This is a genomic window from Microbulbifer jejuensis, assembly GCF_047289955.1.
In the GTDB taxonomy this organism is placed as follows: domain Bacteria; phylum Pseudomonadota; class Gammaproteobacteria; order Pseudomonadales; family Cellvibrionaceae; genus Microbulbifer.
The window spans coordinates 5,923-121,265 of the sequence record NZ_JBLBUB010000011.1 but is presented as its reverse complement, the minus strand read 5'-3'; the positions used below and the strand labels follow the sequence as shown (position 1 = coordinate 121,265).

Below are 115,343 nucleotides of genomic sequence, written 5' to 3'. Positions count from 1 at the left end.
CGTTTGCGGTGCTGTTCGGAGCTGCACAGGCTTTCGAAGTGCCCGCCTAGCGCTATGTCTTTTTATTGGGGTGCTGCTTGAATGGCCTGAGGATGGTTGGGGGCTGATCGGTTGGGTCCTCCTCCAGCGCCCAGGCTTCTTCCAGCAGTTGCAGTAAACGCACGGCCCGCATCACGCGGTTGCCCTTGCCGGGCGCAATGTGCAGGTCCACAACCTTATCTTTGATGGCGACCGGCGTGATAATAAAATACCCACCCAGGTGCAACGGCTGAAACAATCGACAGGGTAATATAGGCATCTTTATAGGCTCCTTAAGTCACCTGTGGCGGAAAGGTGCAGAAAAAGCACATCGCTTTGCGCGGTTTCTCTCGCCGCAGGTGCGATCCTTGTGGGGAAAAGAAAAGGGAAACTTGCAGAAAGGGTGCGCAGCCAGACAGGCGGTGCGCGGCTGAAGTAAAAGACCACACCCATCATCACGCAACGCCACAGCGCACTCCGCCGCCGGGGGCGAAAGTGACTCGAAAAGCTCGCCTTCAGGGAGACGTTGATTGAAGACGAACGAGTGTATGGCGTATCATTCAAGACAGCCTCGCTAGATAGTTATGTATCTTTCGGGGTTAGCCATCTCTCGGTGTGTCCTCACCGGGGGGTGGCGTTTTCTCTCATTTACGCGGTCATGATGCGGTCCTTCTTTGTTGGTTTATTTGTGTTTGGATTACCTGCGAGCGTTGGGGTTACAGGGCGCTCGCGGGATGAATAATGATCGTTGCGGTATGGTTTATCTGTTTATTATTCTTTGGCTGCGCCGGTGAAGCGGTTGGGCGCTAGGATAGCAGACCTACGGTATGCGCTTTTTACAAAGAATTCAATCAAGCTGAAGCTTTAGGCGACAGCAAGTTGCGTTTCCCATTGGCCACATAGCCATTTGCGGTGCATCAAGGCATCAGCATACCGCTCCCAGGCCATTCGGGGCCTGTTCGATATGGGATATCCGGGTGAAATCACACTACAGACCGCGTGTTTTCATGAGCCGTCGTTGGTGATATAAAGCAGAGTACAGCTCTTTTTGGTTTATTACCACGCTCGAACAGCCGACACGTTAAACATTGATCATGTTTTTACTTTCAATGAATTCTCCGTGATGCTTACACTTAACCTCCGCCACAGATACGAGCAACTTGTTGCGAGCCAAACACGCTAAGCGTACGGCTCCGCTGATGCTTGTATGGTGAACTCCCTCAACTATTCGGTAAGCTGAGGCCCGTAACTTTATGATCACTGTTTCAGAATTTATTCCACGTTCAATCACTATTGATCCAACATCTATATAATCCTATATGATGTCCGAATGGATATTAAGGAGAAGTTGAAAAGCAGGACTCTTTCTTGCATGAAGATATTACACAAGAAGTCCTCGCGTGTGGCATCCTGCTTCGTTCATCGCTCGATTAAATAAGCAGTAAAAGGAACTGGTTAGCCGCCGAGTGAATAATCAATAGAAAACATGGTCATGCATCCAAAAACGAGAGAGTTTCGAAACGCCAGTAAAAATCAAAAGGCTGTGGATGCAGTGGGTAAATTTGTCGCTTTTACCGGCCGGGCCTTATTCTTAGTGTCACGGAGTTGGCTGTGTTCGCTTCTTCATCCCTATCGGATAAATCAAAGCCAATGAAGCTGTCAAGCGCCTCTATGGGGATGGCATGCCTGCCGCCTTTGCGTAGATCGATATCGGCAGATGGTAATGTCAATTCTGTGACGCATGGTTCCACTGTGTTATCACATTCGGCGATGTTTTTGAATAATCGAAAATATATCAGAATTAAACAATAAGTGTTGAGGAAACAAAGCTATGATTCAGAGTTGTCAATACCTGTGAAAATTTTCAAATGATGCCGGAGGTGCCTCGTGGTGAACCGGAATTTCTATTGCACAATATTGTTGGTGATTTTTTCTATGGCAGCCTATGTAATTCCCACTCAATCTCTTGCAACCGGCGTCACAACCAAGCCAAAAGTGATTATTTTTGATGTTAATGAAACGCTGTTGGATCTCGAGCCTGTCGGGCGATCTGTTGCTAAAATTTTAGGGGAACGCGAAGATCTGTTGCCGCTGTGGTTTACAACCATGCTGCATTATTCACTCGTGGAAACCCTCAGTGATACATATCATGACTTTGGTGAAATCGGTACTGCCGCACTGATGATGGTCGCTGAAACACACGGCATTAAGCTCACCTATGAACAAGCCAAAAATGCCATCGTCACGCCGCTGGGCTCACTGCCACCACATGCGGATGTTGCGCCTGGCTTGGCGACTTTGTCAAAGGGGGATTACAAGATCGTCAGCCTGACAAACTCTTCCTTCAAGGGGGTGGAAAAGCAGCTCAAGCATGCCGGACTGAGTGATTTTTTTGACAAAAGCTACAGTGTGGAAGCCATACGGAAGTACAAACCCCATCCCGATACGTATCGGCTGGTGCTGAAGGACCTGGGTGTGCAGCCCGCAGAGGCCATGATGGTGGCGGCACACGCCTGGGATTTGATGGGGGCAAAGAATGTGGGCCTGCAAACGGTTTTTGTGGCCCGCCCAGGTAAGCCACTGTATCCATTCATGACAAATCCCGACCACGTTGTTAAAAATTTGCAAGAGCTGATAAGTATTGTCGGCATACCGGAAAAAAATTGATAGTGTAATTTTTATGCAATTGCTTCTCGATACACGCCATATGCCAAAGTTGTTGATTTGCACCTATTAGCCCGGTAGTTAATTACTACCACTGAGCCGATGAAGAGTTGGTTTAGCTCCTGCCCCGCAATAGGTTTTTGGCACTGGAGCCTGGCAGATGCAACTACATCTGCTCCATCACTTCAATACCAAGCAGGTCAAGGCCGGTAGCGATGGTGCGGGCTACCAGTGCACATAACTGCAGGCGGCTTTGCCGGTGTTTTTCGCTCACGCCTTCTTTCAGCACCGGGCAGGCTTCGTAGAAGCGCATATAGGTACTGGCCAGCTCGTACAGGTAGGTACACAGCACGTGCGGGAAGGTGTCTTTGGCCACCTGGTCCAGCACTTCACCAAATTGATTCAGTTTGATGCCCAGGGCGCGCTCTTCTGGTGCTTCCAGCAGGATTTCGCCCTCTAGTTCGTCTGGCTCAATACCGGCTTTGCGGAAAATACTGCGCACGCGGGTATAAGCGTACTGTAGATAGGGAGCGGTGTTGCCCTCGAAGCTGAGCATGGATTCCCAGTTGAAGAGGTAGTCGTTGGTGCGGGTCTTGCTCAGGTCGGCGTATTTCACTGCGCCAATGCCCACCTTGCGGGCGATCTCGGCGCAGGTGCTTGTATCCAACTGTGGGTTTTTCTCGGCCACCAGCTTTTCCGCGCGCTTCACCGCCTCATCCAGCAAAGCTGCCAGTTTTACCGTACCGCCGGTGCGGGTTTTAAACGGCTTGCCGTCGCTGCCCATCATGGTGCCAAAGGCGCAGTGCTCCAGGGTAACGGATTCCGCCACAAAACCCGCTTTGCGCGAAGCGGTGAACGCCTGTTGCAAGTGCAGGGACTGGCGCGCATCCACCACGTAGAGCATGCGATCGGCCTTGAGCTGATTGGCGCGGTAGCGGATGGCGGCCAGGTCGGTGGTGGCGTACAGGTAACCACCACCTTTCTTCTGGATAATCATCGGGCTGGGATTGCCCTCTTTATCGGCCATCTCCTCCAGGAATACCACAATGGCGCCCTGATCTTTTACGGCGATGCCGGTATCCACCAGTTCTTTCACCAGTACCGGCAGATCGTCGTTGTACCGGCTTTCTGCGTAAACGTCTTTTTGCTTAAGGGTGACATTCAGCTTGCAGTAAATCTCTTCGCAGTGGGTGATGGAGATAGTGATAAACTGTTTCCACAGCTTTAGGCACTGCTCGTCGCTGCCTTGCAACTTCACTACATATTCGCGTGCGCGATCAGCAAAGCCTTCCTCGTCGTCAAAGCGCACCTTGGCTTCGCGGTAGAAAACTTCCAGGTCGGCCAGCGCCACTTCCGCATTGCTATCGGCCAGTTTGTCGGACAGATGCGCCAGCAACATGCCGAATTGGGTGCCCCAATCGCCCATATGGTTCTGTCGAATCACCTTATGGCCCTGGAATTCCAGTAGACGGGCCAGGGCATCGCCGATAATGGTGGTGCGCAGGTGGCCCACATGCATTTCTTTGGCCAGATTGGGGTGGGAGTAGTCGATGACCACGGTCTTCGGCGTTTCAACTGAAACAATATTCAGGCGCTTATCCCCTCTGGCAGTCAGCAACTGTTGGCTCAGCCACTGCTCGCTCAGGTGAATATTCATAAAGCCGGGACCGGCGATCTCCACCTTCTCAATCATCTCCCCCTTGTCCAGCTGCTCCAGAATCTTGCTGGCCAGCTCGCGCGGGTTGGTGCGCATACGCTTGGCGGCGGCCATAGCACCGTTGGCCTGGTAATCGCCAAATCCGGCTTTCTTCGCAGGTGCCACGACCGGACCACAGTCTGCGGGGATACCGGCGGCGCGCATGGCGGCCTGGAAATGATCGGAGAGGTGTTGGCGAATATTCATAGGGGGAGGCGCTGCCTTAATTTGGGGAAACGCCGAATTTTAATCGGCGCTGGCGGCTTTGCAACCAATGCTTGCGGGGTATGGGGGTTATCTATTGTCCAATTCTCGCCACAGGTGTCCAGATGCTGTGGCAGTGGATGGTATGATGCCGCCAAATGATGGAGGTAGCGTGAGTTCAAGCACCCTTTATTGGCACGATTACGAAACCTGGGGCACAGACCCAAGTGTGGACAAGCCGGCGCAGTTTGCTGGCATCAGGACCGACGAAGCACTGAATATTGTCGGTGAGCCGTTGATGCTGTACTGCCGCCCTGCGGTGGACTGCCTGCCGCAGCCCGCGGCCAGCCTGGTCACCGGTATCAGCCCCCAGAGCGCGCTGGCCAAAGGTGTGCCCGAAATAGAATTTATCCAGCAGGTTCTCGCCGAACTGGGCGCCCCCGGCACTTGCGGGGTGGGTTACAACAGCTTGCGTTTTGACGACGAAGTCACCCGCTACACGCTGTATCGCAATCTGCTCGATCCCTATGAGCGCGAGTGGCGCTCCGGCAACAATCGCTGGGATATTATCGATATGGTGCGCCTTACCTATGCCCTGCGCCCGGAGGGCATCCAATGGCCCAGCCGCGAAGACGGCGCGCCGTCTTTTCGCCTGCAGGAGCTGACAGTTGCCAATGGTATTGCACACGAGGGCGCCCACGATGCCCTGTCGGATGTCCACGCCACTATTGATTTGGCGCGGCTGGTGCGCAAACAGCAGCCCAAACTGTATGATTATGTCTTCCGCCTGCGCCGCAAGCAGGCGGTGAGCAAGGTGATTGATAGGCGCGAGCGCCGCCCGCTGCTGCATATCTCCGGCAAGGTCTCCGCCCGCCATGGCCACTTGACGTATGTTATGCCGCTGGCCAGTCATCCGGTGAATCGCAATGCCATTATCGCCGCCAACCTGGCCATGGACCCCGAGCCGCTGTTTAACCTGGACGCGGATGCGCTGCGGGAACGGCTCTACACCGCCCGCGACCAGCTCGGTGAGGGCGAGCTGCCGGTGGGACTCAAGCTGATTCACCTGAACAAGTGCCCGGTTGTGGCCCCGGCGAACATGCTCGGTGACAAGCGTGCCGCCGAGTTGGGCATTGACCGCTCCGTTTGTGAGGCCAACTGGCAGAAGCTGCGTAATGTCGATCTCACAGAAAAACTGCACAAGGTGTATCTCGATCGGGATTTTCCCCAGCGGGATGTCGAGGCGGCTCTCTACAGTGGTTTCCTCAGCGATGCCGACCGGGATCTGTGCCGCGAGCTGCACCGCGGTCTGGCCGAGCGCGGGCCGGCGGCACTGACCGGTGAGGTGTCCTTCAGCGACAAGCGCCTGCCGGAATTGTTGTTCCGCATGCGTGCGCGCAACTTCCCGGAAACCTTATCCGATCAGGAGCAGCAGCGCTGGCAGATATGGTGCTTCCAGCGCCTGACCGATCCCACCGCGGGGGCCTCCATTACGCTGGAGACCTACTTCCGCCAACTCAGCGAATTGCGTATGCAGCATCCGGAGCGGGCCGCCCTGATTGCTGAATTGGAGAATTGGGGCGATAACCTGTTGGCTTAAAGGGTTTGATTTCCGCCAGAGACTATTCCCGGGCTGGGCTCTGTGGCGGTGCCTGAGTAAAATCCCGTTCGCGACAATTTGGCGCCCACAAGGCGCAACCCTCGGAGTCATCATGGACTTTATCGGAGCCAATATTCTCTCCGTCAGCCAGTTCGAGCGTGCCGATATAGAGCGCGTGTTCGATGTGGCCGACGCCATGACCCCTTACGCCCGCCGCGAGAAAGTGACCCGGGTATTGGAGGGGGCAATCCTCGGCAATATGTTTATGGAGCCGAGCACCCGCACCCGGCTCAGCTTCGGCGCTGCCTTTAACCTGCTCGGCGGTACCGTGCGTGAAACCGTGGGCATTACCGCCAGTGCCATGGCCAAGGGGGAATCCCTGTACGATACGGCGCGGGTGCTGTCCGGTTATAGCGATGTGATCTGCATGCGCCATCCGCAAGCGGGCTCTGTGGCGGAGTTTGCCGCTGCGAGCCGCGTGCCGGTGGTCAACGGTGGCGACGGTGCCAATGAACACCCGACCCAGGCACTGCTGGATCTCTATACCATCCGCAAAGAGCTGGCTGCACAGACCCGCACCCTGGACGATTTCCGAATCGCCATGATCGGCGATCTCAAGCACGGCCGCACCGTGCACTCCCTGTGCAAGCTGTTGTGTCTGTTTGGCAAGGTGCGGGTGGTGCTGGTGTCGCCGCCGGAGCTGGCGATGCCGGAAGCGGTGGTGGAAAAATTGCATGCTGCAGGCCATCGGGTGACGGTGACAGACCAGTTGGAGACTTCCATTGCGGATGTGAATATCGTTTATTCCACCCGTATTCAGGAGGAGCGTTTCGCCTCTCAGGCAGAGGCCAACCTCTACCGCGGCCGCTTCCGCCTGAACCGGGAAATTTTCACCCGCTTCGCGCAGCCCAACACGGTCATTATGCACCCCCTGCCGCGGGATTCCCGCGCCGAGGCGAATGAGTTGGATACCGATCTGAACGAGCATCCGAGCCTGGCCATTTTTCGTCAGACGGATAACGGCCTGTTGGTGCGCATGGCGCTGTTTGCATTGCTTCTGGGGGTGGAGGGCAAGGTACACCAATACGCCCACGAAGTGCGCTGGCACAGCCGCCGCAACCCGGTATTGCCGTAACCGGATTTGTTTCCGGATTCTATCGTTTATTTCTGTTAATCTGATGACATGGGCTTAACTTAAACGGATTTTGGCCTCTGTTGTGGCAGGGGGGCAAAGCGCAGCCCTTCCGTGCCGGCGTTGCCTGTTGCGGCCGCGTCGCCTTCGCAATCGCATCAGGGAAAGCTGCATGTTGCATCAGATTTCGCCTGCGGTACTTTTGCGCAGTGTCGCCACCCTGACGCTGTGTCTGGCCCTATTGGCTGCGGGAAGTGCCGCTCAGGAAGAGCCTTTTCCCCATATTGCCCTTATGTCCATCGACGGCGCTATCGGCCCCGCCACCACCGATTACTTTACACGCGCGACGGAGGAAGCACAGGCGCGTGGCGCGCAACTTATTCTTGTGCATATCGATACGCCCGGCGGCCTGGATGCCGCATCCCGCGATATTATCCAGCATATCCTCTCCTCTCCAATCCCGGTCGCCATCTATGTGTACCCCTCCGGCGCGCGCGCCGCCAGCGCCGGTACCTATATTCTCTATGCCAGTCAAATCGCGGCGATGGCCCCGGCCACAACCCTGGGGGCTGCAACGCCGGTACAGATTGGTGGGCCTCCGGGAACACCCACTCCGGGGGGGAAACCCGGAGAGCCTGAAAAGCAACAGGAGAAAGAAAAGGAGCGGGATAGCGACAAAGACAGTGAAGGTGACAAGGGGGAGAAGCCGCTCGCCGGTACTGCCATGGAACGCAAGGTGATCAATGATTCCGTCGCCTTTATCCGGGGACTGGCGCAGCGCCACGGGCGCAACGCCGACTGGGCGGAGAAAGCGGTGCGCGAGGCGGCGACCCTGACTGCCCCTGAGGCACTGGAAATGCATGTGATCGATATTGTGGCCAAGAACGACCAGGATTTGTTGCAGCAGATTGCGGGGCGAACAGTACTGCTCGATGCCGGAGAGGAGACGATCTCCCCTGAAGTGGCCGAGCTGCCCATTGAAAACTACGAGCCGGACTGGCGCAACGAGTTGCTGGCGCTGATTACCAATCCACAGGTGGCCTATATCCTGCTGTTGATCGGCATCTATGGCCTGATTTTTGAGGGCTACAGTCCCGGTGCCTTTGTGCCGGGCATTGTCGGGGTCATCTGCTTGTTGTTGGCATTTTACGCCCTGCAGGTTTTGCCGGTGAACTACGCCGGCCTGGCATTGATTATTGTCGGGGCTCTGCTGATCGTGGCGGAGCTCTTTATGCCGAGTTTTGGCGCCCTGGGTATAGGTGGGGTTATTGCGTTGGTGATTGGTTCTGTCATGTTAATCGACACCGATGTACCGGGTATGCAGGTGTCCCGTAAGCTGATCGGTGCCATTGCCGGCGTGAGTGGACTCTTTCTGCTGACTTTTTTAATGGCGGTGCGCAGGAGTCTGCGCACACCGCGGGTTCCCGTGGATCAGGCATTGGTTGGGCGCACAGCCGTTGTCAGTGATGTGCTGCCATCGGAAATACTCGTGCATCTGGATGGAGAAATTTGGCGGGCAAAGAGTGAAGATACCCTGAAGCCGGGGCAGCAGGTGCGTGTTATCGCCCAACAGGGTTTACTGCTGACTGTGGAAGCGGGTTAGGAAATTTTTTGTCGTTAAAATCCGGAGGGTATGCCCTCCTACAAGATTGGCAATCGGATCGTTGGTGGGGCGCCGGTTTGATAGACGGTTGCACAGTTGCGGCCCCGTCCTTTTGTGTACAAAGAATTCGATGAGAAAGCATAGGGAGATATAAAATGGTCAGCTATTTTGTTGGGCTGCTGGCATTGGCAGTGGTACTGCTATTGATGTATGCCATTCGTATTTTGCGCGAGTATGAACGGGCAGTGGTGTTTTTTCTCGGTCGTTTCCAAACGGTCAAGGGGCCGGGTCTGATCATTATTATCCCCATTATCCAGACCATGGAGCGGGTGGATTTGCGCACTGTGGTCATGGATGTGCCCACCCAGGATGTGATCAGTCGCGATAACGTCTCGGTAAAAGTGAATGCGGTGGTTTACTATCGGGTGATCAACCCGCAGTCTGCCATCATCAATGTGGAGTACTATCACGAAGCGGTAAGCCAGCTGTCCCAGACAACCCTGCGCTCGGTGCTGGGTAAACACGAACTGGATGAAATGTTGTCCGAACGGGACAAGCTCAATGTGGATGTACAAAATATCCTGGATGAGCAGACAGATGCCTGGGGGGTCAAGGTCACCAATGTGGAGATCAAGCATATTGATCTCGATGAAAGCATGGTGCGCGCGATAGCTCAGCAGGCGGAGGCCGAGCGCGCGCGGCGGGCCAAGGTAATCCATGCGGAAGGGGAGGCCCAGGCCGCGCTGAAACTCACGGAAGCGGCCGATCAGCTGTCAAAGAATGCCAACGCGATTACCCTGCGCTATATGCAGACCATGATCGATATTGCCGGGGCGAACAACAGCTCCACACTGGTATTCCCGCTGCCTCTGGATCTGATTGAACCGCTTTTGAAACGCGGCAGAGAGCCCAGCAATTAGTGCGCTAAACAGGCAACTTTAACCCAGGGAGTCATTGGCCCCAAAGCCCCAGGCTAAAACGCAGTGGGCAGTTTAGGGCAGCAAAGGTTGGATCAAAAAAGCCGTATTCAGCATACGGCTTTTTTGTATCTTCCGAGCCGATAAAAGCGCTTACAACAGTTTTTCCAACAGGCTGCGGGTCGAACTGTCCCAGTCCTCCGGCACTGTGCAACTGGCGGCCCTGTGGATGTTTGAGCTCAGTTGTTTGCCCAGTTCCACCCCCCATTGATCAAAGGGATTGATACCCAGCAGGCAGCCGCCCACATAGACCTTGTGTTCGTAAAGCGCCAACAGGGCCCCCAGGTGGTGCGGGTCCAGCTTTTCCAGAATCAGGGTGTTGCTGGGGCGGTTGCCCGGAATCACCTTGTGGGGCGCAAGGGCGTGGGCCTCACGGTGGGTATAACCGGCATCCTCCAGTTCCTGACGGGCCTGGTGCAGGGATTTCCCCTGCAACAGGGCCTGGCTTTGGCTGATACAACAGGCCAGTAGCCAGCGGTGCTGTTCGTGCAATTTCGAGGTTGGTGTCTTGATGGCAATAAAATCTGCGGGGATCAGATCGGTACCCTGGTGCAGCAACTGGTGGAAGGAGTGCTGACCGTTACTGCCCTCTGTGCCCCAGATAACGCTCCCGCTGGGGTAGTCCAGAGCCTGCCCGTTTCTATCCACACTTTTACCCAGGCTTTCCATGTCCAGTTGCTGCAGCCAGGCGGGGAACCTGGCCAGTCGCTGTGCATAGGGAAGCACCACCTGGCTGCCAGTGTTCCAGCACTGGCGGTACCAGAACTGGATAAGTGCCATGATTACGGGCAGATTGCGTTTCAGTGGCGTGCTGGCAAAGTGCTGGTCCATTGCATGCGCGCCCTGCAGTAACTGCTCGAAGACCCCGTAACCGCAGGCCAAGACGATCGGCAGTCCGATCGCAGACCAGAGCGAATAGCGCCCGCCTACCCAGCTCCACATGGGAAAAATATTCTCGGGCGCGATGCCGAAATCCTGGGCTGCGACGACATTACTGCTCACTGCAACAAAGTGCTGGGCGAGTTGCCTTTCGGTGCAGCCAGCGGCCAGAACCCAGCGGCGCGCGGACAGGGCATTCTCGCGGGTTTCCAAGGTGGAGAAAGACTTTGAGGCCACAATAAACAGGGTTTCTTGTGGCTTCAGGTCCTTGAGGGTGTCGCCCAGGTCGGCACCGTCAATATTCGCCACAAAGTGTACCTGGATATGCGCTTTGTGCCAGGGGTGCAGCGCCTCCACTACCATGCGTGGGCCGAGATCGGAGCCGCCGATGCCGATATTGACAATATGGCGAATGGGCTTGCCGCTAAAACCCAGCCAGGTTTGCTGATGGATGCTCTCGGAGAACTGTTGCATCTGTATGCGGCAATCCTCCACGGCGTGCTCGTGTTCGGTTTGCGCTTGCCCCTGGAAACGCAGTGCGGTGTGCAGGGCCGGACGATGCTCGGTATTGTTGACAGTGGCTCCATTGAGCAGCGCGGCGATTTGATCGCTTAAATTCCGGCCTTCGGCGTAATCCAACAGGAGTTGCAGGGTATCCCCGCGCAGATGGTTTTTACTGTAGTCCAGGTAGATCCCGGCAGCTTCCAGGCTAAAGTGCGCAGCGCGCTGTGGGTCGGTGGAGAAAAGTTTGCGCAGGGACCACTTGTGTTGTTCAAAATGGGATCGCAACTGTCGAATGTCTGTGGCGCGACTTGGCGCCAGGGTTTCACTTGTCATGGCAATGGATGGTCAACTCTTTTGTCAGCAGTTTCTTATCGCGGGTATCAAGCCTGCAAAAACCTTAGGGGCTGTGTCTTAAAAAGGGGCAGCAATACTAACGCATTACCTGCGTCGGGACAGGGCCTGAGGGGCTAGAGTATATTACAGAAGAGGGTATCCGCGATTGTTGTTTTGAAATATTCACGCCACTGTGAGAAGTCGTTTGTATTTCAAAACCCATACCAGCCTGCGGTGACGCCCTGTATCGCATTAACCCGACAGCCTGTTTGCTTGCCGGGATAATAAGAGTGGTCTGATCAAAAGACAAATGCCGCTTGTGAAAGCGGCATTTGGCGGTGATTCATACTAAATAGTGCTTCAGGGGGCCGTGTACCAGAAGGCCCCGCTTTGACCAAACCCGTATTTAGTATGAATCACCACACTGGTTCTGCTTGAAAGTGATTTTACTTCACCACTTTCATGCAGCGTACTCTGTCTGAAGCCATCCAGCAGTCAGCATCTGCGGGGCAGGCCATTGAAAGAGGAATTTGTTCAGCGCCCGGTGGGCAGTAAGCTGGAGGTGCCGGTGGGCTACAGCAACCTGCCAGAACCAGTGCACTGATAATTCCGATTAAGTACTTGGCTGGAGTGAAATTCATCCCCTAACTCCTTTCCGTTGATGTTAGCCATTAGCATAGCCAATAAAACGTCATCTGTTAGTCAGCTTTGTAAAATGCTCTACAAAGATACCGTCTGATGAAGTGTAATAGGCGCAGGGTTTAAATAACTGCCAGGGGCAAAGTCTGGAAAAAAGCCGTGCCAGTTTATTGTGTTTTGGTGCTGAAAAAACCGGGTTTTTCTCTTTTTTTGTCGTCGAATTTTATTTTTCCCCAGTGATGACGGGATTTTTTTCTTTTGGTAAACTATTGGTAATTTTTGTCAATTTCAACTTGCCAGGAAAATTCAAAAGGCGTGTCGATTCGGTTGTGGGATTAATAACGGATTGGGCTCGAAGGGCCATTGAGCGGCGAGCGGATACTCGATAGAAGGTCATAGTATTGGTTTTGCCGGAGGTGTCGACAGCGTGCCAGGTGCAGTGTGCCCCTGGACGGCACGTGGATATGCGGGTTTGCGGCAGGGGCATAGAAAACCCTCGATCATTTTAAGGGAGGGTGGGTCCGTGCAGAAAACGGCCAAATGCCTGCGCCAGAATTTCAATTCGCCCCGGATCGCGCAATACCATCAGTAAAGATGCCCGCACCTGCGGAACAAACAGCAAGTCTGAAAGCAACCGGTTGAAGGCCCCCTGATCTTCCGTGTGTGCCAGTGCGTTTAACCAGAGTCTGGCCAACTCCGGGTTTTCCAGGTCTGTTGTACAGCAGCTGCCAAGGGTGGTAAGCAGCTGAACATTTTGAGCGGTGCTGGGGTATTGCAGCAGTTTCAATAGAAATGCGTGCCGCAATCCTTTTGCCGGCGAGTGGGAACAGGCGCGTACGGCGGCGCAAATCATGGCGACGTCCGGGGTGGTGTCGCTGTGCAGGATGGATTCAGCGCGGGCCTTGACGGTTTCCGCCAGTGGCTGATCAATCATTTCATTTTCAAGGCACGCACAGAGGTGGATAAATACCGGGGGCGCGATCCGGCTTATCTGGGGCAACAGCAACGCTTTTTCTGTCTTCCAGCGCACCGCCAAATCGGCAATCCCCTGTAGTGCCAGCGTGTCCCAGCGGTGGGTATCTGGTTTGCGGATGTAGTCGAGGACCGGCTCGTAGTGTGCGCTTGCCGGTCTTTTTAACAGCATCCCCGTGCGGGCGTGAAACGCTGCCCGGCGCTCCATGGAGGGGGTGTATAAGAGCCCGCTGTGTTTTAGCACCTGGTCCAACTGTTGCCCTGCTTCGCAACGCATGCCGCACTTTAGTCCTTGTGCCAGTGCGTGTAACAGATTGTCCCGCACCGCGAGTTGCAGCTTTCCCTGTTCATCCAGAGGGAAACGCAGAAACCAGACGACGGCTTCACCACCCTCTGCCGGTTGCAGTAACAGGCCGGTCCAGGCCTGGCGCAGGTAGGGGTAGGGCCAGCTTGTCTGTCCCGCCTCAAAAGCCTCGGCTACGGGGCCGGGCAATGCCTGCAGGCGCCGACCCAGGTCGAACCAGTGCAATTTGAAGCCGGCCCCTTCAATCAGGGCGGTGAGAGTACCCCCGGCTTTCACGGGTAATGACTGCGCATTGTTCAGGAGGCGCTGGCCGTGATGGAGATCGGCATCTGCTTGAAGTGCAGCCAGCCGTAGGCGATCGCCAGCAACGGGCAGATGATGTTAAAAAGGGCATAGGGCAGATAGTCGAGGGTAGCGATGCCCAGTGTGGCGGCCATATAAGCCCCACAGGTATTCCAGGGGATCAGCACTGAGGTGATGGTGCCGGAGTCCTCCAGGGTGCGCGACAGGTTCAGCCCGTGCAGCCCCTTCTCGGCAAAGGCGTCGCGGAACATGCGGCCGGGGATAATGATCGCCATATACTGGTCACCGGCAGCGGCATTCATACCAAAGCAGGTCAGCACGGTGGCGGTTACCAGACCGCCCAGGGTTTTTACGTGTGACAGCGTCCAGTTGATCAATACCTGCAGGAATCCGGCGCGTTCCATGGCGCCGCCAAAGGCCATAGCGGAAATGATCAGCCACACGGTATTGAGCATGCTGCTCATGCCGCCCTTGGACAGCAGGTCCGCCACGTTTTCGTTGCTGGAGGTGGATTTATAACCATCGAACAGGCTATACCAGACGCCTTTCAGGGAGGCCAGGGCACCTTCGCCGCCACCCAAACGGCGGGCACTTTCCGGCTCGAAAATCAACGCGATGGCGCAACCCACCAGGGCGCCGATTATCAACGTCGGGTAGGCGGGTACCTTGCGCCAGGCCATGGCCAGTAACAGCACCAGCGGCAACAGGCTGACGGGGGAAATATTGAATTCGGCCCCCAAAGCGGCCAGCAGTTGCTCGATATCAGTGGCGGAAGCGTTGCCAGCCCTGGCGGTCAAGCCGATAAAGGCGAACACCGCAAGGGCAATCACAAATGCCGGGATGGTGGTGGACATCATATGGCGGATATGCCGGAACAGGTCGTTGGAGGTAACCGCCGCGGCGACGTTGGTGGTGTCGGACAGCGGCGACATCTTGTCGCCGAAGTAGGCGCCGGAGATAACCGCTCCGGCGGTGACCTCGGGAGACAGGCCGAGCGCCCCGGCGATCCCCATCAAGGCAACCCCGAGGGTGCCGGCGGTGGTCCAGCTGGAGCCGATGCTGAGACCAACCACTGCGCAGATAATACAGCTGGCGGCGTAGAACCACTGGGGTGAGAGTATCTGCACACCGAAATAAATCATGGAGGGTACGGTGCCGGCAAGAATCCAGCTGCCGATCAGGGCACCCACGGCCAGTAGAATCAGGATTGCGCCGAATACCAGACCGATGCCGTGCAGCATGCCCCCTTCCATGTCACTCCAACTGTGACCGTTTTTCATGCCCATCAGGGCGACAACACCGGCGCACAGCAGCAGGGCGATCTGATTGGGTCCGTAGGAGGAGTCGGCGCCGTAAAAGTAAACGGAGAGGGACAAGAGGGAGATCAGGGCCCCCAGGGGGATCAATGCATCCAGCAGGCTGGGTGTGCGCGGCTCGGAATTGGGGCTGGCTTGAGACAAGGTGTACTCCTGCTTGACTGCGAGGCTGGTGCCGTAATCGTTATCGTTGTTTTCACCGTCGATGACGGTTGACCCCCCTATTTTTACGGCTTGGGGCGGTGAAGTCTACTTTGAATGGCATTGGGCGGAAGAGAACCCCCTTGGCCGGCCCATGAACCCGGGGAAATATCACACCGATCAGGCACCGGGTCAGTTGTGGCGCTAGCAGTTCGGCGATGCTTCCGGTATGTTCTGCGCCAACCTCTAATCCCGGCCATTCCTTGGCCGCAAGACATAATGAGCCAGGACCCCGTAGGCAGGTCGGGCAGGTAGTGATTTCATGAGAGCAAGTGAGTTAGACCCCGCTCAATTCGAGGATATGCGCCCCTATCGTGACGATGAAGTGCGTGCCGTACTGGACAGGTTGATCGCCGATCCGGATATGTCCCACACCGTTGCGCACTTTCTCGTCCCCAAACTGGCGCGACTGGAAGGCCCGCTGGCCTGGCTGGTGCGCCAGTTCCTGCGCTTTGAGTTCCGCAATGTTGACGATGTGCGCGGAGTGCAGGAAATCGTCGAGAAGTACATCGATAAAATCGTCAACCGCACCACTGCCGGCTTGAGTATTTCCGGGCTGGACAGGCTTCCCCGCGATCGCGCCTGTTTATTTGTGAGCAACCATCGGGATATCGCCATGGACCCCGCGTTTGCCATAGTGGCCATGTTCAAGGAGGGACACGAGACCTCCCGCATCGCGATCGGTGATAACCTGCTGACCAAGCAGTTTGCCTCTGACATTATGAAGCTCAATAAGAGCTTTACGGTACAGCGCAGCTCGGGCAGTCGTCGCCAAAAACTGGCGGCGGCGACCAAACTGTCCAACTACATCTATCACTCTATCGTGAACGACAACGAGCATGTGTGGATTGCGCAGCGCGCCGGGCGCGCCAAAGATGGATTGGACCGCACCAACCCGGCGCTCGTGGCCATGTTTGCCATGACCAAGGATCGGGACACGCCTTTCGCCGACTTCTGGAGAAAATTGCATATCGTGCCGCTGTCCATTTCCTATGAGTGGGACCCCTGTGATGGCCAGAAAGCTAAAGAGCTCTATATCACAGAGCATAAGGATGAGTACAAAAAGGCCAAAAATGAGGACCTGGCTTCTATTGCCAAAGGTGTTGTCGGCCACAAAGGGCATGTGCACACCGCCTTCGGCACCCCGATCGAAGGGGATTTCGACGATGTGAACAGCCTGGCCGAGGAGATCGATCGGCAGATCGTGGGCAATTACACCCTGCACCCCACCAACCTGATTGCCTACGAGCATATTTACGGTTCGGTATCGGGATTGCCAGTAGGCTATCCTCCCAGGCCCTGGGAACCGCAGGCGCATACAGGGATGCGGGAGGCGTTTGAGGCGCGAATGCAGAAGATCGACAAGCGCTGGCGCGACCAGGCGATTCAGGCCTATGCGAATCCGGTGGTTTCGCGCCTGGCATTTGAGTGATTGCTGGTGAGGTGGGGGTAGTTAGTGGATAATAGCGCCCCCTGCCCACTTACTTAGTGAATAGATACCATTCCCCGTGCTCAGCGATAAACACAAAAGCGCCATCCAAGAGGCCTACAGCCAGTTCCTGTCCGGCCGTGGGCACAAGGCCCGCTATGGGCAGAAGCTGATGGTGGCGGCCATTGCCCGCACGCTCGGCGGTATTATCCAAACTGCCAGTGGCGAACGGGACAGTGAAAAAACCGATGGCGAGCATATTTGTGTGGTGGAGGCCGGCACCGGCACCGGCAAGACGGTGTCCTACCTGCTTGCGGCTATCCCCCTGGCCCAGGCACAGGAGAAAACCCTGGTGGTCTCCACTGCGACGGTGGCGCTGCAGGAGCAGATTATTTACAAGGATCTGCCGGAGGTTGCACACCACAGCGGGCTCAATTTCGAATTTACCCTGGCCAAGGGGCGCGGTCGTTACCTGTGTCTGTCCAAGCTGGACCAGCTGCTCTCCAGTTTTTCCGCCAGTGGCACCGGCCTCTCCCTGGGACTTTACGATGATGAGTTGCCCCAAGTCGAAGAGGAGAGTGTTGCACTTTACCAGAAAATGACTGATGGCCTGGCGTCTGGCAGTTGGGATGGGGATTGCGACAACTGGCCGGATTCGATTAAAACCGAGGACTGGAGCCGGGTTACCACAGATCACCGCCAGTGCAGCGGCCGCCGCTGCCCCCATGTGACCAATTGCAGCTTTTTCCGCGCGCGGGAGAGCCTGGGCAAGACCCAGGTGATTGTCGCTAACCACGACCTGCTGCTGGCGGATCTGGCCCTCGGCGGCGGCGCGATACTGCCGCCGCCGGAAGAAGCGATTTACGTACTCGACGAGGCCCACCACCTGCCGGACAAGGCCCTCGATCACTTCTCCCACCACAGCCGCTTGGGTGCTTCCACGGGTTGGCTGGATCAGACCAACAAGGTGCTAGGGCAGATGCTCGGCGAAGTTGGCGATGGCGCCGAACTGGATCGCTGCGGCGAACAGTTGCCAGCAGCGCTCGCTTCCGCCAAGCAGGGCCTGGAGTTGATGTGGCCTCTGGTCGAGGAGTTGTGTGTGTTCGAAGACATGCGCGGCAACCCTATTCGGCATCGCTTCAAGGGGGGCGTGGTGCCCGATGCCATGATGCAACTGGCGGAAAAGTTGCGCGAGGACTTCGATGAGTTGGAGAGCCTGCTCAACAAGATGTTGCAGGTTGTCCAGCGTATGCTGGAAGATCCCCACTCGCCGGTGCCGGTCGTGGATTTGGAGCGCTGGTACCCACAACTGGGCAGCTGGCATGGGCGCGCTGAGGTCAACCTGTTGCTATGGGCCAACTACGCGCGCGCCGATGCCGATGGCACCCTGCCGCAGGCGCGCTGGATAAGCCCGGTGGATTGGGGTGGCTCGACAGATTTTGAAGTGTGCAGCTCGCCGATTCTGGCTGCAAAGGCCCTTGAGCAGAGTCTGTGGCAGCGCTGTTATGGGGCGGTGCTCACCTCGGCCACACTCACTGCCTTGGGTAAATTTGATCGGTTGCGCCTGCGCGCCGGCACCCCTGAGAAGGCCAGTTATCAGGTGGTGCCGAGCCCCTTCGATTTCTCCCGCGCCAGTTTGCGGGTGCCCGCCAGCGCGGTAGATGCGGGCAATGCGGACCAGCATACCGATGCGGTGATTGAGGGACTTCCGGCGCTGCTCAAGGGTTCCGGTGGTTCACTGGTGCTGTTTTCCTCCCGCCGGCAAATGGAAACCGTTCGCGAATCGCTACCGGGTACCTGGCGCAACCGCATTCTGATGCAGGGGCAGAAGTCCCGCCAGCAGCTGCTGGTGACCCACCGCGAGATCATCGACGGCGGCGGCAGCAGTGTGCTGTTCGGCCTTGCCAGTTTTGCCGAGGGCCTCGATCTCCCGGGGGATTACTGCCGCCATGTGATTATTGCCAAGCTCCCCTTTGCCGTGCCCGATGATCCGATAGAGGCGGCTCTGGCAGAGTGGATCGAAGCCAAAGGGGGCAATGCATTTATGCAGATCACGGTGCCGGATGCGGCCCTGAAACTGGTCCAGGCTTGCGGCCGCCTGCTGCGTGCCGAGGGGGACAGCGGTACCGTGACACTGCTGGACCGGCGAATAGTGACCAGGCGCTACGGCCAGGCGATTCTCGATTCACTGCCACCGTTTACCCGCAGCATTGAATAACATGCAATTGCCCGCTATTGCCGGTACATTGTCACCCGGTATTCCAACAGCGGTCGTTTGGAGGTGCAGGCTTAATGCAACCAATTTATTCCGACATTGCCAGTCAACTGTTGTTGTTGGAAACCGAGCTGCGCCGATTGGGCCAGTGGCAGGTGGAATCTCCTCCGGCCGAAGCGCTGACCAGTAGTGAGCCTTTCTGTGTGGATACGCTGACTTTGCCGCAATGGTTGCAGTTTGTCTTTTTGCCCCGGATGCAAGGGCTGGTCGAACAGGCAATGCCGTTGCCCCGGCAATGTGGTATCGCGCCTATCGCGGAGGAGTTCTTCCAGGGCAACAGCGATGCAGAGACCCTGGTGGCCATTCTGGATTCTATCGATCAGCGCCTGCAACGCGGCTGAGACCTTGTAGAAGCGGTGTCAAATCTACAGGTGCCGCTTTGACTGGCCCTGTATCTAAGTCTGTCGGTGCGTCTGTTCCGGTGTGGTGCGCAAAGATTCGGTGTGTGTCACATTGCGACCCCTGGGTTGATCGGCTTCAGGGACATCCCTGTTCACTGGCAGCGCTCATAGGCTAATATCGGCCTTTTGCCCGGCGCGGACACAACATTCCCCCGTACACCAAATCGGATAGTGCGGGCATACCGTCCGCTGAGTTGGAATGCCGACGGGGCTGGAGGTAATGGTTAGGTATGCAGAAATTTTTCCTTCTGTGGTTGATGTTGGCCCTCTCGTTGCTGGGGGGCTGTGAATCACTGATGTATCCAGGGCAGGAGCATCAGAGCGCTCCACCGGCACTATCGGTGCCTGAGATCGTGCCGTGTTCCGAGCCTGTGCCAGTGATGTGTATGGAGCCGGAAACCAGGGTTGTCGAAAAGATAATCGAACGAAGTGTTGAAAAAATAGTCGAAGTGCCCGTTGCCAGGGACAAGTTGGTGCTTGGCGCGGTGGAAAATGTCTCAATGGAACCCTCCGGCCTGGTTATTGAATCCATCGTCGATTCCGGTTCACCGACTTCCACTCTGCGTGCCAAGGCGCTGACCCGCTTCGAGCGCGACGGCCGAGACTGGATCAGAATCCAGCTGATCCCCCCGCAAGGGGATGGCGAAACGGAGCCCGGTAGCGTTGAGCTGCCCATCAAGCGCTTTATCCGTGCGATGCGTATTGGCTTTCCCAGTCAGCGACGACCAGTGGTGGAGATGCACCTGACGGTCGGAGATATCACCCACATGGTGGAGGTTAGCCTGACGGACGAGGGCGGCACGGATACTTTGATGCTGCTGGGACGCAATTTCCTCAAAGATGCCGCGGTTGTCGATGTGAGCCGGCGCTATGTCCAGGGTCAACCCCGAGTATCCGGGGGCAAGTAGGCCGGTTAGACAGTTAGGTTCCGATTGGAGCCGTAGAGTTACGGGGAATGGCGAATGTCGCCGCGGGTCCAGGTTTATCTTATTGCGGTATTGCTCGCGCTGATCGGCGCTGGTCTGACCGCCTACAAGCACTTTGAATTGGGTTTTCCACTATTGCCGGGAGAATACCGCACCGTCTGGACTATCGAGGCCAAAGTGGGTTTCGAGGCGGAAGGTGGCCCGGTCAAAGCCGCGCTGACGTTGCCGCGCGCGCAACGCAATATGGAAATACTCGGGGAAACTTTCAGTTCTTCGGGTTTCGGTTTTTATATTGCCCAGGAAAACGACGACTACCGGGCGCTCTGGTCCCGGCGCTCAGCGGAGGGAACCCAGTCCCTGTTTTACCAGCTCGATGTTTATCAGAGGCCCGGAGCCCCGTTAGCGCAGCCTCTGAATCTCAGCACGCAAGTGCAGAAGCCGTTTTTGGGTGCGCGCGAGCAGGAGGCGGTGCGCCTGGCGATTTATGCCCTGGTGGAGCAGGCCCGCGAACACTCATCCGATGTGGAATCCTTTACTACCCAGCTGTTGATTGAACTCAACAACGATGACAACCAGGATCGCAACCTGATTTTCCGCCATTATGCCGACAGTGCTCTGGTGGATGTGGCCCTGTTGATACTCGCCACTGCGGACATTCCGGCCCACCGAATCCGCGGCCTCTACCTGGAGGATGATCGCCGGCGTCTGGCGCCTGAGGATTTGCTCGAAGCGAATGACGGCAAGCACTGGATTGTCTTTGAGCCTACCACTGGCATGCCCGGTGTGCCGGAGAATTTTTTTATCTGGCAGCGCGGTGGCAAAAGCCTGCTGGACCTGGAGGGCGGACGCAATTCCCAGGTGACCTTTTCCGTTATTGCCAACGATGTACCCGCGCGGGATGTCTCCATGCGCAGCACCAGTCGGGACAGGGAAGCCTTGGTGGACTTTTCTATCTACAGCCTGCCTATCGAACAGCAGAGCATCTTCAAGCTGATCCTGCTGGTGCCGGTGGGCGCCCTGGTTGTGGTACTGCTGCGGGTGTTTGTCGGCTTGCGCACATCCGGTACTTTTATGCCGGTTTTGTTGGCGATAGCCTTTATTGAAACCCAGCTGCTGACGGGCCTTGCGATCTTTACCCTGATCCTGATCCTCGGGTTGTGGGTGCGGTTTTATCTCAGCCGACTCAACCTGCTATTGGTATCGAGGATCGCCGCCGTGGTGGTCACGGTGGTGATCATTATGGCCGTTATCAGTGTCATCAGTTACAAACTGGGTATTGAGCAGGCGCTGACGGTGACCTTCTTTCCGATGATTATCCTTGCCTGGACCATCGAGCGCATGTCTATCGTGTGGGAGGAGGACGGTCCCTACGAGGTGATTGTGCAAGCGGGCGGCAGCCTGCTGGTGGCGATTCTGGCCTGGTGGGTTATGACCAACCGCTATGTGGAACACTGGACCTTTAATTTCCCCGAGCTGCTGTTGTTACTCCTGGCTTTTATACTGGTTGTGGGCAACTACACCGGTTACCGGTTCAGTGAATTGATGCGTTTCCGGCCTTTGGTCAAGTAGGGAGGGTTGCTTGCCCCAATTCACTTTTAGACACCTGTTCAACAAGGTGCGCGGTGGTGTGATTTCTCCACTGGTCTTGCGCGATATGGGTATTCTCGGCATGAATGCGCGCAATATCCATTATATTGCGCGCTACAATGACCGCAGGAAATTTCCCACCGTGGACGATAAGCTCAATACCAAGCGCGCAGCCGGGCAGGCCGGTATTCCCGTGCCGGAATTGATCAAGGCTTTTGAAACGCCGGCCAGCCGCAAACGGGTGATGGCAGTGATTGAGCCCCTGTGGCAGTTTGTGGTCAAGCCGGCACGGGGCTCAGGCGGCAAAGGCATTCTGGTTATCGCCGGTCGCAATGGCGATAAATTCAGGAAAACCTCCGGTGTGGAAGTCGAGGTGCTGGATATACTGCGACATGTCAACAATATTCACAGCGGCCTCTACAGTCTCGGCGGCAAACCGGACCGGGTGATGGTAGAGGCCCTGGTGGATTTCGATCCCATTTTCCAGAATTATTCCTTTGAAGGTGTGCCGGATATCCGCGTGATTGTGTTTCGCGGCTTTCCCGTGATGGCCATGCTGCGTTGTTCCACCCACGCCTCGGACGGAAAAGCCAACCTGCACCAGGGCGCAGTAGGGGTGGGCATCGATCTGGCTACAGGCAAGAGCAGCCACGCGGTGCAGCGAGGCCTGCGTATTCATCGGCACCCGGATACAGATTTTCCTTTCGATCAACTCGAAGTGCCCGGTTGGCGTGATCTCTTGCACCTTGCAGCGAGCTGCTATGAGATGACCGGTCTCGGCTACCTGGGATGCGATATTGTGCTGGACCGCGAGCGCGGCCCGCTTTTGCTGGAAGCCAATGCCCGGCCGGGTTTGGCAATACAGGTGGCCAATGGCGTGGGCCTGCGCAGGCATTTGCGCTGTATCGAAGGTCTGGACTCAGAAATGCTCGGTAAGCGCGTCGAGCAGAGGGTGGACTTTTCCATGCGTACATTTGCCGCTGATCTTTGATTCAAAACTGTTCTTAGCGAGCAGACTTCGAGGTTGCGGGGGATTCTGAATTCGATCAGTATCCTGCGGTGCGGTTTTTCAGTGTAACGGGAGCCCTTGGGGTTGGCTGCACTATGATGATTCACCTGGCGATCAAACCGGTCTTCAGTGACCTGCTTGATTGCCTCCCTGGATATACCGACGTCACTGTCCAAAATGGCTTGCGCTATCGAAATTTTCACCGGCCTGTTGCGCATAGCCATGAATGCCCAACGCCACAGATCAGACCGGCACTCCCTGTTGGTAACTGCGTTGCGGTGGTGCCCCGGGCTCAGTGCAAACCGCGTAGGGTTACGGCCCGAAAAGATGGCACAAGGCTTGCATTTCTTTGATGGTGGGTACATGGCCCACATTCCGGGAAGACCTCTTGGGGCTGTGGCAAATCACAAATTCGGGTGACTTCCCTTTCTCTCATCAAAGCTGATTTTGGCCCCGCTTTGCGGGGCTTTTTTCCTCTTTTTTTTGAAATAAAGCATAATATTTTTAAATTCAGGGAAATTTTTGGAATATAAAGAGGTATTCTCTCTCCATAATTAGAGCGTTGATTCGCTGCTGGTTATAAGTGGTTAAATTCTATCAACGAGCGAATTTAAACAAATCGAGTTCCGTGTGTCAGAGTCACCAGTGCCAGATCAACCCCGCCCTCCATTTGTGTTAGCAACGCCGGATGAGCTGCATATGTTCGATGGCGGCCAGCTCGCGCAGCAGGCAACCTATTTGCAGGGCCTGTTGCTCGGTGCGCAGCAGGGTCTGTGGGAGTGGCATCCGAAAACCGGAGCCCTGCGCGCTCAGGGGGAAATCTGGTTGCTGTTTGCCGAGATTGAGGGGCAGGCGCTGGACAAACTGTGGACCGGTGCCGAGTTGCCCCTGGTATACACAGAAGAGCGCGACCGGGTTCGCGAGGTGCGCCAGCAGGCCGCCGGTAATGAGGGTTGTTTTGACATCATTTTTCGCGCCTATGAGAACGCAGGCCAGTTGCGTTGGCTGCGCTTTTTGGGGCGAACTGTCACTGTGGATGACTGTGCGGAAAGAGTTGTTTTTGGTTGTTGTGCCGATGTCAGTACGGTCGTATCCCGGCGCGCTCTGTACAGTCTGCCTGGTGAGCAGCCACTGCAGGCGCTTTCCGGGGTCGGTGACGGTTTGTGGGAATGGGATTTAGATGCGGATGAAATGATCCTGGATGATGCCTGCTGGGCAATTCTCGGCTATGAGACCAGTCCCATCCGGCGTATTGACCGCTCGGCTGCGGCGCAGTGGAAAGCCAGAATACTTTCCGAGGATTTCCCCAGGGTAGAGCAGGCCATGTCGGAGCATGTGCGTGGGCGATTTCCTCTGGATGTGGAATTCCGCCTATGGCGCTCCGACGGTAGCATTGCCTGGGTCCGGTGCCGCGGCAAGGTCCAACTGAATAACTGTGGCCAGCCGACGCGCGTGCTGGGGACACTTCAGGATGTGAGTGGCAGCCGTGAAACCCTATGCCGGGTAGAGCGGGAATTGCAGCAGCAGCGAGCGGAAAATGTGCGCCGCTCGGATCTTCTCTTCAGCCTGAGTCATGAGTTGCGCACGCCGCTCAATGCAATCCTCGGATACAGCCGAATGGTTGAGCTGGACGCAAGCCTTAATTCAGATCAGCGCCAGCGCCTGGGGGAAATCCGACGCGCCGGGCAGCACCTGTTGCATCTGGTCGGCGATGTGCTGGAGCTGGCCCGTATCGACAGCCGGCGACTCGGGCCATCGATGGAATCGATACGCCCCGCGGAGCTGGTGGCCGACTGTAAGCGCCTGCTCGAACCCCTGGCAGAGACCCGCCGCGTCAGCCTTATTTTTGAGCCTCTTGGCTGGGAATCCGCTTATATCTGTGCCGATCCGGTACGCTATAAGCAAGTGATACTGAACCTGGTCGGCAATGCGGTGAAGTACAACCGCGACAATGGGCGGGTCATCATCAGTTTTGCCCCCCAGGCCGAGGGCTGGTTGCGCCTTAGCATTCTCGATACCGGGAAAGGCATCCCGCCGGAGCGGCGCGATGAGGTATTTGAACCGTTTAACCGGCTGGGGGAAGAGAAGGGACATATAGAGGGCACCGGAGTGGGCCTGGCAATCGCCAAGCGCCTGACTGAGGCCATGGGCGGGCGGATCGATTTCGACAGCCAGGAGGGGCAGGGTTCCGTTTTCTGGATTGAATTTCCCATGATCGATGCCCCGGATACCCTGATGTCTCTCCCGGCTCAGCCGGAGATACCACGACAGCTGCCGGCTGGCCGGTTATTACTGGTGGACAACCGGCCAGAAGCGGCAAGCCGGCTGAAAGAAATGCTGAAGGAGGCCCCGCAAATCCAGTGCCTGGTCGCCACAGATGGGGTTGAAGCCATCTTTATGGCGCGTACCCTCAATCCCGACGTGTTGCTGTTTCACACTGCGGTGCCGGGTATGTCCGCTGCCGATCTGGTGCGGATTCTGGAAGAGGATATTTCGACCAGGGCAACTTGCTTTGTGCTGGTAGGAAGCGATCTATCCGGGGGTAGCCATCCAACCCTGCCGGAGCAGTTTGACTTTGTACAGTTATCCAAGGTGCTGGCGAACAGATTGGTGAGGTCGGGGCAGCCTGTTGTATAGGCATGTGTCCCGGCCCCAGAGGGAGTGACTGAGAGAGCAGAGCGCCCTGCCGAAGGTCAACCCGGTGATTTTCCGGGCCGGCCTGGCACAATTGGATCAGCGCACACCGCCCAGGTGTCTGCCCACGATTTGCACCAGGGGCTTGAACACTTTGGGTGTGGCGCAGACCAGATGGCCGGAATCCAGGTAATCCTCACCGCCGCGGAAATCACTGATCAGGCCACCAGCCTCTTTTACCAGCAGGGAGCCCGCGGCGATATCCCAGGTGTTCAGATACATTTCCCAAAAGCCGTCAAAGCGGCCGGCCGCCACATAGGCGAGGTCCAGTGCGGCCGCGCCCGGGCGGCGGATGCCGGCGGTCTGTCCGGCAATTTCTTTCAGTGCGGACAAGTAGGCGTCGATACTGTCCAGGGCCGGGCCGTTGAAGGGCAGACCGGTGCCGATCAGCGCACCGCGCATACCCTGGCGCGGGGATACGCGAATACGACGCCCGTTCAGGGCAGCGCCGCGACCGCGGCTCGCGGTGAATTCCTCGCGCTTGATGGGGTCCAGCACCACCGCGTGCTCGATGCGGCCCCGGTAGCGGCAGGCAATGGAGACGGCAAACTGAGGGACGCTGTGAATAAAGTTGGTGGTGCCGTCGAGAGGGTCGATAATCCACTCGTAATCGGGCTCGGCGCCCTCCAGCAAGCCGCTCTCTTCGGCGCGGATGCTGTGCTTGGGGTAAGCCTTGCGCAGGTGGTAGATAATCTCCTGCTCACTGGCCCTGTCCACGTCGGTGACGAAATCATTGCGCGTCTTCTCTTCGAATTGCATCAGGTCGCCGCGCTCCCAGGCCCGTTCAATCAGTTCTCCGGCCTTGCGCGCCGCGCGCAGGGCAATATTTAGCATGGGTTCCATAACGATTCCGCACCGAGTGGTTGAAGGGTTAAAAAGCGGGCCGCAGGTTGACCGCGGCGGACGGGATTGTAGGGATTCCCGTCCGCTTTTGCTACACTCGCGCGCCCATCACACCGAGTCAATACGTTCAATCATGGCCAAGCTCCCCCGAGACACCACGCCGCTCCAGGCACTCGATAATGTGCGCACAGTATTAGTGAACAGCGCACACCCTGGCAATATCGGCGGCGCCGCGCGCGCGCTGAAGAACATGGGCTTGAGCCGGCTCTATCTGGTCGCGCCACGCGAGTTTCCGGCAGCCAACGCCGTGTGGCGTGCAGCCGGGGCGGCAGAGATGCTCGACAGTGCCGTGGTGGTGGACACGCTTGAGGAGGCGGTGGCGGATTGTGGCCTGGTGGTCGCCACCAGTGCCCGCGAGCGGCGCATCCCCTGGCCCCTGTTGACCCCGCGCCAGTGTGGCGCGCGCGCGATAGCGGAGGCGGCGAGCCATCCTGTGGCGCTGGTGTTCGGTCGCGAGGACCGGGGTCTGACCAATGAGGAACTACAGGCCTGCAATTTCCATGTACATATCCCGGCCAATCCGCATTACAGCTCTTTGAACCTGGCCACTGCGGTGCAGGTGCTGGCCTATGAGGTACGTATCGCTGCGCTGGAAGCGGAGCGGGGGGGCGCGCTGTGCTATGCGGACTGGGACCGCCCGCCGGCCAGAGCCAGCGATATGGCACTGTATTTCGAGTATCTGCAGCAGTCTCTGGGCGAGTTGGGCTTTATCGATCCTGATAACCCCCGTCAGACCATGACCCGTTTGCGTAGACTGTTCAGCCGCGTACGCCCGGACGATATGGAGCTGGGCATCCTGCGCGGTATGTTGACTGCCATCCAGAACCACATCCACCGCAGCGGTGGAAAGGGGCGGCCCGACTAGGTCAATACCCGAGTTGAGCCGGGGGTTATATACTTGACCAGAGTGCTGGGTTATTACATACTCTCGCCCCGACCGGTAAAGAGCTTCACCTCAGTTGGGAGCTGATATGCGTTTGACTACCAAAGGCCGCTATGCGGTCACCGCCATGCTGGATCTGGCCTTGCACGCCGAGCGTGGGCCGATCAGCCTGGCGGATATCTCCAAGCGCCAGGGTATTTCCCTCTCTTATCTGGAACAGTTGTTTTCCCGCCTGCGCCAATCCGGACTGGTCTCCAGCGTGCGTGGGCCCGGTGGTGGTTACCGCCTGGCTCGTGGTGGTGAAGAGATTTTTGTGGCGCAGATTATCGATGCAGTGAACGAATCCGTAGACGCTACCAGTTGTGGTGGCAATGCGGACTGCGCCAATGGGGAGCAGTGCCTGACCCATTACCTATGGTCGGATTTAAGCGAACAGATACACGGCTTCCTGAGCGGCATCAGCCTGGCGAACCTGGTATCCCGTGCAGAGGTGCAGGAAGTGGCGCGTCGCCAGGACATGCGTGAAGCACCGGAAGAGCGCATTGCCGTACTCGGCGGGCTGTAAGCGCCCGGCAAGCCGGGGCGGATATAAGAGATTTATTGAGCGGAAACGGTATGACTATGAAGCTTCCCATCTATCTGGATTATGCGGCTACCTGTCCGGTGGACCCGCGCGTCGCCGCTAAAATGGCACAGCAGCTGACGATGGAAGGCAACTTCGGCAATCCGGCCACCCGCTCCCACCTGTACGGTTGGAAGGCGGAGGAGGCGGTGGAAGATGCCCGTCGCCAGGTGGCGGAGCTGATCAATGCCGACCCGCGCGAGATTGTCTGGACCAGTGGTGCCACAGAGTCAGACAATCTGGCCATTAAAGGTGCGGCCCACTTCTACCAGGGCCGAGGCAAGCACATCATCACCTCCAAGATCGAGCACAAGGCGGTTCTGGATACCTGTCGCCAGCTGGAGCGTGAAGGCTTTGAGGTGACCTACCTGAACCCGCGCGAGGACGGTATCGTCGACCCGGAACTGGTAGAGAAAACGTTGCGTGAGGACACTATTCTGGTGAGCCTGATGCACGTCAATAATGAAATCGGCGTGATTAACGATATTGCCGCAATCGGCGAACTGTGCCGCTCGCGCAAGGTGATTTTTCATGTGGATGCCGCGCAGAGTGCCGGCAAGTTGCCCATCGACCTGCAGGAAATGAAGGTCGATCTGATGTCTTTCTCTGCTCACAAGATCTACGGTCCCAAGGGGATTGGCGCCCTGTATGTGCGCCGCAAACCCCGTGTGCGCCTGGAAGCGCAGATACACGGCGGTGGTCATGAGCGCGGTATGCGCTCCGGTACTTTACCCACACACCAGATTGTCGGTATGGGAGAGGCTTTCCGCATTGCCAAGGCGGAAATGGCGCAAGAGAGTGCGCGCCTGATGGCCCTGCGCAACCGCTTTTGGGACCAGATCAAGGATATGGAGGAAGTCCATATCAACGGTTCTGCCGGACAGCGCGTGCCGGGCAACCTGAATGTCAGTTTCGCGTTTGTGGAGGGGGAGAGCCTGATCATGTCTTTGCGTGACCTGGCGATCTCTTCAGGTTCCGCTTGTACCTCCGCCAGCCTGGAACCCAGTTATGTACTGCGGGCACTGGGTGTTAATGATGAAATGGCGCACAGTTCACTGCGTTTCAGCTTCGGCCGTTTTACCAGCCAGCAGGATGTGGACACCGCCGTCGCAGAAGTGCGCAGGGCGGTAGAGAAGCTGCGTGAATTGTCCCCTTTATGGGATATGTACAAAGATGGTGTAGACCTGAATACGATTGAATGGGCCGCCCACTAAGCGTGTGCAAGAGTTAGGAGAATAGTCATGGCCTATAGCGATAAAGTAATTGATCACTACGAACACCCCCGCAATGTCGGCCGCCTGGATGATAAGGCGGACAATGTGGGCACCGGTATGGTGGGCGCGCCCGCCTGTGGGGATGTAATGCGCTTGCAGATCCGGGTGAGTGATGCGGGTGTTATCGAAGATGCCAAATTCAAGACTTATGGCTGTGGTTCCGCCATCGCTTCCAGTTCCCTGCTCACCGAATGGGTGAAGGGCAAAACCATTGACGAGGCGGAGCGGATCAAGAATACCGCCATCGCCGAGGAGCTGGCTCTGCCGCCGGTGAAAATCCACTGCTCGGTACTGGCGGAGGATGCGATCAAGGCTGCCGTACGCGATATCCGCGAGAAACGCGACGGGGCAGCTGAGGCGGGCGACGCAGAGGAATCCGCGGCAGGTTAAGGCATGCGGGCCTGGTGCCCAACAGCAGTAAAGGTATTGTTTTGGCTATTACCATGACCGAGTCCGCTCGGACGCATATCCAGAGTCAGTTGACCAAGCGCGGCCAAGGTATCGGTATTCGGGTGGGTGTAAAAACCGCCGGGTGCTCCGGTCTCGCCTATGTACTGGAATTTGTCGACTCGGCGGAAGCCGAAGATGTGGTGTTTGATCAGGATGGCATCCTGCTGGTGGTGGACCCCAAAAGCCTAATCTACCTGGATGGTACCCAGATGGATTTCGTGAAGGAAGGGCTGAACGAGGGCTTTACCTTTTCCAATCCCAATGTCAAAAACGCGTGCGGCTGCGGCGAGAGCTTCCATGTCTGATGTGTGCTCGCCAAAGCGAGGCCGGGTGCATTGTGCACGCCGGCCTTTTTATTTACCCCACAAGCACAGCCCGATGTTAATCCCCGGTGTTGGCAGGTAACCTGAGATGGCAGCCAACCTCACCCATTTCGAGATATTCGGGCTGGAGCCCGTGTTTGAACTCGATCGCAGTGCTCTGGCGGTGCGCTATCGCGCATTACAGCGGGAATTCCACCCGGACAAATACGCTTCCAAATCCGAGCGCGAACAGCTGTTGGCGGTTCAAATGGCTGCCCAGATCAATGAGGCCCATACGGTATTGCGAGAACCGGTGCAGCGCGCTGCTTACCTGCTGGAATTGGCGGGTGTGGAAGTGCCGCCGGAGCAGACCACGGACGATGCACAATTTTTGATGCAGCAGATGCGACTGCGCGAAAGACTCGAGGAAGTGCGCGAGCAGCCGGACCCCGCTGCCGCCCTTGAGGTGCTTGCCGATGAGGCCCGTGGACTCTATCGGGAAGAGCAGGCGCGTTTTGCCGAGGTGTTTGCCGCGGACAATCTGGCCGATGCCAAAGATTCTCTGCTCAAACTGCAGTTTCTGGTGAAATTGCAGGCGCAGGTGGAAATACAGGAGGCAGACCTGTTTGACGATGATTGAGCAAACCCGCAGAAAGCCCCGGGGTTTGGCACAGGTTGTGCCGTCATAACGCCCTCCTGAGGACAGAAGAGACAACTAATGGCACTACTGCAGATTTCCGAGCCGGGGCAGAGCCCCGAACCCCATCAGCGCAAGTATGCTGTGGGAATCGACCTGGGCACCACCAACTCGCTGGTGGCCACGGTGCGTGATGGCTCGGCAGAGGCCATCGCCGTTGAGGGGGATAGCGTGATACTGTCCTCGGCGGTCCATTATGGCAAAGACACGGTCACCGTCGGCGCCGAGGCGCGGGCCCGCGCTGTACAGGATCCCTACAATACCATTCTGTCGATCAAACGCCTGATGGGACGTGGTGTTGACGATATCCGGCGTTTCGGCGACCAGCTGCCCTATCATTTTGCCGGAAGTGATGGCGGTATGCCCGCCATCGAAACCGCTGCCGGTCCGGTGAACCCGGTACAGGTTTCCGCAGAAATTCTCAAGACATTGGCACGGCGCGGCCGCGAGGCACTCTGCGGTGGAGAGGGTGGCGGTTTGGATGGCGCGGTCATCACCGTACCCGCGTACTTCGATGACGCCCAGCGCCAGGCCACCAAGGATGCGGCCAAACTGGCCGGGCTCAAGGTATTGCGCCTGCTCAACGAGCCCACTGCCGCCGCTGTGGCCTATGGCCTGGACCAGGGCGAGGAAGGCGTGATCGCGGTCTACGATCTGGGCGGCGGCACTTTTGATATTTCCATCCTGCGCCTGTCCCGGGGTGTCTTTGAAGTACTGTCCACCGGCGGTGACACCGCCCTGGGCGGTGATGATTTTGATCGCTGCATTGCCACCTGGCTCGCCGCACAGGCGGGCCTGGGTGCCGACCTGGATGCCGTCACCCAGCGCAGGCTGCTGGACTGTGCCTGCCACGCCAAAGAGTCTCTGGCCAGTAACGAGCGGGTAGCACTACGGTACGGGGACTGGCAGGGTGTATTGGATCGAGTCACTCTGGCAGAGCTGCTGGACCCACTGATCGACAAGACTCTGCGTGCCTGTAAGCGGGCTTTGCGCGATGCCAATATCGGTGTGGATGCCGTGCAGGAAGTGGTGTTGGTAGGTGGTTCAACCCGTACCCTGCGGGTGCGCGAGCGCGTAGCGCAGTACTTTGATCGCCCCCCGCATGCGGCGCTTGATCCGGACCAGGTGGTTGCCATTGGCGCGGCACTGCAGGCGGATGTACTGGTGGGCAATAAATCCAGCGAAGCGCTGTTGTTGCTGGATGTTATCCCCCTGTCCCTGGGTATCGAGACCATGGGCGGGCTCACCGAGAAGCTGATTACACGCAATACCACCATCCCGGTCTCCAAGGCCCAGGAGTTCACCACCTTCAAGGATGGCCAGACCGCCATGGCCATCCATGTGGTGCAGGGCGAGCGTGAGTTGGTCAGCCACTGCCGTTCGCTGGCGCGTTTCGAATTGCGGGGTATTCCCCCCATGGTTGCGGGCGCCGCCCATATACGGGTGACCTTTCAGGTGGATGCGGATGGCCTGCTATCGGTTACCGCCGTGGAAAAAAGCAGCGGTGTCAGCGCGGATATTACCGTTAAACCGTCCTACGGCCTGGAGGACAAGGTCATCGCGCGTATGCTGCAGGAGTCCTACACCCACGCCGCTGAGGATATTGCCCTGCGCGCTCTGCGCGAGGCCCAGGTAGAAGCGGAACGCACCCTGGAAAGCCTGCTGGCCGCCCTGCGGGAAAATGGTGCCCAGCTGCTGGAAGAGCGCGAGCTCAACCAGCTCGAACGGGCCATGGAAGCTTTGCGCCTGGCCCATAACGGTGCCGATGCGACAGAGATTCGCCGGCGTATGGAAACCCTGAATACGCTGTCGGAGCCTTTCGCTGCTCGGCGTATGGATGCCTCAATCAAGCGCGCCATGCAGGGCCATAGGCTGGACGAATTTGATCAATAAGCCGCTGAGTGCAGCCAGCGCTCCCCGCAGCTGCCAAGTCCACTTGGTTTTGCCGGATTGCGGCCTCAGAGAGTTATTACCCCCATGCCGAAGATAATATTTTTACCCCACGCCGATATTTGCCCTGAGGGCAAGGTGGTGGAAGTGGCCAGCGGCGTCAGCGTTATCGATGCTGCGCTGACCAATGGTATAGAGATCGAGCACGCCTGCGAGAAGGCCTGTGCCTGTACCACTTGTCATGTGATTGTACGGGAAGGCTTCGATTCCCTGCAGGAGCCCGATGAGCTGGAGGAGGACCTGCTGGACAAGGCCTGGGGTTTGGAGCCGGAATCGCGCCTGTCCTGCCAGGCGATTGTCGAGGAGGAAGACCTGGTAGTGGAGATTCCCAAATACACCATCAACCAGGTTTCGGAAAAGCACTGACCGGCCCGGATAGCGAGGCAGCAAACCTTATGAAGTGGACAGATATTCACGATATTGCCATAGAGCTCAGTGAAGCGCACAGGGATGTTGACCCACTTGCGGTCAATTTTGTTGATCTGCGCCATTGGGTTACGCAGCTCCCCGGTTTTGACGACGACCCGGAACGCTGCGGCGAGAAGATTCTGGAGGCAATACAGGCCGCCTGGATCGAAGAGCGGGAATAGATTGCCAGTGGTGGTGTTGGCTTGGAGTATAAAAGTCGATCAATACCCCGTATAATCCGCCCGCCGCAAAATACGGCGACAAGAAATTGCGTACCCACCGGTGGGTATAGAAGGAATATCAGGGAAGAGCAACTGCGCAGGTTGCTCTTTCTGTCTGTAAGTTCAGTTACGATAACAAAATTTGGAGATAAACATGGCCCTGGAGCGCACCCTTTCCATTATCAAACCGGACGCTGTAGCCAAGAGTGCAATCGGTGAAATTGAGAGCCGTTTTGAGAAGGCCGGCCTGAACATCGTTGCCATGAAGATGCTGCAGCTGTCCCGCGAGAAAGCCGAAGGTTTCTATGCTGAGCACAAAGCGCGTCCGTTTTTCAAGGATCTGGTCGATTTCATGACTTCCGGCCCGGTGGTTGTTCAGGTTCTGGAAGGGGAGAACGCCATCCTCGCCAACCGCGAACTGATGGGTGCCACCAACCCCAAGGAAGCCGCTGCCGGTACTATCCGCGCCGACTTTGCTGAGAGCATCGATGCCAATGCGGTGCATGGCTCCGATTCTGAAGAGTCTGCAACCCGTGAAATAGGCTACTTCTTCAGCGGAGACGAAATCTGCCCGCGCGCCTGATCTGCGCAACCAAACCGCACCGGCCCCGGCAGGGCAGGCGCAGTTCGTACCCGAGGTGAATGCAATGACCCTAGCGCAAACTGAGAAAACCAACCTGCTCGGCCTCTCGGTCGAAAAGCTGGCCGCATTCTTTGAGTCGCTGGGCGAAAAACGCTTCCGTGCGGTCCAGGTGTTGAAATGGATTCACCAGAACGGGGTGGATGATTTTGCTGAGATGACCAATGTCAGCAAGAACCTGCGCCGAAAATTGACGGAAGTGGCCGAAATCCGTGTACCGGACGTGTTGGGTCAGTGGGACTCCGTCGATGGCACGCGCAAATGGCTGATTAATGCTGGCGGTGGCAGTGCCGTTGAGACTGTTTATATACCCGATGGTGACCGCGGTACCCTTTGTGTTTCCTCACAGGTGGGCTGCTCTCTGGATTGCAGTTTCTGTGCCACCGGCAAGCAGGGTTTTAACCGCGATTTGAGTGCGGCGGAAATCATCGGCCAGGTGTGGTTGGCCTGTAAGTCCTTCGGCCAGCTGGAGCCGAAAGGGCCGCGCAAGATCACCAATGTCGTTATGATGGGCATGGGCGAGCCGCTGCTCAATTTCGACAATGTGGTCGATGCCATGAACCTCATGATGGAGGACAATGCCTACGGCATTTCCAAACGCCGTGTGACCCTCTCCACCTCCGGTGTGGTGCCGGCGCTGGACCGCTTGGCGGATGTCACCGATGTAAGCCTGGCGATTTCCCTGCACGCGCCCACCGATGCGTTGCGCAATACGCTGGTACCGATTAATAAAAAGTATCCCATCGCCACCCTGTTGGATTCCGCCCAACGCTATATCGAGCGCATGCCGGATACCCATCGTAAAATGACCATCGAATACACACTGATTCGTGAGGTCAACGATCGCCCCGAACACGCACAACAGTTGGCTGAATTGCTGCGCGATGTACCGGTTAAAATCAACCTGATTCCCTTCAATCCGTTTGAACTGTCCAGTTACCAGCGTGTCAGTAACAATGCTTTGCGACGCTTTCAACAGATTTTGCTGGATAAAGGCTTTACCGTAACGGTGCGCACAACCCGCGGTGGTGATATTGATGCGGCCTGTGGTCAGTTGGCCGGCAGTGTGAATGACCGCACCCGCCGCGCCGAGCGTTACCGGGACGCCGAGCGGCCGGTACGCCTAATGGGTTGATTGCCCGGGCGATCAGGCCGGCTTTTCCGATCTGTTTGTCTCGCACCCCTGAGCAGTGAGTGCGCAGGGCGCAGACCGTATCTCTTGGGGATTGTGCTAACCTGTGACTCCGCTGTATCGGGTCAACAGTAGCCATACGTGAGTCTCTATTTGTGCACAAAAAGGCATCTATATTGCCGAATTTGTTGGCGCATTAAGTGATACGCCTGAATCCCATAATCCCGGCCTTGGCGGTAGGGTGTCTCTTGCTGCAAAGGGTGTATGGACCCACGCTCTCCATGAAGGCGTGGACGGGACCAATCAGGGTGGAATCGGCATGGCGTTGTGTCCCAACCCTGCGCCGCAGAAATCCGGTGATACCAACTGCTGGGTTGCAAAATGGAACTAAAGGGGTACAGGGCTGCAATTGATAGGGCTTTGCGGCAGTATAACTGGGAGACTGATTGGGGTTGAGATCCTTCTGAGTTCGAAACAGCGTACGGGTTCGAGAGACAGATGCAGAGCCTTAGAGCATAGACTGGCGAAGCGGGGGCGGGGTGTCGGCAGTGTTGAATCTTGCGGGTGTCTTTGGCCCTGCGATGAGGTGCTCAACCTGCACCTGCCGCACTGGCCAGTCAGAAAAAATGAAGAATAAATCCATAGGTGATGTTGTGTTCGTTAAACCCCTTGGCCTGCCCTTGGCTGGGCTGATTCTGACCGTGCTGCTGAGTAGCTGTGTAACAACCGGACTGCCGGAGCGCCGGGAAGTCAACCTTGAAAAGGCCCTTGAGACGCATGTTCAGCTCGGGCTGCGCTATTTACGCAATGACAAGAACCGCGAGCTGGCTCGGCACCACTTCAACAAAGCACTGGAACTGGGCGGGAAAAACCCCCTCGCACATCACGGCCTGGCCCTGCTGTACCAGGCGGATGGAGAATTGGGGGTGGCAGAGTCCCACTTTAAAAAAGCGCTGCGCTATGGCGGACAGTTTTCCATGGCGCGTACCAACTACGGGGTATTCCTCTATCAACAGGCTCGTTACAAGGAGGCCCTGAAGCAGTTTCGTCACGCCTCCGGTGACCTGAGCTATAACCGCCGGTTCTTCGCCCTGGTGAATTACGGTCGCACTGCCCGCCGTTTGGGTATGTTGGAAGAGGCCGAGAGTGCCTACGCTCGGGCATTGGCCCTGAATGCCGACCTGCCCGGGGCTCTGCTCGAAATGGCGGAGATGAGGCTTGAAGCCGGTGACTACGCTGCGGCCAAACAGTACCTGGATAAGTACAGTGAGAACAACCGCCAGATTCCCCAGTCCCTGTGGCTGGGTATCCGTATTGAGAAGCGGTTTGGCAACCGGAACAAGGAACTCAGTTACGCGCTTGCCTTGAAGAATTTGTACCCGTACTCTGCGGAGACACTGAAATATCAGGAGTTGAGTGGTAATGACGGATAGCAGTTCCATGCACTGCGACAGTGCCGATGCCATGCCCAGTGCACAGAAGTCCCCCATCTCCCCCGGCAACCTGCTGCGCACAGCGCGCGAGGCTGCCGGCCTGTCCCGCAGGGAACTCTCCCAGCGCCTGTGTATTATCGACAATGCGGTGGAATACTTAGAAGATGACATTTACCAGCGCCAGCCGGAAATGGTCTATGCGCGGGGTTATATTCGCAATATCTGCCGAGAGCTGAGCATCCCCTCTGAGCCGGTGCTGGCGGCCTATGAGGCATGCCGTCCGCAACCGGAAGTGCGCACCGAGGCCCGGCACCTGGAAATGACCCATGCCCTGCGCCCGGCGCGCAGGCGCCCCCAGGGGTTGCTGGCTCTGTTGCCCCTGCTGGCTGCAGCGGGTATTTTTTGGTGGCTGTACGGTGGCCCGGTGTCTATTCCGCAAGTGCGGGTAATGGCATCGCTGACGGAAGGGCAGGGGGTTGCCTCGCCGTCCGGGGAAGTTGCCCAGACAGAAGCTGTGGAGGGATCCGTGCGTGCGACGCCCCAGACAGAGCCTGTCCAAGCCGGGGGAGTGGGCGATCACGGGGATACCGCGGTGGTTTCCGGATCCCCGATCCTGCAAACCGATCTCCCCCAAGCTGAGGAATCTGCGCTGGCCCTATCGTCCGAATTGGCCGCGCTGGACAGGTCACTGCAGGGGCCCCTGCGTCTTCGTTTCGACGAGGATGCCTGGATTGAAGTCAAGGATGCCGGCGGTGTTGTACTGCTGGCGGGCGTTCAGGAGGGCGGGACTTCCAAGTCCCTTGACGGCCGCGCGCCTTTCGAGTTGATGCTCGGCAATGCGCGCGCGACCCACGTTGTCTACCTGGAGAAAACCGTCGATAGCGAACCGATCGGCAACCGCCGCACACGCCGCCTTATTGTCGGCAATTGAGATGGTCATCCCGGTGCGGCAGGGACCTCTGTAGGTTTGTGCCCAATCTCTCTATAATTCCCCCCTCAATTTTCAGCAGCAATACCTCCAGGTCAGCGCTATGCAATTCGAGTCTTCCATTGTCCGCCGCAAGTCGCGCCAGATCATGGTGGGTGATGTGCCCGTCGGCGGCGATGCGCCGATTTCGGTGCAGAGTATGACCAATACTGAAACCTGTGATGTGGCGGCCACTGTGGCGCAGATCCAGCGCCTGGAGCGGGCTGGTGCCGATATCGTACGGGTGTCGGTGCCCAGCATGGACGCCGCTGATGCCTTCGGAGCAATCAGGAAGCAGGTCAGTGTACCGCTGGTCGCGGATATCCATTTCGACTACCGTATTGCCCTGCGGGTGGCTGACCTGGGGGTGGACTGCCTGCGCATCAACCCCGGCAATATTGGTCGCGAAAAACGCATTCGCGCGGTGGTGGACAAGGCCCGCGACCTGAATATCCCCATTCGCATCGGCGTCAATGCGGGCTCCCTGGAAAAAGACCTGCAAAAAAAATATCGCGAACCCACGCCCGATGCGCTGGTGGAGTCCGCCCTGCGCCATGTTGAAATCCTGGACAACCTGGATTTCCAACACTTCAAGGTCAGCGTCAAGGCCTCGGATATCTTTATGGCCACGGCTGCCTACCGCAAACTGGCCCGGCAGATTGAACAGCCGCTGCATCTGGGGATTACCGAAGCCGGCGGTCTGCGCGCGGGCACGGTGAAATCTGCCATCGGTCTCGGTGCCCTGCTGCTCGACGGTATCGGCGATACCCTGCGGGTATCTTTGGCCGCAGACCCGGTGGAAGAGGTCAAGGTGGGCTGGGACCTGCTCAAAAGCCTGCGCCTGCGCACCAAGGGTATCAACTTTATTGCCTGCCCCAGTTGCTCGCGCCAGAATTTTGATGTGGTGAAAACCATGAACGAACTGGAGACGCGCCTGGAGGATGTCACCACTGCATTGGATGTGGCGGTGATCGGCTGTATCGTCAATGGACCCGGCGAAGCGAAGGAGGCGGATATCGGTCTTACCGGCGGCACCCCGAGCCATGCTGTTTATGTCGATGGACAGCCGGATCGAAAATTCAAGAGTGAAACCCTGGTGGATGATCTGGAGCGCCTGATCCGCGACAAGGCTGCGGCCAAGGCCGAGCGAGAGGCGGATATTATCGCCAGATCGCGAGGGACCCTGGCGTCTGCGAAATACTGACAACTATGCGAGATAACAGTAAGGAACGGTATTGAAACAGCTTCGCGCAATACGCGGAATGAACGACCTGCTGCCGGAGCAGTCTCCGGCTTGGCAGTATGTGGAGGCCACTCTCAGCGAGCTCTTCGCCCGCTACGGCTACAGGGAAATTCGCACCCCCCATCTGGAGGCCACACAATTGTTCAGCCGCGCCGTGGGTGAGGCCACCGATATTGTCGAGAAGGAAATGTACACCTTCGATGACAAGAGTGGCGATAGCATAACCCTGCGCCCGGAGGGCACCGCGGGCACCGTGCGCGCGGCTATTCAGAACAATCTGTTGGGCCAGGCCCAGCGCCTGTGGTACTTCGGCCCCATGTTTCGCTACGAGCGCCCGCAAAAGGGCCGCCTGCGCCAGTTTCATCAGTTTGGTGTCGAGGTGTTTGGCATCGAAGGGCCGGATATCGATGCGGAAATCCTGATCATGACCGCGCGACTGTGGCGCCAGTTGGGTATCAGCGAGCATGTCTCCCTGCAGCTGAATTCTCTGGGAAATGCCGCCAGCCGCGCGGCCTACCGCGATGCGCTGGTGGGATACCTGAGCGAGCGCCGCGCGCAGCTCGATGAGGACAGCCAGCGCCGCCTGGAGCGCAACCCGCTGCGTATCCTCGACAGTAAGAGTGCACAAACCCAGGAACTGTTGGCAAATGCACCCTGTCTACTGGATTTCCTCGACGAGGAATCCACCGCGCACTTGACCCGGCTGCGTGAACTGCTGGATGCTGCGCAGGTGAGATACGAGATCAACCCGACCCTGGTGCGCGGCCTCGACTATTACGGCAAGACCGTGTTCGAATGGGTCACCGGCAGTCTCGGCGCCCAGGGTACCGTCTGCGCCGGCGGCCGTTACGATGGCTTGGTGGAGCAGATGGGCGGCAAAGGCACCCCGGCGGTTGGCTTTGGCCTCGGTGTTGAACGCCTGGTGCTGATGCTGGAAACCCTGGGGGCGTTGCCGAAAACCCTGGTCCAGCAGGTGGACGCCTATCTGGTGGCGGTGGGGGATGTACAATCGGCCGCCCTGGCTGCGGCAGAGCAACTGCGTGACGCGTTGCCCTGGTTGCGCCTGCAGGCCCATTGTGGCGGCGGCAGCTTTAAGAGCCAAATGAAGAAGGCCGATAAAAGTGGTGCCGATTTCGCACTCATTATCGGTGAGAACGAGGCTGTAAATGGTCAGATCACAGTGAAATTTCTGCGCTCCGAGCGGTCGCAACAAACCCTTGCGCCGGCGGATCTGGCGGCCCTGCTACAAGGCTGAAGCAAACAGTGAAGAGTGGCGGTGGATTCCGCCCGGAAAGTGAAAAAACAACGGAAAGGCAAATTACGCAATGGCTGAGCATATTACTGAGCAAGAACAAATCGAAACCCTGAAACGCTGGTGGGCGGAGAACGGCAGGGGCATTGTGACCGGTGTGGCCCTGGCTTTGGCCGGTTACTTTGGCTATCAATGGTGGCAGGGCGATCAGCGCGCCAAAGCGGAAGCCGCCTCAGATCTGTACCAGAGTTTTGTGGAGGCCGTCTCCGCCAACAACAACCAGCCGGATAACAAACAGCTGACGACCGCGAAGACGCTCGCCGAGCAATTGAAGAGCGATTTTGGCAGCCGTATTTACGCCAGCCAGGCCTCCCTGCGCCTGGCCGCCATTGCCGCTGACAGCAACAATCTGGAAGCTGCGCAGCAACAGTTGCAATGGGTGTTCGACAACAGCGGTGAGACCGCTTTGCAGTTGTTGGCCAAACGCCGTCTCGCCGCGGTTGTGGCCGCGCGGGGCAATCCGGATGAAGCCCTGGAGCTGGTCGCGGGTACTGTGCCCCCGGCCTTTGCCGCGCTCTATTCCGAAACCCGCGGTGACATTCTGAAGCAGAAGGGGGAAGATGCGAGTGCACATGCTGCCTATGAACAGGCGTTGACCGAGCTGTTGCCGGAGCAGGCTGGCAGTGCCCAGCTTCTGCGTCTCAAGGCCGATAGCCTCGCAGCCGCCAGCGGCGATGGGATGCCGCAAGAGGAGTCAAGTGAGCCAACATCGGGGGGAGAGGATTGATGGGATATCTGAAACACTCTGTGCGGCGCGCGGTGATTGCCGCTCTGGCATTTACTCTGGGCGCCTGCGCCTCCAACGATGAGAAGGAAGAGGTAGAGCCGCTCGAGTTGGTGGAAATCACCTCCAGCGTGTCGCTGCGCGAAGTCTGGTCTGCGGATGTAGGCAGTATTGATGTGAAGCGCTACGCCATGCTGCAGCCGAGCCTGTCCGATGACAGGTTAGTGGCTGCCAGCAGCGATGGCGAAGTCACTGCGTTCGAACGCAGCACCGGCACAACACTTTGGGAAACCGATCTGGATGTGGAACTCAGTGGTGGTGTTGGTGCCGGACTCGGTATCGCCGTGGTGTCGGACTATCGTGGTCGCGCTGTGGCCCTGGATTTGAACAGCGGCAGCGAGCTGTGGAGCTACCAGGTATCCGGCGAGGTTGTGTCTGCACCAGCGGTGGGCTCGGGCGTGGTGGTGCTGCAAACCGTGGACGGCAAACTGGTTGGGCTGGATGCCGGCAGTGGAGAGGAACTCTGGAATTACAATACCAGTCTGCCGGTATTGACCCTGCGCGGTACGGCAGCGCCCGTGATCAGTGGCGGTATGGTCATCGCAGGGCTCGACAACGGCAAGCTGATTGCTCTGGATGCCCGCGATGGCATTCCCCGCTGGGAACAGCGCGTTGCCATTCCCCAGGGGTCCGCGGAACTGGAGCGGGTTGTGGATATCGACGGCTCTCCGGTGGTGCGCGGCGATCTGGTCTTCGCGGCCAGTTACCAGGGGCGTGTTGTGGCCTTGTCCAAGGAGGGCGGTCGCGGTCTCTGGGCGCGGGGTGCTTCCACCCACCACGCCGTGGCAGTGGGCGGTGGCCACGTCTTTCTCAGTGGTGCCTCCGGCAGTGTCTACGCCTACAATGTGGGCAATGGTCAGATCGACTGGAGCAACAACGCGCTGCTGCGCCGTGAGCTGAGTGGCCCAGTGTATTTTGAGGATGTTGTGGTTGTCGGAGATCTGGAGGGCTACCTGCACCTGCTGGATCCCGGCACCGGCCAGTTTATCGGCCGGGAGCAGGTGGATGGTGACCCGATACGTATTCCCATGCTGGTGGACAGTGATCTGTTGTTTGTGCTGTCGGACGACGGCAAGCTGGTTGCTCTGCGCCTCACACGGGGTTAGTCCCCTGAAAAATAGTGTCGGCCAAGAGGGGTTCGCCATTGGAGCCGGAGCCTGAAAAAAGCTTGCCGACAAAATGTATTGACATCGCCCGCCCTGTGCGGGCGATTGTATTTATTGGGCCAAAGCCAGAATCTGTATGTTGCCAGTAATCGCCCTGGTCGGGCGCCCCAATGTGGGCAAATCCACACTGTTTAACCGTCTTACAGGGCGTCGCGACGCTCTGGTAGCCAACTACGCAGGGCTCACGCGCGATCGCAAATACGGTGAAGCCGAAATTGACGGACGCAAAGTGCTGCTTGTCGATACCGGTGGTATTAGCGGCGGGGAAGCGGGGATTGATGCGGTGATGGCGGAACAGTCCATGCAGGCCATCGAAGAGGCGGATATTGTGCTCTTCCTGGTGGATAGTCGCACCGGCCTCACATCGGCGGACGAGATGATTGCCGATCAGCTGCGCATCCGCTCCAAGCCCACCTTCCTGGTCGCCAACAAGGTTGACGGGGTCAATCCGGATATTGCCCTGGCGCCTTTTTACGAGTTGGGCATTGGTGAAGTGTTTCCCACCACTGCGACTCAGGGTCGCGGTGTGCGCACCCTGATGCAGCGCGTGTTGGGAGACCTGTCTGAGCCACTTGAAGCCGCTCAGACTGAAGAGGCCACCGGCATCAAGATCGCCATCGTCGGGCGCCCCAATGTGGGTAAATCCACCCTGGTGAACCGCCTGTTGGGCGAAGATCGCGTGGTGGTCTACGACCAGCCCGGTACCACCCGTGACAGTATCTATATCAACTATGAACGCGATGAGAACCCCTATACCCTGATTGATACTGCCGGCGTCCGGCGCCGCAAGAATATCAAGGAATCGGTGGAAAAGTTTTCCATTGTCAAAACCCTGCAAGCCGTGGAAGACGCCAATGTGGTGGTGCTGGTGATCGATGCCCGCGAGGGGCTGGTGGATCAGGATATGCACCTGATGGGGGCTGTGATCCAGGCCGGTCGAGCCCTGGTGGTGGCCCTGAACAAGTGGGATGGGTTGGAGATAGACCATCGCGATTATGTCAAGGCGGAACTGGAGCGCCGCCTGCGCTTTGTGGAATTTGCCGATGTACACTTTATTTCGGCCCTGCATGGCACCGGTGTGGGCCACTTGTACAAATCCATTGAGGCCGCTTACCAGAGTGCTACGGACAAACTGTCCACCAATCAGCTAACGCGGATATTGCGCTGGGCGGTCAGCGAACACCAGCCTCCGTTGGTCAATGGCCACCGTATCAAGCTGCGCTACGCCCATGCCGGTGGACAGAACCCCCCGGTGATCGTGGTTCACGGCAACCAGACGGAGCAGGTGCCTGCGCATTATGTACGCTATCTGGAAAAGACTTTCCGCAAGGCCCTGGAGCTGCAGGGGACGCCGGTGAAGGTTGAATTTCGCACTGGTGACAACCCTTATGCCGGCAAAAAAAACAAACTGACTGACCGGCAGAAGGCCAAGAAGCGCCGCCTGATGAAGTTTGTGAAAAAGAAAAAATAGATCTGCAGGATACAAGCCGCTGGGTACCACAGCATGCGTGCAGTGCTCAAATGGAATAGGGGCAGTCTCTGTTGTCAAGGCTTCGGCCAATAATACTGGGCAGGAGTATATTAGGGGTTGCTATCGTAGCAGGTGATCCCGCGTGAGGCGGGCATCAGGGAAGACTTCACAAGGAGAAAATGATGCTGGAGCTAAAGAACCCCGCGCTGTTGCGCACCGAGTCGTATATCAACGGTCAGTGGATCAATGCGGATTCCGGTGCAACTTTCGATGTCACCGACCCGGCTACTGGCAAGGTGGTGGCCAAAGTCTCCGACCTGGGCGCGGATGAGACCCGCCGCGCGATTGAGGCGGCCTCCGCCGCCTGGCCCGCCTGGCGGGGCACTCCGGTCAAAGAACGGGCAAAAACCCTGCGCCGCTGGTACGACCTGGTGATTGCCAACACCGATGACCTGGCCAGGATTCTTACCGCAGAACAGGGCAAGCCCCTGTCCGAAGCACAAACGGAAATTGTCTACAGCGCCAACTATATCGAGTGGTTTTCCGAAGAGGCCAAGCGTGCCTACGGGGACGTGATAGCGCCGCCTGCCGGTGATCGCCGTATTGTGGTCATCAAGCAACCTGTGGGGGTCACCTGCTCTATAACGCCGTGGAATTTCCCCTGCGCCATGATTGCCCGCAAGATGGCACCGGCCCTGGCCGCCGGCTGCCCCTTTATCGCCAAGCCCGCCCAAGAGACACCGCTTTCCGCCCTGGCACTGGCGGTACTGGCGGAGGAAGCTGGCATTCCCGCAGGCATCTTCAATATTGTGACGGGTGAAAATGCACCCGCCATCGGCGCCGAGATGACCTCGAACCCGCTGGTGCGCAAATTCACCTTTACCGGTTCCACTGCGGTAGGCAAGCTGCTGCAGGCCCAGTGTGCGCAAACCATGAAGAAAACCTCGATGGAACTGGGGGGGAATGCGCCGTTTATTGTCTTCGATGATGCGCATTTGGACGAGGCGGTGAAGGGGGCGATTATCTGCAAGTATCGCAATGCCGGTCAAACCTGTGTCTGCGCCAACCGCATTTTGGTGCAAGAGGGCGTTTATGAGGCATTTGCCAGTAAATTTACTGCAGCTGTGAATAACCTTACATTGGGTAACGGTTTTGACGGCCATACCGATCTCGGCCCGATGATTACTGCCAAGGCGATTAAAAAGGTGGAGTCACTGGTGGAGGATGCGCTGCAGAAGGGGGCTCAGACACTGGTCGCCGGTGGCCCCAGCGCCTTGGGCGACAGTTTTTATGCCCCGGTGGTGCTCGGTGACGCAAGCGATCAGATGAAGTTGTTCACAGAAGAAATTTTTGGGCCTGTCGCCCCTCTGTATAGATTCTCCACCGAGGAGGAAGCGGTTCGTATGGCGAACGATACGGAGTTTGGCCTCGCCTCTTACTTCTACTCCCGCGATATTGGCCGTATCTGTCGTGTCGCCGAGGGACTGGAATATGGCATGGTGGGAATCAACGAGGGGGTTATCTCCAATGAGATGGCCCCATTTGGCGGCGTGAAAGAGTCCGGCCAGGGTCGCGAGGGTTCCAAATATGGGATCGACGATTATCTGGAAATCAAGTATCTCTGTCTCGGTGGTATCGATCAATAAGCGCAGCAAGGAGTTTAAAATAACCAGCCTGAAATCTACGCATTGTAATGTCTATGGTTGTTGAGCCCATTGCACGGGTGTATTCCTGTTTCGGTGAAAAGTTTGGTGTTCCCCGGCAGCCCCGCCTCGCCGATGCCAGCCGTGCAAGTATTGAACTGCTGCCGCCGGTCAATGTGGCAGATGCGGTGGCGGGGCTGGAGGCAAACAGCCATATCTGGGTGGTGTTCCAATTCCATCGCGCTGCTGGGCACTGGTCTCCCAAGGTGCGTCCGCCGCGTCTCGGCGGCAACAGGAAACTCGGGGTACTGGCCACCCGTTCCCCCTTTCGCCCCAACAATATCGGTTTTTCGGTAGTGCGCCTGTTGGAAGTGCGCACTTCCCCGAAAGTGGAATTGATCGTCGCCGGCGTCGATCTGGTCGATGGTACGCCTGTGGTGGACATCAAACCCTATATCCCCTATGCCGATGCCGTGGATGAAGCCCAGAGTACTTTTGCAGATTCTGCACCGGCACTGACGCCGGTTACCATTCCCGAACCTATTCTGGCCCAGGCCCGGGCTTACCGCGATGGGTGGGGAACGGATCTTGCGAGTTTGATTGCACAGGTACTGGCACAGGATCCAAGACCCGCTTACCAAAAATCGGCGCCAGGGCGGGTCTATGGGATGAAATTATGCAATTTCAATTTGTGCTGGCGCTATACCGATCAGGGCATAGAGGTGGTCTCCCTGACCGAATTGTGATCGCTCCTTCAGTGATGAGTGACAGGTGTGCTCAAGAGTCAGTGGTGAAGAGAGGGTGAACCCGGCAATCACCTGGTTGATCCCCGGCCTGATTGATGGCCGGGTGAATCCTGGCGACCAGGCTAATTTTCGATAGGGAAAGGGGGTTTTCCTTTCCCCGGTTCTCCTATCCTGCGGTGTACTTCAGCCCCATAACTAGAGACCCAGTACGGCCTTACCCTGGATAAAGGTCACATCGACAGGAATATTCGCTTTCGCAAGGCGGTCCAGGTCAGTTTGCAGTTCCGGGCCAATCACGCCCTGCTCAGCGAGCAGGTTCTTGGCCTGCGCGTAGTCGCCATCGCCCTGAATGGTGAGGATCAGACGGGACAGATTGGTCATGGCTTGTTGCATTCGCTCGAAGTCCACGTTGTATTGCCCGGTGGCGGCATCGCGGGTAAAGGCACCCTGGTCTCTGAAGAAGTTGAAACGCACCATATTGGCTTTGCCGTGGGCACTGGCGGCACCAAAGCGAACACTGCGGAAGATTCCGGCAAGGAAAGTGACATAGTTGTCCATCAACTCGCCATCCTCGATCTCCCCCTTCTCGTACAGGCGCGTGACCATATACAGCCCGAGAATATCCGCCTTGCCTTCTTCCAGGGCGGAGGAAGTCTCTTTCAGCGCCTGGCGAACATTCTCGCCACCATTCAGGGTCTTTTTGATCCCGAGCCCGTGGGCCACTTCATGGAACATGGTGTTGGCAAAGAAAGCGGGGAAGGTGATGTGTTTGCGTTGATCCGGAGCAATCAGCACATCGCTGATGGGCACCAGGATCTTATCGAATTTGGCGCGCATGGCATTTTTTAACTGCAGGCGGCGGGTGCCCTTGGCCAGTTGCACTTCTTCATCATTGGGTAGATTGATGGCAATGGTCTTGGAACCGGCATTGCTGTGGCCCGCATAGAACAGCACGTCGTAGGCGTTCAGGTCGGAGTCCGTACCCGGCTTTTCAGACTTGTATTGCGCTTCAACCGGCAGACCCTTCTGCAACTCGGGTAAAAGCGCGGCAAACTTGGCCAGTTTTCCGCTCCAGGCCTTGTCCTTCAACAGGACATAGGATTCGTAGGCGGTGCGGTAGGCAAACAGCTGGTCCTCGTAGTTTTCAATAGGGCCGATCACCACGTCGATCTCGTTTTCCTTCATATCCATCCAGGCCATATCACTGGGACGGAAATTGTCGGTCAGGAGTGCGTCTGCGCGCAGGTTCAGGTAGTGGGCAAACGCCTTGTTCTCGGCTAATGCTGCGGCCTGGCGCAGAATGTCCGCGGCCTTCTTCAGTTCGGCATTGTAGGCATTGTGGTAAGGTATCAGTGCCAGGTTGCCGGTGCTATCGCGACGCACCAGGGAGTAGAGGCCGTCTTTTCCGGGTTGGTTCCAGTCATCAAATTCCTTGCGGGTCATATCCGCCGGATAAAAATTGGCGCCTGATGGTTTTGGCCCGTAACCGACAATAAACGGTTTGTTGCCGTTGAGACGGTCCCAGGGACCGTAGTTAATCTCGGCAAATTTGCGCGCGCGGCCGTCTTCGATATCCGGCAGCAGCACTTCCGCCGGGCCATAGGATTGCAGCCAGAACAACCGATCCATAACTTGGCTGGCATCAATCAGCAGGCCGATCATTTTACGCTGGTTGTCCGACAGTCCGCTCAGGTTCGCGGTGAGCTCTACCGGAACATAAATATCGAAACGCTTGTCTGCGTTTTCCACAGTCTGGCCGCTGGAGGGAGTCACAGTCTCCGACTCGACGATCTGCGCTTTAGCTTCGTCCCTGGAGATTTCCTCAGCTTGCTTATCCTTGGAACAGCCGCCAATAAGTGCCAGTGCCAATAGTGCGGCAGCTATCCTGGTGGACGGAAAGGGAATAGTCATCATCGCTCTGCCTATCATTATCTTTTACCGGCGCCACATTAGTCGGGCTGTGCGAAATTATCAACCGTCAGGAAAGCGGGGCATCTGCCGCCGTTTCTGCCTCGGTGCCGCGCTCTTGTTGTTGAATACGCCAAAGGGTCGCGTAATGCCCTGCCAAGGCCAGCAACTGGGAGTGTGAGCCTTGCTCCACGATCCGGCCCTGTTCCATCACCAGGATCTTATCCGCATCCACAATGGTCGACAGGCGGTGCGCGATAACCAAGGTCGTCTGCTCGCGGGCGATTTCCTGTAGTGAGGCAACAATGCTGCGCTCCGAGCGACTGTCCAGCGAAGAGGTCGCTTCATCGAAAATCATAATCGGTGGCTTTTTCAGCAGTGCGCGGGCAATGGCTACCCGCTGCTTCTCTCCGCCGGAGAGTTTCAGGCCCCGCTCCCCCACCAGGGTATCGATCCCCTGGGGCAGTTGTTGCACGAAATCGGACAGGTGCGCGTGGCGGATTGCGTGCATCACCTCTTCATCACCAGCATCAACCCGGCCGTAACGTACATTTTCCTTGATCGACTGGTTAAACAGTACTGCATCCTGGGGTACAACACCGATGATGCGGCGCAGGGATGCCTGGGTGACCTGGCGGATATCCTGGCCATCAACGCGGATACTGCCGGCACCGGGTTCGTAGAAGCGAAACAGCAACTTGGACAGTGTGGACTTGCCAGCACCGCTGGCACCCACAATAGCGACTTTCTGGCGGGGCAGGACCGAGAAACTGATACCCTTGAGGATCTTGCGGTTGTCCCTATAGCCAAACTGGACATCCTCGAAGTCAATACGGCCTCCATTCACTTGCAGAGTTTGGGCACCGGAGATGTCCGACACGGCCGGTTTCACGGCGAGCAGGGAAAACATTTTTTCGATATTGGCAAGGGCGCCTTTCATTTCCCGATAAACAAAGCCGAGGAAATTCAACGGGATGAAAATCTGCATCATAAAGGCGTTGACCAGCACAAAATCGCCAATACTCATCTGCCCTCTGACCACCCCCGCCGCTGCAAGGACCATAGCGGTGCACATGGCACCGGCGATAATAAAGGCCTGGCCGCTGTTCAATCCGAACAGTGACAGGCGGTTGCTGCGCCGCGCCTGTTCCCACACTGCCAATTCGTGGTCGTAGTGGCCGGACTCGTGCTGCTCGTTGGTGAAGTACTTGACCGTCTCGTAGTTCAGCAGGCTGTCCACCGCCCGGTTACTGGCCTGGGACTCCGCCTGGTTAAGTGCCCGCACAAAGCGCGTTCGCCACTCCGTGGCCACCACCGAAAAACCGATATAGGCGATCACTGCCGCCAGAACCACAACGGCGAAAACGCCGCTGTAGTTCCACCACAAGAGCCCCGCCACCATGGTGATTTCCACCAGGGTGGGTACGATATTGAATACCATAAAGCGCATCAGAAAACCGATGCCGCTGTTGCCGCGCTCAATGTCCCGGGACAGGCCACCGGTGCGCCGGTCCAGGTGGAAATCCAGATCCAGTGTGTGCAGGTGCTGGAAGACCTCCAGTCCCACTCTGCGCTGGGCGCGCTCGGTTACCCTGCCAAAGATGGTATCGCGCAGCTCGCCGAACAGGGTATTCGAAAAGCGTACTGCACCATAGGCCAGGAGCAGTCCCAATGGCAGCGCAACGGCCTGGGCAGTGGCGCCGGCGCTATCCAGGTCATCCACGATGTGTTTGAGGATAAATGGCAGGGTCACTCCGGCGATCTTGGCGCCGATAAGGCATAGAAGCGCCAAAACAACCGCCCGGCGGAATTCCAGCAGGTAGGGCACGAGGGTTTTCAAAGCACTCCAGTGTACTTCATCCAATGTGGCGGTGGACTTGGGTCTGGGCATAGCGACTACCAGCGAGCAAAACGTACCCATTATAAATAGACACAGGCTTGTTTTGCGCGCGAATATTATTCGACAGCCTCACACTGGAAATTGCACTTTTGACCCGACGCTATTTGCGGTATCAGGGGCAATCACCGCAATCAAGCCCTGGATGTCAGGTGTGGTGAGGACGGTGTAGTCGATAACCGCTGTCGGCCGGGCCGCCCGTTTGAGTATGTCCAAGGAATTGCGCAGGAATTGTTTTTTCCGGATGCAGATAACAGGAGCGAGCTTCTGCTGCGGTTACTGATCTGCCTGGTAAACGGATGGAAGGGGGCTTACGGAACAGGTAGCTGCTGCTGGCTATAGGAGGAGCCTGGCCCTTGTTAACCAAGTGACTCTGCGCAGCTGCTGCAGTGCATTAATGGTGCAGGTCAAAAACGAAATGGGCAGCCTGTTTATCGTGGATACTTAGCAGCCCCGGATAGTTGGCGTGTATCTATTCCAATAAGAGAAAGAGCAACGACTTCCGCCTCGCCTTGGCGTCTATTATTAAACCGGCAACCGGACAGGTTAAGGGCGGCTGGTCACAATACAGACAATAATGAGCGAGGGAAGCGATGAACCCGGAAGAGCGATACGAGACTATAAAAGGCCTGCAGCCTTTGGAGCTTCTCTATAAGAGGGAGGCTGAAGAGGCTGACAAGGTTTTCCTGCGGCAGATGTACCAGCGTCAGTGGCGGGACTACACCTGGGGCGACGTGATGGCTAGGGCCAGACGGATAGCGGGCTTTCTGCGCAGTCAATTTAATCCCGGAGATCGGATTGCCCTTCATGCCAAAAACTGTGCTGACTGGGTGATCGTGGATGTGGGCATCATGTTGGCTGAAATGATCAGTGTCCCCCTGTATCCAGGCCAGTCCGCCTCTTCCATGTCCTATGTATTGCAGCACTCGGAATCTAAACTGCTGTTCTGTGGGGCTACGGATAACCGGGAGGCTCTGCTGGCGGTGGTGGATTCCATCCCCACCGTGGCTATACAGCGCTGTGAAATTCACTGTGACCAGGAACTGGAAACGGTAATCAGCTCTAATGCCTCTTTCGATGAAAATCCGGTATATGATAAGGATGACGTTTTCACCATTATGTATACCTCTGGGACCACAGGTCATCCGAAGGGCGTGATGCATGCTTGGTCATCGGTGATTTTTGTCGCGCCAAATATGGTCAAAGGGTATGGTTACAATGAGTCGGACCGTTTCTTTTCCTATCTCCCTTTGGCCCACGCGGCAGAGAGAATCCTGATAGAATTTCACAGTTTGTACTCGGGAACACCCGTGTACTTTCCAGAATCTCTGGAAACCTTCCTTGAAGATCTGCGGCGTACCCGTCCCACGATGTTTTTTTCGGTCCCCAGATTGTGGGGCAGATTTAAGCAACAGGTTGATCAAAAAATTCCACCCGCAGTGCAGAGCATTGCATTGCGTATACCCGGCCTTAGTACTTGGTTTAGGAACCGGGTACGCAGCAGCCTGGGATTGGATCAGGCGCGACTGCTGGTGACAGGGGCATCGCCAACGTCGGTCGAGTTATTGCGCTGGTATCACCGTATGGGGATGAAGCTGGCAGATGGCTACGGTATGACGGAAAACTTTATCTATGGCTGTATTGCGCACAGGGATGAAGACCCTGTGCCGGGCACCGTAGGGAAACCTCAGCACAACTGTGAGTTAAAAATTTCCGCCCAGGGCGAAATACTGTTTAAAAGTGATTCTTTAATGAAGGGATATTATCGGGAGCCCGAGAAAACTGCAGAAGTTATTCGCGATGGCTACTACCATACCGGGGACTCCGGTTTTATTGATGAGAATGGGCTGCTGCATGTTACCGGACGTATTGCCGAATCCTTTAAAACCAGTAAAGGGAAGTTTATCCAACCCAGTTGTCTGGAGGGAGCCTTCGGCAATGAACCGCTTCTGGCACAGTGCTGTGTGCTTGGGCATGGAATGGATCAACCGGTGCTGCTGGCAACTGTATCTGAATTGGCAGAAACACTTCCGCGAAAAGAAATTAGCGCCCGGCTGCTGCGGCTGCTTGGTGCTGTGAATCAGCGCTTGTCGCACCATGAACGAATTAAACTTGTTTTAATTGGCAAGGAGGAGTGGACACCGGTAAATGGCTTGCTTACCCCAACGATGAAGATTAGACGCAAGGTGCTGGAAGCGCGTTACCAGCCATTGCTCAAGGCGTTTGCGAACAGCGAGGGAATTATCTGGGAGCCGCTGGGTAGTGCCAGCCAGCAAGAGGGGAGCGCCACATTGGAAGCTGTTGTCACCAATCCTGTAATCAAATAAGTCTTCCATGACCTATTTGATCATTGGGTGAATAATAAACCTGTATAATCAGTGGGTATAGCTGAGGCAGTTATTTGCGCTTCCGTTGCGCCCAACCTGGATACTGTCTGCAGAGCACTCAAAATCATCATTGAATTTGCAACCCTCCATTTTGCAGGCGCCGACACCGGCGGTGCGGGCGCTGCTGGTGTGCTTTGCGTTGGCGAGGAAGGTATCGCAATCGGGGTCTGCACCATTGCCGATTGTGATGGCTCTGGCGTGGCAACCGTCATTGGCATTGTAGGCGCACTGTGTAACGGCACACTTGCTGACTTCAGGCATATCTGTCGCAATAATCATGGTTTTCTTCTCCTGGTTAGTCAGTTGGAGACTAGTCTAGCCAGATTACAAGTCAACGAAAAACAGTAGTATTTGTGTGGAATTAAGCCGATTACGCTGGTTCAAAAAAATAGCGGGTCTAACCATAAACGATAAAAATCACGCCAGTGGTGAAGCTCGGAATGTACTCTACCTGCCCCTTTGTTATGTTCATGGCTATTCGTCACCCAAATAGTGCCGGGCTTGCCTGATATTCGAGGGCGTTTTCACACCAGAATTCTTTATGCAATGGTGGGGTGGATAATCTGCATAGGGCTGTTCATAGCGGGCATTTCGGCGATGAAAATTCCCTGCGGTTTGAATGGGCCATTGAAAACACCAGACCCGAATTTAAAGATACCACCATTCTGGGAAATGGCCCCTGAAAATCCTTATTGACGAATTGTTATTTTGGCAAGTGGCCAGTTCCATGGAGGGGTGGTAGTGCGTGTTTCAAGGGTATGTTCGGTCGGCTTTAATGGGGTAAATCACCGACATCACCCTATCCATCTGTTTGTGAGAGGTCGATGAATTTTGATTCAGGAAAACAGCGGGATGGCACTGAAAGGGGAAGTGGGGTTAAAGGCTTCACTAAAATCAGAGGGGGGCAGTTGCCGCCCCTCCGATCCCGTAGGTTTTATTTACTGCTGTGGATGACCGAGCCCCTCGTGAGCCGCATTGAGAATGTCTCCATTATCCGCGTCAATCTCCCAGGAAAAGGTACCGGCGAGCCCGCGCTGGCGAACATATTCCGCCTTGGTTTTAGCGGATTTGCCATTCTCATAGGTGATCAGTTCACCTGTACTGGCTTTCCATACGTAAGGCGACTTCGCTGTATCGTCATAAACTGCACTCCAACCGTTTACGCCTGAACTATTGGGATCACCCCCCAGCATTTCTTCCACTACGCGGAAGTAGTCCACAACGCCAGCCTCCCAGTGACCATTGCTCATCGTCAGCGAGATGGGGCCATTCCCTTTTCCGGAGAAGGGGTCTTGAGAGGTCATATTGGAAACCCCTTTCCAGCCCCGGCCATACATGGCCACACCCAGCACCAGCTTGTTGGCGGGGACACCTGCAGTGAGAAGATTGGTGACAGTTTCATCACCGCTGAATCCCGGATGAATAGCGTTGCCTGTCGGGTAAAGTCCGGCATGGTGGCCCAGATCTTCGCTCCAGGCGCCATAGTAGTCGTAGCTCATAGCAAAGATGTAATCCATGTAGGGGCTGGCCTGAGAGTAATCAATCTTGCTGATTTTGGCGGGTGAAACACCCACAGCACTGGTCAGCTGATAGTCGCGACCGGTTTCTGACTCAAGGGCATCCAGGGCTGTGCGTAAGTCTTTCATCAGGGTGACATAGGTCTCGCCATCCGATTCTTTGCCAAGATCGGCGTTGGCACCGCCGCCACCTGGATATTCCCAGTCAATATCCACACCATCAAAGAAAGTATAAGTTTTCAGGAATTCAATCATGGAATCCACAAATACGTTGCGGTTGGCTGCATTATCGAAGTAATAGAAAGGATCAGAAAGTGTCCAGCCGCCCACGGAAGGTAGAATCACCAAATCAGGATTCGCCAATTTAATACGGCGCAGCTGGTTAAATACACCTTTATAGTCCTGGGCATCATTGTCACTAGGATAGAGTTTATCCAGTGCTGCGTATGTATCGTGCACCGTTACTTCGAAATCCTGTTTTCCCTGACAGGATTGCTGCAAGGCACTATATCCACTGGGGTTGGCATCCTGCAGACTTTGGTTTGGTCCACAAATAGGGATAAAGGCGTAGAGCAGGTGGGTCAAATTGGAGGCAGGTATCTGGGCGGGTTGATAATTTCTGCCATATATGCCCCACTCGACAAAGTAAGCCCCAACCACAGAATTTGTTGTGTTGTTATAGGGCTTATGCTTTCGCAAACCCGGTGAAGCATAATCCGTTGGCAGTGGAGTTTCGCTACTGCCCACTACGCCGCCTCCCGCACCACCAACAGAGATGGTTTTGACATCACTGGCGGTAGAGCCTGCTGCATTGGTCAACAGCACCTGAAGGTCGTAGCTGCCCTTCGCAAAGTTCACGGTGCAACTGCCGTGCTGCGCATTGTTTCCATTCACAGTCAGGGTGTTGTTACACACTTCTGAGCCATTAGACTCCAGTGCCCAACTGGACCCATTCACACCCCACCACATATTCCATGAGACCGTTATATCCCCCGCCGACTGATTGGTATCCATCCAGGCGATAACAGGTTTGGCGGGAGCATCACCAAGCTCAGGGTCTGGGGTGGGCTGAGGGTCCGGTGAGGTTCCATCCCCTGAAACCACATTCACTGTCTTAACAGCACTTGTTGAGGACCCTGTTGCGTTGCTGAGAACCACCTGTAACTGGTGAGTGCCAATAGCAGGGGCAATGGTACAACTGGCCTTTTGGGCATTATTGCTATTTGGAGTTAAGTCACCTGAGCAAACCTGGCTGTTGTTCGACATTAAAATCCAAGAGGTGCCATTTTCACCCCACCACATATTCCAAGTTACTGGAATGGCAGTACCTTCCGTATATTCTGTGGGCATCCAGGCAATAGCCGGCGCACCTGGTGTCGACCAGGCATTGACAGAACAGACGGATATGATGAACGCCACTATGAGCGGACGGCAATTTTTCTTTTGCATGTGACCTGTACCTTTATTTTAGTGTGCATTTTTTGGATAGGCTTGCCCGGTACGGCATTGGATGCCAGGTGGTATGAACGGAAAGCCATTGTAAAATTATTGGTCAAACTGTCAATTTTGTACTCGTTATTAATCGTAAAAATACTCTAAACAATGCATAAGCAGGGTTCTGTAAACTGGTTCTCATGGAGCCAGGAAAAAAAGAAAATGGCGTTAAAAATTGGGTAGCCGTTCAAAAGAGGCAGCTTGTCGGTTTTAAAAGCCTGAGCGCCCTATCCGGTCTGGCTCCCCAATGATTAATAGGAGGCGCACAGGAGGGGGAATAGGTGTGTAAAAGTCCGGGTTGAATAGCGCTTATTTCTCTTTGCTCGAAGAGTGACAGTGCGAACTGGTCTTCCAGAGCATGAGTAACAGCTCCTTGTGCTCGCCGGGCAAAGTGATCCTTCCCTCAACTCTGAAACCGATTTTTTTCAAAAGCTTCAGCGAGGGTGTATTGCCGGGCAGAGTGATGGCGGCAATGCGCTCCAGCCCGAGTTGTTTCTGTGCGTACTGCATGACCCCTTGCGCGGCTTCCAGGGCATACCCCATACCGCGATACTGAGGCAGAAAAGCGAAGCCAAGATCCACAACCCTCAGGCCTTCGCGCTTGATCAGCCCGCAGGTACCGATAGCGGTACCTTCCTTCAGCGCCACTTTATAGAGGCCGACATTGTGCTGGCGGTACATGGTGACAGGGCCATTACGGATATAGATGCGCGCCTGTTCCAGATTGCGTACACCGCGGTCACCGATATTTTGCAAAAAATCCGCGTCGTTGAGCAGGTTGAGAATCAGGTCTGCGTCATCATCACAAAGTTCATGCAGCACCAGATTGGGCGTTTTGAGTTGAAACATGTTCGGTGTGTACAGTTCCGATGGCTGGGCACTTATATTGCCTGTGGGCTCAGCGTTTGGCGAGCGCTCGGTGCAGGCACTGTTGGAATTGCCAGTGCGGGAGATCGACGGGAAATGTGCCCCCAGGAGAGGAGGCACATGCGGAAACGCCAGCGACGGCGTCAGAAGTGGTATGTGACGTTGAGAGAAGCAGATTGGGTGGTCGGGCGGGAGGTCACGTTGGCGCCCAGAGCAAGGGATTTCGCTGCCTGCCAGTGGATACCGGCAACCAACCCCATATCCTCTTCAAACAGGCCCCGCACTGGAGTAGCTTGGCATCGCACTCATATTGCCTTCCAGGGATTTAACGCCTATCTCAAGGGTGTCCTCCTCGGTACCGGTGGTGTCCTGGTACCACACCTGGGCGTAAGCGTTGATGGTGCTCCAGCTTTTATTGGCAAAAGCACCAAAGCGCAGGGTGGTGTAGCGGCGCTCCTGATCACCGTAACGAATTCCCAGGGGGTCCAGCTCAGCACCGCCGAGGTTGGTATAAGTGAAGCCTTCGATGGCATCCTCGGTATAGCCGTCCACTTCTACGGTTGACCTGGTTACGCCGACGAAGGAGCCGAACTGGAAACTGGAATTGCTCAACAGGTTTGCACCGGCAGTCAGGCTCAGGGCCAGATTCTCACCGGAGGTCTCGCCTTTCAGTTCGGATTTGAAGCTGTCACCGAGGGCCAGGGCGCGATTGACCTGATCATAATCAACGTCGGTCAGAGTGGCGCTTCCTTCTACGAAGAAGATATCGTGGTGAAGACGGCCAAACAGGCTGTAATGTGTTGAGGTTGACTCGATATCAGAGCGGGTGTTGTCCAGATCGATATTGGATCGGCTCAGGGCAAAGCCCAGTGCGGCATTGTCGCGCAGAGCGTAAGTCAAACCGATTAGACTGGTGTTGCTGTCACCACTGATATCAGCGGTAAAACCATTGTCGTAATCGATGTTGCCAAATACACTGCCCACGAAGACACCGGTCTGGGCTTGGCTGTAGCGTACCCCGGCCAAATTTTCTTCCAGGCTGTTGAGGTGCATGTGCGCTGACTGGGCACCGATGTCCGGCAGCTGGCCGGCAACTTGTGCCGCATTGACAATGGCGGTGTAGTAGTCGGCGAGTACCTGTTGGCCAACCTGGGTTGGGTGTACGCCGTCATTGAAGATCAACTGGTGGGCGTCTGCGGTCTCCTGACGGATTCCGTAAACCGGGTGTTCGATACAAGCACCGCCGCTGCTGTCGTAACAAAACCGATTCTGCTCGACTTCCCCGGACAGACCCTGCAGACCGGCGTTATCCAGGATGACTTTGAGCAGGTCCGCTTGATCTACCATCAGTACTCCATCGATGTCCCTGGCAGTGGCGAGCAGGTTGGTGTTAAAGGTTTCAGCGGCGGCATTGGCCTGAGCCAGGATCGTATCAATCGCCGCTGGCAATTGCGCGTCGGCTTCTTCCTGGGTTATCAGGCCGGCAGCAACCGCGGCGCCCAGCTCAGAGGCAGCTTTTTGAGAGGCGAGGGCGTAACTGGCCGGGGTCTTGCTGATGTCCGGCACATTGGATACCAGGATATAGTTGGCGCCGGCGTCGGACAGCATGGTCGAGGCCAGGTCGATATCTGCGCTGAATGCTTCTGGGGTGGTCGTCCCTGCTGCAACGCTGGCGAAGCCGTTGAGCAGGTCGTTGCCGCCCCCGTTCACCCAGTAAGCGCCCTGGAGTCCACACTGCCGAGTGTGCTCTCCAGGTAGCCCAGGCCCAGGGGGTGTGGATTACCGGTGGTGCCGGAGCCGGCAATGAGGGTGGCCGGGGCCGCATCTATTTTGTCTGCCAGTTCGTAGTAGAAATTCGCCGAATCGGTATCACCGGCAGCCGCAAATTGGGCTGTTGTGGCGCGCAGTTGGGCTGACGTTGCAGGGTCATCTATTGCCTTGAGCACGTAACCCAGCTGTTCCAGATCCGGGTAGAGGCCGGTTTCGGTCTCCTGGGTGGGGTCTGGTAGCAGGGCGCAGGCAAAGTTGTGTTTGTTCGGGTCGTAGGCCAGTCCTTTGGTTGCGAGATATTCAAAGTATTTTTTGGTGCCGACAATGTTCATCAGGACATCTGCAGCCTAATGGCCACCCACGGCCCAACCGGTTCCGACATTTGGCACGGCAGCTATTACCTGGGCTCGTGCGGCGGGCACAAGTGTCTCCTGGCTCAGGTTTGGGTCCGTCAGGTCGATAGCGGGGAGACACAGGGACAAACCGGCACAGGATGGGTTTACAGCGCCCAGCCCCAGGTTTTGCGACAAAATACTGATGGCTGCTTCACGGTTGTCACCACCGCTGGTAAAGACATCGTAGTTCCCTACGTCGGTCAGGCTGTCGCCAAAAGCAATAACCTGAGTGAATGCGGATTCCTCTGCGAATGCGAAAGCGCTGGTTATGGTTGTAAGTGCTATCGCCGCCGCGAGGCTGCGCTTGGCGTTGGGTATGGTTTTCTCCTATTCGCCGGTAACTGCATACCCGCGAAAACATCGGGAGTCGCCCAGGGCAAACAACAGGGCGTGCGCTTTTATTCTTCCTGTGCCTCTGAGAAGCTTGGCAATACTAGCGGATGTGACCTGGACAATAAAATAGGTCACGGGCAAAAAAGTGGCTATCCGGTCACTTTGTATAGAGACCAGCCTACGAGAGATACAGGATAAAAAGGCCGTAATAGTATTGGGTTATCATTTTTAGGTAAAAATACCAAAGCCCGGATGATTCCTGTTTCATGGCGCGATTGACAGGTTGTGGCCACCAAGGTGTGCATAGGCACCGACCAATGCCGCGTATGGTATGGGAGACTTGGCGGTTTAATGAAAATAGGCGGGTTTTCTACCCGTGTAGATGTTGGCCGTTGAAGTTGCAAAGGTTCGTGAATTTTTATGCACAATCTCCCCCGAAAAATCAAGGTCCCTGTAGAGGAAGTTCAGATAAGTGCGGTGCGTGCCCAGGGGGCCGGCGGCCAAAATGTCAATAAGGTTTCCACCGCTATTCACCTGCGATTTGATATCCGTACCTCCTCGTTACCTGGGGAGGTCAAGCAGCGTTTGTTACAACTGCGGGATCGACGTATCTCCGCCGAAGGTATAGTGATAATCAAGGCCCAGCGATTTCGCACCCAGGAAAAGAATCGCACAGATGCCATTGAGCGCTTGCAATGCCTGATTGAAACAGTCTTGTCAGTTCCAAAACGGCGAATTGCCACCAAGCCAAGTCGCGGAGCAAGGGAGAGGCGTTTAGAGCGTAAAAGCAGGCGTTCCAAGCTGAAGCTGACGCGCGGAAAAATTCTGGATCAGTAAACACCATTCATTCACCAAGCTAAAAGTTAGGCCGGATGGCACAATTTATGGATGATCATCAGGCTCCCCTGAATCCGGCGGGCCGGCTGTTGTAGTACGTGAGTGAATTAATAAGCTGCTGTTAAAAGGTCACTGTTTCTCATTCTCGAGAAAAAGCATTGCGAGGCGTACCGGTTTTGAAAGCTTTTCCTGGCCAAGCGATTTCAGGGAACCACTTTTTTGTTCAGCGCCTATTGATGGTGTGTGATATACAGAAAAAGCAGTCTTGGCATGGTGGGCCAACCCCCTTCCAAGCCGCTTGGTTTACATGGGATCTGAAACGTACTCATAAGGGAGCATGGAATGGGCACCTGAAGCAGAGGCAGTGTCTATAAGGCAAAGTGGAGGTTGTGCCCCAAACTATGGATGGTACGGTGACCTGGAGAGCGCCGCCTGATATTCCGCCTGGTGCTGAGTCAATTCGAACCTCAGGTTGTCAATGTCGATACCCAATTTTGTATGACGTGTTTTGAGGCGTGCAATATCTGCCGGCAAACTGATACGCTCGTCCCTGGAAGCTTCATTACCGATTAGTCGCGCGCCTTTTTCTGTCAGGTCGTCCAAGAGATATTCCCGCTCCAGTTCCAGGTCGTGAATGGTGTTTTCCAATGACTGCACTGCACTGTGCGCCGTAAAAATAGCGCGGCCGGTGTTGTAGCCGCGCAGGGAAAGCCCTTCAAGGTCCACTGGGCAAACGCCCTTGTAGTTTTCTCCGGCGCGGCCTTCAGCGAATCCGCGGAGCTCGGTACAATAGACCTCCAACCCGAATGGCACTAAGTTAAGCTCTAGCAGGATGGCCATATTTTCTAATTCTGTCTCTGCTTGACGATCTGGGTTCAGTCAGTAATGGGTAAATTTTTATCCTTCTCTTCACGCACCGTGGTTCGACCCTGCCTGGTCGGTTGCTTACTACAACGCTCACGACAAGATCGCAAAGACGATCGAGGTCGCTATTATCTCTTCTCCGATCACTGACAAACATCTGCCAGAGCTGCAATGTATGTTTAAAGTGGAATGGGGTGTGTGTTCAATGAGCCGTAAGGGAAATTGTTGAGGCAATGCACCGGCTGAGCGTTTTTTTAGTAGCCTGAAGCGGGAATGGTTAACGGGAAACCTCTATCCGACAAGGGAGGATGCGATAACAAGCGTGAGAGCCATTATCATTTATTACAACTCACGCCGAATTCATACAACACTGGGGGATGTGACCCCTATCGAATTTGAGAGGTGTGCTTAGCGAGGGCGCCCGGTTAGACTTGGCCATTAACACCGGTAAATGACCAATTTTACTTGACTACCCAGATTCAGTACGTTAGCTTTGAAGTTAAGTGGGGTACAAATACTGCGTGCTTTCAGGTTTTTTTGGAAAGGGAAATCAATAATAACCAAAATGCGCCCAACAATGTTTGGAAGCGTGGGGGAAGGGAAGATTGTGACAGTTGTTGAAGTTAGCAGAATTCGTAAAAGTTACAAAGGTGACCACGAGGTAGTGAAAGGGGTTTCCTTCAGTGTCAATTCCGGGGAAATTTTTGCTTTTTTAGGACCCAATGGTGCAGGTAAAACCACCACCCTCAAAATGATCACCGGATTGATCCTGCCGGACAGCGGCACTATCTCCATCAACGGTCGAAATATTAAAGCTGGCTCAGCTGTGCTGAAAGAACTCGGGTCGGTACTTGAAGGCAATCGCAATCTCTACTGGCGGATGACCTCATTCGAGAATCTGGTGTATTTCAATGTCCATAAGGGTACATCATTGAGTGAGGCGCGGACGACGGCCGAGGAGCTACTGGTCAAGTTTAATCTTGAGGAAAAGCGCAGTGTCCAGGTGCGCAATCTCTCTCGCGGGATGCAGCAGAAACTTTCCATTGCCATCGCCATGGCCCACAAGCCCAAACTTCTGTTACTTGATGAACCTACCTTGGGGTTGGACGTGCAGGCGACCGTGGAGGTTATCTCGTTGATGGAGCAACTCAAAGACGAAGGCATCGCCATTGTTTTGACAACCCATCAATTGGATGTCGCCCAGCGTCTATCTGACCGCATCGCTATCATCGAAAAGGGTGAGATCATCAAAGAAAGCGACAAAGATGCGCTGATAGAGGAGTTCGCTCAGAATGCCTACCAGATTGACCTTATGGAAGTAATGAGTAAGGAAAAGGCGGCATTGCTGAGGCAAAAGTGCGGTGCCGAGGTCAACGAGAAGTCCATCAAGGTGGTCGGTGGTTCATCGGTACTGTATGAGGCATTGGCATTGATGCAACCCGATGAAATCAAACAGATTGAGCGAGTTGAACTGGATTTGACTCAAATTTTCTTGCGCCTGACAGGAGATACCGTAGATGTTTAGTCTCCTCTATGTCGAATTTTCTCGGGCGTTTCTGACTTTGTTCCGCTATCCGGCCAATTTCATTTCCCACCTGTTCATCAACATATTCATGTTCTATGGTTTGTTTCTCGGTGCATCTTTTATGTCGGGGAGGAATTCATTTGGCGATACGCTCGATACCTTGGTGGTCGGCTATACGGCCTGGGTTATGGTCAACCGCACCTTCGCCAGAACGCCGCAATCCATTGAGGCAGAAGCGGCGACTGGGGTACTGGAAAGTATCTTTTTGTCCCGCTACAACACCAGTTTTGTCTATATGATCAGGGGCTTTGTCGAAGCTATCATTGACATGGCGATGATCATAATTCTCATCAACGCTATTATCTGGCTGACCAACAGTAACATCGCCTGGACAGGTTTTATCGCGTTTCCTGTATTGACTATATTGTTCGCCTCCATCGGCTGTTCGTTGATGGCAGGTGGTTTTGCTTTGCAGTGGAAGCGAATCAGCGCGATCTTGCCATCAATCCAGTTTGTTTTGATGTTTTTGATGTTCGCGCCATTTGAAACTTGGTATGAGCAGGGCAATCTGCTTGTGATGCTGCTGCCCATGGTGCCTAGTGTGGTGATGATGCGGGAGCTGATGGTTTATGACATGGTCTTCAATGTTGATTTGGCGATAATGGCTATGGCCAATGGTGTCATTTACTTGACTGCGGGTTTGATTATCTTTCACAAGATGGTGATGCGAGCGCGGAATAATGGCCTTGTGGGGGGGTACTGATTTAGTTTGGTGCAGAAAGTTTCGTGCTTAGGGCATAATCGTGAGTTCATTGCCTTTTCGATTACTCATGAGACAGTGCTCCACCAAAAGTGCCGGTTTCGGAATTTTACGAATCTTTTTCGTGGATCGCTGAAAGGGTCAATATAAGATTTTTTTTACGTGTTTTCCGCAATTCTAAAATACATTCTCAAGAAATTAATTTCTTGGCCTGGGTGAGTTGCGAGGGTACGCCAGGATTTCATCCCGATAGGATAAATAAATAAAAAGCACCAGGGGAAGCGGCGGTAACAGTAATTTTAGCTGGATTTGCAGCGCTAGTTATAGCAGGGAATGGCTCCAGGGCTAGCCTTTTGGGAGGTTAGCTTATTGGCACATTCTTTTAAGGGGAAAGCAATTTCGCGTTCCTATAATGCATATTTTTACCTTGTAGCATATCAGCTGCGTATCAATTACATATTTGTTACATAAAAACTATACGAGGGGTCGCTATGTTCGCAGAGGCTGAGAATATCACTTTTAAAGTGGTGATAAATCACGAGCAGCAGTACTCGATTTGGCCGGATAGGCGTGAAAATGCGCCAGGATGGCAGGATGCCGGCTGCTCGGGCAGCAGGCAGCAATGTTTGGACTTTATCGCGGCGAAGTGGACAGACATGCGCCCGGCAAGTTTACGCAACGCACAGGCCATGTTTGATGCGAAAGCTGCTGAAAAAATATCAGTATCGATAAATCATGAATAATACAGGCAGTAGTAGGCAACCTGGTTGGTTTACCTTTTTTGAGCGAAAGCCTGACGCCAAGCTTCGATTGTTCTGTTTTCCTTACGGTGGCGGTGGTCTTAGTGCGTTTTCTGACTGGGCGGCATCAATGCCGCCTGGCGTAGAGTTGGCTGTGATGGAGCTGCCTGGCAGGGGGCAGCGGTTCAGTGAACCGCTGATGCATGATATGTCGGTAATCATTGAGCGAATGGCAAATGAGTTCATTAGTTATATCGACAAGCCTTACGTATTTTTCTGTCACAGTCTAGGAGCATTTTTAGGTTTTGAACTGATGCAGGCGTTGCGTCGCAGAGACGTGTCCTTGCCAAAACTATTTATGGTGGCAGGGATGCGAGCACCCCAGTTCGAGGTTGAAAACCAGCTCCATAGTCTTGATGACGATGCCTTCTTGATAGCGCTTGATCAATACAATGGGACGCCCGCAAATATACTGGCTAATCGTGAGCTGATGAATCTTTACCTGCCCATTTTCAGAGCCGACTTTTCCTTGTCTGAAAAATACCAATACAGGCCCTCAAAACCATTCAATTTGCCGTTTATATTTATGGGCGGGAGAGATGATCATACGGTTAGGGAAGTAGAGAGTGACGGCTGGCAGTTACACAGTGAGCGGCCGATTGTGCAGAAGTTTTTTCCGGGTGATCATTTTTTTCTTTTCAATGAGGGAAAGACAGCAGTGCTGAGCACATTGGCAAGTTCGCTACGCCAGGTGATGGCCGATGGATTGTTACCAGAATGGTCAGTCTCGGCTTGAGCGATAGCAAAACCATCCGTCATGGACTCTGTAGCGGCTTTAATCCATGGATTGACGGATGTGTGCATACGGATAGGTTATGAACCAGCAAGACTTCATTGACCCCGCTGCAAATTCGGCGCAACACTGTCTGAATTTTGATAACACGCTGACGTTACATCAGGCAGTTGAGAGAGCAGTAGCGCAATACGGCGCGCGCACCGCAATTAGGTCCGGCGAGCAATGCCTCACTTTCGAGCAGTTCAATCGCCAAGCCAATCTGATGGCCCATGAAATGGTCAGTCGCGGCGTCGGGCCAGGCGACAGGGTTGGCGTTTATCTTGATCGGAACCTGGATAATTATCTGGCCCTGTTGGCAGTCATGAAAACTGGTGCCGCCTACCTGCCACTAGAACCTTCCCTACCCGAAGAAAGAATCAAAGCCATTGCCGAGCAGGCGGAAATGGCACTGGTTGTCAGTCAGTCGAAATATCTGGATCTGGCCGTACATTTGTCGGATAACATTTATAACGTTGAGCGACGGCAGCTGTTGAAGCGCCATAGCGATGAAAACCTTGAAGTTTCAGTTGCACCTTCTCATCTTGCCTACATGATTTTTACTTCGGGCTCGACGGGCTCACCCAAAGGGGTTGCCGTTACCCATGCCAATGTGATATCGATGTTGTACGCCATGCGGGCGATCGAAGGGATAGAAGACAATGAGTGCTGGCTGGCGCTGGCGACGCTAGCGTTTGATATATCGGTGACTGAAACTTTCTTCCCTCTGGTATTCGGTGGTGAACTTGTTATCGGTCACAAAGAGTGGGTATTTGAGCCTGAAAAAATCCATAGGGTGGCACTACAGCATAATGTCACCATGATCCAGCAGACCCCATCTGCCTGGAAGCTGATGATGGCACAACGCTGGCCTGCATCCCTCAAGGTTAAAATGATCTGTTGTGGGGAGGCGCTCGGCACTGAGCTGGTGCGGGAGCTGGTTCCCCATGCGCTAAGAATCTGGAATTGCTACGGACCGACCGAAGCCACCGTTTACGCAAGTTATTTTGAGATGGACCTTGAAAAGACGGTAACTTTACAACCCGGTGGTGCCGTGCCAGTCGGTAGGCCAATACTGAACTATCAGCTTTATGTGCTGGATGATCAGCTACAACCGGTTGGTCCCAACGATATCGGTCAGTTGTATATTGGTGGGGCCGGAGTGGCCAGTCACTACTGGCGCAATCCAATCCAGACGGCTGAAAATTTTATTCCTGACCCCTTCAGTGGTCGACCCGGTGCCCGAATCTATAATACCCGTGATCTGGTCAAGTTCGATGCCGACGGCGCCATTGTATATATGGCCCGCAGTGATAAACAGGTAAAAATCCATGGTTACCGGGTGGAACTTGGCGATGTGGAGTCGGTTCTTATCCGCCATGAAAAAGTCAACTTTGCGGTGGTGGCGGCCGTAAATGTAGAGCAGCATGGGCAGCAGTTGGTGGCCTATTTGGTACTTGGCGATAACCCTCCGAACATGGGTGAATTACGTCAATATCTGAATGAATACCTGCCTTATTATATGGTTCCCGCAGCGATTGAAGTGCTGGATGAATTACCGTTAAGTGCATCGGGAAAAATTGACCGCAAAGCCCTGCCTGCCCCCCATTTTGACGTTCGTTGGCAACAGACAAAACCGCCTGTGAATCCTTTGGAAAGCCAATTGCTGGAGGTTTGGCAGCAGCAACTGGGTAAAACCGATTTCGGAGTTGAAGATAATTTCTTTATGCTCGGTGGTCACTCGTTGATGGCAATCGGTCTGATCAAGTTGACTATGGATTTGACCGGACAGCGGGTCAATTTTCTCGATATTATCGCCCAGCCCACTATTCGTAAACTAGCCCGGAAGATGGCCGAACGGGAAGCCCCGGCGACACCTGTGAGTAAAGGGTTAATCTCCATTACGCCAGCCCCACAAGACCACTTTGAACCTTTTGATTTGTCCCCCATTCAGGAAGCCTACTGGATAGGTTGTTTCAGTGGCATGTCAATGGGTGGGGCGGGCTGCTACAACTATCTCGAAGTGGATTTGGACAGTATGGATCACGACCGGCTAACGGTTGCGATTAATCGCCTGTTCGAACGTCATGACATGCTCAGAGTGCGCTTCGGTGACGAAGGTCGCCAGCAGGTGATACCGCCTGGTATGCCGGTTGCAGTGCCATTTTATTCGTTGCACGAGCTCAACGATACAGAGCTACAACGCAAGCTCGAGGCCATTGCGCGGGAAATGACTTTCAAGGAATCCCCATTTGATTTCAATTGTGTAGTCGACTTGCGTTTGAGCCAATTGGCAGAAGAAAAGTGGCGACTGCATACACTGGTCAATATAGCGGTGCTCGATGCCACCAGTATGCATGTGTTCTTTAACGAGCTCGCACAGTTGATTGAAAATCCGGATGTGGTCCTTGAGCCTCTTCGTGTCACTTTTCGGGATTATCTTGCTGCTGAAGAGGCAACGGGTGAGTCACCGGAATCTGCTCGGTCCAGAATTTATTGGCAGGACCGGGTCGCTAGTTTGCCACCGGCGCCGAGCCTTCCTCTGGTCAAGTCGCCGGACAAAGTAAAGGATCCGTTTTTCAAGCGCCGCATAAGAGTGGTTCCCCGTGAGCGCTGGCAGGTACTGCAGGAGATAGCAGGGCATAACGGCGTTACCCCTTCTGTCATGCTGTTAACTATCTTTTCTCATGTCATTGGAAGCTGGAGCCAGTCAAACCACTTCATCCTCAATCTGACTCTTTTTAACCGCTATTCCCTACATGATCAGATCGACCGCATCCTAGGTAATTTCACTTCGGTCAACCTGCTGGAAGTTAAGCATCGTCCGAACGACAATTTCATCTCTCGTGCCGGCGCGATTCAGCAGCGGTTGTGGGCGGATCTTGATAACCGTTTTTATTCCGGGATTGAAGTACTACGGGATATGAATCGCCACAGCGGCAGTGAAACCCAAGTGTTGATGCCGATAGTGTTCAACAGTGAACTGGGAATGGAGCGCAGCGGTAATCATTCGGAGTTGGCTGATAAATTAACCGACCGTCGGCAGGGCATTTCCCAGACGCCGCAGGTATGGATGGACATGGGGGTGTTTGAAGCGGCAGGGGAATTGGTACTGACCATAGACGGACTGGATGAAATTTTCCCGGTGCGCATGCTTGATGACATGCTGACCTGCTACTGGGAAAATCTGGAATGGCTAGCCGAAGACGCCAGTCATTGGCGCCAGGGCAGGCTCAGGTGTATGCCAGAGGCTCAGCAGCGAATCCGTGATGAGGTCAACAGCATTACCATTCCGGTACCTGAAGTACTGTTGCATCAGGCCTTTGAACACCAGGCGCATTTGCAGCCCCTGGCTGGTGCTGTGATTACCCGGGATCGCCAAATCCAGTACGGACAACTCAATCAAGCTGCCAACAAGCTCGCTGCCCAATTGCAACGCAACGGGGTCAAAGTGAATGAACTGGTCGCGGTACTGATGCACCGTGGTTGGGAGCAGGTTGTCGCCGTGATGGGAATCCTCAAAGCCGGCGGAGCATATTTGCCCATCAATGCGGACTTTCCCTCCTCCCGTATCGAGCTGCTGCTCAAGCAGAGTGAAGCGCGCCAGATAGTCACCCAAAGTGATATCCGACTGGACAGCAAGTTGGAGCGCAACTTTATCATTAGCCTGGTGGATAGTGCTGACTTGCAACTGCGCGGTTTTGAAAATCCTGAGCCTCGAGCACAGGTCACTGATTTGGCATATGTGATTTTCACCTCAGGCTCTACAGGTGTGCCCAAAGGGGTAGCCATAGACCATCGTGGTGCAGGCAATACCATCAATAGTATCCAACAGAAGTTCAAAGTAACTGACAAAGATAGTGTTCTGGCGCTGTCCTCGCTCAGCTTTGACCTGTCGGTTTATGATATTTTTGGGCTGCTGGGCATTGGTGGAAGGGTTGTTATCCCCGACGTCAAACTGGAAAAAGATCCCGCTCATTGGCATCAGCTGGTGCAGGACAATCAAATTACTCTGTGGAACACAGTGCCGGCGCTGATGCAAATGTATATCGACCACCTCGAATTTATTGGCGACGGCGGTGATAAAACTCTGCGTCAGGTAATGATGAGCGGCGACTGGATTCCGCTTAATTTGCCGGAAAGAATCAGAGGGCAACTTCCGGATGCAGCGATAGAAAGCATGGGTGGGGCCACCGAGGCGTCCATCTGGTCCATCGCTTTTACCATCGGAAGGGTGGAACCGCACTGGAACAGCATTCCATACGGTAAGCCGTTGGCCAACCAGACCTACCATGTCTTCAAGACCGATCTGAGCCCCTGTCCGGACTGGGTCAGCGGTGAGTTATATATCGGCGGTATCGGTGTCGCCAAGGGCTATTGGGGCGACAGTGAAAAAACGGCCAGTCACTTTATCCGTGACCCCCACACCGGTGAAATGCTCTATCGTACCGGTGATCTCGGTCGCTACTTTCCTGATGGCAATATTGAATTTCAGGGTAGGGCGGATACTCAGGTCAAAATTCTTGGCTATCGCATAGAGCTGGGCGAAATTGAAGCGGCATTGACCCGCTGTAAACAAGTTCGCGAGTCATTGGTCATCGCTTGCAATCGCTCCGGAGAAGAAGGACAGGAACGAACGGACAAAATTCTCATCGCCTATGTGGTCTGGGGCAGGCCAGGGGGAGTGTGTGATGAAGTGTCCACCAAGGCCCAGGAAAAGACCCTTTTCAAGCTCAAGCGGGCCGGGTTGCGTCACGGCCTGACCGAAGAGAACGCGATACCTTTGATGGAAGGCTTGCCGGAGGACGGGTTGGCGCAACGTTGGCACGTCAACGTCAATACTATCGATGGACAAGTAAGTACTCGTCAGTTATCCGCCTGGTTGTGTTGCCTCGGGGAGATAAGTCAAGCCGATGCGCCATTGCCAAAATTTTTCTATCCCTCATCTGGTGGCCTCAATCCGGTGCAGGCTTACCTCCAGGTTGGTTCTAATTCTGTCGAGGGCGTTGCAGCGGGGCTGTATTATCACGACCCCAAAGCTCATCGCCTTCTCAAAGTGGCGGACAACGAAGCTCTTACGCCGGCGACTGTGCGCTTGCATCTGGTGGGGCGACGTCATGCTGTCGAGCCAGCTTACGATAAGTACAGCGAATTTCTCTGTCAAATGGAAGCTGGCTATATGCTTGAGTTACTGGGCATGACCGCAACAGCGCAGGGGCTTCACACCGAAGTGGTCGGAACCGTGGATGACGCCTTGTTGGGTTGTGTTGGCTGCACTGCTTATGACTGGCTGCTGGCCAGTGTTGATATCAAGGTTGCTGACATTCAGCCGATTCAGATTGAACGCACCAGTAGTGCTGAACAGGGTGCGGTGGCCCTACCGGCGGTTTCCCTCTATGGCGAATTTAAGCTGGGGATCTTTGAGCGTCAAAGCTATCGCAGCTTTGACGGTTATGGGGTGACTTTGGATGCATTGTCACGTTTGTTGGCGACTACGCCATCACCAGATCTCCCGGACAGCGTGATTTATGTTGGTATCAAGCCGGATGGAGTAGCCAATCTGGCCGCAGGCTACTACCGCTATGACCGGCAGCTTCATCAACTGTGGCCGGTGCTTTTGACGGAAGATATTGGTGACGGACTCTATTATGGTGACAACGGCGAGACTTACAATAAAAGCGCCTTTGCGCTGTACATGGTCGGCCAGGTCAACCAACCTCGGGCACTGCAAGATGCCGGACGGGCTGGTCAACGATATTCAGCCTACGGGGTCAAGCTGTTGCTGGGGCTGTGTGCCATAGGTGGGTTTCACCAACAACCAGTCGTCGAACATCTGGGGTTGGGCGACGGCATCACCATTTTGCACAGCATGCTTGGTGGTTCCATTGGCCCTCATCAGGCTTTTCAGTGGCTGCAACCAACCGAGACGGTCGAAGTCCATGATTTCGATACCCTGCGGCGCCAGCTGGAAGACGAGCTTCCGCACTACATGCTGCCCTCGGTCTTTGTCGAATTGGATAAGTTGCCACTGACGGCCAATGGCAAGGTGGATCGCAAACGCTTGCCTGCACCGGATTTTTCCGAGCACAAGCAGAAAACCTACAGCGCGCCCGTCAACGATATCCAGAAGGCGCTGGCCTTTCTGTGGCAGGAGGCACTGGGCCTCGAACGTTGTGGTATTCAAGACCATTTCTTTGCACTAGGTGGCACCTCGGCGCAGCTGGTGAATATGCGCAGTCAAATCAAGCAGACCCTGGGATTGACGGTAGAGGTGGCAGATCTGTTTCGCTATTCCACTATCGATGCATTGGCTGGCCACTTGCAGCGCCAGCGGAGTCCTCGTGATGAGATAGCCTCAGGCAACAGACAACACCGACGCAGCGAAAAACTGCAACAAAATGCAGCGCGACAGCGTCAAGCAGCACGTAAAGCTCAAGCCATGAGGGAGGGCATAGGAGCCACTTATAGTTCGGCCCGACCGCAGAGCGCGAGAAGTCAGAAGGGGAAATTAGACAAATGATTGACCCTGAACTGGAGTTTCAGTCCATTGCCATTATTGGCATGACCGGGCAATTTTCTGGCGCGGCGAATTTGACAGAGTACTGGCATAACATCACCCATAAGCGTCCCTGTATTGACCGGCTTTCCCTGACTGAGTTGTCACGCCGTAAGGTTCCGGCCGAGCGCTACAACGATCCTCGCTATGTCAATTGTGATACTTCCCTGTCGGGGATGGAGTGGTTCGATGCCGGCCTATTTGACATGAGTGCCCGCGAAGCCAATGCCACCGATCCACAGCACCGGCTGTTGTTGGAGCATTGCCATCGGCTGCTGCGCCAGATCGCTGTAGAGCCGGGCAAGTTTGCCGGTGATGTCGGCCTGTTCGCTGGTGCCGGGATGAGCCAATACCTGCTCCATAATCTTATTAACCAGCCCGACATAATGGCCTACCCTGGCGAAGGCACCGTTGAGATTGGCAACTACCTCAGTTATTCCACCACCCGGGTTGCCCACAAGCTCAATTTGTGCGGCCCGGTGATGGCGCTGGATACAGCTTGCTCTTCCTCTTTGGTTTCTACCCATCTGGCCTGTAAATCACTGCTCAACTTCGAGTGTGATATTGCCCTTGCCGGTGGCGTACAACTGAATCTGCCTCAGCACAGCGGTTACCTGTATAACGAGGGCTCCTTCCATTCCGCCGACGGCCATTGCTATACCTTTGATGCTCGGGCCAACGGTACGGTGTTCTGTTCCGGCGTCGGTGTTATTGCCCTGAAACGGGTAGAAGATGCGGTTAATGATGGTGACCGTATTATCGCAATGATCAAAGGCTCTGCGGTTAATAACGACGGTTCCGACAAGGTCGGTTATACCGCGCCTGCAGCTGCCGGACAAACAGATGTGATTCGTAAAGCCCGGATATTTGCGGATATAACGGCTGAATCCATTGGCTATGTTGAAGCCCACGGCACGGCCACCTCCCTTGGTGATTTGATTGAATTCAGCGCCCTCTGCGAAGCCTGGGGTGATGCACCGGCGCGAAGCTGTGCACTCGGTTCGGTAAAGCCCAACATCGGCCACTGTGAAACTGCGGCAGGTATTGCCGGACTAATCAAGGCCGCGCTCGCCCTTGAGCATCGTCGTCTGCCCCCCAATATCCAGTTTGAGCGTCACAATCACCAAATCGATTTCGTCAACAGTCCGTTCTACGTAAATACCGAGGACCGGGAGTGGTTGCGTGGCGATGAGCCCCGCAGGGCCGGCGTGAGTTCGTTTGGTATCGGTGGTGCCAATGCCCACATCATTCTTGAGGAAGTTGAACCTGAACCTACCCAGGCGTCGACCATCCAGCGGCCGCAATTACTGATGTTTTCCGCCGTCGGGCGTGAGGCGCTCGACCTCTTGCGGGACAATGCTGCCGAGTGGCTTGGCAGTAACCCGGCTATCAACTTGGCGGACTGGTCTTGGTCGCTGGAGCAAGGCAGCCGGACGTATAGCCATCGTCACTTTGTAGTAGCGGAGTCCGTCGAAGATGCCCGTAACCAGTTATCTGGCGCGCCGCGCTCGCTGGCGCTCGGCAGTGCTTCGAGGGAAAAACCACAGCTGGTATTCATGTTCCCCGGACAAGGTGCACAACAGGTCGGCATGGCGGCTGCACTGTATCAACGTTCTACGGTATTCCGTGATGTGCTGGACGAATGTGCACAACTGCTTGAGCCGATGCTTCAGGTGGACATTATCGCGCTAGTTTACGGCGATGGTGATACTGAGGTGCGTCAAAAACAACTGAATGATACCGCCATCACACAGCCCGTGTTGTTTGCTATTGAGTACGCACTGGCCCGGCAGTGGATAGATCTGGGCATCGAGCCGGATATGATGATCGGCCACAGCCTCGGTGAATATGTGGCCGCCTGTTTGGCTAATGTGTTCGATCTGCCGACTGCTCTGAAATTAGTGGTTGGCCGTGGCCGGGTGATCCAGAAATGTAAAACCGGCGATATGCTTGCGGTTGCAGCAGACGTCGAACGTACTGGAAAGATCATCGAGCAGTTGGCTGGTCAGATGATCCCGGATGAATGCTGCGATCTGGCCGCTATTAATGCCCTGGATAGCTGTGTGGTATCTGGCTCAAGCGACGCGATCAAGCGTCTGGCGGCCACCTGTTACGAGCTGGATATTAAAACCCACTATCTTCAGACGTCTCATGCGTTCCATTCGAGCATGATGGAAGCCTGTCTGGCCGAGTTTGAGCAGCTGCTCTGCGAAGTTGACTTTTACGGGCCTCAGCGTCGCTTTATTAGTAATTTGAGCGCTGATTGGATCACCGACGAGCAGGCCACTTCTGTAGCTTACTGGTGCCGACATTTGCGTGAAACGGTCAACTTCAACGGAGGGCTAAGCACCATACTGGCCGAATCCAACACGCTGTTGCTGGAAGTCGGCCCGGGCCGGCAACTGTCGCAACTGGCATTGCGGCAGGATAAGGTATCTCCTGACAAGGTTGTCAGCACCTTGGGCGACGATGGCCATCAGGCCGCAGATGCAGCCTTTATGGAAGCGACCGGCCGGCTGTGGATGGCGGATGTCCAAATAGACTGGCAGGGTTTTTTCTGTGATGAACACTTCGGCCCGGCGCTGAATGGAGAGGGTGAGCCAGGCATCTACCGCAAGCTGCCATTGCCGGAATATCCCTATCAGCGCAAGCGCTACTGGGTTGAGCCTGTCGAGCCCAACAGCGTAGACAATGGCAAGTCCGCCAACAACGATCAGCGTCAGCCATTGAGCGATTGGTTCTATCTGCCCCAGTGGCAACGCAGTGCGTTGCCCGGGCATCTGCAACTCCGTGACAACGAGGGACCATTGCGTGATTGCCCGATATTGCTGGTTGACGACAACAGCCGCCTCGCAGATACCTTGCATCAGGTTTTGCGCAAGGCGGGAGCGCATGTTAACCGGCTTGAAGAGCCCGGCGGACCACGGACGCTGGAGCACTGGCGTGAGTACTTCAAACAGATTGCTGATAAGGCCCGCCTGCCTGTGCAGGTAATCTATATGGCCAATGAAGGTGATGAGGTACCGCTGGAAAAAGGCTTCTATCGGCTATTGTATTTGGCCCAGGCAATGGCCGAATACAGCAACTTCAATTGTCACATCTGTGCCGTTACCTCCGGTGTTCATGATGTTTGTGGCGATCTCATCACCCAGCCGTTGTTGGCAACCCTTTATGGTTTGACCAAGGTGTTATCGCAAGAAGTTTCCAGCCTTGATTGTTGTCAGCTAGATGTCGCGGTTGATGCAGATGCTACAGCCGCAGCTGGACAAATCGTCGATGAGCTGGAGCTAGGACTCAAGGCCGGCTTTACTTCCGAAGGAGTTATTCCTTCTCCTTTTTCCTTACCGGATCTAGTGGCGCTACGCAACGGCTATCGCTGGGTACGTTGCTACGAGCACTTCTCTCCACCCATTGTTGATCCCCAAGCGCTGACACTCAAAAAGGGAGGTGTTTATCTAATTGTCGGTGGCTTTGGCGGTCTTGGCCGTACTTTCGCCCAGTATTTGGCCCGGGAATACCAGGCGACGTTGGTGCTGACCACCCGAGAGGCATTGCCGCCGAAAAACCAGTGGCACAGTCACCTTGAGGACCACAACAGTAAATGGCATGAAGCCGTCCGTTTTGCAACTGAGCTTGAACGGGTAGGCGGTGATGTGCACTCGGTGGCTATCGACCTTTCCTGTGCCGATAGCATTGAAATGGCCGTTGCAAAAATGCGTGAAGAAGTCGGTCATCCCAGCGGCGCCATCCACGCTGCCGGGGTGGCAGGCTCGGGGATTGCCCTAATGAAAACCGCTGACCTAGCGGATATGGTACTGACTCCCAAAGTGTGCGGCGCTTGGCATCTCTATAACCAATTGGCGACTGAGCATCTCGATTTTTTGGTGCTCAACTCTTCACTGTTCGCGGTGACCGGTGGTGTTGGCCAGGTGGACTATTGTGCTGCGAACGCAGCGCTCGACTCACTGGCGGCCTATGCCCGTCAGCAGGGGGTCAGGGCTTTCGCGATCAACTGGGATGGTTGGCAACAAGTGGGGATGGCAGCCCGGCTGGCCGGTTGGGACAGCTCATTGGGTATCACTCCCCAAGAAGGTGTGGATGTGCTCAAGCACGTGCTGTTGGCCAATCAGCCTCAGGTGGTGCTGGCTACCCGTAAACTGGACAGAGTGATTGAACAGGCGATGACACCATTGGACAGTGCTGTATCGCTTGAAGTCAGTGAAAGGCCGGAAATTGAAACCGCATTCAAGGCACCGCTGACTGATACCGAACATCAGATAAGCGAGATCTGGCGGAAGTATCTCGGGCTCTCCAGCGTCGGCACTAATGACAACTTCTTTGAGTTGGGGGGGAATTCATTACTGCTCAGTGAAGTTCTCAGTGACCTCAATCGTACACTCGACCGCAAACTGACTATTGCAGACCTGTTCAAGCATACGTCTATCGGCGCGTTGGCCACCTTTCTTCACAGGGACCAACCCGAAGATATGGATGTTGACGCGATCAAGCTTGACGCCCAGCAACGCCGAGAAAAGCGTAAGCGCAGGCGAGGCGGCTAGAACTATGGCTGCAGGTCATGGCAGCACCCGGCCAGGTATTGCCGGGCATGCTGAAACACAGGAAGGAATAGAACAATAATGACTGACAACACAGACATAGAAAACGCAATTGCTATTGTCGGCATGTCTGCCCGCTTTCCTGGCGCCGACAGCGTTGAGCAGTTCTGGGAAAACCTGCGTGATTCTGTTGAGTCCATCGAAAACTTCAGTGCCGAAATCCTGCTCAAGCGCGGGGCGACCGAGCGGATGGTACAACAATCCAATTACGTGCGAGCTTGTGCCGAGCCGAGCGATGTTGATGCATTTGATGCGGGCTTTTTTGGTATCAGCCCGGCCGAGGCGACCATGATGGATCCCCAGCATCGCCTGTTCCTGGAATGTGCCTGGCAGGCCATCGAGTCCGCCAACATCGACCTTGATCGTTTCAATGGGCGTTTCGGCGTGTTTGGCGGGGTTAGCATCGCTACCTACATGATCCATCATCTGCCTTTGGTGCAACCGAACCTGCTGGATCAGCAGAACGGTAACTTCTCCCAGAACATGTTTATCGGTCTCGGCAACGACAAATCCTATGCATGCAGCCGGGTTGCCCACAAGCTCAACCTCACAGGTCCTTGTGTCAGCATCGATGCTGCCTGTGCCACCTCGATGTTTGCCATCCACCAGGCCTGCAAGTCACTACTCGACTTCGAATGTGATGCCGCCATCGCGGGTGGTGCGAAAATTGGTTTCCCCAATGGGCTCGGCTACCTGTATGAAGAAGGCGGGATGACTTCGCCGGATGGAAAAATTTACAGCTTCGATGCCAAAGCCAATGGCACCGTGTTTTCCAGTGGTATCGGCGTAATTACCCTTAAACGCTATGAAGATGCTGTTGCCGATGGTGATCTCATTCACTCAGTTATCCTCGGATCCGCTATCAATAATGATGGCGCTGATAAAATGGGCTTTACTGCACCGAGCATCTCCGGCCAGTGCGCGGCGATCATCGATGCGCACACCTTTGCCGACATCCAGTCAGACACGATTAGTTATGTTGAGGCCCACGGCACTGGCACCCCAATGGGGGACCCTATCGAAGTCAGCGCGCTCACTCAGGCCTTCGGCCAATCAAGCAATCGCAAAGGCTTTTGCGCATTAGGAGCACTTAAACCCAATGTGGGCCATATGGAAGCCGCAGCCGGCGTGGCTGGGGTGATCAAGGCCGTGATGGCACTCAAACATCAGCAGATTCCGGCTACCCTGCATTTTGAACACCCCAACCCGCAAATCAACTTTGACGACAGCCCGTTTTATGTGGTTGACAAACTCACCGAATGGCCGTCGGGGGACTCCCCTCGCCGGGCAGCGGTGAGTTCCTTTGGGGTCGGTGGCCACAATGGGCATGTGGTATTGCAAGAGCATGTTGACCACCGTCATTCCGATCCTGCTGGTGAATACCAACTGTTGTTGCTGTCGGCCAAGTCCGAAGGCGCGCTGGCACGCAACAGCGAAAACCTCGCCGCTCACCTCAATGCCAACACCGGCATCAATATGTCCGATGTCGCGTACACCCTGGCACAGGGACGCAGTCAGTTGAACCGCCGCCGGGTGGTGGTCTGCCGTGGCGCCGACGACGCGATTGCTCAGTTGTCCGGACAAGGCGGAGCGCAGATGGTCGGAACCTCTGTCGGTGATGCATCAAAAACCGTTTTTATGTTTCCAGGCCAGGGGTCTCAGCATCAGGGCATGGCCAGCGCGCTCTACCGACGTGGGGGTGTTTTTACCGATACGCTTGACCGTGTTACAGCCTTGTTTCTGCCCCATCTGGGATTGGATTTACTCAACTTGATTCTTCCGTCAGATGGTGCTGGCAATCTGCTCAATGAAACCCGGTATACCCAACCAGCACTGTTTGCAGTGGAATATGCGTTGGCCAGCCAGCTAATGCATTGGGGTATTCAGCCTGCGGCCATGATAGGCCACAGTATTGGTGAGTATGTCTGTGCCTGCATCGCCGGTGTCATGTCCCTTGAAGATGGGGTCAAAGTGATTGCTCGTCGGGCTTCACTGATGTTCCGTGCCGAGCCGGGGGATATGCTGTCGGTATCATTGGTGGCAGACGAACTGCAAAGCTACATGGTTGAAGAAGTCGATATCGCAGCGGTTAACGCGCCGCAATTATCGGTGGTTTCCGGCCCTGCTGAGGCGATTTCCGCGATGGCGGCCAAGCTTCTTGAGGCGGATATCCCCCATCAGAAGTTGCATACTTCCCACGCCTTCCACTCCCGGATGATGACGCCAATCCTGGACGACTTCGCCGCTGCTCTGAGCACCGTGGAGTTCAAGGCACCCAGGATACCTTTCATCAGTAACTTGAGTGGTGATTGGATCACCGATGCGCAGGCAACAGACAAACAATATTGGGTTGATCATCTGCGCGGTTGTGTGATGTTCGCAGATGGTGTGGCCAAGCTCAAGGCGCAAAAAAACATAGTGCTGATGGAAGTGGGCCCGGGTCAGACTCTCACCCAGTTGACCAGAAAGCAAAATATCGATAGCAGCCGCGTAATTCCCTGTCAGGGCAAAGTAATGTCAGACTACAACGCAGAACGGGAACTGTTTACTGCTGTCGGCAAGCTGTGGTTGGAAAAAGGCAATATTGATTGGGATAAATTCTATCTTGGGCAGCAGCGTAAAAAGCTAAGCCTGCCCAGTTATTCCTTTGAACGAACCCGATTCTGGATGCATCCACTGGCCAAATCCGAATTGATCTCCGGCAGTCCCTTTGAAGAAGGTCGTTTGGCCCTGACAGACTGGTTCTATAGTCGCCAATGGCAGCGCTTTGCTGTTTCCGGGCGCAGCATTGTGCAGCAGCGTGAAGATCATGGTGGTGAGCACTGGTTGGTTTTTGCCGACGATAGTGAAAACCACAATGAGATTATCGAGGCTCTTGCTGAAGCCGACATGCACATCCTCCGGGTCGGCCGCGGTCAGTTGATGCTCGATGACCTGCGCGCACTGCAAATCAACGCCGATAACCCGGAACACTATCGGCTTCTGTTCGAGCGATTGCAGGCTACTGGTAAATCGATTAACCGGTGTATTCACCTGTGGAATTTCCAGCGCGAAGGACAACGGGACGAATCGTCTGAAGAACAGCTTAACAGCGCATTTTACAGTTTGCTTTTTTTGGGGCAGGCACTGTCGTCTTGGGGTCATAGTCTGGCGATTGATGTGGTTTCCTGTGGTGTCCATGAGGTGCTTGGTGATGAAACGCTTCAGCCAGCAAGAGCTGCGTTACTGGGACCGTATAAGACCATTCCATTGGAAATGTCCCATTTGAGCTGCCGTCATATCGATTTGGACGGAAAGTTCAGAGCTGCTGATGTCAAGCAGCTGGCCGCTCAATTACTACTGACTGAGAATGCCCTTGCAAACAGCGCCGCCACTGTGGCTATCCGCAATGGCTACTGCTGGTCTGACAGTATCAAGAGAACTCCGATAGAGGCTAACGAGCCACCAGTGCTCACTGACCGGGGCGTCTACCTTATTACCGGTGGCCTCGGTGGCGTGGGCCTAGTGTTTGCTAAGTACCTGGCGAGACGGTGCAAAGCCCGTCTGGTATTGACCGGGAGGCAGAATATGCCACCGGAAGATCAATGGCGTGCGCTTGCCAACGACCCAGATCAGCCGGAAGCGCTAACCGGTAAGATGAAGAGCCTGCTGGCCCTGCAGGCGGCTGGGGCTGAAGTTATGGTGTTGGCTGCCGACGTCAATGACTCCGAACAGGTTCAGCAGATGCTTGACAGAACCCTTGCACGCTTCGGGCAGCTCAATGGCGTGATGCATTCGGCGGGCACGGCCGGAGACGGTATCATGGTACTGAAAACCAGAGCGGTCGCCGATACTGTGCTCCGCCCCAAAGTGATCGGTACCGAAAACCTGTTGTCAGTGTTCTCGCCGTATTTCAAGAACAACGACGCCGACTTTTTCATACTAAACTCCTCCACCTACTCAATTACCAGTGGTGTCGGTCAGGTCGACTACTGTGCAGCCAACAACGTGATGAACATGCTGGCAGTCAGGGCCCGCCAGCAGGGCGTGCCAGTGACCGCCATCTGCTGGGGACCATGGCTTAATATTGGGATGACCGCCGGAAACTTCTTGCAATCTATGGGCAGGGACTCCCTTTGGTTGCAAGAGTTCGATCACTTCGACCACCCGCTGGTGCCGGGGTGGCGCCACTCAGACGAGGGCAACGTCGAATTTGCTGTAGTGATAAGCGCGGATCACTGGGTGGTCGACGAACACCGCATTGGCGGTCGTCCGGCCGTACCCGGTACCGCCTTGCTGGATATTATTGCCTCTGCGGCGTCGCGGTTACAGGGCGGGCCGGTTCGGCTTAACAATATTCATTTCCTTGAGCCTGTATTTGTCGACAATAATCCCCGCGAATTATTGCTCAAGTTCAGCCCGTACCACGCCGGTTGGCAGTTGTCGCTGTGCGATAGGGCTGACAGTGCCGAGGCCAACCCCTCTTTGCTAGGTCAGCTTTCGGCAGCCAAAAAAATACCTGATACGGTTGATTTGGAAGCTAATCGTAGCTTATTCAACACACGCATGCTTGAGTTTACCGACAACCCAACATCAGCATTGCCGGCGCAGGATGCGATTGTTCAGCTTGGAAATAGGTGGCAGAGCACCCAGCAGGTGGCTGTTTCGAATGAGGGAGCCTTATGCAGCTTTGCACTGAACGAGTCACTGAAAGCTGATTACGATAGTTTTCAATGGCATCCGGCGCTATTGGACCTTGCAACCGGGTTGGTCAACATTCATTGGCTCGATACTTTGAGTAGTGACAAAAGCGCTCAGTATCTGCCTTCTGGATACAATGAAATTTGTTTTTACCAGCGGATAGCTGGTCGGATGTATTCCATCAACCGGCTCAACCCGGCTTCAACTTCCGAAATGCTCTGTATCGATATCAATATCTACAACGAACAAGGCGAGCCCTTGGTCAGCGTAAGTGGGTTTCGATTGGCAAAAGTGCATCGTACACCGTTGCCGAAGGAAAATTTGGAGGTTGATTATGAGAGTATCGGTGCAGAGGACGGGGTGAAAGCCTTTGAGCGTGTTCTTTCCCAGCCTGATCTCAACCCTGTAATGGTGTCACCGGAAGATCTCAACCGCTTGATTGTCCTGACGGACACCGTACAGAGCAATGACAGGGATAAGCTGGTATTGATGGAGCGGCCGGATATGACCTCCGCCTTTGCCGAGCCGGAAGGAGAAATGCAAAAGCAGATGAGTGATATCTGGAGCGCGCTGCTAGGCATTCAGCGTATCGGTATTCACGATGATTTTTTCGAACTGGGCGGCGATTCATTAATCGCGACCAAACTGGTCAGCGCCATTCGCTCTGATCTAGGCGTCGAAGTGGCTCTGTCGACAATATTTTCCAATGCAAGTATTAAAGCCCTGACTGAACAGATAGAGCTGGCGAATTGGGCGAAAACCGCAAGAAATGGCAGTGATAATAAAGGCATTCGGACCGAGGGCATCATCGAGTCGTCGGTAGGTGTACGAGAAGAGGGGGCTCTATGAACCAATCCAATAAAGGTTACCACACCATTATTATCGGTGGCGGACCAGCGGGTACCGGTGCGCTTGTCTATGGTGGCTGGAGTGGCAGGTTGGGCGAGCTCTTATCTCAAGGGGTTGCGCTGGTGGAGGCTGGTCAGGATCTGTGTGTTGGAAAGCTCAACGAATATCAAATCACATCCAATACGATTAGCCGGGATTTTATCGATTTTCTTAATCATGATCTTGCGGCGAAAACCTTCGTCGAAGCGGCTAATTCACCCATGTATCAGCAGTTTCTCGACAATCATGAAGAGGTTATCCCGCTGTCAGAGGTTGGGGAGTTTCTCAAAATTTCCGGACAGGATTTGGCCCGGGCTTTTGACCAGTATGCTGCATCGGATCTGTATTTGGGGTGTTCGGTCCATAAGATTCGACAGATGAGAAACGGTCAATACGAGGTTTACTTCAACCGGGATGATGGCAAAACCGAGTGTTTGACTGCAAAAAAAGTTGTGATGGCCACTGGTGGCAGGCCCATCAGCTGTAAGCGGACTGGACTATTGGTGCACGAGTTGGCTGCTGAAGCGGATTCGGAAGCTCAACCGCTGATCATGTCTTCCAGGGATATCCTCACTGAGGAGGGACTTCAGACTGCAGAAATGTGGTTGGGTAATTTCGATGACCCCCAGGTGGTCATCATCGGTGCCTCCCACAGTGGATTTTCCAGTGCGTGGGTATTGCTCAACCTCGAAGACAGTGAGTTTGAGCCTGACGACTTCGAAATCAAAATGGTCCACCGGAACCCGGTGAAGGTGTTCTACGAATCTGCGGAGGAAGCCCGCTCAGATGGCTTTACCGATTTTGGAGATGACGATATTTGCCCTGTCAGTGGCAATGTCTATTACATCGCCGGTTTGCGTGGCGATGCTAAGCAGCTTTACCGCGAAGTTGCCAATCTTGGTGATGAGGCTGGCAATGATGCCATTGAAATGATTTATAACGCCTCAATTGCCGAGGGCTTACGTCATGATTCCATCGATTGGTCCAGGGTGGCTCTGGTCATTTTTGCCGGGGGATATGATTTTAGAGAAGTGCATATCGAAAACCCGATGGGCACTTCCATTCGGCTGCAGGGGAGTTATACCGGCCGCTATGTGAACGATCAGTGCAAGCTGCTTGACACTCTTGGTAATCCGATTGACGGCTTGTATGCGGTGGGTCTGGGTACCGGCTTCTCGCTGACCAAATTTGGCAGAGGTGAAGTAAGTTTTAAAGGACAGGAGAACAGTGTTTGGCTTTGCCAACATGATATAGGCGAGTCACTGTTCAACGAGCTGGTATAAGCGCGACTGAATTAATCTCACAGAACGATAAATAATAAATTTCAGGGATCGATAAATGACAATATCCCAATTGCTGTTGATGCTCTCTCAACAGGACATTAAATTGTGGGTGGACAAAGGGGAGCTCAAGTTCAGCGCCCCGCCAGGCAGGTTTACCGTAGCGATGAAGCAACAGATCGTTGCGCGCAAACCCGAGATTATAAATTTTCTGTCGTCATTGGAGCAGCCAGCTGGAACCATAATACCGTTGCGTGCGCGCAGCGGAGAGCTGCCCTTGTCGGTCGGCCAGCAGAACCTGTGGTCGGCCTGTCAGATGCAGGAGAATGCTTCGATCCATAACGTGGTTTCCAGTGCCATTGTCGAAAAGGCCATTGATCCCGAGCTGTATCGCCGGGTGCTGGCCGAAGTCACAGAGCCTCATGAAGTATTCCGTACCCGAATCCGCGCCAGTGGCGGTAAACCCTATGTGGTTTTAGACAACAGTCGGCCGGCGCTGAGCCTGACCGTGAAAGACCTGACCGAATTAGATCGGGAAGCCGTCGAGCAGGAAATTCACAAGCTTATCGATATTGAAGAGTCGTACAACTTCGACTTTGCCAACGAGCCGCTGGCTCGATTTTGTCTGCTCAACGTCAATGCCAATCGTTCGATTGTGATTAGCAATATTCACCACATCATTTGTGATGGCTATTCCATGGGGCTAATATCCCGGGCTTTGATGGAGTGCTTTGAAGCTCTTGAGCAGGGACGCAGCTGGCAGGGACCGGCGCTGGAATTGCAATACCTCGATTATGCTGCCTGGCAACGTGAGCAAGTTGAGCAGAACAAGCTTGAACCACAGCTCAAGTACTGGGCTAATCAGCTCGACGGTATGCCCCCATTACTGACAGTGGAAACTGATTTCCCACGTTCTTCAGTAAGACACAATCAGGGGCGAACCCTATCCGCTGACCTGCCTGAACATATCGTGGCCAAGCTCAAGCAAGTGGCCAAACAGCAGGGCACCACGTTCTATTCTGTGATGTTGGCAATCTACAATCTGCTGATGGCGATTTACTCCGGCAGCCGTGACATACCGATCGGGACCCCGGTGGCCAACCGAACGCATCCCCAGATACAGCAACTGGTGGGCTATTTTGTTAACACCATAGTGCTGCGTAATCATGTCGATTACGGCCTGAGCTTCAGGGAATTTCTCGCGAAGGTCAAAACTTCAGTACTCGAGGGACAGTCCAATCAGGATCTGCCGTTTAATGTTTTGCTCGAAGAGCTGAAGATTGAGACTAGTAACAGTTTTGCACCGCTCTATCAGTTCTCGTTTGTATTCAACAATGCCGAAGATATTTCCCGCGAGTTGGCTGGTCAGGCAGATCAATACACCGATAACGACGGCATCGTCTCCCATGCGGCGAAAGACGACCTCAGCCTGCAAATTAAAGAATGGGTTGACGGGCTTAATGTCAAGCTGACCTATAAAGTTGATTTGTTCAAGGCGGAAACCATTGAGCGGATGATTAAGCATTTCATTCACCTTTCTGCTGTGGTGGCCGAGAAGCCGGATATCCGCCTCGATGACCTGCGTCACAATCTGCCGCCTGCCCAGGCTGAGCGTCTGTCTAATTTGACCGGGATTGACCGCTTCGAACCGGAAGATCGGTTTATTCATCAACAGATAAGTGCCGTGGCAGCACAGTACCCGGACAGCATAGCAGTGATGACCGGGCAGCGATCACTCAGCTTTGCTGAGCTTGACGCCGCTTCCAGTCATTATGCCCATCAACTTAAAGCTATGGGCGTTGGGCCTGAAATCGGTGTTGGCCTCTGTGCCAACCGCTCTATCGAAATGGTGGTGGGCTTTGTTGCAATCCTGAAGGCAGGAGGGGTGTTTGTCCCCATTGATCCGCGCCTGCCGGGGCAGCGTAAAACCAGTGTGGTTGCAGCCTCCGGTATGAAGTTGTTATTGCTTGAGCCGGGGCTCGAAACCGATTTCGCCACACTGGATATCGCTAAGGCAGAACTCACCCCTGCCCTTGATGTTGATGCCGGTGAGGCGCCGGAACATCAGCTGCAAATCAACAATGCGGCCTACATGCTGTATACATCGGGCACGACGGGCAAACCGAAAGGCATTACTGTAACTCATGCCGGTATCGTCAATCTTGCGATTTCCCAGCAGGATTTATTTATGCTCGCTCAGGGTGACCGGGTGTTGCAATTTGCTTCGGTAGGATTTGACGCTTGGATTTCTGAAGTGTGTTCCACCCTCAATGCCGGCGCCGGTCTGGTGCTGCTGCATCAGAATGATTTGCTGCCCTCCAGAGCCCTCAGCCAGCAACTAAAAGCCCTCGGTGTGACCCATTTCACTATGCCGCCTTCGGCGTTGGCATTATTGCCAGATGACGGCCTCAAAGGTCTGACCATTATCTCTGCCGGTGAAGCCTGTTCACCTGAGGTGGCGAGAAAGTGGTCTCAGGCCAATCATTTCGTCAATGCTTACGGCCCCAGTGAAACCACCGTCTGTGCCAGCGGTTACCGATATGACAAAGAGGATGATAATCCCAACGTCAGCATAGGTCAGGCAATTAACAACACTCGCCTGTATGTGTTAGATGACCAACTGTGCCGGGTACCGCTGGGCGTGGCTGGACAGCTGTTTATTTCCTCCCTTGGAGTGGCCCGGGGCTATACCGATAATCCGGCATTGACTGCCGAAAAATTTCTGCCGGATCCATTCAGCGTAAACTCGGGTGCCAGAATGTACGCTACCGGCGATATGGTGCGAATGCGTGATGACGGATTACTGGAGTTCATAGGTCGAAACGATCACCAGATAAAAATACGCGGCTTCAGGATCGAGCTCGGCGAGATCAGCCGGACTTTGCAGAGTCACACTGGCGTCAATGATGGTGTTGCTATCGATTTGACATTGCCGTCCGGTGAGGTTGCTTTGGTCGGCTACTACACGGTAGCAGGAGAGGCGTTGGAGAGCGCCGACATCAAGCACCACCTCCAGCAGCATCTGCCGAACTACATGGTGCCAGCGGCATTGGTGTTGGTGGACAGTCTGCCGCTGACCATTAACGGTAAAATCGATCGTGAAAAACTTCCGATTCCAGACTTTAGCCCAATAGAGCAAGACGAACGGGACATGACCGAAGTCGAGCAACAGGTAGCGAATATTTGTTGCGAGGTGATGGAAGTGCCGGCCATCGGTCTAACCCAGCGTTTCTCTGACATGGGGGGGCATTCACTACGAATTAGCCAGTTCAGTGCGCGGATGAAAGAGAAGATGGGCGTTGACCTATCGGCCAGGCTACTGTTTGAAAACGATTCGGTCGAACTGATTGCCAAATTGGTAGAAAGCGGGTTGTACTATCTCAAAAGTGTTCGCATCAATAAAGCATCCAAGGCCGAAAGGACCAAACTCTCTCTGATGCAGCAACGGCTGTGGTTTGTCAGCCGCCTTGAAGGCAATAGCGCCAATTATCATATTCCCATTGTCGTTAAATTTGACGCCGAGCTGGACTGCAACGTGTTGCATGAATCTCTGCTGACCATTCAGCGCCGTCATGAAGTGCTACGCACCACGTTCGTAGAAATGAATGGTGTGCCTTCGCAGATGATCCGTAAGAAGGCCAAGCTGGAACTACCAGTCATTTCTCTGCGTGACAAGCTCGATAGCTTTGCGGACGATGAAACGCGCCGTCAGATTTATCTGCCCCAGATAGGCGCCGAGATTGAAAAACCTTTTGAACTGCTCAAGAAGCCACTTATTCGAGCCGCATTATTCGAGCTCGGGGAGCAGGAGCATGTGTTGTGCATAACCATGCACCACCTTGTTTCTGATGGTTGGTCCATCGGTCTGTTCATCAATGAACTCAATGTACTGCTGGCGGCAGCCGAAGCCGGTGAAGAGGCTGTGTTGCCGGATCTGAGCGTCCAATATAGTGACTTTGCAGTGTGGCAACGGCAGCTGGTGCAGGACAAGGCGCTTGAAGGTCAGATTGAATACTGGCGCCATCGTCTTGACGATGTACCGGTGCTGCTCAATCTACCGACGGATAAACCCCGCCCGGCAGTGCAGAGTCACCGTGGTGCCACCCATATTGTCAGATTGCCTGCGCGGCTCGCACAGGCGATGGATCAGCTCGCCCATAAACACGGTGCCAGTATCTTCATGGTGGCACTGGGTTGTTTCCAGTTGCTTCTGTCTCGCTACTCTGGCCAGGACGATATCATCGTCGGTTCACCGGTCGCCAACCGCGCCCACTCGGAAATTGAGCCGCTTATTGGTTTTTTCGTCAATACGCTGGTGCTTAGAACTCGCATTGACCACGACTTGAGTGTCGATGACTACATCGAACAAATCAAAACAGCCACAGTGGAGGATTTCTCCAATCAGGACTTGCCGTTTGAATTACTGGTAGAGCACCTTAACCCGGAGCGCTCCCAGAGCCACTCGCCACTGTTCCAGGTGATGTTCAGTCAGGAAAACACCGTGGCCACTGACCAGCAGGATGACTCGCTGCCGATGGAGTTGGTGCGCAGTAAAAATCGTGCGGCTAAATTTGATTTGAGCGTGGCATTCAAGCAGGACGCCAATGGCCTGTTGTTTTATTGGGAATATTGCGTTGACTTGTTTGAGCAGAGCACCATAGAGCGAATGTGCAGCCAGCTCGAAACTCTGCTCACGGCTGCCTGTGCCGCGCCCGATCGTGCACTCAAAGAGTTGTCGCTGCTGGATGATGAGGCTCGTAGGCAGGTACTGGTACAGTGGAACGATAATGAACTGTCATTGCCCGAAGCAGCCTTTATTCATACATTGGTCGAGCAACAAGTTAAATTGACTCCGGATACCGATGCTCTGGCTGATGACGGCCATGCGCTGTGCTACGACCTTGTCAATCAGAAGGCGAACCAGCTGGCCCGCTACCTTCGCTCGTTGGGGATGGGACCGGGGGAGCGGGTGGCCATCTGCATGCCTCGCTCATTGAACCTAGTAGTGACAACCCTTGCTTGTCTCAAAGCCGGGTGCACCTACGTACCTCTGGATCCGGCTTATCCGGAACACCGTATTGGCTACATGATAGAAGATGCCGATGCGGCGATGGTGCTGACTCATTCCAGCCTGAGCCTGGATATGTTCCCGGCCGGGCAGTGCTGTTTGACGCTTGATCAGGGGGAAGTGCGTAGAGCGATCCAAGAGCAGAGCATAGACGACCTGACTGTCGATGGCCTGTCGCCGGATCAGCTGGCCTATATTATTTATACGTCAGGCTCCACTGGAAAACCCAAAGGGGTCTGTATCAGCCACCGCAATGCTGTTTCCATGCTGTGCTGGGCGAAAGCAAGCTTTAGTGATGCACTGCGCCGCTTGCTGGCTACTACTTCGGTCTGCTTTGACTTGTCGATATTCGAAATGTTCGCTCCACTGGTATCCGGTGGCTGCGTGGTGGTTCGGGACAGTATCCTCTCATTGGCAGATGATAATACGCTGGATATTTCTATTATCAACACAGTGCCTTCGGCATTGGAACAGCTAGTGCTTCTCAAGGCTTTGCCGGAAACTACAAAGTTCGTATTCGTTGCCGGTGAGGCTCTCAAGCCTTCAACCGTGGCCCATTTCTTCGAAGCTTATCCTGCACTCAGGCTGTTTAACCTTTATGGGCCATCTGAGGATACTACTTATTCAACAGTATCTGAGGTCCGTCCGGACGATCCTTATGGTGTGACGATAGGTCGACCACTGGCCAACACTCAGGCTTATATACTCGACCGCCATCTGCAACCTACACCGCCAGGCGTTGCTGGAGAGCTGTATCTTGCCGGCGCTGGAGTTACCTGCGGCTACTGGCGACGTCCGGAGCTGACTGCTGAGCGCTATGTACCGAATCCATTCTGTGCCCGAGGCGGCAATCGTATGTATCGCACCTCGGACATTGCCAGCTGGACGCCCGAAGGGGATATCCGTTATCTCGGTCGTCACGATCGCCAAATCAAAATACGAGGCTATCGTATTGAGATCGGCGAAGTAGAGCATTTGATTTTGCAACATCCGTCGGTGCGTCAGGCTGTAGTAGTTGCGACACCCCACGCGGCTGCGGACGGTAATAGTGGACAGGATAACAATTATCTGGTGTGTTACCTGGTTTCTGCCGAAGGCGAAGGTAGCTTTGATGAGCTGCCACTTAGAGAACACCTGTTGCAGTATTTACCTGAATACTTTGTACCGGAAGTCTTCATGCTGTTGGATGTCTTGCCGTTGACCCCCAACGGAAAGGTCGACCACAAAGCTCTGCCTGAACCTCAAGCCAGTGAAATGGCAGTGCCCACAGAAGGGAAGGCGGCCAGTACAGATACCGAACGCACGCTTCTGTCCATCTGGCAAAAAGTGCTGCAAAGGGAAGAGCTCGGCATTACCGACAACTTCTTTACTTTGGGCGGCCATTCACTGCTGGCAATGCAGGTGGTCTCGCACATCCAAAAACAGTTGTTAGTGCGGGTGCCATTAAATGAACTATTCAAGTTGCCAACAGTTAGGGAGCTGGCGGCTCTGGTAGAGACTTCTGAAAAGGTCGATTCCGCACAGCTGGCGATACCTCAAATCAAACATGATGCTGAAGGCAGCGGCGAACCCTTCCCGCTGACCGAAGTGCAGCAGGCATATTGGCTCGGCCGTGCTGCCACGCTGAAAATGGGTAACATCGGCACTCATAGCTATCAGGAATTCGACTTCCCGAATCTTGATGTCAAACGTTTGCAGGTGGCGTTCAATCAGCTGATCCAGCGCCATGACATGATGCGGATGGTGGTCAATGAAGCCGGTCAGCAGCAGGTTTTGAACCTCGAAGATGATTACGTCATAGACTATCAGGATATTACCGACCTGTCCGAGGACGACAAGCAGGCATTTTTGATGCAGCAGCGGGACGAGATGTCCCACCATGTATTTGATCCGGCAATCTGGCCGCTGTTCGATATCCAGATTATCCGAATCAATACTGACCACTACCGTTTCTTCTGGAGCTTCGATGGCCTGCTATTTGACGGCGCCAGCCACCGTATTCTGGCTCGCGAGCTGCAAACTCTTGCTGCCGACGAAAGCGTTGAGTTCGATCCAATAGGGGTGACCTTCCGGGATTATGTGTTGGCCGAGCGGAAACTCAAGCAGACCGACCAATACAGGGAAGCTCGGGATTACTGGATGGAGCGGGTGCCCGAGCTGCCGTTGGCACCGGACTTACCGTTGGCTAAAGACCCCGAACAGGTTGAAAAGCCGATATTCAATCGCCGTCGCTTCCTGCTCAGCGAAGAGCAATGGCAACAGTTGCAGGCCAGAGCGGCCAATGCCAATGTTACTCCAACAGTATTGTTCCTGAGCGCCTTCTCCGAAGTGGTGGCACTTTGGAGTAAAACACCGACCTTCTGTTTGAATCTGACCTTGTTTAACCGTCTGCCGATGCATGAGCAGGTGAACCAGGTGATCGGTGACTTCACTTCAGTGACCCTGCTTGAGGTGGATCTTGAGCCGCAGCAGGATTTCTCTGCCCGCTGTCAACGACTGCAAGGTCAGCTGTGGCAGGATTTGGAGCACCGTCTGTTCGGGGGAATCGAAGTACAGCGTGCTCTGCGTAGCCATCACGGCAGTGAAACTAATACCGAAATTCCGGTGATATTCACAAGTCTGTTGGGCCTTTCCAACGAGGAAGACCAGTTTGCTATGCCGGATACCATGGAAGAAGGCTATGGTATTTCCCAGACTTCTCAGGTTTGGCTCGACCACCAGGTTGGCGAATTCAATGGCAAACTGGAGCTGAACTGGGATGCGGTGGAGGAACTTTTCCCGGACGGACTGCTGGACCTGATGTTCGAATCTTATCAGGCGTTGATTCTTAACCTGGCTGAGGAAGGCCAGCTCTGGAAATCCAAAACGGTTGTTACCATTCCGGATGAGCAGAGTGAACGCCGTGTCACGGTCAACGCCACTGAAGGCCCGGAATCCGGCTTGCTTATCCATCAGGCTTTTGAACAGCAGGTCGAGAAAACCCCTGATGCGGTAGCTCTCATTCATAATTACCGGTCGATCACTTACCGTGAACTCGACAACGCGGCTAATCGTTTAGCCAATACCCTCAAGGCAAATGGCTCGGATCCCAACAAGCTGATTGCTGTGGTGATGGATAAGGGGTGGGAGCAGGTGGTTGCGGTGCTGGCGGTGGTCAAATCCGGGGGTGCCTATCTGCCGGTGGACGTCAACAACCCCGGGCAGCGTATTGAACAGCTACTGGAGTTGGGCGAGGTCAGCCAGTTGATTACCCAGGAGTGTTTCCGCGAAACCGTGGTCGACACCAATTGGGGAGCGCAATATCAGTGTCATGTTTTGGGGCTGGATGACTTGCATGGCGAAGCGATAAGCGCTCCCGACTGCGCTGCCACCCAGGAAGATCTCGCCTATGTGATCTTTACTTCCGGGTCTACCGGCACACCCAAAGGCGTCATGATTGATCACCGCGGCGCGGTCAACACCATAGACTCCATCAATAATGACTTCGCGGTGACTGCCGAGGACAGAATTCTCGGCTTATCGGCACTGAACTTTGATTTGTCGGTTTACGACATATTCGGCCCGCTCTCGGTCGGCGGAGCACTCGTGCTACCTGTGGCGGCGCTATCGAAAGATACCGTCCACTGGCACGAGCTGGTGGAAGAGCATCAGGTTTCTTTGTGGAATTCGGTCCCGGCGCTGTTGCAATTATATGTAGATCATCTGGAAATGAGCTCGCTCACTATGCCACCGGCATTGCGTCAGGTACTGATGAGCGGAGACTGGATCTCGTTGTCGCTACCGGAACGCATAAAAGCACTTTCTCCAGACATACAAGTGTCCAGCCTTGGCGGTGCTACGGAAGCGTCCATCTGGTCAATCAGTTATCCGATTGATCATGTCGATGCGGCTTGGCCTTCTATTCCTTACGGCAAGCCGATGCGCAACCAGACTTTCCATGTGTTGCGCAATTTCGAAGACTGCCCGGACTTGGTCGCAGGCGATCTCTACATTGGCGGTATCGGAGTTGCCAAAGGCTACTGGAAAGACGAGCAGCGCACCTGTGACAGCTTTGTCAAAAATCCACATAACGGCGAAACCCTCTATCGCACTGGTGATGTGGGGCGTTATCTCAGCGACGGCAATATCGAGTTTCTCGGTCGTGAAGATGCTCAGGTCAAAATCCAGGGCTATCGTATTGAGCTGGGTGAAGTGGATGCCGGTTTGTTGCGCCATCCCATGGTCGCCCAGACCCTAACCGTCGCAGTGGACGAGGGTCAGAGGAACAAGCGACTGGTCAGTTATCTGGTTTTGCATCAACCGCCTGAGCAAAAGGATGGCGGCTTCGACGTACTGACCGACCCTGTCGAGCGAACAGTGTTCAAACTAAGGCAGCCAGGAATGCGTTCGGTGGCTGAATCTTGCCTGTCCGTTGCCTTGCCCGATGAGGTTGGCATGAAGCATGGTCAGCCGCTGCTGGCAATGTCATGGCCGGCAGGTATGTGGCAAAAAAACGCCTCAAATGCCGGTGAAAATTATGGTTGCATGGAGCTGTCTCGTCTGGCGAGTGTGCTTGCCAGTGTCAAGCGGTATCAGGTCGAAGGTGCCAGCCTGCCCAAGTATTTCTATCCATCCACCGGTGGACTCAATGCCGTACAACTATATCTGGCAGTGGCCGATTCGGCCGTTAAAGGTGTCGCTGCCGGAACCTATTACTATGACCCGCAGGAACACAGACTGGTGTTGCTCTGTGAACGAACCACAGAACTGCCTGAAAAAGGCGTGGCACTGCATCTCGCGGTTGAAACTGAAGCGATTAATCCATTGTACGGTGCCCGCGCCGCGACATTGTCGGCCATAGAGGCCGGTTATATTGCCGACTTGTTGATGTCGGTTGCAGCGCATAATCAAATAGCGCTGTCCGCCTCTACGGATAATGTGGTGCAGGCGAGACTGAAAGACTGGCAGGTTTTGAAATCAAGTCATGAAATCGTCATCACCCTGAGTGGTGGCTTCAATGGTAATCAGTTGATTTCTGATGCTGCAGAGCAGGACGCACTGTCATTGCTGGCCCGTCAATCTTTCCGGCAGTTCGATGAGCGCACTGCTGTCAGCCGCAGCGGGCTGGATAAAGTTATCGAAGCGGCCCTCAAGGCTGTGGGCGACCAGGGTGTGGGCATTTACGTCTATGCCAAATCCAACCGGGTTAGTGGACTGGATGGCGGCTTCTATCGTTTTGATAGCCAGTGCAATCGTCTCGAAGCGATTGCCTGCGCAGGCGATGAAAATCCGCATTACCGTTTTCTCGGTGTTAATGAGGGCATCTACCTGGGCTGCGCCTTCGGTATTCTGATCACTGGTGTTGGTGCCGATATCAATCAGTTGGTTCATGCCGGTGCAATGGGACAGCGGATGCTGAGCGTCTGTGCCGGTGAGCAAATAGGCCTCTGTCCTATTGGTATGCTTCAGGAAGACAACCTGGCCCAGTTGCTTGGCCTGCCGGCCGGACACCAGGTGATCCATAGCTTCCTGGGGGGCAGTGTCAGCGTCGCCCAGTTGGCAGGTTGGACTCAGGAGCAGGATACTCAATCCGGCTCGCAGAGCGCGGTTATTCAGACCTTTCTTGGCCAGCATGTCCCTGAATACATGGTGCCTAAAACCATGATGATTCTGGATGAGATGCCTTTGACCGCCAATGGCAAGGTTGATCGCAAAGCATTGCCCAAGCCTGATCCTGCCGGGGGGTGCGCCGATAACTATGTGGCGCCGACCACCGAGACGGAGCAGCACATTGCGGCTGTCTGGGGCGACGTGCTTGGTCTGAAACAGGTTGGCATTCACGACAACTTCTTCACCATCGGCGGCAACTCCTTGACGGCGTTGGAGATCATCGGCCGGATGCATCAGAAAGTCGGTGTCAGGGTGCAACTGCATATGTTGTTTGAAAAGCCAACGGTCGCAGAGGTGGCCGCCCTGATTGATGGCGAGCGACCCGGCTTGGAGGAAGCGGCAGCCGAGGCCGAGCAGCGTATCGAGCTGTTGCACGATGCGGAACATCATCTCGATCCATTCCCGCTGACTGACGTACAGCACGCTTACTGGTTGGGCCGCTCCAATGCCTTTGAGCTTGGCAATATTTCTTGTCACAGCTATTCGGAGACCGATATCCCGGCCTTTGACCCTAAAGCCTTCGAGGCAGGCTTCAACCGCTTGATTGAACATCATGACATGTTGCGCATGGTGGTAACGCCCGACGGTCAACAGCGCTTTGTTGAAGATTGTTACTACCACGTTGATTACGAAGATGTTTCCGAAGCTTCCCCTGAAGAGGCTGAAGCGAGATTGTTGCAACGCCGGGCAAGAATGTCTCACCAGATCCACAAGCCGGATCAGTGGCCGTTGTTCGAACTGTCGGTCGTAAAATGGTCCAAAGACCGTTGTCGCCTTTATTGGAGTATCGACTTGATGCTGGTGGATGGCGCCAGCCTCGGCATGCTGGCCAGAGACATCGGCCTTATGGAGCAGCGGGAGTTGGTCAAGCCGGCATTTACCTTCCGCGACTACATTTTGGCTGAGCGCAAGCTCCGTGAAACCAGCTTATACAAGCAGGCTGCAAAGTACTGGGGGGAACGTATAAACGGATTACCCGGGGGGCCGCAGCTGCCGCTGGCTGTCGACCCTGGGCAGATAGCCAACCCGCGTTTTGTCCGTCACGAGTTTACTCTGTCGGCTGAACATTGGCAGGCGATGCGGCAGCGTGCTCAAGGACTCGGGGTGACATCTGCAGTACTTGTAGCCACGCTTTTCAGTGAAGTGTTGGCCATGTGGTCGCGCAAAAGCCACTTCTGCCTCAACCTCACTTTGTTTAACCGTCACCCGTTCCATCCGGATGTCTTTAAACTGATCGGTGATTTCACTTCCCTGATTTTGCTCGAAGTCGATTGCCGCGAGCGGCAGGGCTTCGCCGAGCGCTGTCAGCAGGTTCAGCAACGTCTGGCACGGGACCTTGAATATCGCACCTTCGGTGGAATCGAAGTGATGCGTTTGATGCAGCAGCAGGACCAGTCGGTGCAAATGCCGGTGGTTTTTACCAGTCTGCTCGATACCGAAGGTCCTAATCGGGATGCCGATGAATCCGGTCAGCCGCTCCAATCGGATAAAGGCGATGTCGATACTAGCTTTGGTATCACCCAAACTTCACAAGTCTGGCTTGATCATCAGGTTCGTGAACGTGACGGCGGCCTGCACCTGAACTGGGATATCGTCGATGGACTCTTCCCCCAGGGGATGATCGAAGCGATGTTCGCCACCTATCAGGAGTCCATCTTGAAGCTGGCCACTGATCCGGCTGCTTGGGAACGTCGTCTGCAATTGATGCCCGTGAATCAGCAGGCGGTCCGAGACAAGGTCAATGCCACTGACCAGCCGATACCGGGTGGACAGCTCCACCATGGTTTTGAAAAGCAAGCTGCGGACACCCCGGAAGCCGCCGCGCTCATCACTTCCGCAAAGAGCATTAGTTATCGCCAACTCAACAACAGCGCCAATACGGTTGCCATGCATGTGCTCGAAGCGGGCCTACAGCCCGGCGACAGGGTAGCGGTGACGATGCTTAAAGGCTGGGAGCAGGTAGTTGCCGTACTCGCTGTGCTCAAAGCAGGCGGGGTCTACGTGCCGGTCGATGCTGCCCTGCCGGACAACCGCATTGAGCAAATACTTGTTCAGGCCGGTGTCAATCAGCTGATTACTCAGCCACCACTGGTCGGCAGGCCCTGGACTGGCGGTTATGGGATAACCGAAATTGATGTCAAAGTTCTCGTGAGCGCCGATAGTGACAACCCCGTCATTGAGCGGAGCCAGGCGGAGTTGGCCTATATCATCTTTACTTCCGGCTCAACCGGGGTGCCCAAGGGGGTCATGATCGACCATCGCGGTCCGGTCAATACCAACGACAGTATCAACCGAATGCTTGATGTAGGCCCACAAGATCGTATCCTCGGTTTGTCTTCGTTGAGTTTTGACCTATCGGTTTACGATATTTTTGGACTTCTTGCCGCCGGCGGTGCGCTGGTGCTGCCTGAGGAAAGTAAATCCAAAGACCCGGCCCATTGGGCCGAGTTGATGGTTCAACACAGAGTCAGTATCTGGAATACAGTGCCTGCCTTGATGCAAATGTTGGTGGATTATTGTGAGTCGACCAGCACCGCAGCCACCGGTAGCCTTCGTCGTGTAATGATGAGTGGGGACTGGATACCGTTGGGCCTCAGCGAGCGCATTTGGGCACTCAACGACAATACCAAAGTCACCAGCCTTGGCGGTGCTACAGAAGCATCCATTTGGTCGATATCCTATCCGGTCGAAGAAGTACTCCCGCATTGGAAAAGCATCCCGTACGGTAAACCGCTAGCCAACCAAACTTACCATGTACTTAAGTCAGATTATCGTGGCTGTCCGGACTGGGTTCCCGGCGAGCTCTATATCGGCGGTATTGGGGTGGCCAAAGGCTACTGGGGGGATAAAGAAAAAACCGCCAGCCATTTTATAATTCACCCGGATACGGGCGAAGCGCTTTATCGCACCGGCGATATGGGCCGCTACTTCCCGGACGGCAATATAGAATTCCTCGGCCGTGAGGATGAACAAGTCAAGGTGCAGGGTTACCGGATTGAGTTGGGCGATATCGATGCGGTCATGGTTCGCCATCCGATGATCACCGGGTCGGTGACCCTGGCTGCGGGCACTGTCAACAATAAACGCCTAGTCAACTTCGTGGTGCTTAACCGGCCAGAAGAGCCGGTGCGGGACCCTCGCAAGACCATAGAGGATCCGGTCGAAAGTAGCATGTTCAAAATTAATCGCCCGGGCCTCAGGCATTTGCCTGCAGGTATCAATATCTGCAGTCTGCCAGCGCCACGCCATGATATGCAATCGGGTGATTCGCTGGCGCAACAATGGCAAAGCAGTGTGCTTCCGGGCAATGCCACCATGACCGAAATGTCACTTATTAGTTTGTCCGAACTGCTCTCCTGTGCGGCCGAGTATCCGGCAGCGGGCGCCTCTTTACCAAAATATTTTTATCCATCGACCGGCAGCCTAAATGCTGTACAACTGTACGTTAGCGTGGCAGCGGATACAGTCGAAGGGCTAGGAGCAGGGTGCTACTACTACGATCCGGTGACTCATCAACTGGCCTGCCTGTCCGCCAATAGCCCGGCGCTTGAGGCGGGGATTTCCCGGGGGCTGGGTCTGCACCTGGTACTTGAAACACAGGCGATCGAACCATTGTATGGCTCCAGAGCCGATGCGCTTGGCGTTGTGGAAAGTGGCTATCTGGCGGCCCTGTTAACGGCGACTGCGGCAGCGAGACAAATCCATTTGCGACCGGACAAAGTGCCAGAGGGTTTGTCCGACTGGTTGCAACTGTCAGACAGTAGTCGCCTGCTGATTAATCTCAGTGGCGGTCAGTTGGTCGAAGCTCTGCCGAGCTTGCCTGCACACGTTGTCTGTAATGGCGTTGCCGATGATGTAGCGCTGCCGGCTTTGACAGTACCTGCAAGCGGCTGTATCGGCCTGGCTACACGTCAATCATTCCGCCACTTTGAAGGGCGAGAGAAAGTGAGTTTGTTGTCCATGGCAACCTTGCTGGCAACAGCTGCTGCATCCGTGACTGATACGCCCCTTGAGATACTCATCTATGTAAAAGCGCACCGGGTTGGCAGCCTCGCGGAAGGTTACTACCGCTACTCCCCTGACCACCACAGCCTGAGGGCTGTGGGCGGCGGTCATGACGAAAACCCGCACTTCCGTTATTTAGGGGTCAACGAATCCATTTATCTGCACAGTGCATTTGCCCTGTATTTGGTAGGCAAGGCGGATGCGTGTCTTGCCGCTGGGTTGGTTGGCCAGCATTTACTGAGTGTCTGTACAACCGAGCGGGTCGGCTTGTGTCCGATAGGCTTCTTCGATGAGCGGGGGCTCGACACTTTGTGGTCGGTGAAGGAAGGACAGCAGGTGATGCATAGCTTCCTCGGCGGGCCTCTGGATACTAGCCAGTTGACTCGCTGGGTCGAACATGACCCTGACTCAGAGCTGGGATATATCGGTGTGCTTCAGACTTATCTGGCAGGTCAGCTACCGGATTACATGGTGCCCCGAACCATTATTCCACTGGATAAGATGCCGTTGACCCCCAACGGCAAAGTAGACCGAAAGGCTCTGCCTGTGCCGGATCTGGAAAGTGCTGACGCCGACGCCCATATCGAGCCCCAGACTGAGCAGGAGCAACAGTTGGCGCAACTGTGGGAAGAGGTGCTCGGTGTGAGCAAAGTCTGCGTGCTCGACAACTTCATGGCTCGGGGCGGCAACTCACTGTCCATCGTCCAGTTGCAGACGCGTATCCGAGCCCAACTGCGGGTCGATCTGGACCTGCGGCAACTGTACGAAAACCAGACCATCGCTTCACAAGCCGCATTGGTAGTCAGATTACAGGGTGAGTCTGGGGGAGGAGGCGAGCTGCTGACGATCGCCAATATCAAGGCGGTGGCCGCCCATCAGAAAATCAAATGTTATGTCGCCGGTCTGTCTGACAGTGAGGTCCGCAGCTTGCTCACAGAACTGGGCGAAACGGAATGTCAGCCTGAGGAGGTATCACAATGACTGAGATGGCAGTACTTGAGCGTGACGCACTTACAACCTTACTGTCTGAAAAGGTGGACAACGGGGAAATGGCGTTGCCCAGAGGCACAGGAGGGATAGAGTTGTCTTACGCCCAGCAACGCCTGTGGTTCGTCGAACAGGTCCAAGGGGCGCAGGTCACTTATAACTTCCCTAGTGCGGTAAAAATTACCGGCCCTTTCGATCCAGACATCTACGGTGAATCCTTGCAGCGAGTGGTTCGGCGCCATCCAATCCTCACCGCTACCTTTGACGGTGTCGATGGCGTACCCAAGCAGCGCTTCCACCCAGATCTTGAGGTGCAACTGCCCATCATTGACCTGAGCGGTTTGGCTGCGTCAGATCAAGACAGCCGTCTACAGGCGCTACTACGCGAAGAATCCCAGGCAACCTTTTCACTGAGTGAAGGACCGTTATTTCACTGTCGGGTAATCAAGCTTGGCGATGAGCGTCATGTATTGCTGATGAATCTGCACCACATCATCACAGACGGTTGGTCGAGTTCGCTGTTCAATCGAGAAGTCAGTGAGTGCTACGCCGCTCTGATGAGTAACCAGGAGCCCCGACTGCCGTCGTTGGCGATGGATTACAGCGATTATGTTTACTGGCAACAGGCCATGTTACAGAACGCCGAGAAAGAGAACCTAATCAGCCGCTGGAAAGCCAAGTTGTCCGGCATGCAGAGCTTGCAGTTGCCACTCGACAGACCCCGTAGCGACAAAGTCACCAGTCACGGTGCCCATTATCAGGTCACCTTGAAGCTTGACGAGGTAGACACCCTGCAAAATCTGGCAACTGCTGAAGGCGCCTCGCTGTACATGGTATTGCTGGCCGCTTACAAAGCGACCCTTTATTCCTATTACAAGCAAACCGACATCGTGGTAGGTACCTCTGCGGCCAACCGCAAGGTGCCAGAAATGGAGCAATTGCAAGGCTTGTTCGTTAACCAGCTTGTGATGCGTACTTCGCTGATCGGCAACCCGACCTTTACCGAACTGGTTGGACGGGTCAAACAGACCACCACTGAGGCCTTCGCCTTGCAGGACCTGCCGTTTGACATGCTGGTATCTGCCATGGACGTTGCACGTAAACCTGGCGAGTCTGTGCTGTTTCAATCCCTGTTTTTATTTAATAACTTCCCGCGGCCCGAGGAGGGCCTGAGTCGCCCGGTTCAGATGGAGGTTTTGGATCTGGATATCGATTCGTCGAGATTCGATCTTACCCTGGCGGTCGAACAGAGTGATGTCCTTAACATCAAGTTCACCTATAGAACAGACTTGTTTGACGTGGCCACCATCAACGCACTCAGTGACCGTTACCTGACAACCATCAAGACCGTGGTTAAAGCCGTCGCCGACAAGGCGGATATCCTGCTCAGTCAAATTGATGAAACAATCAATATGCAACAAACACCAGTTACCGAAAAACCCAAAAACTCTCGTTTCAAAAAAGGCCGCCGGTCCGCTGTAAACCTTTCGCAACAGGAGTTGGTTGCCATTACCGATGGCTATCCCACCGTCATTACCCCGGCCAACGACAATGTAGAACTGGCCGAGTGGATAAGTTCAAAACGCGAGTTCCTGGAAAAGAAAGTGCTGGAAACCGGCGCAATTTTGTTTCGTGGCTTCGGTATTAACAGCCCGGAAAAATTCGAGCGTATGGCCAATGCCTACTGCCCTGAGCTGTTCGACAGCTATGGTGATCTTCCCAAGGAAACCAAAGGCCAGCAGATTTACAAGTCGACGCCATACCCCGAAGACAAGGAGATCATGTTCCACAATGAAAGCTCCCATACCCAAAAGTGGCCGATGAAGCAGATGTTCGCCGGCATTATCGCCGCCGAAACCGGCGGCGAAACCCCGATAGTGGATTGTCGCAGAGTGTATAACGCTCTGAGTGCTTCGACGGTACGCAAGCTGGCTGATAAAAAACTTGCCTATGTACGTAACTTCATTGAAGGACTGGATGTCCCCTGGCAGGACTTTTTTAAAACGGGCGATAAGGCCGAGGTTGAGGCCATTTGCGCTAGAGAACGCATAAAGTGCGAGTGGGTCAGCGATAACCAATTGCGTACCACTCAAGTCGGTTTCGCGGTATGCCTGCATCCGAAAACTGGTGAGAAAGTTTTTTTCAATCAGATTCAGTTGCATCACATCGCTTATATGAGCGAAAAGGAGCGTGACTCACTGCTGACCCTGTTCAAAAAAGAAGACCTCCCGCGCAACGTCTACTATGGCGACGGCAGCGATATCGAACCTGAGGTTATTGCCGAAATCGATAGGGCCTATTCAGAAAACTGCCACAGGGCGCCCTGGCAACAGGGGGATTTCCTGATTGTGGACAACATGATCACCGCTCACGGCCGTTCGGTGTTCACAGGCCCTCGGAAAGTGGTAGTCGCCATGGGCGATCTTATTGGACAAGGCTTGATCCAGGCAGGTGAGCACTGATGAATGCCACCCTCAACCTGGCAGAAGGTGCAGAACGTTACGCGCTTTCTAGCCAGCAGAAAAGGATATGGGCACTCAATGGTGAAGACCGCCAATATTGCTGTTTCAGCCTGACCCGGCTGACAGGCGATGTTGATCATCGGCGTCTGCAACAGGCTCTTGATATCCTGACCATGCGCCATGAAGTGATGCGTACTTGGTTTGAAAAGCCGGGGGGAACGAAGTTCCCTTTCCAGAAGGTGGCTGCTCATTGGCCGGTTGCACTTAGAGTGAGCGATGTAGAGGCGAGTGAGGGTCTTGAGGCTTTACTTGCTGCCCAGTGGACTGCGCAAACCGTCGACTGTTTGATTCAGCCTCACAGCCAGTGCCACCTTTATCATTGTTCGAGTGGTGTCAGTTATCTGGTCTTGGCGCTGCCGATGCTTTGTGTTGACCGCAGTGGTGTCAACTTGCTCACCGATGAACTGCTGAGGCTGTACCGGGACAGTTTCGATCCGGACGAGGAGGCATTGCAGTTTCTCGATGTGATTGATGAGCTGGATGAACAGCACGGTGCGCCTGAGGCTGAGCGGCTGCTCGAAACCATTCGTAACAGTGAAACCCATGGCAATCGTGCCGGGCGTATTTTCCTGACTGAAACCTCGCCGGTAGATGACGAAGCCAAGCCGTGGATGGCCAGAGTTGCCCGGATCCGGTTGGTGGTGGGCCTGAGTGAATCGCTGGCGGCGTTTAGCCGCGATCATCGATGGCATAACCGCAGCCTGCTTTTTTCGCTGTGGCAGCACCTGCTTAACCGGATGTCCCGCGAACCGGTTCCCATAGGTGTCGTTTTTGACGGGCGTCTTGATCCGGAACTGGCGCAACTGCCTGGTACCTTGAGCCGGGCCATCCCGGCTGGTGTGGGCGGCGGAGACGACCAGACTCTGATCAGCTTTGTCGCCCTTGTCGAACAGCTGCTGGGTGAACTCGAAAGGATGCAAGAGCATTTTGACTGGCAGTCACTGGTAGATGAACAGGAGCCTTTGCTGGCCCGCTACGGGTTCAGTTTTGGACGAACCGAAGATCCCGCCTGCTGTTATGTCGGCGGCGCGATGGAGCCGTTTGAACTATCGCTCTGTTGCACCGTTCAGCAGAGCGACCTGCTGCTGGATTTTGAGTATGACAAGCTGCTATTTAGCGAACAGGCCGTTTCGCTGCTGGCTGATCGATTCAGCGCCATGCTGGAGCAGGCTCTGGCCGGTCTGACTCATGACACAACGATGCGAGTAGGTGAAGTGGATGCCATCGGCGAAGCCCAGCGGCGAGTGCTGGCAAACACAATTACTCCAGCATTGATCGACACGACCGAACCTGTACACGAAGTGTTTGAGAGGCATGCCGCTGCTACGCCCGATGCCATCGCCCTCGAGACTGAGGCAGGCGAGTTTAGCTTTGCCGAAATTCATGAAGAGTCCGAAGCGTTGGCTGCTTATCTGCAGAGCCTGGGCATCGAGTCGGGCATGCCGGTGGCCGTTTGTACTGAGCGAGACAAGTATTTGGTCGTCAGCCTGCTGGCGATTCTCAAAATCGGGGCTATCTACGTACCGCTGGATCCTCAACTGGTTGGTCAGCGAATGGAGTACATCGTCGGTGATACCGGTTGTCAGTGGATTCTCACCGTCTCTCTTCTGAGTGACGATGTAAAGGGGCTTGGCACACGCGTTATGCTCGATCAGCTTAAATTGAGCGACCACTCGTTTACTCCGGTGGATGTTGCCTCCGAACAGCTGGCCTACCTGATTTACACTTCCGGCTCTACCGGTGAGCCTAAAGGGGTCAGCATCAGTCACCGCGCGTTGGTGCAGTATGTTACCGGCGTAGAGGCACGCCTTAAGCTCGGCGAAGATGCCAGTATGTTGTCGCTGGCCAGCGTCGCAACCGATCTGGGGCATACCGCTTTGTTCGGTGCTCTGCTTACTGGACGCACACTTCGGCTGCTGAGTGCGGACAAAGCCATGAATGCCGATGCATTGGTCGATCAGCTTCGGGACAACCCGGTCAGTTGCCTCAAGGTGGTTCCTTCTCACTTGCGGGCCCTGTTGACGGCGCAAGAGCCGGCTTTTTTATTGCCGACCGAGACGTTGGTGATAGGTGGAGAAGCCTTGACCGAAGATCTGATTGAAAAAGTTCGTGCGCTCAAACCCGATTTGCGCATCGTCAACCATTATGGTCCCACAGAAACCACGGTGGGCATAATCACCCATGAAGTTATTGAATATGAGAGCGCTTGCCCCATCGGGCGTCCGCTGGCAGGTGCCTGTGCTCACGTGGTTAATGAACGGGGAGGGCTTGCGGGAATTGGGGAAGTCGGAGAATTGTATCTCGGCGGTGTTACTATCGCCGAAGGCTACTGGCAGCGTCAGGAATTGACCGATGAACGCTTTGTGCCTGACACCTTCTCACAGGAGAAGGATCTACGACTCTACCGCTCCGGCGATTTGGCCCACTATCGTGCCGACGGCGAGCTCGTTTATATGGGTCGCGGCGACGATCAGGTGAAAATCCGTGGCTTCCGGGTTGAACTTAGCGAGGTGGAAAAATCCCTCTGTCGGCATCCTGAAGTTGTCCAGGCGGTGGTGGTGCTGCAGGCCTCCGAGTTTGAATCCGCAGGAGATAGCAACCCCCATCAGGATTTAGTAGCCCATCTGGTAATGGCCTCGGCACAAGAACTGGATGTTGAAGCCGTTCAGGCTTTCATGCATCAGGAGTTACCTGATTACATGGTACCTGTGGCAATGCAGTCCATTCGTACCTTGCCATTGACCCAGAGTGGCAAAGTCGACCGCAAGGCATTGCCTCGGGTTGAGCGCCATTGGGGCCGTAAAGCGAACTATGTTTCACCACGCAATCAATTGGAACAGGGCTTGGTGAAGCTGTGGCAGGAACTGCTCGCAATCCCTCAGGTCGGCATTCATGACGAGTTTTTTGCCCTTGGTGGTCATTCGCTACTGGTGACCCAGCACATGTCATATGTGCGTAAGCATTATCATCTGGAACTACCTATTAAATCTTTTTTTGATGCCCCTACCATTGCCGAACAGTCTGGGCTGATAAGTCATCTGCTTGAGAAGCAGCCAACTGTTGCAGGCGAAGTTGGTGATATCGCGGCATGCGATGCAGCCAGCCTGTTAACCCTGCCCCTGTCTTTCGGACAGGAAAGGCTGTGGTTCACCCAGCAGATGAATGACGTTCAAAAAGGGTTGTACAACACGCCTCACGTTTGGCGGCTTGAAGGGCCATTGGATGCCCACAGGCTGAGTTGTGCTTTCAGCCAGATTGTCGAGCGACATCAGATCCTGCGCACTGGTTATCGGGTTAAAGACGGCGAACTGAGCCAATATATCGCCGACTTCAAGTTCCAGCCAATAAAGGTTCACGACCGCTGTGACCAATTTGCATCACTGGATGAAGCCTTGAGCAAGGGTAGTGCCCTGGTTGCAGAGATCATGACCTTAATTGGTCAGGAGTTTGACCTCAGCGAATGCAGCCTGTATAGCATCGACCTATTCCGCGTCGCACCCGAGCAGCATGTATTGGTCTTCAACCTCCATCACATTGTCTCGGATGGCTGGTCGCTGGGGATATTCCAACATGAGTTATCGGAATTTTACCGCACCCAGAATTGTAATGCGGCTTCAGAGATTGCGCCTTTGCAATATCAGTACACCGACTATGCCATCTGGCAACGGGAAATGTACCAGCAGGGCAAGTGGGACCATCAAGTCCAGTACTGGCGGGCCAATCTCAGTGGCCTGCCGGAGTTGCGCTATCCGCCGGTGGGCAACAAGCCTTCCGGTGGAGAAGATGCCCTTGAAAGCGGTACTCATAAGTTCCAGTTCGATCAGACCATGACCGAAGCACTGCGTACCGCTGCCCGAGATAATCAGGTGACCCAGTTCATGCTTAATCTGGCGCTGGTCAAACTAGTAGTCGGCCACCATTGCGGCCAGCAGGACTTTGCCATTGGTACCTCCACCGCCGGGCGCAATCGTCAGGAGTTCAACCAGCTGATCGGCTTTTTCGTCAACCAGTTGGTGCTCAGAATCGACGCCAGACCCGACATGGCATTGACTGAATTTCTGGGCGAGGTCAAGGAAACCACTCTTGGGGCCTACGAGCATCATGACATACCTTTCTCGCTGTTGGTGTCCGAACTGGCCCATGACAGACAACCGGGTCAACAGCCGTTTTTTAATTGCCTGTTTTTATTCCAGGAGTTCCCGGAAAAGCCGCTGACCATAGATGGGCTGAGCATCGACAGCTGGGGCAGCGAAGACTATGACGCCAAGTTTGCCCTGACCCTGTACATGGGTTACGAAGACGGGGTGCTCAGCGGGACCTGGGTTTACAACAAACAGTGGTTCAGCGACCAGGCAGTGGAAAAACTGACTGCCTATTACAAACGGGTTGCTGAACAACTGGTGGGTGACACAAGCCTCAAGCTGGAACAGCTGACTTATGCCACCGAAAAAGAGTTGGCCGAGGAAGCGGCAGCAAGGCGCATCTCGAAAATGCAAAAATTCAGCCGGGTCAAACGCCCGATTCGAAAGTTACCGAAGCCGTAGTGAATTTTTAGGGTTTTCGGTCAGGCAATAATTAACAACATTGAGTCACCTAAATGTCAATTACTATTTATGATCCAACTTTACGGGATGGGAATCATGCGATATCCCATGGTTTGTCCCTTGAGGACATAGCCAGCTATTGTCAAGCCATTGATGATTGCGGTATTGGGGTAATCGAAGTTGGTCATGGCAATGGTCTGGGGGCTTCCACTTTACAGCTGGGTTTTGCCAGTCATTCTGATCGGACGTTGCTGGAAAAGGCCCGTGATAATATCAGTAAATCTTTGCTTGGGGTTCACATGATCCCGGGATTTGCAAAAATTAGCGATATTAAAGTAGCTATTGATATTGGGGTTGATGTGTTGCGGATCGCCGCTCACTGCACCGAGGCCGATCTGACTGAAAAATACATTGAATTTGCTCGAGAGCAGGATAAGCCCCCCCACGGCGTATTGATGATGACCCATATGGCCCCGGCCGAACAACTACTCGAAGAAGCTCTCAAGTTGCAGTCCTACGGCGCCATGGCAATTGTGCTGATGGATTCGGCAGGGAATTATGTCGAAAAAGATGTGACCGAAAAAGTTGGTCTACTAGTTAAAAACCTTGATGTGCCGGTGGGGTTCCATGCCCACAATAACCTAGGTATGGCCGTTGCCAACTCTCTGGCCGCTGTGCAGGCTGGTGCCACCATTGTTGATGGCACTTTATGTGGCTTTGGTGCGGGTGCCGGAAATACTCAACTAGAAGCAATGTGTGCGGTCTTGTCTCGTTACAATTATGAGACTGGGGTTGATTTGTTTAAGTTGTGTGATGCCATCGAAAACCTACAAGGCTTGCCTGTGACAAATAGCCCTTCAATTAAAACCTGCAATCTTATCAGTGGTGTTTATGGCGTTTGCGCTGGTTTTGAAAAGCATGTCACCCATGCCTCCAAATGCTTTAATGTGCATAGCAGCCTGATTTACCAGGAATTGTCGAAAAGAAACGTGCTGGCAGGGCAGGAGGATATGATTATTGAGGCGGCCAGTCGGTTATCAAAACTTGCTCAGGATTTATCCGAAGAGGGGGCGTCATGTTTTTGAAAACAGCCATTCTTGGCAGCGGTAATATCGGCTGCGATTTACTTTGTAAGGTTGAAAAATCTCCTATTCTCAGTTGTAGCATGTTTGTTGGTAGAACTGAGGGTTCTAGTGGCTTACAGTTTGCCGAACGAAGAGGCACTGCTGTATATGATAACGGGGTTGAAGCGTTATTTAATAATCTCGATAGGTTTGATCTGGTGTTTGATGCTACGTCCGCTGCTGCACATCTGGCTCACGCACCAAAATTGATTGCTGCGGGCAAAACCATCGTCAATCTAACCCCCGCTCCAAAAGGCATTTTATGTGTGCCGATGTTAAACGGCGACCAGGTGCTGACTGAAAGTAATGTTAATATGATCACCTGTGGTGGTCAGGCTTCATTGCCGATATTGGCTGCCATTCGCCGGGTGCATGAGAATATTGATTATATTGAAGTGGTCTCTTCGATAGCGGCCAAAAGCGCGGGTGCTGCCACACGGTTGAATCTCGATCAATATCTCAACACCACCGAAAGTGCGATCACTAAGTTTACCGGTTGTGACAGTGTTAAAGCGGTGCTGAATATAAATCCAGCCAAGCCCAGTGTCGATATGCAAACTGCAGTATCTGCGCTGATTACCCATCCTAATATTGACGGTCTTATCACAGAAATTAATTCCGCTGTAAAGTCAGTGCAGAAATATGTCAAAGGTTATAAAATTATCGTTGAACCTTATGTCGACGGTACTCGGTTGTTCACCATGATCCGGGTTACAGGCCAGGGCGGCTATCTGGCCTCTTATGCCGGTAACCTCGATATCATCACTTCGTCAGCGGTTAATATTGCGGAGCGTTTAAGTGTTGGTGTCAGTAAGGGAGTGGTGCGGGAAATTGATACTCGCGATAAGTTCACCAATGGTTTTGATTCCAGAGAATTGGCTGAACCTTTGGAGCTGGGGTAACGTGTAGAGAGAGTGTGTAGTGTCTGCAATTTCACAAAGAATGGCCAATGTTAGAGCCTGTCCGATATTAACGATTGCACAAGATATTGCAGGTTTTAAAAAACAAGGCAAAAACATCGTTGACTTGTCTGTCGGTGTGCCAAGTTTCCTTCCAGGGCAGCATGTTTATGACGCGGCGAGCAAAGCGCTGGCTGCCGACAGTGGCTGCTATGGTGCCAGCAAAGGTGATGAAGCGTTGATCCGTGCTTACCTGGCGCAACTGGCCGTTGATGGTATTGATCTATATGGTGAGGAGAATATTGTCACAGGTTATGGTGCCAAGCATCTATTGTTTTCAGTAATGTTTTCATTGTTTAATCCCGGTGACGAGCTGTTACTTCCAGCCCCGTATTGGCCAAGTTATATTGATATTGCTGATTTGACGGGGGTCAAGGTGGCTACCTTGGCAGCACCGGTCAGCGCCGATTATAAAATCACGCCGACCCAGCTTGAACAGGCTATTTCCCCTCAAACGAAAGCCTTGTTATTTAATAATCCGTCCAACCCGACCGGGGCGGTGTATAGCAAATCCGAAGTGGCAGCGCTGGCTGAGGTATTGGCTATACACCAAATTTGGTTGATCACCGATGATGTTTACAACAGGTTTGTGTTTGAGCAAACAGAGCTATCTCATCTGCTGCATTTTGAACCGCAATTGGCTGAACGGTTGGTTAAAATCGACTCGTTGTCGAAAAGTTATGGGATGCCAGGCTGGCGTATCGGCATGTTGGCAGCTCCGGTTGAGTTGACGAACGCGGTGATTGCGCTGAACAGTAATTCGGTTTCGAATATTCCTCAAGTGGTTAATCAAGCGGCGACGGCGGCGCTGGAAGGCCCGCAAACTATTCACCAAACCATGTGCAAAGTCTATCAGGACAAAAGAGATATAGTGCTTAATGCGCTCGCAGGGTATCGTGAAATCCGATGCCCGAAGCCTCAGGGGGCATTTTATGTGTTTCCTGATATCTCCGGCTGCTATGGCAGGGTTTTTGATGGCGCTGTGATTGCTGATGATGTCACTTTTGCTGGTCAACTACTGAGCAGTGAAGGGGTGGCCGTACTCCCGGGGCGTTTATTCGGTGAGCCAAACAGTATCCGTATTTCTTATACCGTTGAAATAGAAACACTGGTTGAAGGATTGAGCCGGCTGGGTCGATTTATTTCGCAGTTACAGGACCCGCTGACAACAGCGTGGATGCTGCCCAAGTAGAAAATGGATAAGTTTAAAAGGATAAGATGGCGTTAACTGCCAGTCATAATAACGGGAAACAATGATTAATAATAATAGTGCAGCCGACAACTGCTATTGCCTATCTCCGCAACAGGCCAGAGCCGTTGCTATCAGACAATATGCTCAGCAGCAATATCTCAATGTACACGGCTGCTGGCGCATTCATACTGTCATTGACGTTGATAGATTAAATCATGTACTAAAAAATGTCTGCCAGCGATATGAGGTTCTACGCACCAATTACGTGCGCCCGGCCGGCTTTAGAGAACCGGTTCAAGTGATCCGTGATGAGGTGGCTATTGAACTGACCGAAGTGCCGGCAGAGCAGGCATCTGCGCAGTTGGCGCAACAGGTGGATCAGCCATTCGTTTTGGATAGCGGTGTAATGCTACGGGTGAGTTTGTGTCAACACCAAAAGTATTGTGATATCCAGCTAGTTGCACCGGCATTGGCGCTGGATGTGAGTGGGCTTAACATACTCTTTCAAACCATCAGCGAGCAATATCACGGCAATGTTGAGATTGATAAAGAGGAAATCATTCAGGCTGTGGATGTTGCCAACTGGCTCAATGAGTTGCATCAGTCCGATGAGTTTGTCGAGGAACAAACGTATTGGCGGCAGCAGGGTCAAGGGACAGTTTTTGGCTGTATAAAGCTGGCAGACAGCGAAACTTCTAGTGGTTGTCGCGCGCAATTATTACGGCGTTTTGATGATCTGGTGGCAGTGAAGGTGCTTGGGGCAGAGTATGACTTGAGCGCGGAAACCGTGTTATTTACTTTATGGCAGGTGGTACTGGGCAGTTACATTGGCTGGTCACAACTGACCGTGGCATTGGCGGTAGAAAATCGTGACGATGAAATGGACGGTTTTGTCGGTCTGTTATGTAGCTACCTGCCTGTGGTCGTCGATTATGCCGATGAGCCGCAAGGACCGGCGCTATTGTCTTTACTCAAAGACAACCAGCAACGCATCGCCCGGCACCGTTCATTTCGGGAGCATTTTAACTGGCGCAATATAAGCGATGAGCAACAACCATATCTTTCCCGTTATGGTTTCAGTTTTAACGAGCAGCCGGATATTAGTTTTGCAGGGGTGGCGACGACCGAGCTGATTAGCAGCGCTGGGGTTACAGATTGGTTTGATTTACAACTGTCTTGCCAGCTCGGAAAGACATCCGTTGCGCTGAACTTCGACTATGACAGCGCGGTGTTCAGTGCTGAGACAGTGGCACTGATTTCCGACCGCTTTGAACAATTGCTCAATCAGGCGTTTAAGGTGATTGCCACAGCTCCTCAAACACCGGTGGCGGCATTAGACAGTGTCAGCGAGCTAGAAAAACAACTATTAGCAGGCTCGGGTCCATCTAATAACGCTAAAATTGCCTCCGAAAGTAATGCCAAAAGCGCTGCCGAGCTGTTTGCCAGGTTTGCTGATCAGCATCGACATAAAATTGCCGTTGCAACCGAACAGGGCAATTTTAATTATGGCGAAATTGATCAGCGGGCAGAGCAGTTGGCGGGTTACCTACAAGCTCAGGGAATTGGCGTACAAACCCCGGTTGCAGTCTGTACCGGGCGTGATGAACATCTGATCATAAGCCTGTTGGCGATAATGAAGGTCGGCGCGGTTTATATTCCTCTCGACCCAGAGCTACAGTCGCAACGCATTCGTTATATTATTGAAGACACCGGCTGTCAGTGGGTGCTAACTGTGGCGCAGCAACAGGCCATTGTTAGTGATCTGGCGACACTGATTCGGGTCGATCAGCCACTCGACACAGAACAGCCATTTATCCCAGTGACCGTTGACAGCGATTGCTTGGCTTATCTGATTTATACCTCAGGATCTACCGGCAAGCCAAAAGGCGTAGGTATCAGCCACCACGCCCTTTTTCATTATGTCACCGCAGTGCATGAGCGATTACAGCTATCTGTCGATGGCAGCTTGCTGGCGCTGGCCAGTGTTACAACGGATTTAGGCCATACCGCTTTGTTTGGTGCCTTGCTTAGTGGTCGCAGCTTGCGGCTGTTACAGGCGGATAAAGCGATGCAGCCCGATGCGCTGGCACAACATTTGGCTGACAATCCTGTCAGCTGCTTAAAAATAGTGCCCTCCCATTTAAAGGCGCTGTTGAGTATTGAGGATCCGGCCCGCATTTTACCAACAGAATGCCTGGTGTTTGGCGGAGAAGAATTACCCGCTTCTTTGATTGAACAAGTACGTCAGCTGCAGCCGGGTTTACGCATTGTGAATCACTATGGGCCAACTGAAACCACTGTTGGTGTTATCACCCATGAAGTATCCGACAATCATCACGGAGGTTGTCCGATTGGCCGTGCGCTTAATGGTGCTGAGGCTTTTGTGGTCAATGCTTGTGGCCAGTTGGCAGGTGTTGGTGTCGTTGGTGAGTTGTATCTTGGTGGTGAAACCTTGGCTCAGGGCTACTGGCAGCGAGCTGACTTAACTGCCGAACGATTTGTGCCGGATGCTTTTTCTGGCAAGCAGGGGCGGCGGCTGTACCGTACCGGTGATTTGGCTTGGTATCGTGCCGACGGCGAGCTGGTGTATGTCGGCCGTTGTGATCATCAGGTGAAAGTACGCGGTTTCCGGGTTGAGCTGGGCGAAATTGAATTCGCTCTGTGTCAGCATCCGCATATCAATGAAGCGGTGGCACTGATGCAAACCCAGGTCGGTGGCGAAGACAGCAGTGCTGAGCTGGTGGCGCATATTGTGCTCAACGAAGTGCAGACACTGGATGTTGCCGCGATTAAAGCATTTGTTGACAACAGCCTGCCGGACTACATGGTACCGGTTGCAATGCAACCGATAAGGTCATTGCCGTTAACCCGCAGTGGTAAAGTGGATCGTAAAGCGCTGCCATTGATTGAGCGACAAAGCAAAGCGGCGCGGGCGGGTTATAAAGCACCAACCACGCTGAAAGAGATCAGACTGGCTGAATTATGGCAAGATCTATTGGGGGTCGAACGGATTGGCATTGATGACAACTTTTTTGCTCTTGGCGGCCAGTCGCTGTTGGCAATACGTTTAGTTGCGAGCATTCGCAAAGAGTTTGGTCGCGAAATTTCGGTACGCGAAGTGTTTGACTATCCGACCATCACACTGCTGCTGGAAGTGCTGCAAGGCAGTGCTGAAAACCACTTGCCGGAACTTGTACCTCAAGATAGATCTGAGCTGGTGCCGTTGTCTTTTGCGCAGCAAAGATTGTGGTTTATTGAACAATTACAGGGTGCAGGTAGCCAGTATAATATGCCTTTTGTGATGCGTATTACTGGTCAAATCAATGTGACTCATCTTGAAAAAGCATTGACAGCCATTGTTGAGCGTCATGAAGTATTAAGAACCAGTTACGTCAAAGTGACCGAACACCCTGAACAGCTTATCCACGGTCGGGTCGACTTTAAGGTCACTCGCATTGAACTGGCCAGTCTTGACAGCGTAGCGCGTGAAGTCAGTGTCCAAAAAATCCTCAAAACTGAGGCATCAACACCGTTTGAGCTGACCGAAGTGCCGATGTTGCGGGCCTGTTTGCTGTGCTGTGGTGCTAATGAGGCAGGGGTAGACGAATACGTATTGTCACTGACCATGCATCATATTGCCTCAGACGGGACATCCCTTGCGGTACTGATGCAGGAACTCGGCACACTGATGGCAGGTCTGGCCGAGGGTCAGGATATTGCCAGCATATTACCGCCACTTGATATTCAGTATGCCGATTATGCCCTTTGGCAACGTAACTGGCTCACCGGTACCGTACTGGAGAATCAGCTCGCCTACTGGAGTGAACAGCTAAGTGACCTTCCGGCGGCCCATTCATTGCCGCTGGATCGGCCACGTACAGTGATTACCCATCGTCCGGGAGAACATGTTGATGTCTGGATTAAAGCCGAGACGCTTCAGCAGTTAAAACAGTTGGCGCAGCAACAGGATGTGACCTTGTTTATGTTGCTACACGGGGCGCTTTCATTACTGTTGGCGCGTCATAGCGGCGAGCGGGATATTGTCATGGGTACGCCGGTGGCCAACCGAATGCACCCCGCTGTTGAGCCGCTGATCGGCTTTTTTGTCAATACTCTGGTATTGAGGCTCGATGTTGACCTGCAGTTATCACTGAGTGATTATCTGGCGGCGGTGAAAAACGTCAACCTTGGCGCACAAGCCCATCAGGATACCCCGTTTGAATTGTTGGTTGAGCAGCTCAACCCCCAACGTAGCCAGTTACATACTCCGCTATTCCAGATCATGATGAATTTCTTGCATATTGAGCAAGATCAGGGCGCAGAGCAGGGGGGACTGTCGTTTGAACCGCTATCGGCAGATGATGGCGTGACCAAATTTGAACTGACCGTGACCCTTGCTGAATTGGCACAAAGCGAACGGTTACAAATCCGCTTTGAGTATGCCACCGATATTTTTGACCGTAGCACCATCGCTGATATGGCACAACGCTTTAGTGTCTTGCTTCATGCCCTGGTGGCTTATACCCAGCCTGCCACCTTGGCAGGTTACCAGATCCTCAGCGCTGATGAGCGTGATTATTTGGTATCGGAGGTCAATCAAACAGAACATCATTACCCACAAGATCGCTTGGTCCATCAGATGTTTGCTGATCAGGCAGCCGTCACTCCGGATCACTTAGCGGTGGTGACACCAACCCAGCAGTTGACATATCAGGAACTAAACCAAAGGGCAAACCAATTGGCCCATTACCTGATAGCCCAGGGCGTTAAACCCAATACCCTGGTGGGTTTGTGTATGGATCGTTCAACCGAGCTGTTGATTGGCATTTTGGCGATTTTGAAAGCCGGTGGCGCTTATGTGCCGATGGACCCGTCTTATCCCGAGGACCGTCTCAGTTATATGCGCGAAGATGCCGGGTTAAAACTGGTGGTCACCCACCAAGGCTTGACCTATGTCTTGCCAGAGGGGGGTGCTGAGGTGATTTGTGTAGACGATCATTCACAGTTTAAAGAGCAGCCACTGACCAACCCCGAAGTACCTGAACTGGGCATGGATAACCTCAGTTATGTTATTTATACCTCTGGCTCTACCGGGCGACCCAAAGGCACCCTGATTGGCCATGACGGGGTGAGTAACCTATTACAATGGTATAATCGTCGGTATGCCATCAGCGCGGACGATCGGCTGCTGGTGATCAGTGCCACTGGTTTTGACTTAACCCAGAAAAATCTGCTGGCCCCGTTGTTGTTGGGCGCCAGTGTCCACTTTGCCACTGCTACCGATTACGATCCGCAGCGTATTGTCGCTACCGTCGAGGCCAATCAGGTGACCCTGTTGAACTGTGCCTCCAGTGCCTTTTATCCCTTGATTGAAACTGCCGCAGAACAAAATTATTCACCATTGCGCAGTTTGCGAGTGGTATTGATCGGTGGTGAAATCATTATGATGTCACGGCTTAAAGCCTGGCTGAAAACCTCAGAAACCCAACTGATTCATCAGTATGGGCCTACCGAAGGCACAGATATTGCCAGTGCTTATGAGGTCGTCGATGATTGGCAAAAATATCAGGTGCTGCCGATTGGTACGCCCAATGATAATGTCAAGCTGTATCTGCTTGACCGGGCATATGGGGTGATTGATAACGAGGCCAATCTGGTGCCTAGAGGTGCGGTGGGTGAGTTATATATAGGCGGTGTAGGGGTGGCCAAAGGCTACCATAATCAGCCTGAATTGACCCGACGACGCTTTATTGTTGATCCGTTCAGCACTACACCGCTTAGTAATGGTGAACCGGCGCGATTGTATCGTACTGGCGATTTGGCTCGTTATCTAGCTGATGGCAATCTGGAGTTTGTTGGCCGGGTTGATGAGCAGGTGAAGATCAGAGGTTTCCGCATTGAAACCAGTGAAATCGAACAGCAAATTCTCAGTAGTGAGTTGGTGGCTTCAACCTTGGTGTTGGTGCGTGAAGACGAACCAGGGAATAAAACCCTGGTGGCTTATGTCATTGCTGCACATGATGAGGAACAACCGCACGTTGGAGACGAGCAACAGCTGGTCCAGCAATTGGGTAAACAACTACAACAGGCGCTGCCGGAATATATGGTACCGTCAGTTTTTGCCGTGCTCGATGCGTGGCCACTGACGGCCAATGGCAAGGTGGACAAAAAAGCGCTACCACGGCCTAATATACTGGCAGTGGCACTGGAGTACCTTGCTCCGAGCAATGCCCTTGAACAAAGTCTGGTGGATATTTTTGCCGCCTTGTTGCACCTGCCTGCCGACAAACTCAGTGTTAACGCCAACTTCTTTGCAGTTGGTGGCCACTCATTGTTAGCTACCCGGGTAGTGGCCAACATTCACCACCAGTGCCAGCTGGATGCGTCGGTACGGGATATTTTTGAACACCCCACCATTGCTGAACTGGCTGAGGCGTTATCTGAAAAGCCGGTACTGGCTCTACCACCATTGGTGGAGCAGCCTCGCGACGGTGATATTCCACTGTCGTTTGCCCAGCAGCGATTGTGGTTTATCGAGCAGTTGCAGGGCGCAAGCGGCCTGTACAACATGCCGTTTGCCACCCGTATTATTGGTCCTCTGGACAGCGACGTTGTAGTTCAGGCCCTTGAGGCTATCTTTCAGCGCCACGAAGTGCTACGCACCACTTACGAGTCGGTTAACGACGAACCGGTGCAGCGCATTCACACTGATATGGCGCTACCGCTTATCCGCGAAGATCTGCGGGGCATGGCAGATAGCAGCCATCATATTCAAGAAGCGTTGAATGATGAAGCCTCCGCCCCGTTTGACTTGAGTTCTGACGCCATGTTCAGAGGGCGCCTGCTACACAGCGGTGATGAAGAGCATGTGCTGCTGCTGACCATGCATCACATCGCCTCGGACGGTGTGTCGATGGGTGTGCTGATGAATGAGTTTGGCCAGCTGATAGCCGGGCTTTCAACCGGCGTAGATGTTGCACAAATTCTTGAACCGCTGCCTATTCAGTACGCCGATTATGCTCTGTGGCAGCGTGACTGGTTGAGCGGTGAGGTGCTTAAGCGTCAAATCGATTATTGGCGCCGCCAGTTGGAAGATTTGCCACAGACCCATTCACTGGCGCTTGACAGGCCGCGTCCAGCATTGATGGATCACAGTGGTGGCCATGTTGATGTTTGGCTCGACGGTGACTGTCTCAAAGGTCTCACCGGTGGTGACACTAGGTAGTTACGACCT

General features: G+C 54.5%; 64 protein-coding genes and 1 pseudogene. 51 read left to right on the top strand and 14 right to left on the bottom strand.

Going from position 1 to position 115,343, the window contains the following annotated elements:
* Positions 1–52: 52 nt before the first annotated feature.
* Positions 53–298: a hypothetical protein gene (locus ACL7TT_RS09050; RefSeq protein WP_413394838.1), complete on the bottom strand. Its 246-nt coding sequence runs from the start codon at positions 296–298 to the stop codon at positions 53–55.
* A 1,655-nt stretch (positions 299–1,953) separates the two neighbouring features.
* On the opposite strand from ACL7TT_RS09050, the gene ACL7TT_RS09045 reads away from it, so the two are divergent.
* The gene (locus ACL7TT_RS09045; protein ID WP_413394836.1) at positions 1,954–2,685 is read left to right on the top strand and encodes a haloacid dehalogenase type II; all 732 of its coding nucleotides are present in this window, start codon (positions 1,954–1,956) and stop codon (positions 2,683–2,685) included.
* 163 nt (positions 2,686–2,848) lie between these two features.
* Here the strand turns inward: ACL7TT_RS09045 and argS are convergent, their stop codons facing one another.
* Positions 2,849–4,585, bottom strand: a complete 1,737-nt coding sequence (gene argS / locus ACL7TT_RS09040; protein WP_413394834.1) for an arginine--tRNA ligase — start codon at positions 4,583–4,585, stop codon at positions 2,849–2,851.
* Positions 4,586–4,730: 145 nt separating this feature from the next.
* Between argS and sbcB the strand changes: the two genes are divergently transcribed.
* The 4 genes from sbcB (at position 4,731) to ACL7TT_RS09020 (ending at position 9,837) form a co-directional block, all read left to right on the top strand.
* The gene (gene sbcB, locus ACL7TT_RS09035) at positions 4,731–6,182 is read left to right on the top strand and encodes an exodeoxyribonuclease I (protein ID WP_413394867.1); all 1,452 of its coding nucleotides are present in this window, start codon (positions 4,731–4,733) and stop codon (positions 6,180–6,182) included.
* A gap of 112 nt (positions 6,183–6,294) precedes the next feature.
* Positions 6,295–7,317: an aspartate carbamoyltransferase gene (locus ACL7TT_RS09030; RefSeq protein WP_299948114.1), complete on the top strand. Its 1,023-nt coding sequence runs from the start codon at positions 6,295–6,297 to the stop codon at positions 7,315–7,317.
* Between the two features lie 169 nt (positions 7,318–7,486).
* Complete coding sequence (locus ACL7TT_RS09025; protein WP_413394833.1) at positions 7,487–8,917, top strand: NfeD family protein; 1,431 nt, start codon at positions 7,487–7,489, stop codon at positions 8,915–8,917.
* A gap of 155 nt (positions 8,918–9,072) precedes the next feature.
* Entirely contained in the window at positions 9,073–9,837 is a 765-nt protein-coding gene (locus ACL7TT_RS09020; RefSeq protein WP_299948110.1) for a slipin family protein, read from the top strand.
* Positions 9,838–9,987: 150 nt separating this feature from the next.
* On the opposite strand, the gene pgi is transcribed toward ACL7TT_RS09020, so the two are convergent.
* The 3 genes from pgi to nhaC form a co-directional block, all read right to left on the bottom strand.
* Positions 9,988–11,610, bottom strand: a complete 1,623-nt coding sequence (gene pgi / locus ACL7TT_RS09015) for a glucose-6-phosphate isomerase (RefSeq protein WP_413394832.1) — start codon at positions 11,608–11,610, stop codon at positions 9,988–9,990.
* Between the two features lie 1,144 nt (positions 11,611–12,754).
* Complete coding sequence (locus ACL7TT_RS09010) at positions 12,755–13,801, bottom strand: DUF3549 family protein (RefSeq protein ID WP_413394831.1); 1,047 nt, start codon at positions 13,799–13,801, stop codon at positions 12,755–12,757.
* 20 nt (positions 13,802–13,821) lie between these two features.
* On the bottom strand, positions 13,822–15,288 hold the full coding sequence (nhaC, locus tag ACL7TT_RS09005; RefSeq protein WP_299942932.1) for a Na+/H+ antiporter NhaC: 1,467 nt from the start codon (positions 15,286–15,288) through the stop codon (positions 13,822–13,824).
* 319 nt (positions 15,289–15,607) lie between these two features.
* Here nhaC and ACL7TT_RS09000 point away from each other — a divergent pair, with 319 nt between their 5' ends.
* From ACL7TT_RS09000 to ACL7TT_RS08970, 7 genes are all read left to right on the top strand, one after another.
* On the top strand, positions 15,608–16,777 hold the full coding sequence (locus ACL7TT_RS09000) for a 1-acyl-sn-glycerol-3-phosphate acyltransferase (RefSeq protein ID WP_299942934.1): 1,170 nt from the start codon (positions 15,608–15,610) through the stop codon (positions 16,775–16,777).
* Between the two features lie 76 nt (positions 16,778–16,853).
* Positions 16,854–18,992: an ATP-dependent DNA helicase DinG gene (dinG, locus tag ACL7TT_RS08995; RefSeq protein WP_413394830.1), complete on the top strand. Its 2,139-nt coding sequence runs from the start codon at positions 16,854–16,856 to the stop codon at positions 18,990–18,992.
* Between the two features lie 74 nt (positions 18,993–19,066).
* A complete protein-coding gene (locus ACL7TT_RS08990) occupies positions 19,067–19,390 on the top strand; it encodes a YqcC family protein (RefSeq protein WP_413394829.1) in 324 nt (107 codons plus the stop codon).
* Between the two features lie 290 nt (positions 19,391–19,680).
* A complete protein-coding gene (locus tag ACL7TT_RS08985; protein WP_413394827.1) occupies positions 19,681–20,358 on the top strand; it encodes an ATP-dependent zinc protease family protein in 678 nt (225 codons plus the stop codon).
* Positions 20,359–20,412: 54 nt separating this feature from the next.
* Positions 20,413–21,945 (top strand): inactive transglutaminase family protein, encoded by a 1,533-nt coding sequence (locus ACL7TT_RS08980; RefSeq protein WP_413394825.1) that lies wholly within the window; start codon positions 20,413–20,415, stop codon positions 21,943–21,945.
* Positions 21,946–21,955: 10 nt separating this feature from the next.
* A complete protein-coding gene (locus tag ACL7TT_RS08975) occupies positions 21,956–22,954 on the top strand; it encodes an alpha-L-glutamate ligase-like protein (RefSeq protein ID WP_413394823.1) in 999 nt (332 codons plus the stop codon).
* A gap of 663 nt (positions 22,955–23,617) precedes the next feature.
* Positions 23,618–25,609: an ATP-binding response regulator gene (locus ACL7TT_RS08970; RefSeq protein ID WP_413394821.1), complete on the top strand. Its 1,992-nt coding sequence runs from the start codon at positions 23,618–23,620 to the stop codon at positions 25,607–25,609.
* A gap of 96 nt (positions 25,610–25,705) precedes the next feature.
* On the opposite strand, the gene ACL7TT_RS08965 is transcribed toward ACL7TT_RS08970, so the two are convergent.
* Entirely contained in the window at positions 25,706–26,509 is an 804-nt protein-coding gene (locus tag ACL7TT_RS08965; RefSeq protein ID WP_299942948.1) for an inositol monophosphatase family protein, read from the bottom strand.
* A gap of 133 nt (positions 26,510–26,642) precedes the next feature.
* On the opposite strand from ACL7TT_RS08965, the gene trmJ reads away from it, so the two are divergent.
* From trmJ to tsaA, 20 genes are all read left to right on the top strand, one after another.
* On the top strand, positions 26,643–27,434 hold the full coding sequence (gene trmJ, locus ACL7TT_RS08960) for a tRNA (cytosine(32)/uridine(32)-2'-O)-methyltransferase TrmJ (protein WP_413394820.1): 792 nt from the start codon (positions 26,643–26,645) through the stop codon (positions 27,432–27,434).
* A 106-nt stretch (positions 27,435–27,540) separates the two neighbouring features.
* Positions 27,541–28,017, top strand: a complete 477-nt coding sequence (iscR, locus tag ACL7TT_RS08955; RefSeq protein WP_299942952.1) for a Fe-S cluster assembly transcriptional regulator IscR — start codon at positions 27,541–27,543, stop codon at positions 28,015–28,017.
* Between the two features lie 56 nt (positions 28,018–28,073).
* Positions 28,074–29,288: an IscS subfamily cysteine desulfurase gene (locus tag ACL7TT_RS08950; RefSeq protein ID WP_413394866.1), complete on the top strand. Its 1,215-nt coding sequence runs from the start codon at positions 28,074–28,076 to the stop codon at positions 29,286–29,288.
* A gap of 27 nt (positions 29,289–29,315) precedes the next feature.
* Positions 29,316–29,738 (top strand): Fe-S cluster assembly scaffold IscU, encoded by a 423-nt coding sequence (iscU, locus tag ACL7TT_RS08945; protein ID WP_299942954.1) that lies wholly within the window; start codon positions 29,316–29,318, stop codon positions 29,736–29,738.
* 53 nt (positions 29,739–29,791) lie between these two features.
* Positions 29,792–30,103, top strand: a complete 312-nt coding sequence (gene iscA / locus ACL7TT_RS08940; protein WP_459564490.1) for an iron-sulfur cluster assembly protein IscA — start codon at positions 29,792–29,794, stop codon at positions 30,101–30,103.
* A 106-nt stretch (positions 30,104–30,209) separates the two neighbouring features.
* Positions 30,210–30,740 (top strand): Fe-S protein assembly co-chaperone HscB, encoded by a 531-nt coding sequence (hscB, locus tag ACL7TT_RS08935; protein WP_413394818.1) that lies wholly within the window; start codon positions 30,210–30,212, stop codon positions 30,738–30,740.
* A 78-nt stretch (positions 30,741–30,818) separates the two neighbouring features.
* Positions 30,819–32,690, top strand: coding sequence for a Fe-S protein assembly chaperone HscA (hscA, locus tag ACL7TT_RS08930; protein WP_413394816.1), 1,872 nt, complete (start codon positions 30,819–30,821; stop codon positions 32,688–32,690).
* Between the two features lie 84 nt (positions 32,691–32,774).
* On the top strand, positions 32,775–33,113 hold the full coding sequence (fdx, locus tag ACL7TT_RS08925) for an ISC system 2Fe-2S type ferredoxin (RefSeq protein WP_299942962.1): 339 nt from the start codon (positions 32,775–32,777) through the stop codon (positions 33,111–33,113).
* Between the two features lie 29 nt (positions 33,114–33,142).
* The gene (iscX, locus tag ACL7TT_RS08920; RefSeq protein ID WP_413394814.1) at positions 33,143–33,337 is read left to right on the top strand and encodes a Fe-S cluster assembly protein IscX; all 195 of its coding nucleotides are present in this window, start codon (positions 33,143–33,145) and stop codon (positions 33,335–33,337) included.
* A 193-nt stretch (positions 33,338–33,530) separates the two neighbouring features.
* Positions 33,531–33,959 carry a nucleoside-diphosphate kinase gene (ndk, locus tag ACL7TT_RS08915; RefSeq protein WP_413394812.1) on the top strand — a complete coding sequence of 143 codons (429 nt, stop codon included), beginning with the start codon at positions 33,531–33,533 and terminating at the stop codon, positions 33,957–33,959.
* A 64-nt stretch (positions 33,960–34,023) separates the two neighbouring features.
* Positions 34,024–35,151, top strand: a complete 1,128-nt coding sequence (rlmN, locus tag ACL7TT_RS08910) for a dual-specificity RNA methyltransferase RlmN (protein ID WP_413394810.1) — start codon at positions 34,024–34,026, stop codon at positions 35,149–35,151.
* A 650-nt stretch (positions 35,152–35,801) separates the two neighbouring features.
* On the top strand, positions 35,802–36,581 hold the full coding sequence (gene pilW, locus ACL7TT_RS08905) for a type IV pilus biogenesis/stability protein PilW (RefSeq protein ID WP_413394808.1): 780 nt from the start codon (positions 35,802–35,804) through the stop codon (positions 36,579–36,581).
* Complete coding sequence (locus ACL7TT_RS08900) at positions 36,571–37,512, top strand: RodZ domain-containing protein (RefSeq protein WP_413394806.1); 942 nt, start codon at positions 36,571–36,573, stop codon at positions 37,510–37,512. The genes pilW and ACL7TT_RS08900 overlap by 11 nt, the downstream gene beginning before the upstream one ends.
* 100 nt (positions 37,513–37,612) lie before the next feature.
* Entirely contained in the window at positions 37,613–38,752 is a 1,140-nt protein-coding gene (gene ispG, locus ACL7TT_RS08895; protein ID WP_413394804.1) for a flavodoxin-dependent (E)-4-hydroxy-3-methylbut-2-enyl-diphosphate synthase, read from the top strand.
* Between the two features lie 31 nt (positions 38,753–38,783).
* A complete protein-coding gene (hisS, locus tag ACL7TT_RS08890) occupies positions 38,784–40,046 on the top strand; it encodes a histidine--tRNA ligase (protein WP_413394802.1) in 1,263 nt (420 codons plus the stop codon).
* Between the two features lie 70 nt (positions 40,047–40,116).
* Entirely contained in the window at positions 40,117–40,830 is a 714-nt protein-coding gene (locus ACL7TT_RS08885) for a YfgM family protein (protein WP_413394800.1), read from the top strand.
* Complete coding sequence (gene bamB / locus ACL7TT_RS08880; protein ID WP_299942980.1) at positions 40,830–41,993, top strand: outer membrane protein assembly factor BamB; 1,164 nt, start codon at positions 40,830–40,832, stop codon at positions 41,991–41,993. Before ACL7TT_RS08885 ends, bamB begins: the two co-directional genes overlap by 1 nt.
* Positions 41,994–42,129: 136 nt before the next feature.
* Positions 42,130–43,524, top strand: coding sequence for a ribosome biogenesis GTPase Der (der, locus tag ACL7TT_RS08875; protein ID WP_413394799.1), 1,395 nt, complete (start codon positions 42,130–42,132; stop codon positions 43,522–43,524).
* A 179-nt stretch (positions 43,525–43,703) separates the two neighbouring features.
* On the top strand, positions 43,704–45,170 hold the full coding sequence (locus ACL7TT_RS08870; RefSeq protein ID WP_413394798.1) for an NAD-dependent succinate-semialdehyde dehydrogenase: 1,467 nt from the start codon (positions 43,704–43,706) through the stop codon (positions 45,168–45,170).
* A 53-nt stretch (positions 45,171–45,223) separates the two neighbouring features.
* Positions 45,224–45,913 (top strand): tRNA (N6-threonylcarbamoyladenosine(37)-N6)-methyltransferase TrmO, encoded by a 690-nt coding sequence (gene tsaA, locus ACL7TT_RS08865; RefSeq protein WP_413394796.1) that lies wholly within the window; start codon positions 45,224–45,226, stop codon positions 45,911–45,913.
* Positions 45,914–46,108: 195 nt separating this feature from the next.
* On the opposite strand, the gene ACL7TT_RS08860 is transcribed toward tsaA, so the two are convergent.
* On the bottom strand, positions 46,109–47,824 hold the full coding sequence (locus ACL7TT_RS08860; RefSeq protein ID WP_413394795.1) for a dipeptidyl-peptidase 3 family protein: 1,716 nt from the start codon (positions 47,822–47,824) through the stop codon (positions 46,109–46,111).
* A 67-nt stretch (positions 47,825–47,891) separates the two neighbouring features.
* Complete coding sequence (locus ACL7TT_RS08855; RefSeq protein WP_413394793.1) at positions 47,892–49,712, bottom strand: ABCB family ABC transporter ATP-binding protein/permease; 1,821 nt, start codon at positions 49,710–49,712, stop codon at positions 47,892–47,894.
* Between the two features lie 599 nt (positions 49,713–50,311).
* Here ACL7TT_RS08855 and ACL7TT_RS08850 point away from each other — a divergent pair.
* Complete coding sequence (locus ACL7TT_RS08850; RefSeq protein ID WP_413394791.1) at positions 50,312–52,045, top strand: AMP-binding protein; 1,734 nt, start codon at positions 50,312–50,314, stop codon at positions 52,043–52,045.
* Between the two features lie 48 nt (positions 52,046–52,093).
* Here the strand turns inward: ACL7TT_RS08850 and ACL7TT_RS08845 are convergent, their stop codons facing one another.
* Positions 52,094–52,384, bottom strand: coding sequence for a DUF1540 domain-containing protein (locus ACL7TT_RS08845; protein WP_413394789.1), 291 nt, complete (start codon positions 52,382–52,384; stop codon positions 52,094–52,096).
* A 659-nt stretch (positions 52,385–53,043) separates the two neighbouring features.
* The gene (locus ACL7TT_RS08840) at positions 53,044–54,924 is read right to left on the bottom strand and encodes a glycosyl hydrolase family 18 protein (RefSeq protein WP_413394864.1); all 1,881 of its coding nucleotides are present in this window, start codon (positions 54,922–54,924) and stop codon (positions 53,044–53,046) included.
* Here ACL7TT_RS08840 and ACL7TT_RS08835 point away from each other — a divergent pair.
* Entirely contained in the window at positions 54,812–55,075 is a 264-nt protein-coding gene (locus ACL7TT_RS08835; protein ID WP_413394869.1) for a hypothetical protein, read from the top strand. The genes ACL7TT_RS08840 and ACL7TT_RS08835 overlap by 113 nt on opposite strands.
* Positions 55,076–55,425: 350 nt before the next feature.
* Here the strand turns inward: ACL7TT_RS08835 and ACL7TT_RS08830 are convergent, their stop codons facing one another.
* The 3 genes from ACL7TT_RS08830 to ACL7TT_RS08820 all read right to left on the bottom strand — a co-directional run bounded on the left by ACL7TT_RS08830 (position 55,426) and on the right by ACL7TT_RS08820 (position 58,085).
* Positions 55,426–55,965 (bottom strand): GNAT family N-acetyltransferase, encoded by a 540-nt coding sequence (locus ACL7TT_RS08830; protein WP_413394787.1) that lies wholly within the window; start codon positions 55,963–55,965, stop codon positions 55,426–55,428.
* A gap of 285 nt (positions 55,966–56,250) precedes the next feature.
* Positions 56,251–57,693 (bottom strand): autotransporter domain-containing protein, encoded by a 1,443-nt coding sequence (locus ACL7TT_RS08825; protein ID WP_413394785.1) that lies wholly within the window; start codon positions 57,691–57,693, stop codon positions 56,251–56,253.
* Positions 57,690–58,085 carry a hypothetical protein gene (locus ACL7TT_RS08820; RefSeq protein WP_413394783.1) on the bottom strand — a complete coding sequence of 132 codons (396 nt, stop codon included), beginning with the start codon at positions 58,083–58,085 and terminating at the stop codon, positions 57,690–57,692. Before ACL7TT_RS08820 ends, ACL7TT_RS08825 begins: the two co-directional genes overlap by 4 nt.
* A gap of 816 nt (positions 58,086–58,901) precedes the next feature.
* Between ACL7TT_RS08820 and arfB the strand changes: the two genes are divergently transcribed.
* Positions 58,902–59,318, top strand: a complete 417-nt coding sequence (gene arfB, locus ACL7TT_RS08815; protein WP_413394781.1) for an alternative ribosome rescue aminoacyl-tRNA hydrolase ArfB — start codon at positions 58,902–58,904, stop codon at positions 59,316–59,318.
* A 399-nt stretch (positions 59,319–59,717) separates the two neighbouring features.
* Here arfB and ACL7TT_RS08810 read toward each other — a convergent pair whose 3' ends face one another.
* Entirely contained in the window at positions 59,718–60,158 is a 441-nt protein-coding gene (locus ACL7TT_RS08810) for a DUF2799 domain-containing protein (RefSeq protein WP_413394779.1), read from the bottom strand.
* Positions 60,159–60,426: 268 nt separating this feature from the next.
* Here ACL7TT_RS08810 and ACL7TT_RS08805 point away from each other — a divergent pair.
* From ACL7TT_RS08805 to ACL7TT_RS08730, 16 genes and pseudogenes are all read left to right on the top strand, one after another.
* Positions 60,427–60,594: pseudogene (locus tag ACL7TT_RS08805) on the top strand (IS3 family transposase); the annotation flags it as partial.
* 195 nt (positions 60,595–60,789) lie between these two features.
* The gene (locus ACL7TT_RS08800; protein ID WP_413394777.1) at positions 60,790–61,707 is read left to right on the top strand and encodes an ABC transporter ATP-binding protein; all 918 of its coding nucleotides are present in this window, start codon (positions 60,790–60,792) and stop codon (positions 61,705–61,707) included.
* Positions 61,700–62,470: a hypothetical protein gene (locus ACL7TT_RS08795; protein ID WP_413394775.1), complete on the top strand. Its 771-nt coding sequence runs from the start codon at positions 61,700–61,702 to the stop codon at positions 62,468–62,470. The genes ACL7TT_RS08800 and ACL7TT_RS08795 overlap by 8 nt, the downstream gene beginning before the upstream one ends.
* Before the next feature lie 488 nt (positions 62,471–62,958).
* Positions 62,959–63,210: an MbtH family protein gene (locus ACL7TT_RS08790; RefSeq protein WP_413394772.1), complete on the top strand. Its 252-nt coding sequence runs from the start codon at positions 62,959–62,961 to the stop codon at positions 63,208–63,210.
* On the top strand, positions 63,203–64,003 hold the full coding sequence (locus ACL7TT_RS08785; RefSeq protein WP_413394771.1) for a thioesterase II family protein: 801 nt from the start codon (positions 63,203–63,205) through the stop codon (positions 64,001–64,003). The genes ACL7TT_RS08790 and ACL7TT_RS08785 overlap by 8 nt, the downstream gene beginning before the upstream one ends.
* 79 nt (positions 64,004–64,082) lie before the next feature.
* Complete coding sequence (locus ACL7TT_RS08780; protein WP_413394769.1) at positions 64,083–70,559, top strand: amino acid adenylation domain-containing protein; 6,477 nt, start codon at positions 64,083–64,085, stop codon at positions 70,557–70,559.
* Positions 70,556–75,154 carry a type I polyketide synthase gene (locus ACL7TT_RS08775; protein ID WP_413394767.1) on the top strand — a complete coding sequence of 1,533 codons (4,599 nt, stop codon included), beginning with the start codon at positions 70,556–70,558 and terminating at the stop codon, positions 75,152–75,154. Before ACL7TT_RS08780 ends, ACL7TT_RS08775 begins: the two co-directional genes overlap by 4 nt.
* 78 nt (positions 75,155–75,232) lie before the next feature.
* On the top strand, positions 75,233–80,740 hold the full coding sequence (locus tag ACL7TT_RS08770) for an SDR family NAD(P)-dependent oxidoreductase (protein WP_413394765.1): 5,508 nt from the start codon (positions 75,233–75,235) through the stop codon (positions 80,738–80,740).
* Positions 80,737–82,062 carry an FAD-dependent oxidoreductase gene (locus tag ACL7TT_RS08765; RefSeq protein WP_413394764.1) on the top strand — a complete coding sequence of 442 codons (1,326 nt, stop codon included), beginning with the start codon at positions 80,737–80,739 and terminating at the stop codon, positions 82,060–82,062. The genes ACL7TT_RS08770 and ACL7TT_RS08765 overlap by 4 nt, the downstream gene beginning before the upstream one ends.
* Positions 82,063–82,117: 55 nt before the next feature.
* Positions 82,118–97,762 (top strand): amino acid adenylation domain-containing protein, encoded by a 15,645-nt coding sequence (locus tag ACL7TT_RS08760; protein WP_413394762.1) that lies wholly within the window; start codon positions 82,118–82,120, stop codon positions 97,760–97,762.
* Positions 97,759–100,230, top strand: a complete 2,472-nt coding sequence (locus ACL7TT_RS08755; RefSeq protein WP_413394760.1) for a condensation domain-containing protein — start codon at positions 97,759–97,761, stop codon at positions 100,228–100,230. The genes ACL7TT_RS08760 and ACL7TT_RS08755 overlap by 4 nt, the downstream gene beginning before the upstream one ends.
* On the top strand, positions 100,230–104,834 hold the full coding sequence (locus ACL7TT_RS08750; protein WP_413394758.1) for an amino acid adenylation domain-containing protein: 4,605 nt from the start codon (positions 100,230–100,232) through the stop codon (positions 104,832–104,834). The genes ACL7TT_RS08755 and ACL7TT_RS08750 overlap by 1 nt, the downstream gene beginning before the upstream one ends.
* 53 nt (positions 104,835–104,887) lie before the next feature.
* Positions 104,888–105,919 carry a 4-hydroxy-2-oxovalerate aldolase gene (gene dmpG / locus ACL7TT_RS08745; RefSeq protein ID WP_413394756.1) on the top strand — a complete coding sequence of 344 codons (1,032 nt, stop codon included), beginning with the start codon at positions 104,888–104,890 and terminating at the stop codon, positions 105,917–105,919.
* Complete coding sequence (locus tag ACL7TT_RS08740) at positions 105,910–106,860, top strand: acetaldehyde dehydrogenase (acetylating) (RefSeq protein ID WP_413394754.1); 951 nt, start codon at positions 105,910–105,912, stop codon at positions 106,858–106,860. Before dmpG ends, ACL7TT_RS08740 begins: the two co-directional genes overlap by 10 nt.
* A gap of 19 nt (positions 106,861–106,879) precedes the next feature.
* Complete coding sequence (locus ACL7TT_RS08735; protein ID WP_413394752.1) at positions 106,880–108,109, top strand: pyridoxal phosphate-dependent aminotransferase; 1,230 nt, start codon at positions 106,880–106,882, stop codon at positions 108,107–108,109.
* A gap of 61 nt (positions 108,110–108,170) precedes the next feature.
* Complete coding sequence (locus ACL7TT_RS08730) at positions 108,171–115,334, top strand: amino acid adenylation domain-containing protein (protein ID WP_413394751.1); 7,164 nt, start codon at positions 108,171–108,173, stop codon at positions 115,332–115,334.
* Positions 115,335–115,343 lie beyond the last annotated feature (9 nt).

Coding starts and splice junctions, on each gene's coding strand:
- ACL7TT_RS09050 (WP_413394838.1), bottom strand. CDS start 298: ATGCCTATATTACCCTGTCGATTGTTTCAGCCGTTGCACCTGGGTGGG.
- ACL7TT_RS09045 (WP_413394836.1), top strand. CDS start 1,954: ATGGCAGCCTATGTAATTCCCACTCAATCTCTTGCAACCGGCGTCACA.
- argS (WP_413394834.1), bottom strand. CDS start 4,585: ATGAATATTCGCCAACACCTCTCCGATCATTTCCAGGCCGCCATGCGC.
- sbcB (WP_413394867.1), top strand. CDS start 4,731: ATGCCGCCAAATGATGGAGGTAGCGTGAGTTCAAGCACCCTTTATTGG.
- ACL7TT_RS09030 (WP_299948114.1), top strand. CDS start 6,295: ATGGACTTTATCGGAGCCAATATTCTCTCCGTCAGCCAGTTCGAGCGT.
- ACL7TT_RS09025 (WP_413394833.1), top strand. CDS start 7,487: ATGTTGCATCAGATTTCGCCTGCGGTACTTTTGCGCAGTGTCGCCACC.
- ACL7TT_RS09020 (WP_299948110.1), top strand. CDS start 9,073: ATGGTCAGCTATTTTGTTGGGCTGCTGGCATTGGCAGTGGTACTGCTA.
- pgi (WP_413394832.1), bottom strand. CDS start 11,610: ATGACAAGTGAAACCCTGGCGCCAAGTCGCGCCACAGACATTCGACAG.
- ACL7TT_RS09000 (WP_299942934.1), top strand. CDS start 15,608: ATGAGAGCAAGTGAGTTAGACCCCGCTCAATTCGAGGATATGCGCCCC.
- ACL7TT_RS08990 (WP_413394829.1), top strand. CDS start 19,067: ATGCAACCAATTTATTCCGACATTGCCAGTCAACTGTTGTTGTTGGAA.
- ACL7TT_RS08985 (WP_413394827.1), top strand. CDS start 19,681: ATGCAGAAATTTTTCCTTCTGTGGTTGATGTTGGCCCTCTCGTTGCTG.
- ACL7TT_RS08980 (WP_413394825.1), top strand. CDS start 20,413: ATGTCGCCGCGGGTCCAGGTTTATCTTATTGCGGTATTGCTCGCGCTG.
- ACL7TT_RS08965 (WP_299942948.1), bottom strand. CDS start 26,509: ATGGAACCCATGCTAAATATTGCCCTGCGCGCGGCGCGCAAGGCCGGA.
- trmJ (WP_413394820.1), top strand. CDS start 26,643: ATGGCCAAGCTCCCCCGAGACACCACGCCGCTCCAGGCACTCGATAAT.
- iscR (WP_299942952.1), top strand. CDS start 27,541: ATGCGTTTGACTACCAAAGGCCGCTATGCGGTCACCGCCATGCTGGAT.
- ACL7TT_RS08950 (WP_413394866.1), top strand. CDS start 28,074: ATGAAGCTTCCCATCTATCTGGATTATGCGGCTACCTGTCCGGTGGAC.
- iscU (WP_299942954.1), top strand. CDS start 29,316: ATGGCCTATAGCGATAAAGTAATTGATCACTACGAACACCCCCGCAAT.
- iscA (WP_459564490.1), top strand. CDS start 29,792: ATGACCGAGTCCGCTCGGACGCATATCCAGAGTCAGTTGACCAAGCGC.
- hscB (WP_413394818.1), top strand. CDS start 30,210: ATGGCAGCCAACCTCACCCATTTCGAGATATTCGGGCTGGAGCCCGTG.
- hscA (WP_413394816.1), top strand. CDS start 30,819: ATGGCACTACTGCAGATTTCCGAGCCGGGGCAGAGCCCCGAACCCCAT.
- fdx (WP_299942962.1), top strand. CDS start 32,775: ATGCCGAAGATAATATTTTTACCCCACGCCGATATTTGCCCTGAGGGC.
- iscX (WP_413394814.1), top strand. CDS start 33,143: ATGAAGTGGACAGATATTCACGATATTGCCATAGAGCTCAGTGAAGCG.
- ndk (WP_413394812.1), top strand. CDS start 33,531: ATGGCCCTGGAGCGCACCCTTTCCATTATCAAACCGGACGCTGTAGCC.
- rlmN (WP_413394810.1), top strand. CDS start 34,024: ATGACCCTAGCGCAAACTGAGAAAACCAACCTGCTCGGCCTCTCGGTC.
- ACL7TT_RS08900 (WP_413394806.1), top strand. CDS start 36,571: ATGACGGATAGCAGTTCCATGCACTGCGACAGTGCCGATGCCATGCCC.
- ispG (WP_413394804.1), top strand. CDS start 37,613: ATGCAATTCGAGTCTTCCATTGTCCGCCGCAAGTCGCGCCAGATCATG.
- ACL7TT_RS08885 (WP_413394800.1), top strand. CDS start 40,117: ATGGCTGAGCATATTACTGAGCAAGAACAAATCGAAACCCTGAAACGC.
- bamB (WP_299942980.1), top strand. CDS start 40,830: ATGGGATATCTGAAACACTCTGTGCGGCGCGCGGTGATTGCCGCTCTG.
- der (WP_413394799.1), top strand. CDS start 42,130: ATGTTGCCAGTAATCGCCCTGGTCGGGCGCCCCAATGTGGGCAAATCC.
- ACL7TT_RS08870 (WP_413394798.1), top strand. CDS start 43,704: ATGATGCTGGAGCTAAAGAACCCCGCGCTGTTGCGCACCGAGTCGTAT.
- tsaA (WP_413394796.1), top strand. CDS start 45,224: ATGGTTGTTGAGCCCATTGCACGGGTGTATTCCTGTTTCGGTGAAAAG.
- ACL7TT_RS08860 (WP_413394795.1), bottom strand. CDS start 47,824: ATGACTATTCCCTTTCCGTCCACCAGGATAGCTGCCGCACTATTGGCA.
- ACL7TT_RS08855 (WP_413394793.1), bottom strand. CDS start 49,712: ATGCCCAGACCCAAGTCCACCGCCACATTGGATGAAGTACACTGGAGT.
- ACL7TT_RS08850 (WP_413394791.1), top strand. CDS start 50,312: ATGAACCCGGAAGAGCGATACGAGACTATAAAAGGCCTGCAGCCTTTG.
- ACL7TT_RS08845 (WP_413394789.1), bottom strand. CDS start 52,384: ATGATTATTGCGACAGATATGCCTGAAGTCAGCAAGTGTGCCGTTACA.
- ACL7TT_RS08835 (WP_413394869.1), top strand. CDS start 54,812: ATGGTACAACTGGCCTTTTGGGCATTATTGCTATTTGGAGTTAAGTCA.
- ACL7TT_RS08840 (WP_413394864.1), bottom strand. CDS start 54,924: ATGTGGTGGGGTGAAAATGGCACCTCTTGGATTTTAATGTCGAACAAC.
- ACL7TT_RS08830 (WP_413394787.1), bottom strand. CDS start 55,965: ATGTTTCAACTCAAAACGCCCAATCTGGTGCTGCATGAACTTTGTGAT.
- ACL7TT_RS08820 (WP_413394783.1), bottom strand. CDS start 58,085: ATGAACATTGTCGGCACCAAAAAATACTTTGAATATCTCGCAACCAAA.
- arfB (WP_413394781.1), top strand. CDS start 58,902: ATGCACAATCTCCCCCGAAAAATCAAGGTCCCTGTAGAGGAAGTTCAG.
- ACL7TT_RS08810 (WP_413394779.1), bottom strand. CDS start 60,158: ATGGCCATCCTGCTAGAGCTTAACTTAGTGCCATTCGGGTTGGAGGTC.
- ACL7TT_RS08795 (WP_413394775.1), top strand. CDS start 61,700: ATGTTTAGTCTCCTCTATGTCGAATTTTCTCGGGCGTTTCTGACTTTG.
- ACL7TT_RS08790 (WP_413394772.1), top strand. CDS start 62,959: ATGTTCGCAGAGGCTGAGAATATCACTTTTAAAGTGGTGATAAATCAC.
- ACL7TT_RS08785 (WP_413394771.1), top strand. CDS start 63,203: ATGAATAATACAGGCAGTAGTAGGCAACCTGGTTGGTTTACCTTTTTT.
- ACL7TT_RS08780 (WP_413394769.1), top strand. CDS start 64,083: ATGAACCAGCAAGACTTCATTGACCCCGCTGCAAATTCGGCGCAACAC.
- ACL7TT_RS08775 (WP_413394767.1), top strand. CDS start 70,556: ATGATTGACCCTGAACTGGAGTTTCAGTCCATTGCCATTATTGGCATG.
- ACL7TT_RS08770 (WP_413394765.1), top strand. CDS start 75,233: ATGACTGACAACACAGACATAGAAAACGCAATTGCTATTGTCGGCATG.
- ACL7TT_RS08765 (WP_413394764.1), top strand. CDS start 80,737: ATGAACCAATCCAATAAAGGTTACCACACCATTATTATCGGTGGCGGA.
- ACL7TT_RS08760 (WP_413394762.1), top strand. CDS start 82,118: ATGACAATATCCCAATTGCTGTTGATGCTCTCTCAACAGGACATTAAA.
- ACL7TT_RS08755 (WP_413394760.1), top strand. CDS start 97,759: ATGACTGAGATGGCAGTACTTGAGCGTGACGCACTTACAACCTTACTG.
- ACL7TT_RS08750 (WP_413394758.1), top strand. CDS start 100,230: ATGAATGCCACCCTCAACCTGGCAGAAGGTGCAGAACGTTACGCGCTT.
- dmpG (WP_413394756.1), top strand. CDS start 104,888: ATGTCAATTACTATTTATGATCCAACTTTACGGGATGGGAATCATGCG.
- ACL7TT_RS08740 (WP_413394754.1), top strand. CDS start 105,910: ATGTTTTTGAAAACAGCCATTCTTGGCAGCGGTAATATCGGCTGCGAT.
- ACL7TT_RS08730 (WP_413394751.1), top strand. CDS start 108,171: ATGATTAATAATAATAGTGCAGCCGACAACTGCTATTGCCTATCTCCG.